Source organism: Serratia aquatilis (assembly GCF_044865145.1).
Taxonomy (GTDB): domain Bacteria; phylum Pseudomonadota; class Gammaproteobacteria; order Enterobacterales; family Enterobacteriaceae; genus Chania; species Chania aquatilis.
This window is the reverse complement of sequence record NZ_CP173186.1, coordinates 2,646,350-2,761,692: the sequence shown is the minus strand read 5'-3', so window position 1 is coordinate 2,761,692 and position 115,343 is coordinate 2,646,350. Positions and strand designations below refer to the sequence as shown.

The 115,343-nt window shown below is 50.3% G+C and carries 106 protein-coding genes, 2 tRNA genes and 3 pseudogenes; 50 read left to right on the top strand and 61 right to left on the bottom strand.

Annotated features, from left to right (window positions below; genetic code table 11):
• Positions 1 to 12: 12 nt before the first annotated feature.
• The 4 genes from hemP to SAQUA_RS12405 all read right to left on the bottom strand — a co-directional run bounded on the left by hemP (position 13) and on the right by SAQUA_RS12405 (position 3,195).
• Positions 13 to 207, bottom strand: coding sequence for a hemin uptake protein HemP (gene hemP, locus SAQUA_RS12420; protein ID WP_380675317.1), 195 nt, complete (start codon positions 205 to 207; stop codon positions 13 to 15).
• Between the two features lie 157 nt (positions 208 to 364).
• On the bottom strand, positions 365 to 850 hold the full coding sequence (locus tag SAQUA_RS12415) for a glutathione peroxidase (RefSeq protein ID WP_380675315.1): 486 nt from the start codon (positions 848 to 850) through the stop codon (positions 365 to 367).
• Between the two features lie 295 nt (positions 851 to 1,145).
• A complete protein-coding gene (locus SAQUA_RS12410) occupies positions 1,146 to 2,192 on the bottom strand; it encodes a 3-deoxy-7-phosphoheptulonate synthase (RefSeq protein ID WP_380675313.1) in 1,047 nt (348 codons plus the stop codon).
• A 181-nt stretch (positions 2,193 to 2,373) separates the two neighbouring features.
• The gene (locus SAQUA_RS12405) at positions 2,374 to 3,195 is read right to left on the bottom strand and encodes a pyruvate, water dikinase regulatory protein (RefSeq protein ID WP_380675311.1); all 822 of its coding nucleotides are present in this window, start codon (positions 3,193 to 3,195) and stop codon (positions 2,374 to 2,376) included.
• Between the two features lie 514 nt (positions 3,196 to 3,709).
• Here SAQUA_RS12405 and ppsA point away from each other — a divergent pair.
• On the top strand, positions 3,710 to 6,088 hold the full coding sequence (ppsA, locus tag SAQUA_RS12400; protein WP_380675309.1) for a phosphoenolpyruvate synthase: 2,379 nt from the start codon (positions 3,710 to 3,712) through the stop codon (positions 6,086 to 6,088).
• Between the two features lie 74 nt (positions 6,089 to 6,162).
• Here ppsA and ydiK read toward each other — a convergent pair whose 3' ends face one another.
• Positions 6,163 to 7,260 carry an AI-2E family transporter YdiK gene (ydiK, locus tag SAQUA_RS12395; protein WP_380675307.1) on the bottom strand — a complete coding sequence of 366 codons (1,098 nt, stop codon included), beginning with the start codon at positions 7,258 to 7,260 and terminating at the stop codon, positions 6,163 to 6,165.
• A gap of 244 nt (positions 7,261 to 7,504) precedes the next feature.
• Here ydiK and SAQUA_RS12390 point away from each other — a divergent pair, with 244 nt between their 5' ends.
• Together SAQUA_RS12390 and menI are read left to right on the top strand one after the other, a co-directional pair.
• Positions 7,505 to 10,561 carry an FAD-binding and (Fe-S)-binding domain-containing protein gene (locus SAQUA_RS12390; protein ID WP_380675305.1) on the top strand — a complete coding sequence of 1,019 codons (3,057 nt, stop codon included), beginning with the start codon at positions 7,505 to 7,507 and terminating at the stop codon, positions 10,559 to 10,561.
• Positions 10,558 to 10,974 (top strand): 1,4-dihydroxy-2-naphthoyl-CoA hydrolase, encoded by a 417-nt coding sequence (menI, locus tag SAQUA_RS12385; RefSeq protein WP_380675303.1) that lies wholly within the window; start codon positions 10,558 to 10,560, stop codon positions 10,972 to 10,974. The genes SAQUA_RS12390 and menI overlap by 4 nt, the downstream gene beginning before the upstream one ends.
• A 33-nt stretch (positions 10,975 to 11,007) precedes the next feature.
• Here menI and SAQUA_RS12380 read toward each other — a convergent pair whose 3' ends face one another.
• Positions 11,008 to 11,412, bottom strand: a complete 405-nt coding sequence (locus SAQUA_RS12380; RefSeq protein WP_380675301.1) for a hypothetical protein — start codon at positions 11,410 to 11,412, stop codon at positions 11,008 to 11,010.
• 300 nt (positions 11,413 to 11,712) lie between these two features.
• Here SAQUA_RS12380 and sufA point away from each other — a divergent pair.
• The 7 genes and pseudogenes from sufA to SAQUA_RS12345 all read left to right on the top strand — a co-directional run.
• Positions 11,713 to 12,033: pseudogene (sufA, locus tag SAQUA_RS12375) on the top strand (Fe-S cluster assembly scaffold SufA); the annotation flags it as partial.
• Positions 12,023 to 13,405, top strand: a pseudogene (gene sufB, locus SAQUA_RS12370) (Fe-S cluster assembly protein SufB); the annotation flags it as partial. The pseudogenes sufA and sufB, both read left to right, overlap by 11 nt.
• Positions 13,406 to 13,448: 43 nt before the next feature.
• Positions 13,449 to 14,195 carry a Fe-S cluster assembly ATPase SufC gene (gene sufC, locus SAQUA_RS12365; protein ID WP_380675299.1) on the top strand — a complete coding sequence of 249 codons (747 nt, stop codon included), beginning with the start codon at positions 13,449 to 13,451 and terminating at the stop codon, positions 14,193 to 14,195.
• A complete protein-coding gene (sufD, locus tag SAQUA_RS12360; protein WP_380675297.1) occupies positions 14,170 to 15,459 on the top strand; it encodes a Fe-S cluster assembly protein SufD in 1,290 nt (429 codons plus the stop codon). The genes sufC and sufD overlap by 26 nt, the downstream gene beginning before the upstream one ends.
• Positions 15,456 to 16,676 carry a cysteine desulfurase SufS gene (gene sufS / locus SAQUA_RS12355; protein ID WP_380675295.1) on the top strand — a complete coding sequence of 407 codons (1,221 nt, stop codon included), beginning with the start codon at positions 15,456 to 15,458 and terminating at the stop codon, positions 16,674 to 16,676. The genes sufD and sufS overlap by 4 nt, the downstream gene beginning before the upstream one ends.
• 86 nt (positions 16,677 to 16,762) lie before the next feature.
• Positions 16,763 to 17,179 carry a cysteine desulfuration protein SufE gene (gene sufE / locus SAQUA_RS12350; protein WP_380675293.1) on the top strand — a complete coding sequence of 139 codons (417 nt, stop codon included), beginning with the start codon at positions 16,763 to 16,765 and terminating at the stop codon, positions 17,177 to 17,179.
• A gap of 286 nt (positions 17,180 to 17,465) precedes the next feature.
• Complete coding sequence (locus SAQUA_RS12345; RefSeq protein WP_380675291.1) at positions 17,466 to 18,479, top strand: L,D-transpeptidase family protein; 1,014 nt, start codon at positions 17,466 to 17,468, stop codon at positions 18,477 to 18,479.
• A gap of 158 nt (positions 18,480 to 18,637) precedes the next feature.
• On the opposite strand, the gene SAQUA_RS12340 is transcribed toward SAQUA_RS12345, so the two are convergent.
• From SAQUA_RS12340 to SAQUA_RS12315, 6 genes are all read right to left on the bottom strand, one after another.
• Positions 18,638 to 18,874: a major outer membrane lipoprotein gene (locus SAQUA_RS12340; RefSeq protein WP_380675289.1), complete on the bottom strand. Its 237-nt coding sequence runs from the start codon at positions 18,872 to 18,874 to the stop codon at positions 18,638 to 18,640.
• Between the two features lie 307 nt (positions 18,875 to 19,181).
• Positions 19,182 to 20,594 carry a pyruvate kinase PykF gene (gene pykF, locus SAQUA_RS12335; protein ID WP_380675287.1) on the bottom strand — a complete coding sequence of 471 codons (1,413 nt, stop codon included), beginning with the start codon at positions 20,592 to 20,594 and terminating at the stop codon, positions 19,182 to 19,184.
• A 435-nt stretch (positions 20,595 to 21,029) separates the two neighbouring features.
• Positions 21,030 to 21,332, bottom strand: coding sequence for a cupin (locus SAQUA_RS12330; protein ID WP_380675285.1), 303 nt, complete (start codon positions 21,330 to 21,332; stop codon positions 21,030 to 21,032).
• Positions 21,333 to 21,453: 121 nt separating this feature from the next.
• Positions 21,454 to 21,530 (bottom strand) — tRNA-Val (locus SAQUA_RS12325).
• A gap of 20 nt (positions 21,531 to 21,550) precedes the next feature.
• A tRNA-Val gene (locus SAQUA_RS12320) sits at positions 21,551 to 21,627 on the bottom strand.
• A 192-nt stretch (positions 21,628 to 21,819) separates the two neighbouring features.
• Complete coding sequence (locus tag SAQUA_RS12315) at positions 21,820 to 23,196, bottom strand: MATE family efflux transporter (RefSeq protein ID WP_380675283.1); 1,377 nt, start codon at positions 23,194 to 23,196, stop codon at positions 21,820 to 21,822.
• 288 nt (positions 23,197 to 23,484) lie between these two features.
• Between SAQUA_RS12315 and SAQUA_RS12310 the strand changes: the two genes are divergently transcribed.
• Positions 23,485 to 24,135 carry a riboflavin synthase subunit alpha gene (locus SAQUA_RS12310; protein ID WP_380675281.1) on the top strand — a complete coding sequence of 217 codons (651 nt, stop codon included), beginning with the start codon at positions 23,485 to 23,487 and terminating at the stop codon, positions 24,133 to 24,135.
• Positions 24,136 to 24,237: 102 nt separating this feature from the next.
• Here the strand turns inward: SAQUA_RS12310 and cfa are convergent, their stop codons facing one another.
• Both cfa and punC read right to left on the bottom strand, forming a co-directional pair.
• Positions 24,238 to 25,389, bottom strand: coding sequence for a cyclopropane fatty acyl phospholipid synthase (cfa, locus tag SAQUA_RS12305; RefSeq protein ID WP_380675279.1), 1,152 nt, complete (start codon positions 25,387 to 25,389; stop codon positions 24,238 to 24,240).
• Positions 25,390 to 25,741: 352 nt separating this feature from the next.
• Positions 25,742 to 26,917, bottom strand: a complete 1,176-nt coding sequence (punC, locus tag SAQUA_RS12300) for a purine nucleoside transporter PunC (RefSeq protein ID WP_380675277.1) — start codon at positions 26,915 to 26,917, stop codon at positions 25,742 to 25,744.
• A 123-nt stretch (positions 26,918 to 27,040) separates the two neighbouring features.
• On the opposite strand from punC, the gene punR reads away from it, so the two are divergent.
• Positions 27,041 to 27,985: a DNA-binding transcriptional activator PunR gene (punR, locus tag SAQUA_RS12295; protein ID WP_380675275.1), complete on the top strand. Its 945-nt coding sequence runs from the start codon at positions 27,041 to 27,043 to the stop codon at positions 27,983 to 27,985.
• Here the strand turns inward: punR and purR are convergent.
• Positions 27,982 to 29,007 (bottom strand): HTH-type transcriptional repressor PurR, encoded by a 1,026-nt coding sequence (gene purR / locus SAQUA_RS12290; RefSeq protein WP_380675273.1) that lies wholly within the window; start codon positions 29,005 to 29,007, stop codon positions 27,982 to 27,984. The two genes, punR and purR, sit on opposite strands and share 4 nt — an antisense overlap.
• A 321-nt stretch (positions 29,008 to 29,328) precedes the next feature.
• Here purR and SAQUA_RS12285 point away from each other — a divergent pair, with 321 nt between their 5' ends.
• A complete protein-coding gene (locus SAQUA_RS12285) occupies positions 29,329 to 29,418 on the top strand; it encodes a YnhF family membrane protein (protein WP_380675271.1) in 90 nt (29 codons plus the stop codon).
• A 64-nt stretch (positions 29,419 to 29,482) separates the two neighbouring features.
• Here the strand turns inward: SAQUA_RS12285 and sodB are convergent, their stop codons facing one another.
• Together sodB and SAQUA_RS12275 are read right to left on the bottom strand one after the other, a co-directional pair.
• Entirely contained in the window at positions 29,483 to 30,061 is a 579-nt protein-coding gene (gene sodB, locus SAQUA_RS12280) for a superoxide dismutase [Fe] (RefSeq protein WP_380675269.1), read from the bottom strand.
• A 213-nt stretch (positions 30,062 to 30,274) separates the two neighbouring features.
• On the bottom strand, positions 30,275 to 31,090 hold the full coding sequence (locus tag SAQUA_RS12275; RefSeq protein ID WP_380675267.1) for a C40 family peptidase: 816 nt from the start codon (positions 31,088 to 31,090) through the stop codon (positions 30,275 to 30,277).
• A 413-nt stretch (positions 31,091 to 31,503) separates the two neighbouring features.
• Between SAQUA_RS12275 and SAQUA_RS12270 the strand changes: the two genes are divergently transcribed.
• Entirely contained in the window at positions 31,504 to 31,848 is a 345-nt protein-coding gene (locus tag SAQUA_RS12270) for a Grx4 family monothiol glutaredoxin (protein WP_380675265.1), read from the top strand.
• 97 nt (positions 31,849 to 31,945) lie between these two features.
• Here SAQUA_RS12270 and rnt read toward each other — a convergent pair whose 3' ends face one another.
• The 4 genes from rnt to SAQUA_RS12250 all read right to left on the bottom strand — a co-directional run bounded on the left by rnt (position 31,946) and on the right by SAQUA_RS12250 (position 35,036).
• On the bottom strand, positions 31,946 to 32,626 hold the full coding sequence (gene rnt / locus SAQUA_RS12265; RefSeq protein WP_380675263.1) for a ribonuclease T: 681 nt from the start codon (positions 32,624 to 32,626) through the stop codon (positions 31,946 to 31,948).
• Positions 32,627 to 32,695: 69 nt separating this feature from the next.
• The gene (gene gloA, locus SAQUA_RS12260; protein ID WP_380675261.1) at positions 32,696 to 33,103 is read right to left on the bottom strand and encodes a lactoylglutathione lyase; all 408 of its coding nucleotides are present in this window, start codon (positions 33,101 to 33,103) and stop codon (positions 32,696 to 32,698) included.
• Between the two features lie 152 nt (positions 33,104 to 33,255).
• The gene (locus tag SAQUA_RS12255; protein WP_380675259.1) at positions 33,256 to 34,353 is read right to left on the bottom strand and encodes an alkene reductase; all 1,098 of its coding nucleotides are present in this window, start codon (positions 34,351 to 34,353) and stop codon (positions 33,256 to 33,258) included.
• 77 nt (positions 34,354 to 34,430) lie between these two features.
• On the bottom strand, positions 34,431 to 35,036 hold the full coding sequence (locus tag SAQUA_RS12250) for a TetR/AcrR family transcriptional regulator (RefSeq protein ID WP_380675257.1): 606 nt from the start codon (positions 35,034 to 35,036) through the stop codon (positions 34,431 to 34,433).
• Positions 35,037 to 35,247: 211 nt separating this feature from the next.
• Here SAQUA_RS12250 and SAQUA_RS12245 point away from each other — a divergent pair, with 211 nt between their 5' ends.
• The 3 genes from SAQUA_RS12245 (at position 35,248) to sodC (ending at position 37,140) form a co-directional block, all read left to right on the top strand.
• Positions 35,248 to 35,487: a DUF1289 domain-containing protein gene (locus SAQUA_RS12245; protein ID WP_380675255.1), complete on the top strand. Its 240-nt coding sequence runs from the start codon at positions 35,248 to 35,250 to the stop codon at positions 35,485 to 35,487.
• 96 nt (positions 35,488 to 35,583) lie between these two features.
• On the top strand, positions 35,584 to 36,480 hold the full coding sequence (locus SAQUA_RS12240; protein WP_380675253.1) for an aldo/keto reductase family oxidoreductase: 897 nt from the start codon (positions 35,584 to 35,586) through the stop codon (positions 36,478 to 36,480).
• 132 nt (positions 36,481 to 36,612) lie between these two features.
• Positions 36,613 to 37,140 (top strand): superoxide dismutase [Cu-Zn] SodC, encoded by a 528-nt coding sequence (gene sodC / locus SAQUA_RS12235; RefSeq protein WP_380676002.1) that lies wholly within the window; start codon positions 36,613 to 36,615, stop codon positions 37,138 to 37,140.
• Between the two features lie 14 nt (positions 37,141 to 37,154).
• On the opposite strand, the gene SAQUA_RS12230 is transcribed toward sodC, so the two are convergent.
• From SAQUA_RS12230 to SAQUA_RS12220, 3 genes are read right to left on the bottom strand one after another with little or no spacing between them, the layout of a single operon-like run.
• The gene (locus SAQUA_RS12230) at positions 37,155 to 39,188 is read right to left on the bottom strand and encodes an FUSC family protein (protein ID WP_380675251.1); all 2,034 of its coding nucleotides are present in this window, start codon (positions 39,186 to 39,188) and stop codon (positions 37,155 to 37,157) included.
• A gap of 3 nt (positions 39,189 to 39,191) precedes the next feature.
• Positions 39,192 to 40,055 (bottom strand): efflux RND transporter periplasmic adaptor subunit, encoded by an 864-nt coding sequence (locus tag SAQUA_RS12225; RefSeq protein WP_380675249.1) that lies wholly within the window; start codon positions 40,053 to 40,055, stop codon positions 39,192 to 39,194.
• A gap of 3 nt (positions 40,056 to 40,058) precedes the next feature.
• Positions 40,059 to 40,289: a DUF1656 domain-containing protein gene (locus SAQUA_RS12220; protein WP_380675247.1), complete on the bottom strand. Its 231-nt coding sequence runs from the start codon at positions 40,287 to 40,289 to the stop codon at positions 40,059 to 40,061.
• Positions 40,290 to 40,691: 402 nt separating this feature from the next.
• On the opposite strand from SAQUA_RS12220, the gene slyA reads away from it, so the two are divergent.
• A complete protein-coding gene (gene slyA / locus SAQUA_RS12215) occupies positions 40,692 to 41,123 on the top strand; it encodes a transcriptional regulator SlyA (RefSeq protein ID WP_380675245.1) in 432 nt (143 codons plus the stop codon).
• Between the two features lie 210 nt (positions 41,124 to 41,333).
• Here slyA and SAQUA_RS12210 read toward each other — a convergent pair whose 3' ends face one another.
• Entirely contained in the window at positions 41,334 to 41,798 is a 465-nt protein-coding gene (locus tag SAQUA_RS12210) for a glycine zipper 2TM domain-containing protein (RefSeq protein WP_380675243.1), read from the bottom strand.
• Between the two features lie 359 nt (positions 41,799 to 42,157).
• Here SAQUA_RS12210 and anmK point away from each other — a divergent pair, with 359 nt between their 5' ends.
• From anmK to pdxY, 5 genes are all read left to right on the top strand, one after another.
• Positions 42,158 to 43,279 (top strand): anhydro-N-acetylmuramic acid kinase, encoded by a 1,122-nt coding sequence (gene anmK, locus SAQUA_RS12205; protein WP_380675241.1) that lies wholly within the window; start codon positions 42,158 to 42,160, stop codon positions 43,277 to 43,279.
• Between the two features lie 45 nt (positions 43,280 to 43,324).
• A complete protein-coding gene (locus SAQUA_RS12200; RefSeq protein WP_380675239.1) occupies positions 43,325 to 43,630 on the top strand; it encodes an MliC family protein in 306 nt (101 codons plus the stop codon).
• A gap of 90 nt (positions 43,631 to 43,720) precedes the next feature.
• Positions 43,721 to 44,374 carry a pyridoxamine 5'-phosphate oxidase gene (gene pdxH, locus SAQUA_RS12195; protein WP_380675237.1) on the top strand — a complete coding sequence of 218 codons (654 nt, stop codon included), beginning with the start codon at positions 43,721 to 43,723 and terminating at the stop codon, positions 44,372 to 44,374.
• 141 nt (positions 44,375 to 44,515) lie between these two features.
• Positions 44,516 to 45,793, top strand: coding sequence for a tyrosine--tRNA ligase (gene tyrS, locus SAQUA_RS12190; protein ID WP_380675235.1), 1,278 nt, complete (start codon positions 44,516 to 44,518; stop codon positions 45,791 to 45,793).
• Between the two features lie 93 nt (positions 45,794 to 45,886).
• The gene (pdxY, locus tag SAQUA_RS12185; protein ID WP_380675233.1) at positions 45,887 to 46,747 is read left to right on the top strand and encodes a pyridoxal kinase PdxY; all 861 of its coding nucleotides are present in this window, start codon (positions 45,887 to 45,889) and stop codon (positions 46,745 to 46,747) included.
• A 66-nt stretch (positions 46,748 to 46,813) separates the two neighbouring features.
• On the opposite strand, the gene gstA is transcribed toward pdxY, so the two are convergent.
• The 4 genes from gstA to SAQUA_RS12165 form a co-directional block, all read right to left on the bottom strand.
• Positions 46,814 to 47,419, bottom strand: coding sequence for a glutathione transferase GstA (gene gstA / locus SAQUA_RS12180; protein ID WP_380675231.1), 606 nt, complete (start codon positions 47,417 to 47,419; stop codon positions 46,814 to 46,816).
• 97 nt (positions 47,420 to 47,516) lie between these two features.
• Entirely contained in the window at positions 47,517 to 48,380 is an 864-nt protein-coding gene (gene dapA / locus SAQUA_RS12175) for a 4-hydroxy-tetrahydrodipicolinate synthase (RefSeq protein ID WP_380675229.1), read from the bottom strand.
• A 461-nt stretch (positions 48,381 to 48,841) separates the two neighbouring features.
• Positions 48,842 to 49,105, bottom strand: a complete 264-nt coding sequence (locus SAQUA_RS12170; protein WP_380675227.1) for a DUF3811 domain-containing protein — start codon at positions 49,103 to 49,105, stop codon at positions 48,842 to 48,844.
• A 71-nt stretch (positions 49,106 to 49,176) separates the two neighbouring features.
• Positions 49,177 to 49,809, bottom strand: coding sequence for an HD domain-containing protein (locus SAQUA_RS12165; RefSeq protein WP_380675225.1), 633 nt, complete (start codon positions 49,807 to 49,809; stop codon positions 49,177 to 49,179).
• 220 nt (positions 49,810 to 50,029) lie between these two features.
• On the opposite strand from SAQUA_RS12165, the gene SAQUA_RS12160 reads away from it, so the two are divergent.
• Both SAQUA_RS12160 and SAQUA_RS12155 read left to right on the top strand, forming a co-directional pair.
• A complete protein-coding gene (locus SAQUA_RS12160; RefSeq protein ID WP_380675223.1) occupies positions 50,030 to 50,341 on the top strand; it encodes a hypothetical protein in 312 nt (103 codons plus the stop codon).
• Between the two features lie 123 nt (positions 50,342 to 50,464).
• Entirely contained in the window at positions 50,465 to 51,286 is an 822-nt protein-coding gene (locus SAQUA_RS12155) for an aminoglycoside phosphotransferase family protein (RefSeq protein ID WP_380676000.1), read from the top strand.
• A gap of 42 nt (positions 51,287 to 51,328) precedes the next feature.
• On the opposite strand, the gene bla is transcribed toward SAQUA_RS12155, so the two are convergent.
• The 6 genes from bla to rsxD form a co-directional block, all read right to left on the bottom strand.
• The gene (bla, locus tag SAQUA_RS12150) at positions 51,329 to 52,228 is read right to left on the bottom strand and encodes a class A beta-lactamase (RefSeq protein WP_380675221.1); all 900 of its coding nucleotides are present in this window, start codon (positions 52,226 to 52,228) and stop codon (positions 51,329 to 51,331) included.
• A gap of 182 nt (positions 52,229 to 52,410) precedes the next feature.
• Complete coding sequence (gene dtpA, locus SAQUA_RS12145; protein WP_380675219.1) at positions 52,411 to 53,925, bottom strand: dipeptide/tripeptide permease DtpA; 1,515 nt, start codon at positions 53,923 to 53,925, stop codon at positions 52,411 to 52,413.
• A 534-nt stretch (positions 53,926 to 54,459) separates the two neighbouring features.
• The gene (gene nth / locus SAQUA_RS12140) at positions 54,460 to 55,101 is read right to left on the bottom strand and encodes an endonuclease III (protein ID WP_380675217.1); all 642 of its coding nucleotides are present in this window, start codon (positions 55,099 to 55,101) and stop codon (positions 54,460 to 54,462) included.
• A complete protein-coding gene (locus tag SAQUA_RS12135; RefSeq protein ID WP_380675215.1) occupies positions 55,101 to 55,799 on the bottom strand; it encodes an electron transport complex subunit E in 699 nt (232 codons plus the stop codon). Before SAQUA_RS12135 ends, nth begins: the two co-directional genes overlap by 1 nt.
• On the bottom strand, positions 55,796 to 56,425 hold the full coding sequence (gene rsxG, locus SAQUA_RS12130) for an electron transport complex subunit RsxG (RefSeq protein ID WP_380675213.1): 630 nt from the start codon (positions 56,423 to 56,425) through the stop codon (positions 55,796 to 55,798). The genes SAQUA_RS12135 and rsxG overlap by 4 nt, the downstream gene beginning before the upstream one ends.
• Positions 56,426 to 56,434: 9 nt before the next feature.
• Positions 56,435 to 57,508, bottom strand: coding sequence for an electron transport complex subunit RsxD (gene rsxD / locus SAQUA_RS12125; protein ID WP_380675211.1), 1,074 nt, complete (start codon positions 57,506 to 57,508; stop codon positions 56,435 to 56,437).
• Positions 57,509 to 57,892: 384 nt separating this feature from the next.
• Between rsxD and SAQUA_RS12120 the strand changes: the two genes are divergently transcribed.
• Positions 57,893 to 58,786: a helix-turn-helix domain-containing protein gene (locus tag SAQUA_RS12120; RefSeq protein ID WP_380675209.1), complete on the top strand. Its 894-nt coding sequence runs from the start codon at positions 57,893 to 57,895 to the stop codon at positions 58,784 to 58,786.
• Between the two features lie 38 nt (positions 58,787 to 58,824).
• On the opposite strand, the gene rsxC is transcribed toward SAQUA_RS12120, so the two are convergent.
• The 7 genes from rsxC to SAQUA_RS12085 all read right to left on the bottom strand — a co-directional run bounded on the left by rsxC (position 58,825) and on the right by SAQUA_RS12085 (position 67,643).
• A complete protein-coding gene (rsxC, locus tag SAQUA_RS12115; RefSeq protein ID WP_380675207.1) occupies positions 58,825 to 60,885 on the bottom strand; it encodes an electron transport complex subunit RsxC in 2,061 nt (686 codons plus the stop codon).
• A complete protein-coding gene (gene rsxB / locus SAQUA_RS12110) occupies positions 60,878 to 61,453 on the bottom strand; it encodes an electron transport complex subunit RsxB (RefSeq protein WP_380675205.1) in 576 nt (191 codons plus the stop codon). The genes rsxC and rsxB overlap by 8 nt, the downstream gene beginning before the upstream one ends.
• Entirely contained in the window at positions 61,453 to 62,034 is a 582-nt protein-coding gene (gene rsxA / locus SAQUA_RS12105) for an electron transport complex subunit RsxA (RefSeq protein ID WP_380675203.1), read from the bottom strand. Before rsxA ends, rsxB begins: the two co-directional genes overlap by 1 nt.
• Positions 62,035 to 62,178: 144 nt before the next feature.
• Positions 62,179 to 62,616 (bottom strand): DUF2569 domain-containing protein, encoded by a 438-nt coding sequence (locus SAQUA_RS12100; RefSeq protein ID WP_380675201.1) that lies wholly within the window; start codon positions 62,614 to 62,616, stop codon positions 62,179 to 62,181.
• A 272-nt stretch (positions 62,617 to 62,888) separates the two neighbouring features.
• The gene (locus SAQUA_RS12095) at positions 62,889 to 64,301 is read right to left on the bottom strand and encodes a glycoside hydrolase family 1 protein (RefSeq protein ID WP_380675199.1); all 1,413 of its coding nucleotides are present in this window, start codon (positions 64,299 to 64,301) and stop codon (positions 62,889 to 62,891) included.
• Positions 64,302 to 64,402: 101 nt separating this feature from the next.
• Positions 64,403 to 65,908: an L-arabinose isomerase gene (gene araA, locus SAQUA_RS12090; RefSeq protein ID WP_380675197.1), complete on the bottom strand. Its 1,506-nt coding sequence runs from the start codon at positions 65,906 to 65,908 to the stop codon at positions 64,403 to 64,405.
• Positions 65,909 to 65,963: 55 nt separating this feature from the next.
• Positions 65,964 to 67,643, bottom strand: a complete 1,680-nt coding sequence (locus SAQUA_RS12085) for a ribulokinase (RefSeq protein ID WP_380675195.1) — start codon at positions 67,641 to 67,643, stop codon at positions 65,964 to 65,966.
• A gap of 359 nt (positions 67,644 to 68,002) precedes the next feature.
• Between SAQUA_RS12085 and SAQUA_RS12080 the strand changes: the two genes are divergently transcribed.
• The 7 genes from SAQUA_RS12080 (at position 68,003) to SAQUA_RS12050 (ending at position 75,313) form a co-directional block, all read left to right on the top strand.
• On the top strand, positions 68,003 to 68,986 hold the full coding sequence (locus SAQUA_RS12080; protein WP_380675193.1) for an arabinose ABC transporter substrate-binding protein: 984 nt from the start codon (positions 68,003 to 68,005) through the stop codon (positions 68,984 to 68,986).
• 62 nt (positions 68,987 to 69,048) lie between these two features.
• Positions 69,049 to 70,572 carry an L-arabinose ABC transporter ATP-binding protein AraG gene (gene araG, locus SAQUA_RS12075; RefSeq protein ID WP_380675191.1) on the top strand — a complete coding sequence of 508 codons (1,524 nt, stop codon included), beginning with the start codon at positions 69,049 to 69,051 and terminating at the stop codon, positions 70,570 to 70,572.
• A gap of 17 nt (positions 70,573 to 70,589) precedes the next feature.
• Complete coding sequence (gene araH, locus SAQUA_RS12070) at positions 70,590 to 71,573, top strand: L-arabinose ABC transporter permease AraH (protein ID WP_380675189.1); 984 nt, start codon at positions 70,590 to 70,592, stop codon at positions 71,571 to 71,573.
• A gap of 232 nt (positions 71,574 to 71,805) precedes the next feature.
• Positions 71,806 to 72,723 carry an arabinose operon transcriptional regulator AraC gene (araC, locus tag SAQUA_RS12065; protein ID WP_380675998.1) on the top strand — a complete coding sequence of 306 codons (918 nt, stop codon included), beginning with the start codon at positions 71,806 to 71,808 and terminating at the stop codon, positions 72,721 to 72,723.
• A 182-nt stretch (positions 72,724 to 72,905) separates the two neighbouring features.
• Positions 72,906 to 73,946, top strand: a complete 1,041-nt coding sequence (locus tag SAQUA_RS12060; protein ID WP_380675187.1) for an oxidoreductase — start codon at positions 72,906 to 72,908, stop codon at positions 73,944 to 73,946.
• Positions 73,947 to 73,982: 36 nt separating this feature from the next.
• Positions 73,983 to 74,981, top strand: coding sequence for a bile acid:sodium symporter family protein (locus SAQUA_RS12055; RefSeq protein ID WP_380675185.1), 999 nt, complete (start codon positions 73,983 to 73,985; stop codon positions 74,979 to 74,981).
• A gap of 14 nt (positions 74,982 to 74,995) precedes the next feature.
• Positions 74,996 to 75,313, top strand: coding sequence for an NIPSNAP family protein (locus SAQUA_RS12050; protein ID WP_380675183.1), 318 nt, complete (start codon positions 74,996 to 74,998; stop codon positions 75,311 to 75,313).
• Between the two features lie 45 nt (positions 75,314 to 75,358).
• On the opposite strand, the gene add is transcribed toward SAQUA_RS12050, so the two are convergent.
• From add to malX, 3 genes are all read right to left on the bottom strand, one after another.
• A complete protein-coding gene (add, locus tag SAQUA_RS12045) occupies positions 75,359 to 76,357 on the bottom strand; it encodes an adenosine deaminase (protein WP_380675181.1) in 999 nt (332 codons plus the stop codon).
• Positions 76,358 to 76,556: 199 nt separating this feature from the next.
• A complete protein-coding gene (locus SAQUA_RS12040; protein WP_380675179.1) occupies positions 76,557 to 77,738 on the bottom strand; it encodes a MalY/PatB family protein in 1,182 nt (393 codons plus the stop codon).
• A gap of 46 nt (positions 77,739 to 77,784) precedes the next feature.
• A complete protein-coding gene (malX, locus tag SAQUA_RS12035) occupies positions 77,785 to 79,368 on the bottom strand; it encodes a maltose/glucose-specific PTS transporter subunit IIBC (RefSeq protein ID WP_380675177.1) in 1,584 nt (527 codons plus the stop codon).
• A 218-nt stretch (positions 79,369 to 79,586) separates the two neighbouring features.
• Between malX and SAQUA_RS12030 the strand changes: the two genes are divergently transcribed.
• Both SAQUA_RS12030 and SAQUA_RS12025 read left to right on the top strand, forming a co-directional pair.
• Positions 79,587 to 80,618, top strand: coding sequence for a Mal regulon transcriptional regulator MalI (locus tag SAQUA_RS12030; RefSeq protein ID WP_380675175.1), 1,032 nt, complete (start codon positions 79,587 to 79,589; stop codon positions 80,616 to 80,618).
• Positions 80,619 to 80,928: 310 nt separating this feature from the next.
• Positions 80,929 to 82,068, top strand: coding sequence for a serine hydrolase domain-containing protein (locus SAQUA_RS12025; protein ID WP_380675173.1), 1,140 nt, complete (start codon positions 80,929 to 80,931; stop codon positions 82,066 to 82,068).
• 109 nt (positions 82,069 to 82,177) lie between these two features.
• Here the strand turns inward: SAQUA_RS12025 and SAQUA_RS12020 are convergent, their stop codons facing one another.
• The 4 genes from SAQUA_RS12020 to manA form a co-directional block, all read right to left on the bottom strand.
• Entirely contained in the window at positions 82,178 to 82,498 is a 321-nt protein-coding gene (locus SAQUA_RS12020; RefSeq protein WP_380675171.1) for a type II toxin-antitoxin system RelE/ParE family toxin, read from the bottom strand.
• A gap of 10 nt (positions 82,499 to 82,508) precedes the next feature.
• Positions 82,509 to 82,739, bottom strand: a complete 231-nt coding sequence (locus SAQUA_RS12015) for a type II toxin-antitoxin system Phd/YefM family antitoxin (protein WP_380675169.1) — start codon at positions 82,737 to 82,739, stop codon at positions 82,509 to 82,511.
• A gap of 140 nt (positions 82,740 to 82,879) precedes the next feature.
• Positions 82,880 to 84,430: a YdgA family protein gene (locus SAQUA_RS12010; protein WP_380675167.1), complete on the bottom strand. Its 1,551-nt coding sequence runs from the start codon at positions 84,428 to 84,430 to the stop codon at positions 82,880 to 82,882.
• Positions 84,431 to 84,568: 138 nt separating this feature from the next.
• Positions 84,569 to 85,747, bottom strand: coding sequence for a mannose-6-phosphate isomerase (manA, locus tag SAQUA_RS12005; protein WP_380675165.1), 1,179 nt, complete (start codon positions 85,745 to 85,747; stop codon positions 84,569 to 84,571).
• Between the two features lie 204 nt (positions 85,748 to 85,951).
• Here manA and fumC point away from each other — a divergent pair, with 204 nt between their 5' ends.
• Positions 85,952 to 87,349: a class II fumarate hydratase gene (gene fumC / locus SAQUA_RS12000; RefSeq protein ID WP_380675163.1), complete on the top strand. Its 1,398-nt coding sequence runs from the start codon at positions 85,952 to 85,954 to the stop codon at positions 87,347 to 87,349.
• A 96-nt stretch (positions 87,350 to 87,445) separates the two neighbouring features.
• Here fumC and SAQUA_RS11995 read toward each other — a convergent pair whose 3' ends face one another.
• Complete coding sequence (locus tag SAQUA_RS11995; protein ID WP_380675161.1) at positions 87,446 to 88,111, bottom strand: peroxiredoxin-like family protein; 666 nt, start codon at positions 88,109 to 88,111, stop codon at positions 87,446 to 87,448.
• A gap of 116 nt (positions 88,112 to 88,227) precedes the next feature.
• Between SAQUA_RS11995 and SAQUA_RS11990 the strand changes: the two genes are divergently transcribed.
• The 3 genes from SAQUA_RS11990 (at position 88,228) to SAQUA_RS11980 (ending at position 90,395) form a co-directional block, all read left to right on the top strand.
• Complete coding sequence (locus tag SAQUA_RS11990; protein WP_380675159.1) at positions 88,228 to 89,169, top strand: LysR family transcriptional regulator; 942 nt, start codon at positions 88,228 to 88,230, stop codon at positions 89,167 to 89,169.
• Between the two features lie 83 nt (positions 89,170 to 89,252).
• A complete protein-coding gene (locus SAQUA_RS11985; RefSeq protein WP_380675157.1) occupies positions 89,253 to 89,963 on the top strand; it encodes a helix-turn-helix transcriptional regulator in 711 nt (236 codons plus the stop codon).
• 63 nt (positions 89,964 to 90,026) lie between these two features.
• Positions 90,027 to 90,395: a VOC family protein gene (locus tag SAQUA_RS11980; RefSeq protein ID WP_380675155.1), complete on the top strand. Its 369-nt coding sequence runs from the start codon at positions 90,027 to 90,029 to the stop codon at positions 90,393 to 90,395.
• Between the two features lie 6 nt (positions 90,396 to 90,401).
• Here SAQUA_RS11980 and tus read toward each other — a convergent pair whose 3' ends face one another.
• Both tus and SAQUA_RS11970 read right to left on the bottom strand, forming a co-directional pair.
• Positions 90,402 to 91,328: a DNA replication terminus site-binding protein gene (gene tus / locus SAQUA_RS11975; RefSeq protein WP_380675153.1), complete on the bottom strand. Its 927-nt coding sequence runs from the start codon at positions 91,326 to 91,328 to the stop codon at positions 90,402 to 90,404.
• 148 nt (positions 91,329 to 91,476) lie between these two features.
• On the bottom strand, positions 91,477 to 92,760 hold the full coding sequence (locus SAQUA_RS11970; RefSeq protein WP_380675151.1) for an MFS transporter: 1,284 nt from the start codon (positions 92,758 to 92,760) through the stop codon (positions 91,477 to 91,479).
• Between the two features lie 306 nt (positions 92,761 to 93,066).
• Here SAQUA_RS11970 and SAQUA_RS11965 point away from each other — a divergent pair, with 306 nt between their 5' ends.
• The 4 genes from SAQUA_RS11965 to SAQUA_RS11950 all read left to right on the top strand — a co-directional run bounded on the left by SAQUA_RS11965 (position 93,067) and on the right by SAQUA_RS11950 (position 99,551).
• Positions 93,067 to 96,900, top strand: coding sequence for an autotransporter outer membrane beta-barrel domain-containing protein (locus tag SAQUA_RS11965; protein WP_380675149.1), 3,834 nt, complete (start codon positions 93,067 to 93,069; stop codon positions 96,898 to 96,900).
• 178 nt (positions 96,901 to 97,078) lie between these two features.
• Positions 97,079 to 98,272 carry an Acg family FMN-binding oxidoreductase gene (locus tag SAQUA_RS11960; protein ID WP_380675147.1) on the top strand — a complete coding sequence of 398 codons (1,194 nt, stop codon included), beginning with the start codon at positions 97,079 to 97,081 and terminating at the stop codon, positions 98,270 to 98,272.
• A 3-nt stretch (positions 98,273 to 98,275) separates the two neighbouring features.
• Positions 98,276 to 98,920: a TetR/AcrR family transcriptional regulator gene (locus tag SAQUA_RS11955; RefSeq protein ID WP_380675145.1), complete on the top strand. Its 645-nt coding sequence runs from the start codon at positions 98,276 to 98,278 to the stop codon at positions 98,918 to 98,920.
• A 19-nt stretch (positions 98,921 to 98,939) separates the two neighbouring features.
• A complete protein-coding gene (locus SAQUA_RS11950; protein WP_380675143.1) occupies positions 98,940 to 99,551 on the top strand; it encodes a hypothetical protein in 612 nt (203 codons plus the stop codon).
• 35 nt (positions 99,552 to 99,586) lie between these two features.
• On the opposite strand, the gene ampR is transcribed toward SAQUA_RS11950, so the two are convergent.
• Positions 99,587 to 100,465, bottom strand: a complete 879-nt coding sequence (gene ampR, locus SAQUA_RS11945) for a LysR family transcriptional regulator AmpR (RefSeq protein ID WP_380675141.1) — start codon at positions 100,463 to 100,465, stop codon at positions 99,587 to 99,589.
• Positions 100,466 to 100,629: 164 nt separating this feature from the next.
• On the opposite strand from ampR, the gene ampC reads away from it, so the two are divergent.
• The 3 genes from ampC (at position 100,630) to bioD (ending at position 104,389) form a co-directional block, all read left to right on the top strand.
• Complete coding sequence (gene ampC / locus SAQUA_RS11940; RefSeq protein WP_380675996.1) at positions 100,630 to 101,715, top strand: class C beta-lactamase; 1,086 nt, start codon at positions 100,630 to 100,632, stop codon at positions 101,713 to 101,715.
• A gap of 610 nt (positions 101,716 to 102,325) precedes the next feature.
• Complete coding sequence (locus tag SAQUA_RS11935; protein WP_380675139.1) at positions 102,326 to 103,543, top strand: ROK family protein; 1,218 nt, start codon at positions 102,326 to 102,328, stop codon at positions 103,541 to 103,543.
• A 165-nt stretch (positions 103,544 to 103,708) separates the two neighbouring features.
• On the top strand, positions 103,709 to 104,389 hold the full coding sequence (gene bioD / locus SAQUA_RS11930) for a dethiobiotin synthase (RefSeq protein WP_380675137.1): 681 nt from the start codon (positions 103,709 to 103,711) through the stop codon (positions 104,387 to 104,389).
• On the opposite strand, the gene clcB is transcribed toward bioD, so the two are convergent.
• Both clcB and SAQUA_RS11920 read right to left on the bottom strand, forming a co-directional pair.
• Entirely contained in the window at positions 104,377 to 105,657 is a 1,281-nt protein-coding gene (clcB, locus tag SAQUA_RS11925) for a voltage-gated ClC-type chloride channel ClcB (protein ID WP_380675135.1), read from the bottom strand. The genes bioD and clcB overlap by 13 nt on opposite strands.
• A 156-nt stretch (positions 105,658 to 105,813) precedes the next feature.
• Complete coding sequence (locus tag SAQUA_RS11920) at positions 105,814 to 106,263, bottom strand: GNAT family N-acetyltransferase (protein ID WP_380675133.1); 450 nt, start codon at positions 106,261 to 106,263, stop codon at positions 105,814 to 105,816.
• A 276-nt stretch (positions 106,264 to 106,539) separates the two neighbouring features.
• Here SAQUA_RS11920 and SAQUA_RS11915 point away from each other — a divergent pair, with 276 nt between their 5' ends.
• Positions 106,540 to 108,027, top strand: a complete 1,488-nt coding sequence (locus SAQUA_RS11915; RefSeq protein WP_380675130.1) for an MDR family MFS transporter — start codon at positions 106,540 to 106,542, stop codon at positions 108,025 to 108,027.
• Positions 108,028 to 108,066: 39 nt separating this feature from the next.
• Here the strand turns inward: SAQUA_RS11915 and SAQUA_RS11910 are convergent, their stop codons facing one another.
• Positions 108,067 to 108,366 carry a DUF1161 domain-containing protein gene (locus SAQUA_RS11910; protein WP_380675994.1) on the bottom strand — a complete coding sequence of 100 codons (300 nt, stop codon included), beginning with the start codon at positions 108,364 to 108,366 and terminating at the stop codon, positions 108,067 to 108,069.
• Between the two features lie 79 nt (positions 108,367 to 108,445).
• Positions 108,446 to 108,814 (bottom strand): DUF1283 family protein, encoded by a 369-nt coding sequence (locus tag SAQUA_RS11905; RefSeq protein WP_380675128.1) that lies wholly within the window; start codon positions 108,812 to 108,814, stop codon positions 108,446 to 108,448.
• A 134-nt stretch (positions 108,815 to 108,948) separates the two neighbouring features.
• On the opposite strand from SAQUA_RS11905, the gene SAQUA_RS11900 reads away from it, so the two are divergent.
• Positions 108,949 to 109,275 (top strand): YnfA family protein, encoded by a 327-nt coding sequence (locus SAQUA_RS11900; RefSeq protein ID WP_380675992.1) that lies wholly within the window; start codon positions 108,949 to 108,951, stop codon positions 109,273 to 109,275.
• Positions 109,276 to 109,315: 40 nt separating this feature from the next.
• On the opposite strand, the gene ydfG is transcribed toward SAQUA_RS11900, so the two are convergent.
• The 3 genes and pseudogenes from ydfG to SAQUA_RS11885 all read right to left on the bottom strand — a co-directional run.
• Positions 109,316 to 110,062, bottom strand: a complete 747-nt coding sequence (gene ydfG / locus SAQUA_RS11895; RefSeq protein WP_380675126.1) for a bifunctional NADP-dependent 3-hydroxy acid dehydrogenase/3-hydroxypropionate dehydrogenase YdfG — start codon at positions 110,060 to 110,062, stop codon at positions 109,316 to 109,318.
• Positions 110,063 to 110,125: 63 nt separating this feature from the next.
• Positions 110,126 to 110,650: a GNAT family N-acetyltransferase gene (locus SAQUA_RS11890; RefSeq protein WP_380675124.1), complete on the bottom strand. Its 525-nt coding sequence runs from the start codon at positions 110,648 to 110,650 to the stop codon at positions 110,126 to 110,128.
• A gap of 268 nt (positions 110,651 to 110,918) precedes the next feature.
• Positions 110,919 to 111,365 (bottom strand): annotated as a pseudogene (locus SAQUA_RS11885) (hypothetical protein); the annotation flags it as partial.
• Positions 111,366 to 111,528: 163 nt separating this feature from the next.
• On the opposite strand from SAQUA_RS11885, the gene SAQUA_RS11880 reads away from it, so the two are divergent.
• Both SAQUA_RS11880 and SAQUA_RS11875 read left to right on the top strand, forming a co-directional pair.
• Positions 111,529 to 112,119, top strand: a complete 591-nt coding sequence (locus SAQUA_RS11880; protein WP_380675122.1) for a hypothetical protein — start codon at positions 111,529 to 111,531, stop codon at positions 112,117 to 112,119.
• A gap of 81 nt (positions 112,120 to 112,200) precedes the next feature.
• Positions 112,201 to 113,166 carry a DMT family transporter gene (locus SAQUA_RS11875; protein WP_380675120.1) on the top strand — a complete coding sequence of 322 codons (966 nt, stop codon included), beginning with the start codon at positions 112,201 to 112,203 and terminating at the stop codon, positions 113,164 to 113,166.
• Positions 113,167 to 113,207: 41 nt separating this feature from the next.
• On the opposite strand, the gene fusA is transcribed toward SAQUA_RS11875, so the two are convergent.
• Positions 113,208 to 115,313, bottom strand: coding sequence for an elongation factor G (gene fusA, locus SAQUA_RS11870; protein ID WP_380675118.1), 2,106 nt, complete (start codon positions 115,311 to 115,313; stop codon positions 113,208 to 113,210).
• Positions 115,314 to 115,343 lie beyond the last annotated feature (30 nt).

Genomic DNA, 115,343 nt, shown 5'->3' with positions numbered 1-115,343 from the left:
AAGGAATAGGGGTTACTTGGTAAGGATCAATTTCCCCGCTTTGGTTTGGCGCAACTGATAACGCTGTCCTTGATGAGTTATCACCGCCAAACCATCGTGGCCCAGTAATTCTGCGCTATCGAAGCAAGGAGGCAGCGCCGTATCTGCGCTGCTCTCTGAAGCGCAGGAGTGATCCTGGAACTGATGGGGATTATTGCGATTGTCCATGAAATCAACCATCAAAAGTTAGTTAGTATCGTATTGATAATCATTATCATGTTGACGAAGGGTTACATCAAGGAAAATTTTGTTGCCGTTAGATCCTTAAGTGCGATGAGTTACATAACATCATGAACAAATTGGTTTGATTAGGTGAATGATAAGGCTAGGGTAACAGGGCATCGATATGTTCGCGCAGACTCTCTGGGCTTATGGTAGGTGAAAAGCGCTTAATGTGTTGACCGTCCGCACTGAATAGAAATTTAGTGAAGTTCCATTTGATACGCTGGCTACCTAACAGACCCGGTGCACGGCGCTTCAGCTCAACGAACAGGGGATGGGTATTCGCACCGTTAACATCAATTTTGCTGAATAACGGGAAGCTCACGCCATAATTTACACGACAGAAATCTGCAATTTCCTGCGAATTGCCCGGCTCTTGTCCGCCAAACTGGTTGCAAGGGAAGCCTAGAACCACTAAGCCACGCTCACGATAAGATTGCCAGAGATTTTCCAAACCGAGATATTGCGGGGTGAAGCCGCACTTGCTGGCGGTGTTGACCACCAGGTAAGCCTTGGCTGGAAAATCAGCCAGTGTCTTTTGTTCCCCCTGCAGGGTTACGCAGGGAATGGATAGTATTGAGTTAGGCATGTGTAAAGCTCCAAATGTCGACTTTCAGGTTTTGTTATTAAGGAAAACTCTAGGCTGTTTCCCTTAAATGGCCCCAGCCCTACGGGTCGCGCCCCAAAAGCCCATCCTCTGCGTTGTCGGGCTTGAACAGAGGGCCACTCAGCCCTGCGCCCTCCGCCTTGATAATGGGCTTTTGGGTCTGCGACGGTACCACGGACAGTTAAGGGACATAGCCTAGGCTGCGGAAGGAATTACATCAAGTATAGGTGAAAGAAACCGTTGAAAAACCGGGATAAAGACTACCCCGGTTAAATAATCAGAAGCGGGTATCGACTGCATCAGCCAGCATCGCTAACAGCTGTTCGCTGTCAGACCAGCTAAGGCAAGGGTCAGTGATTGATTGTCCATAGGTAAGGGCTTGTCCAGACACTATTTTCTGTGTGCCTTCTACCAGGAAGCTTTCCGCCATTACTCCGCTGATAGCCATGGAACCGGCGCGTATTTGCTGACAAACATTTTCAGCCACTTCTAACTGACGGCGGTGCATTTTCTGACAGTTACCGTGACTGAAGTCGATCACCAGGTGTTCTGGCAGATCAAATTCGCGCAGGCTATCGCAAGCATCTACGATATCTTTTGCATGGTAGTTCGGTGTTTTGCCGCCGCGCATGATGATATGGCCATAAGGATTACCACTGGTCTGGTAAATGGTCATCTGGCCATTTTTATCTGGTGATAGGAACATATGGCCCGCTCGCGCGGCACGGATCGCATCAATAGCAATCCGCGTATTGCCATCAGTGCCATTCTTGAAACCCACCGGGCAGGAGAGTGCCGAGGCCATTTCACGGTGGATCTGGCTTTCTGTGGTACGCGCCCCAATAGCTCCCCAACTAATCAGATCGGCAATATACTGGCCGATCACCATATCCAGGAATTCGGTAGCCGTAGGTAATCCAAGTTGATTGACTTCCAGCAGTAATTGGCGAGCCATTGTAATACCACGGTTAACCTGATAACTGCCGTTCAATTCAGGATCGGAAATTAGGCCTTTCCAGCCAACCACCGTGCGCGGTTTTTCAAAATAGGTGCGCATCACGATTTCCAGGCGATCCTGATAACGTTCACGCAGCGTATTCAGGCGGCCGGCATAATCCATGGCTGCATCCAGAGCGTGAATAGAGCAGGGGCCAATTACTACCAGCAGACGGCGGTCTTCACCACTGATAATTTTTTCAATGCGTTTGCGTGACGCTGTCACGTTATTGGCAACCGTTTCGGAAATCGGCAGCATCTCCGCTAATGCAACAGGCGTAATCAGGCTGTCGATGGGCGCGGTCCGCAGTTCATCTGTTTTGTGCATATTTTTCTCTAAGACTGTTCTTCGCTGCGGCTGAAATGCCGGGAAGTGATGGTGATCACAATAACTTAAAAACCGATGAATTCAACCGTGTAATTGTGTTCTGTTGACGAAAATGGCTAAAAAAATGAGGGGGCAGTCTGGTCATTCGTCTTCACGCAAAAAGAGCGAACGACCAGCAGGCTTAGAACATTCTGCGGCTCATGCCGAGCATGTCGAGAATTTTGGTGGAGATCTCTTCCACTGAGTAATTGGTGGTATTGAGATAACGGATTTGATTCTTGCGAAATAACGCTTCAACTTCGGCAACTTCCATACGGCACTGCCTGGATGAAGAGTAACGGCTGTTATCGCGCCGCTCTTCGCGGATGGCGGTCAGTCGCTCTGGATTGATTGTCAGGCCAAACAGTTTGTGGTGAAAAGGTTTTAGCGCGGCGGGCAACTGCAGATTATCCATATCATCAGCGGTAAACGGATAGTTAGCCGCGCAGATACCGAATTGCATAGCCAGATAGAGGCTGGTAGGGGTTTTGCCACAACGTGAAACACCTAGCAGGATCACCTGCGCCTGATCGAGGTTGCGGAGAGAAATGCCGTCATCGTGCGCCAGTGTGTATTCAATGGCGGCGATGCGGGCATCATATTTACCCAGGTTACTTTCCGTCAGGCCATGAGTACGGTTAGGTACAGGGGTTGGGGCCATTCCCAATTCACCTTGTAAAGGGCCAACTAAAGCCTGCACGATATCTTGGCAGAAACCTTCGCTTTGCGTAATTACCTCCCGTACTTCCGGGGAGATAATCGAGTAAAACACCAGTGGACGAACCCCGGTCTGGTGAAAAATTTCATTGATCTGCTGGCAGACGCCACGAGCTCGGGCTTCAGTTTCCACAAATGGTAGCGTGTAGGTGGTTGCTTTAACCGGGAACTGTGATAGCACAGCATGCCCTAGCACTTCGGCAGTAATCGCCGTTCCGTCCGAAATATAAAAAACGCTTCTTTCCACCCGAGGCCCCTTAACATAAAAATGGCAATGCAAGGTTTTGCAACACCGTTTAAGCATCATGATCTGCCAACCGCTATAGCGTAAAGGAGTAGGCTGGAATTTTGTGATGGCACTGAGTCTTTCTTGGTAATGAACTAATTAAATATTAATGACAAAAATAAAGAAACAATATTTTATTTTTTATAAAACGTAATGCAATTTAAAAAACGACAATAATACAAGTTTGTGCCGTTATTTTAAGCAAAGTAAACATAAATAGTGAGGATATTAGCCTTCAGGTTGAGTGAAATTTAATTGATTGATTTTATTTATTAATTTTAAAAGGGAACGATACCTGATAATTATTTTATCAGGGGTAATTCTCTTAAAATTCATTTTCTGGCATGGGTGGATCGATTCACCTTTCAATCTTCTATAACTCCTTATGCTAGTCTGGCTTGGCATCGTTTCTGCGGTGTGCTTATAAACGCATAAAAATCGACTTTACCCCACTGATAGCAAAAGGATCGTCTCGATGTCTAACAATCGCCCAGACTTGAGTAATGTGCTTTGGTACAACCAGCTTGGCATGCACGACGTTGACCGTGTTGGCGGTAAGAATGCCTCACTCGGTGAAATGATCACTAATCTTTCCGACCTTGGTGTTGCCGTACCCAATGGTTTTGCCACCACCGCCCAAGCCTTTAATGATTTTCTTGAGCAAAGCGGTGTCAACCAGCGCATTTATCAGTTACTCGATCAGACAGACGTTGACGATATTGCTCAACTGGCCAAGGCCGGAGCACAAATTCGCCAATGGGTCATTGATACTCCTTTCCACCCTGAATTTGAGCGTGAAATAACGCTGGCTTACCAGCAGTTATCTGAAGGTGAGCAAGAGGCATCATTTGCCGTGCGTTCCTCCGCCACAGCTGAAGATATGCCGGATGCTTCGTTTGCCGGCCAGCAGGAGACTTTCCTCAACGTTCAGGGCATTGACGCAGTCATGGTGGCAATCAAGCACGTTTTCGCCTCACTGTTTAATGACCGGGCAATCTCTTACCGTGTGCACCAGGGTTACGATCATCGTGGCGTAGCGCTTTCCGCCGGGGTGCAACGTATGGTGCGCTCCGATCTGGCCTCATCGGGTGTAATGTTTACTATTGATACCGAATCCGGCTTCGATCAGGTGGTTTTCATTACGTCTGCGTTAGGGCTGGGGGAAATGGTGGTTCAGGGGGCCGTTAACCCCGATGAGTTTTACGTCCACAAACCGACGCTGCTGAAAGGCAACCCGGCTATTGTGCGGCGCAATCTTGGCTCGAAGAAAATCCGTATGGTGTATGCACCGTCAAAGGACCATGGCAAACAGGTTCGTATTGAGGATGTGCCTGAGGCGCAGCGTAACCGTTTCTCTCTGACCGACGATGAAGTCCAATCTCTCGCCCATCAGGCGCTGCTGATCGAAAAACATTATGGCCGCCCGATGGATATCGAGTGGGCTAAAGATGGCCACACAGGAAAGTTGCTGATCGTGCAGGCTCGTCCGGAAACCGTGCGCTCTAATGAACAGGTAATGGAACGCTATCAACTCAATGGCAGCGGCAACGTGCTGGTGGAAGGGCGCGCCATTGGTCATCGTATTGGTGCCGGGCCGGTGAAAGTTATTCACGATATCGGCGAAATGGACCGTATCCTGCCGGGGGATGTATTGGTTACCGATATGACCGACCCGGATTGGGAGCCGATCATGAAAAAAGCGGCGGCTATCGTTACCAATCGCGGTGGGCGAACCTGTCATGCGGCGATTATTGCCCGTGAATTGGGGATCCCGGCGGTTGTTGGCTGCGGCCATGCTACCGAATTGCTGAAAGAGGGGCAGAAAGTCACTGTCTCATGTGCTGAAGGTGATACTGGTTTTGTTTACAGTGACATGCTGGAGTTCACCGTACAGAGTTCAGAAGTTAATGAGCTGCCGGAACTGCCGCTGAAGATCATGATGAACGTGGGTAACCCGGATCGCGCGTTTGACTTTGCCCGTTTACCGAATGAAGGGGTGGGCTTGGCCCGGCTGGAATTTATTATTAACCGTATGATCGGTGTGCACCCACGTGCTTTGCTCGAATTTGATCAACAGACGCCTGAACTGCAGGCGGAAATCAAGACGCTGATGCAGGGGTATGATGATCCAGTTGAATTCTATATTGGTCGTTTGACCGAAGGCATTGCCACACTGGGCGCAGCGTTCTGGCCGAAACGCGTTATCGTGCGTCTCTCCGACTTTAAATCCAATGAATACGCTAATCTGGTCTGTGGCGAGAAGTATGAGCCCCACGAAGAAAACCCGATGCTTGGCTTCCGTGGCGCTGGCCGTTATGTGGCCGATAGCTTCCGCGATTGTTTTGCCATGGAATGCGCGGCTATGAAACGCGTGCGCAATGACATGGGCCTGACCAACGTAGAGGTGATGGTTCCATTTGTTCGCACCGTTGCGCAAGCGGAGGCAGTAGTCGCTGAACTTGGGCGTCAAGGGCTGAAGCGTGGTGAGAACGGGTTAAAAGTGATCATGATGTGTGAAATCCCTTCCAACGCCTTGTTGGCCGATCAGTTCCTTGAGTATTTTGATGGTTTTTCTATTGGCTCCAACGACATGACACAGCTTACGCTAGGGTTGGATCGTGACTCTGGTGTGGTCTCTGAGCTGTTTGATGAGCGCAATGAGGCGGTAAAAGCGCTGCTTTCGATGGCTATTCAAGCTGCCAAGCGCCACGGCAAGTACGTTGGTATCTGCGGGCAGGGGCCGTCGGATCATGAGGATTTTGCCGAGTGGCTGATGGACCAGGGGATTGATAGTCTGTCGCTGAATCCAGATACGGTAGTGAAAACCTGGATTAATTTGTCCAAGAGAAAGTAAGTCGCTTGCAAGCGATTAAGTCAAATAAGCCGTCGATCAGTTGACGGCTTTTTGCTCTCTGTCGTAATCGACGATTACTGTTCCAACTCTTTTTCTATCTCTTCCGCATCGGTTACTGGCACAGGCGCTTGATTGACCCAAGCACTGAGCAAACGATAGGAAACCGCCAGCACGACCGGGCCAATAAACAGGCCAATCATACCGAATGCCAACAATCCTCCGATAACGCCAGACAGGATCAGAATCAATGGCAAGTCGGCACCCATTCGGATCAGCGCTGGCCGCAGGAAGTTATCCAGCGTGCCTACTACGCAGCTCCACACCAACAATACGGTGCCCCAGGTAGTCTCACCGCTCCAGTAAAGCCAGATAATTGCCGGGATCAATACCAGCAATGGCCCTAATTGCGCGACACAGAAAACGAACATTAATACCGTCAGCAAGGTGGCAGCAGGAATACCGGAAACCGCCAGACCAATGCCTCCCAGTACGGATTGCACCAATGCCGTGACGACCACGCCAAGCGCAACCGCGCGGATTGCTTGCCCACCCAGCACCACGGCGGCATCACCACGCGCTGCACCGAGGCGCACGGCAAAATGCCGTATGGCCATCGCCACCTGTTCGCCTCGGGCATACAGCAACGCACTGAACAACAACATCAATGCGCAGTGCACCAGAAAGCGGCCAATGTGCGCCGCCTGGGTGACAAACCAGGTTGCGGTCTGGCCAAAGTAGGGTTGTACTTTGGCAATCAGCGCGGTGCCCCCGGTGTTCACCAACAGATGGTAGCTGTTAAAAACGCGATCCCCAACCAACGGAATTGACCGCAACCATTCCAGATCCGGGATTTGGATCTTGCCCGGCTCGTTTACCCAGGCAACCATAGGAGCGCTGTTGTCAACAACGCTGCTGATCAGCAGCGCAATCGGCAGAACAAACAGTAGGAGGAGTAAAACGACCATAACCAGAACAGCCAGCGAACGGCGGCCCCAAAGCAGGTTCTGTATCTTGATCAATACTGGCCAGGTTGCAATTACCACCATGCCTGCCCAGGCAAAGCCAAGAATAAAGGGTTGGACTACCCAAAAACTGGCGACGATCATGATGGCAATAAACAGCACGCCAAAAATAATCGTGGGTAAGTCGTATCGGCGATCCGGTTGTGTCATGAATACGTTTTCATCCTATTTAAATTAAGTCCTTTGTACCCTTTTATCATGAAGGATTTTTGGCAACTTGCACAGTCGAACGCAGGTTTTACTGCAGGGCGCTTCTGTTGCCGCGACTTTGTGATAATGTGAAAGCCTTCACTAAAAAGAAGTTTGTTAGGGTGGGTCTGGATCCAGGCCTGATTAAGCAATTAAAAACTAAGTGCCTATCCCCATAGGCGAGACAGACAGGGTCAAAAAGCGAATGATCCCACAGATTTCTCAGACACCCGGCCTCGTTCAACGGGTGCTCGATTTTTTGGAAGCATTGAAACAGAACGGATTCAACGGCGATACTGCCACCAGCTATGCCGATCGTCTGACGATGGCGACGGATAACAGTATCTATCAACTCTTACCTGATGCGGTGGTATTTCCACGTTCAACTGGCGACGTGGCTTTACTTGCCCGCTTGGCTAATGAGGAACGCTTCAAGGCGCTGACTTTTAGCCCGAGAGGGGGCGGCACCGGCACCAATGGCCAGTCATTGAACAGCGGTATCGTGGTTGATATGTCGCGCTACATGAACCGCATCCTGGAAATTAACGTTGAACAGGGCTGGGTAAAAGTTGAAGCCGGGGTGATCAAAGATCAGCTTAATCAATATTTGAAGCCATTCGGTTATTTCTTCTCGCCAGAGCTTTCCACCAGTAACCGAGCCACGTTGGGCGGTATGATTAATACCGATGCATCTGGTCAGGGGTCATTGGTTTATGGCAAGACTTCTGATCACGTGCTTGGTTTGCGTGCAGTGTTGCTGGGCGGCGATATGATTGATACTCGCGCCATGCCAACGCTATTGGCGGAAACGATTGCTCAGGAGGATACGCCGGAAGGCCGAGTCTACGCAACGGTACTCAACCGTTGCCGCGACCAGCGAGCGCTGATCCTGGAGAAATTCCCCAAACTTAACCGATTCCTTACTGGTTATGATTTACGCCATGTGTTGAGTGACGATCTGCAAACTTTTGATCTGACGCGTATCCTGACTGGGGCAGAGGGAACTCTGGCCTTTATTACCGAGGCTCGGCTGGATATTACGCCATTGCCGAAGGTGCGCCGTCTGGTTAACGTAAAATACGATACCTTCGACTCAGCACTGCGGAATGCACCATTTATGGTGGAGGCCAAGGCGTTATCGGTTGAAACTATCGATTCAAAAGTACTTAATCTGGCCCGTGAAGATATTGTTTGGCATTCGGTCAGCGAATTGATCAGCAATGTGCCGGATAAAGAGATGCTCGGGCTGAACATCGTCGAATTTGCTGGTGATGATGAAGTATTGATCGACTCACAAATGGCTGCCCTTTGCCAACGACTGGATGAGCTGATTGCTACACAACAGTCAGGGGTGATTGGCTATCAGGTTTGTAGCGATCTCGGCGCTATTGAACGCATCTATTCGATGCGCAAAAAAGCGGTTGGGCTGTTAGGTAATGCCAAAGGGCAGGCTAAGCCGATCCCGTTTGCCGAAGATACCTGCGTGCCACCCCAACATCTGGCCGATTATATCGCGGAGTTCCGTCAACTGCTCGACAGCCATAAACTGAGCTATGGCATGTTTGGGCACGTTGATGCAGGCGTATTGCATGTGCGCCCGGCACTGGATATGTGCGACCCGCAGCAGGAAGTACTGATGAAGCAGCTCTCCGACCAGGTGGTTGCGCTGACGGCAAAATACGGCGGTTTGCTATGGGGCGAGCACGGTAAAGGTTTCCGTGCGGAATACAGCCCGGCTTTCTTTGGTGAAACCCTATATGAAGAATTGCGGCGCGTTAAGGCGGTGTTTGATCCCCATAATCGCCTGAACCCCGGCAAAATCTGCTCACCATTCGGGGTTGATGCGCCAATGATGCAAGTTGATGCGGTGAAGCGTGGCTCTTTTGACCGCCTTATTCCTATCGACATCCGCACCTCTTTCCGCGGCGCGATGGAGTGTAACGGCAACGGTCTGTGCTTTAACTTTGATGTGCGTAGCCCGATGTGTCCGTCGATGAAGATCACCGGTAATCGCATCCATTCCCCCAAAGGCCGAGCTGCTCTGGTTCGCGAATGGTTAAGATTGCTGGCAGAGCAGGGCGTCGATCCTGTTGCGCTGGAAAAACAACTGCCGCAACAACGCCTCAGTTTCCGCGATGTGATAGCCAAGACTCGTAACAGCTGGCGTGCCAACAAGGGGGAGTATGACTTTTCGCATGAAGTGAAAGAGGCGATGTCAGGCTGCCTTGCCTGTAAAGCCTGTTCAACACAGTGCCCAATCAAAATCGACGTGCCAGGTTTCCGCTCGCGCTTCCTGCAACTCTATCACACCCGGTATTTGCGCCCAGTGCGTGACTATATGGTTGCTGGGGTGGAAAGTTACACCCCGCTGATGGCAAAAGCGCCAAAGGTATTCAATTTCTTCTTTAAACAGTCGTGGGTGCGTGAATTGAGCCGTGCCAGCATTGGCATGGTGGATTTACCGCTGCTTTCCAGCCCGACTTTACGCCAGACGCTGGTCGGGCATAGCGCTTTTAACATGACGCTTGAACAGATTGAAACGCTCAGTGAAGCGCAACGCGAGCAATATGTGCTGGTGGTGCAGGATCCATTCACTAGCTATTACGATGCGCAGGTGGTGGCAGACTTTGTCCGGCTGGTAGAAAAGTTAGGTTATAAGCCGATCTTGTTGCCATTCTCGCCAAACGGCAAGGCACAGCACATCAAAGGGTTTCTGACACGCTTTGCCAAAACGGCACGTAAAACTGCTGATTTCCTTAATCGGGTAGCTAAGCTGGGTATGCCAATGGTTGGGGTAGATCCGGCGCTGGTGCTGTGTTACCGCGACGAGTATCAGGAGATCCTTGGCGATTCACGTGGTAATTTCCAGGTACAATTGGTGCACGAATGGTTGCAACCGTTGCTGGCAAAACGTGCGGAGCAACCTGTTGTGGGCGATAGCTGGTATCTGTTTGGCCATTGTACCGAAACAACCGCATTACCCGCCAGCGTTCAGCAATGGGCCACCATCTTTGCCCGTTTTGGGGCAAAACTGGAAAATGTGAGCGTAGGCTGTTGTGGTATGGCGGGGACTTACGGCCATGAAGCCAAGAACCAGCAAAATTCACTGGGTATTTATGAATTGTCCTGGCATCAGGCACTACAAAGTTTGCCACGGCAGCGCTGTCTGGCAACCGGTTATTCTTGCCGTAGCCAGGTAAAACGTATTGAGGGCAATGGCGTGCGACATCCGTTGCAGGCTCTTCTGGAGATCATTGAGTGAAGCTTTGGAAACGTGAAACAACGCTGGAACATCTTAACCAAACGGGTGAAGGATGCATGGTTGGCCATGTTGGTATCCAATTTACCCGTATGGAGGATGACTACCTGGAGGCAGTGATGCCGGTTGATAACCGGACTACGCAACCATTCGGTCTTTTGCACGGTGGTGCTTCGGTAGTACTGGCGGAGTCGATGGGCTCAATGGCGGGGTATCTGTGTACCGAAGGGGAGCAAAAAGTGGTTGGATTGGAGATTAATGCCAATCATATCCGAGCGGTCTTCAAAGGGCAGGTGCGCGGTGTTTGCCGAGCCTTGCACGTTGGCCGGCGCAATCAGGTCTGGCAGATAGAGATTTTCGACGATCGTGACCGCCTATGCTGTACCTCACGGTTGACTACCGCCGTGCTGGAATGATGAAAACCCGCAGGTTGACGCCTGCGGGGATTTTCATAGTTGAAAGGGTACCCGCTTTGCAAAGTCCTGCTGTAGTGCATTGGCTTTTTCCCACACGCCTTCCATCGAATATTTCTGGCAAATCAGCGTCAGCGAGTAGCGCGCAAAATGGTAGCTCTGAGCGCGAAACAACTGGCAGCGCTGAGAATTATTGATCTCAATGATCATTCTGTTATGCAGTTTGCTAAGAGCGAGCAGATAGCTTTCGTCATCACCATTTTCCAGACATAAATTAGCCAGAGCGAGGCTCACGTTGTTGTAATGTTTAAGATGGTTGAGGCTGCATTCTGGTCGCCTTAACGCCGTTTCTGCCATATAGAAATCTACGGTAGCATCACGCAGGCCGAACTTGTATTCATCAATTTTGCTGAGTAACCATGCTTTGATCGAAGTTTCCATCTGCTCCCCTTCCCATTTAAATCTAAATGATAATCATTATCATATTGACTAAAGAAGCAATGATCAATGGTTACGTGCGTTTTATGTTGCAGCGATGAGGCTTTGGTTGGGTAAAAATTCAACAGTGGCTAAACTTAAAACAGCAAAACGCATTTTTGAGACAGATTAAATAGTCAAATGGGTATTTTATATGAATGTTCAATGCGCGCAGTTCAAACCCTGTGCAATCCATCCAGACGATAATGACTCTCACTCGAGTCCGGATTGACCGTGGTAAAGCACAAGAGGGAGGTAAACCATATGCAAACGGAAAGTGTCGGTACTTTCTCTTTGAAAGAAAATGTCTGGCAAGGCATTTCGCTAAGTGACAGCGCCGTGCAACAGATAATCAAACTAATGCAGCAAGATCTGCAGGTTAAAGGGGTGCAGTTGGGGGTTAAGCAATCGGGCTGCGCTGGTTTTGCGTATGTGCTGGATCTGGTCAGTGAACCGGCTAGCGATGATTTGTTGTTTGAGCGGGGGGGCGCGAAGCTGTATGTACCCCTGAAAGCGATGCCGTTTATTGATGGTACTACGGTAGATTTCGTCCGCGAAGGGCTGAATCAGATGTTTAAATTTAACTGTCGTGCGGGCCATTTCGGCCAAGCGCAACGAACCCGACTGGATGCTGGAGTTTCGCTTGAAGGCGTATCATGCCTGGATGCAAATGGAGGAACCGCACTGGCTGAAAGCCCATTATGACAAGCTGAATTATCAGGATTATAGCTATTACTCGGCACCATCTTGCGGCCATTGTGATGATGCCTGTGGTTCTCAACCAGGGGCTGAACAACTACCCGGAGCATCAACGAGCTACCTGACCAGTGAAGTGGAACTGGCATTTAATCAGTTGGGGGTGCCGGTGCGTGAAGGGAGCGAGGTAGCGGTGGACGCTATTTTTGACTCGGTTTCCGTTGCCACCACCTACCGTGCAACCTTGGCAGAGAGCGGTGTGATTTTCTGCTCTCTCGGTGAGGCGATTCAGGAATATCCAGACCTGGTACGGCAATATTTAGGCCGAGTGGTGCCGCACAATGACAATTTTTTCGCGGCGCTCAATGCTGCGGTTGCCTCTGACGGCACCTTTGTATACGTACCAAAGGGCGTTCGTTGTCCTATGGAACTCTCAACCTATTTCCGTATCAATGCGGCAAAAACCGGTCAATTCGAACGAACGATCCTCATCGCCGATGAAGGAAGTTACGTTAGCTATATCGAGGGATGCTCTGCGCCAGTGCGTGACAGCTATCAACTGCATGCCGCTGTGGTGGAGGTGATCCTGCAAAAGGACGCTGAAGTAAAGTACTCAACGGTGCAAAACTGGTTCGCGGGCGATAGTACCAGCAAGGGGGGCATTCTTAACTTTGTCACCAAGCGTGCGCTATGCGAGGGGGCCGGTTCAAAAATGTCGTGGACACAGTCAGAAACCGGTTCAGCCATTACCTGGAAATATCCCAGCGTGATCTTGCAAGGTGATAACTCCATCGGTGAGTTTTTCTCTGTGGCGTTGACCAACGGCCATCAGCAGGCCGATACCGGTACCAAGATGATCCACATCGGTAAAAATACCAAATCGACCATTATTGCCAAAGGGATCTCCGCCGGGCACAGTCAGAATACCTACCGCGGGTTGGTCAAAATCCTTCCTGGCGCTGAAAACGCCCGCAACTTTACCCAGTGTGACTCCATGTTGATCGGGCCTGATAGTGGTGCTCATACTTTCCCCTATGTGGAGGCACGTAATAACAGTGCCCAGTTGGAGCATGAGGCAACAACCTCAAAGATTGGTGATGACCAATTGTTCTATTGCCGACAGCGGGGTATCAGTGAAGATGATGCTATCTCAATGTTCGTTAACGGCTTTTGTAAAGACGTGTTCTCAAAACTGCCACTCGAATTTGCTGTAGAGGCGCAGAAGCTGCTGGCTATCAGCCTGGAACACAGCGTTGGCTAAGCGCGAGGATGAATCACTCGGCAGCATGACCTGAGGATGCTCAATGTTAAACATCAAAGATTTGAAAGTGAGTGTGGAAGGTAATGAGATCCTCAAAGGGGTGAGTCTGGCAGTCAAACCTGGAGAAGTGCATGCCATTATGGGGCCTAATGGTTCAGGTAAGAGCACGCTTTCCGCCACGCTGGCCGGGCGTGAGGAGTATCAGGTTACTGCGGGCGAGGTGATTTTCAAGGGGCGTGATCTGTTGCAACAGGCTCCGGAAGATCGCGCGGGGGCCGGAGTATTTCTGGCATTCCAATATCCGGTGGAGATCCCCGGCGTCAGCAATCATTTCTTCCTGCATACCGCAGTAAATGCGGTGCGCAAATATCGTGGCCAGGAGTCACTTGATCGTTTTGACTTCGCGGACTTCATTGAGGACAAGATCAAACTTTTGGGTATGCCTGCCGACTTGCTGACGCGTTCGGTCAATGTCGGCTTTTCCGGCGGGGAAAAGAAACGTAACGATATCTTGCAAATGGCCGCACTGGAACCAGATTTATGCATTCTGGATGAGACTGACTCCGGGCTGGATATTGATGCGTTGAAGATCGTCGCCAACGGCATCAACTCACTGCGCGACGGCAAACGCGCTTTTATCATCGTGACTCACTATCAGCGCATTCTGGATCACATCATGCCGGATCATGTTCATGTTCTCTCCCAAGGGCGAATTATCAAATCCGGCGATTTCTCGTTGGTGAAACAGTTGGAGGAGCAGGGATATGGCTGGCTTGCTGACCAACATTAGTTCAGATGCGTTACAGCAGATGAAACGGCTGTTTGAAAGCCGTTGTGGTGCAGACTCAAAGCATGCGCTGGCGCACTGGCAGCAGGCTCTCCATCTTGGTTGGCCGACGCGTAAACATGAAAACTGGAAATATACCCCTCTGGAAGGTTTGCAGGAACTCAGCTTCTTGGCACCCTTGCTTGAGCCGCTTGATGCCGGTGAGTGTGACGCTTTAGCGTTAAAGATTGAGGCTTACCGCCTGGTGTTTATCGATGGGCATTTTTGCCCTCAATTAAGTGATGGTGATCTTGGCGATTACCGGCTGGAACTGGCAGACAGCGATCTACAAGCGGTGCTACCGGAGCCTATTCAGCCAGAGTTCTTCCTGCATTTAACCGAAAGCCTGGCGCTGGAAACCAGCTTTATTCGCTTGCCTGCGGGCAAAGTGGCGGCTAAACCGCTTTATATGCTGCATATCAGCCGTGGGCGTGAGTATGGCAGCGAATTGAATGCCGTGAATCATCGACATCATCTGGCGGTTGGAACTGGCGCGCAGGCAGAGGTCATCGAACATTATGTCAGCCTGGGTGAAACTGCACACTTTACCGGTTCACGCCTGACCATCGACGTTGGCGACAATGCAGAATTGCGTCATTACAAATTGGCGTTCGAAAACCAGGCAAGCTATCACTTTGCTCACAATGATTTGCGGATTGGCCGCGATGCTCGGGTCAAAAGTGATAGTTTCTTGCTAGGGGCCGGGCTGACACGGCATAACACCAGCGCTCAGTTGAACGGGGAAGGTGCCAATCTGAACATCAATAGCCTGGTATTGCCCGTAGACAAAGAAATATGTGATACCCGAAGCTATGTGGAGCATAACAAAGGCTATTGCGTGAGCCGCCAGTTACATAAAACTGTGGTAAGCGATCGGGCCAAAGCCGTCTTTAATGGCGCAATCAAAGTCGCTCAGCACGCAATTAAAACCGATGGGCAGATGACAAACAATAATCTGTTGCTGGGGAAAGTGGCCGAAGTTGATACCAAACCGCAGTTGGAAATTTACGCTGATGACGTTAAATGCAGCCACGGAGCCACTGTAGGCCGTATCGACGAAGAACAACTGTTCTACCTGCAATCAAGGGGGATCAGCAAAAACTCGGCGCAACAGATGATCATTTTCGCCTTTGCGGCTGAACTGACCGAAGGTATTGCCGAAAATCTCATCCGCGAACGCGTGCTGGCTCGTATCACTGAGCGTTTGCCCCTGCAGGGGGATTTATGAGTTTTCCCATAGAACGAGTACGTCGCGATTTTCCGCTGTTGGCCCGAAAGGTCAACGGACAACCGCTGGTTTATCTCGATAGCGCGGCCAGCGCGCAGAAACCTCAGCGGGTTATTGATCGTGAATTAGGTTTTTATCGTCATGGTTATGCTGCAGTGCATCGTGGCATCCACACCTTGAGTGCCGAAGCCACACAGCAGATGGAGGCGGTACGCCTGCAGGTTGCACAATTTATCAATGCAGCATCTGCCGAAGAGATTGTGTTTGTGAAAGGCACCACGGAAGGTATCAATCTGATCGCCAACAGCTTTGGCCGCCATTTACTGGTGCCGGGTGACAGCATTATTATCACGGAGATGGAACATCACGCCAATATCGTGCCTTGGCAAATGCTGGCACTTGAGCGCGGTATTCAGTTGCGTATCTGGCCACTACAACAAGATGGAACCTTGGACCTAGCCCAGTTGCCAGGTTTGATCGACTCGTCTACCAAGCTGTTGGCGATCACTCAGGTTTCTAATGTGCTAGGTACAGTGAACTCATTAAGTGACATTATTCCTGTAGCCAAGGCTGCTGGGCTGAAGGTGTTGGTTGATGGTGCTCAGGCTGTTATGCATCAGCGCATTGACGTGCAGGAACTCGGTTGTGATTTCTACGTGTTCTCCGGTCATAAACTCTATGGGCCTAGTGGGATCGGCATTCTGTACGGCAGGCTACCCTTGCTGGAGCAAATGCCGCCGTGGGAAGGCGGCGGGGCAATGATCCAACATGTCAGCCTGACGGATGGGACTACGTTCGCTGCACCGCCTTGGCGTTTTGAAGCCGGTTCACCCAATACCGCGGGGATAATGGGCCTCGGGGCTGCTATTGATTACGTAAATACGCTGGGGCTGGATGCCATCCAGGATTATGAACAATCTTTGATGCAGTACGCGCTAGAAGTATTGCCTCAGGTCCCAACGCTGAAAATATACGGGCCGGTGAAACGTTCTGGCGTGATTGCCTTTAACCTTGGTGCTCATCATGCCTACGATGTGGGCAGCTTCCTGGATCAATATGGTATTGCTATTCGCACCGGGCACCATTGCGCGATGCCGCTAATGTCCTTCTACAAAGTGCCCAGTATGTGTCGGGCATCATTGGCACTTTACAATACGCACGAAGAGGTGGATCGGTTAGCGACTGGTTTGCAACGTATCCACACCTTGTTAGGCTGATATTCAGCATCTGATGGCAAGTTTGATGCCCTGTAGCATTCAAGTTAGCCTTGAAACACGCAAAGGGATTCATTCGAGGGAACACCATGGTGAATTTGCCGGATAAAGATAAATTGGTACGCAACTTCAGCCGCTGCTTGAACTGGGAGGAAAAGTACCTGTACCTGATTGAACTGGGGGGCAAATTACCGCCACTCGAAGACGCTGAGCGACGGGCGGAAAATGCCATAAGCGGTTGCCAGAGTCAGGTATGGGTACTAATGACCAAAGAGAGTGAAGGGCGGGTGGCGTTTCGTGGCGACAGTGATACGGTAATAGTAAAAGGATTGCTGGCGGTCGTGTTCATTCTGTATGACTCGCTTACGCCGCGCCAGGTTATCGAGCTGGATGTACGCCCTTTCTTCTCAGAGTTAGCGTTGAACCAGCATTTAACACCTTCCCGCACGCAGGGGTTGGAAGCGATGATCCGTACTATTCGCGCTAGAGCAGTCAGTCTTCAATGACTCATCTTGTCATCGGGGGTTCGTGAGTGGTGATGATTGTCAGCGAGCCTTTACAATCCAGCCAAAACTCCCCGCTTTATAAACCAATTTATCGGCATTTCAGCGAGTTAGTCATTGACGTACCCTTGACAATCAAAGGTATTAATTGCGTTATAACATGTTGATTTTTAGACAACTTATTGCCTTTGACCGGGTTCTTGCTACTATTGATGAGAAAGTGTCTGATTTACCTACCTGCAAGTGCGCCATAGCCTTGCAATGAACTGTAATATGAATAGGGATGAGAATGAAACGTGCGTTGACTTTAGTGGGGATGTTATTCGCCACCGTACTGGCAGGGACTCAAACTGCCCGTGCGACCGAGTACCCGTTGCCACCGCCAGGTAGCCGTCTGATTGGTGAAAATACCATCTACAACGTGCCAAATGATGGCCGTTCACTGGAAGCCATAGCTGCCGATTATCAAATTGGTTTGTTGGGGATGCTGGAAGCCAACCCAGGTATCGACCCTTATCTGCCAAACCCCGGTTCTGCACTGACGATCCCATCGCAGATGTTGTTACCAGAGACCCCTCATGAAGGTATCGTAGTGAATCTGGCCGAACTGCGCCTTTACTACTATCCAAAAGGTGAAGATAAAGTAATCGTCTATCCGATTGGTATTGGCCAGACGGGTATGCATACGCCACTGAAGGTCACTTCGGTTAGCCAGAAAATCCCCAATCCTACCTGGACGCCAACGGCCAACATCCGTAAACGCTACCTGGCAGAGGGCGTTACCCTACCAGCGGTGATACCAGCAGGCCCTGAAAACCCGATGGGGCTGTTCGCTATGCGTCTGGCGATGGGGCATGGTGAGTATCTGATCCACGGCACCAATGCGAATTTTGGTATTGGTATGCGGGTCAGTTCTGGTTGTATCCGTCTGCGGCCGGACGACATTGAAGAGTTGTTCAATAAGGTTCCGCAAGGAACCAGGGTGCAGATTATCAATGAGCCAGTGAAAATATCCGTTGAGCCGGATGGTAAACGTTATGTAGAAGTACACCAGCCGTTATCGAGAACAGCCAATGACGATCCGCAGACGATGCCTATTGCACTTTCTAAAACTCAGAAATTGTTTGCGGGAGATGAGCTGACTGACAAAACCGTGTTCGACAGCGCCATGGTAAGGCGTTCAGGCATGCCAGTGCTGGTCAATGTAGGGCAAGCACCTTCCGAGGCGCCAATGACCGCTACAGAGCCTCAGAGCGATAGTGATACTGCTGCTGGCGGAGCACCGATCAGCTCGGTGAATTAAAAACGGCTGCTAAGCCGACCAAGAATGGGTCCAGCCTTGTGCTGGACTTTTTTTTGGTGCCGCACGGCGGTGATGGAAAATGTGGACGCTGAGGGCTCTGAAATTTGGGCAAAAAAAAACGGTGCACAAGGTGCACCGTTTTAATAACCTAAGCTATCTTACTTTTTGTAAGCTTGAGCTTGGTTGTCCAGACGCTGGTTAGCGCGCGCTGCGTCATCTTTAGCTGCTTGAACGTCAGAACGGATTGCGTTCACGTCGTTGCTCAGCTGATCAACTTTTGCGTTCAGAGTCTGAACGTCAGAAGACAGTTGATCCATTTTAGCAGTGCTTGAGCAACCAGCCAGCATAGTAGAAGCCAGGATTACCGCGCCCAGTACCAGTTTAGTACGATTCATTATAACACCCTCTAGATTGAGTTAATCTCCATGTAGCGTTACAAGTATTACACAAACTTTTTTCGAAAGAGAATAATTTTTTTGTATTAGTGCCCTTTATTTTGATCGTTCGCTCAAACTTACACCTTCTTTTACAAAATAGTTAAAAAAACGAGGGAAAACAGCCTGATTCCATGGGACTAGTCTCAATTGGAATTAGCTAAATAATGAGCAGTTAATGGTTGCCTTTTCGGAAAATAGGTTGTAGTGAAAAAAAAAACGCCGCTAGGCGACGTTTTGAACAGTGAATAGGTGTCGCGTTTATTTATTACAGCACATGAACTGATGCTGTATTGGTGGTCCCACTTGGAACTAATGCACCAGAAACCATTACGACGACATCGCCTTTTTGTGCAAGGCCACTTGCCAATGCGGCTTCTTTACCAATACGGTAGAAATCGTCGGTAGAAGCAATTTCTTTGACTATCTGAGTAACAATACCCTTGCTGAGGATCAACTGACGCGCAGTGGTTTCGTTGGTAGTCAGGGCCAAAATGACGGCGTTAGGGAAATATTTACGTACCGACTTTGCAGACTTACCGCCGCTGGTGGCCACAACAATCAATGGAGCATCCAATTTCTCTGCCGTTTCAACCGCGCCACGACATACCGCTTCGGTAATACGCAGTTTGCGGTTATCGTGCACGGCATCAATGCGGCTAGGCATCACGCGATCGGTACGCTCACAAATGGTTGCCATGATGGTAACAGCTTCCAACGGGTATTTACCCTTGGCGCTCTCGCCGGACAACATAACTGCGTCGGTGCCGTCGAGGATAGCATTAGCAACGTCCCCAGCTTCTGCGCGGGTAGGGCGCGGGTTCTTGATCATCGAATCCAGCATTTGGGTGGCGGTGATAACCACTTTACGTGCACGGTTACATTTCTCGATCATCATTTTCTGCGCGAAGATAACTTCTTCTACCGGAATTTCCACACCCAGATCGCCACGAGCAACCATGATGCCGTCTGACGCATCAAGGATTTCATCAAAATTGTTCAGGCCTTCCTGATTTTCAATTTTAGAGATGATCTGAATGTTTTCGCCACCATGGGCTTTCAGATGCTCACGGATTTCCAACACATCGGAACGCTTACGGATAAAGGAGGCAGCAACAAAGTCTACGCCTTGTTCACAACCAAAGATCAGGTCAAGTTTGTCTTTCTCTGCCAGCGCAGGTAACTGAATGGAAACACCAGGTAGGTTAACGCCTTTGTTCTCACCTAGATCACCGTTGTTCAGTACCTTACAAACCACTTCGCTTTCCGTTACCGCAGTAACTTCCATACCAATCAGGCCGTCATCAACCAGCACCGTATTGCCCACTTTTAGGTCAGCAGTAAAGCCAGGATAGGTCACAGCAACGCGTTCTTTGTTGCCAATGACGCTTTGATCGGTAGTAAAAGTGAACGTCTGGCCAGCGATCAATGATGCATCTACGCCACCTTCCAGTTTCATGGTCCGAATTTCAGGGCCTTTGGTGTCCAGCAGGATGCCCGCAGTTCTTCCTGTTTTTGCCATCACGGCGCGCATGTTCTTGATGCGGTTACCGTGCTCTTCATAATCGCCATGGGAGAAGTTAAGGCGCATTACGTTCATGCCAGCGTTCAGCAGGCTGGTCAGCATTTCTTCTGACTCGGTTTTAGGGCCGATAGTACAAACAATTTTGGTCTTTTTCATGACGATTTTTTCTGCAAGTTGTGATGGAAAATAAAACGAACGGTACCGAGGATCAAACCATCGGTAAGGGATTTGAGCTGTGCCTGGTAATGCAAAACATAGTTAAGGATAGGTGACCACAGTCTAAATGGTGTGGAAAAATTCGGCCTGCGCCCGAATGCGGGTATGCTGCGCAAAAAAAAGAGATGAGGATTTGCTGTTATTGCGTTTTCGCAGATCAAGGGCTGAAACCATTCAACTGAAAGACGTTGCGCATTATAAAGGCTCTATGGCGGGAAACAAAACAAAAAACCGTTCTGTATGGCAGGTTTAATCATTACCGGGGTAAATGTGGCGCAAATGAAAACTGTTGGTATAGGTTTGTTGCGCAAATGGCATTTATGTAAGCCATTATCTTAACAGCTTGCAGATAATATTGCCAAAATAGGGGGTTAGCTATTTTTGCGGAATTTCTAGCAGGCTACCTTCTGCAAGACAGAAACAGCCAAATAAAGTCGCCGCAGGAATGCTCAGCGTTTCCCCAGCGAAAAGAATATGCATGTCGTTGCCGAGAGTGAACTCAAACTCACCAGAGAGGACACGGACTTGCTGTGGGGCGGGCAATTTGTGCAATTGGCCGAACGCACCTGTCTCGAACTTCACCTCGCTTGCACGGGAATTATCACTCATTCGCCCTTGGCGACTGGCAATGCCGTTGCCGAGATCTTTAAACGGACATTCAGCTGTAAATACCAACATCAAAGTTATCTCCGAAGAATTGTCCCGACCGTGTCTGATGCATGTTGCTCATATCGCTGCGTATTTACTTGATAAAGGTCTGTTGAAGGAAGATAGGAACAAAAGAGTTGAAATAAAGAATTGGTGCGTCCGAATGGACTCGAACCATCGACCCCCACCATGTCAAGGTGGTGCTCTAACCAACTGAGCTACGGACGCACTGAACTGCTTCAGGAATTTGGTGCGTCCGAATGGACTCGAACCATCGACCCCCACCATGTCAAGGTGGTGCTCTAACCAACTGAGCTACGGACGCATCTTTTTCCTGTCTGTCATGGCTGACAGCGGGGACGAATATTAACGAGCTCCCCGCTCGCTGGCAAGGGGAAAAACACAATTTTTGTTGGTATTTCACGTGATTGCTGAGCTTATGTGCAGTAAGGCGTTTTTTTCTGCAAAGCTTGATGAGGAACTCACCGGTTGGCACTGAGCAAACCGGTGAGCAGCTTTAACGCGTGGAGCGATGCAAAATCATATCGGCAGGTTGCCGTTGTAGCCAATGCATGCGCAATGCCATCATTAGGGCGGCGAAGGTTAAGCCGATAATGAAGCCAATCCAAAAACCGCTTGGCCCCATCGCGGGTACAATGTAGTCCGTCAGCGCCAGCAAATAACCGCTCGGCAATCCCAGGATCCAATAGGCAATAAAGGTGATGTAGAAGATCGCCCTGGTGTCCTTGTAGCCACGCAGGATACCGCTGCCAATCACCTGTACGGAATCGGATATCTGGTAGATAGCTGCCAGTAGCATCAAGTGTGAGGCCATGGCAACAACCTCGGGGTTATCGTTGTAAAGCAGGGCAATCTGTTCACGAAATGCAGCAGTGAACAATGCGGAACAACTGGCCATAGCGACGCCTACAGCAATTGCTGCATAGGCAGCGACGCGGGCACCTTCTACTGAGCCTTCCCCTAGCCGGTGTCCGACGCGAATGGTTGCTCCGACACCCAGTGAGAGCGGCAGGACAAACATCAATGCACTGAAGTTCAGTGCAATCTGGTGCCCGGCAACCGAAACAATACCCAGTGGTGAAACCAGCAAAGCGACAACGGCAAACAGGGTGACTTCAAAGAACAACGCAAGCGCCACCGGCATACCGATACCAATCAGGCGTTTTAAGGATGCCCAATCCGGGCCGCGATTTGCACCGGTTCCCAGTTTGATATCGCGTTGTGACGGCGCGCGCTTCGCGTACCAACGCATCATCAGGAACATAATCCAATAAACGCTTCCGGTGGCAACTCCACAACCGACCCCACCCAGCTCCGGCATACCCAGCTTGCCGTAGATGAAAATATAGTTGATCGGAATATTGACCAGCAGACCAATGAAACCAATTACCATACCGGGTTTGGTTTTTGACAGGCCCTCACACTGGTTACGTACAACCTGAAAGAAAAGATACCCTGGAGCCCCCCACATGATGGCATGCAGGTAGCCTACTGCTTTATCAGCCAAGGCTGGATCGATGTTATGCATCATATCGATGACAAACTTACTGTTGTAGATCAACGCAATAATTAACACCGAAACAGCAGATGCCAACCAGAAGCCCTGACGAACCTGATGCGCAATGCGGTCACGGCGGCCCGCCCCATTGAGTTGGGCAATGACAGGAGTCAGGGCCAGCAATAAACCATGGCCAAACAAAATAGCAGGTAGCCAGATTGATGTTCCAACAGCGACTGCAGCCATATCCGTAGCGCTATATGCCCCGGCCATAATGGTATCGACCACACCCATTGCTGTTTGAGATATTTGCGCGATGATTACTGGGATCGCGAGGGCCAATAAACTACGCGCCTCAATGAAGTACTTCTGCACGTATACACCTTTTATCATTTTTTATTGAGGAAGGGCTGTTGCCATCAAAAGACAACCAGAAAAAAGCGGAATTCGTCGAAAAGATTGTACCTGCTCAGGGTCGTTAAGCAAATATTGTTACTAAATAGTGGTTCTTGCCATACTTCAAGTGCCCAGTCAGAGATTAAAATACGTAGGGTACAGTAAATGCGCATGTGCACTTTTTTTGCCGTTGTGAGTTTGGTTTTCTGCCTAAACTGGGGCAAACTGCGTTCAGTGCGTTGAACATATTTTGAAGAAGAGGCCAACATGTTTACCGGTATCGTACAAGGCACCGCCCCGCTGGTTGCCATTGATGAAAAACCTAACTTTCGTACTCACGTTGTTGCAATGCCGGATGAACTGCTACCGGGCTTGGAGTTAGGGGCTTCTGTCGCCCACAATGGTTGCTGCCTTACCGTTACGGCGATAGCGGGTAACCACGTCAGTTTTGATCTGATTAAAGAAACGCTTCGGTTGACCAATCTTGGCTATCTGGTCCAAGGTGACGTGGTTAACATTGAGAGGGCGGCTAAATTCAGTGATGAAATTGGCGGGCATTTGATGTCTGGTCATATTATTTGTACAGCAGAAATCACCAAGATTTATACTTCGGAAAATAATCGTCAGATATGGTTGCGAATGCCAAGTGCGGATCTAATGAAATATGTGCTGCATAAAGGTTTCATTGGCATAGACGGTATTAGCCTGACTATTGGTGAGGTTATTAACAACCGTTTTTGTGTTCATTTGATCCCGGAAACGCTTGAGCGCACCACACTAGGTAAAAAACGCCTCGGCGATAAGGTGAATATTGAAATCGACCCACAAACACAGGCGGTAGTTGATACCGTAGAACGTGTCCTGGCCAACCGTGAAGCCGCAATTGCGGCTGCCGCTGTACCGGTAACAAAAGCTTGATTGCACATTGGTGCTGAATTCCCCCGACAGCAGTGATAAAGAAGCCGCGACGTTATCCGTAGCGGCTTATTTGGGGTAATTGGCAATAAATTAACTTAGTAATCAACGTGGAACGCGAATTCCTCCTTCAATACCTTCTGGGCTGAATACGATTTGCCATAGTTGAATATCGCGTGCACGGAATGCCCCCGCGCAGGAATTGAGATAATACCTGAACATTCGTTCGAATCGCTCGGAATAATTTGCCGCCAATTGCGGCCACCCTTGCTTGAATCTTTCATGCCAAGCCATCAAGGTGCGATCATAGTCAGATCCAAAGTTATGCCAGTCTTCCATCACAAAGCAACGCTCACTAGCCTGCGCAATATGCTTTATGGAAGGTAGGCAACCATTCGGGAAGATATATTTGTTGATCCACGGATCAACATTCATATCTGTCCGATTTGAGCCAATAGTATGCAAAAGGAAAAGGCCATCAGGTTTTAAATTACGCCTGACAACGTTGAAATAGGTTTGGTAATTTTTGGGGCCGACATGTTCGAACATACCAACTGAAACAATACGGTCAAATTGTTGATTGAGCTCGCGGTAATCCTGCAGCAGTATTTCCACATCCAATCCCGCGCAACGCGCCTGTGCCAGTTTCTGTTGCTCTGCGGAAATTGTCACGCCGACCATGGAAACACCGTAGTGCTTGGCAGCAAAGGCGGAGAGGCCCCCCCAGCCGCAGCCAATATCTAGCACTTTCATGCCCGGACGAAGATCCAGCTTTTCGCAGATCATTCGCAACTTGGCTTCCTGCGCTTCTTCCAAGGTGGTAGCATCTTTCCAATAGCCACAGGAATATTGCATATAACGATCAAGCATTAAGGTAAAAAGGTCGTTGCCAAGATCATAATGCTCCTTACCAACAATCCAGGCGCGTTTCTTGGACTGCAGATTGGTCAGGCGAGCGATAGCTATGTTAAATATATCTTTCAGGTGGTGTGGGAGTTTATTTTCAAGCCCGGCGGTAAGAACGCGCTGAAAGAAGATATCCAACCTTTCACACTCCCACCAACCATCCATATAACTTTCACCGAGCCCCAATGAGCCCTGCTGCAATACACGCTTGAAAAAATTTGGATTGTAAACCTGAATATCGAAAGGGCGTGAACCATTGATTTCAATATCGGCCATACTGAGCATTTCATGCACTATGCGGTACCACTGGTTGTCCCGAATGCTCAGATCTTCTATACACGATGAACTCATAATTTCTCCATCACCTTCTTCTGACTTATGAACCAGTAAAAAAAGCCTAGGCGATTTTTACAGGCGCATACATATACCAACGGCAAACTTCACCGTGGCGTCTGATATTCGACTTTAAACAGAGGAAATTTAAGAGACTCCCTACGCAACAGCGCGGGCAAATTATTCCTTAAAAAAGTGTGATTCCATTCGCGTACACAACAGTTACTTGTGATAAAAGCTTATAAGAAATGCTATCTTATAAGGTCTTTTCGAGTATAGGCTTGCCGAGGAACAGACTCAATAGCAAATATCGCTCGGCAAACATTTTCACTAAGTTATTATTTAAAATGATAATTATGAAAGCTTCCGCCTAACAGCCTGTTTTTTTATTCAAGCGCTCTCCGCGTTGAATTATATACCCAAAAGCGGCAAAAATTACGGTAGCAACCATCACACTTACCGTGGCCAACAGCGGTTGATCGATGAAGGCTGAAACCAACAGACTGGCAATAAAACACCCTCCCAGTTGTAACGTATTCTGCAATGCTGCCGCTTTGCCACTGCTCTCCGGGAATGGCATCAAGGCGTTTGAGACCAGAATCGGGTAACTGGCACCGTTAACTAATGCCATAAAGCAAAACGGGATCAACAGCGTGGTCAATGTCGGTTTGCTCAAGGTGGCGATCAGAAAGAGCGCAACCATGCTGAACCCATAGGCTAACAGAAGCCATGGCAGTAAGGTTTTGCCAGAAATGCGACTTAGCGCACTTCGGCAACTGTATCCTCCTAGCAAGAACGCCAAAGTTTGTGGCACATAACTCAAACCAATGTCATTTGGGCTATAACCCATATTACCGAGAATGAAGGGGGAGCCGGTCAACCAGGCAAAAAAACCGGCGGAACAGGCAGCAAAGACCATGACATTGCCACTGAATATTGGGGATTTCAAAATCTGCAAAAAACTTAGCCCTGGCTTTTTGTCGGACGAAGGCACAAGCCTAGTGTCTTTAAGTAATAAAGTTGGAATGATCAGTAATGCCGTTATGCCGAGCAGCACGGCGAAGATAGCCCTCCATCCCATATGATTGAGCAGCCATGCGCCGAGCAGCGGAGCCAAGGCAGGGGAAAGGGCAACCAGTGGCATAATGGAAGCAAAGACACGATTTGCCTTACCCTCGCGGTAGCGATCAACCACGATCGCCTGCCAGGTTACGGCCGCAGAGCAGACCCCAATGGCCTGCAGAAAACGCAGAGCCCACAGTTGTGCACCATTTTGCACCCACAGCATGCCCAGGCAGCCAACAGCGAACAGTGTCAGACCGATCAACAACACCGGTTTTCTGCCCAACCGATCGGACAGTGGTCCCCAAAGCAGTTGGGCAAAAGCAAAACCGGCAAGGAAAATACTCAAACTGGCGCTGATAGCACCGGCGGAAATTTGTAAATCCTGTTGCATGGCGCCGAAGGCTGGCAGATACATATCGGTAGCCAGATAACCCAGCATACTCAGACCAGCCAGGTAAAACATAAATCCAAAGTTTCGCATGTCTTTCTCGTTAAATTTTTGTTGTCGCAGGTTTTTTAGCGCCGGCAAGTGTACTCGGCTGGATCTCTGCTTGTGAAACGGTAATATTTGCAAGGTGCTGTTAAAAAAATTGAAGGCAAAATTATGTGGTCTGAATATTCACTCGATGTGGTAGACGCCGTTGCTCGTACCGGGAGTTTCAGTGCAGCAGCGCAAGAACTTCATCGAGTTCCTTCTGCAGTAAGCTACACGGTGCGGCAGTTGGAACAATGGCTGGCCGTGCCACTGTTTGAGCGGCGCCATCGCGATGTGGCACTGACTCCCGCCGGAGCCCTTTTTATCAAGGAAGCACGGATTGTTATCAAAAAAATGCTTGATACTCGGCGACAGTGCCAGCAAGTTGCTAATGGTTGGCGTGGGCAGTTAAGGATTGCGGTCGATCTTATTGTCAAACCACGGCGTAGTCGTCAATTAATCATCGATTTTTATCGTCATTTCCCTGATGTGGAGTTAATTGTCCAGCCAGAAGTGTTCAACGGCGTGTGGGATGCCCTGGTTGACGGGCGCGCTGAGATGGCCATTGGTGCAACAAGTGCTGTGCCGGTAGGTGGCGGTTTCGCTTTCCGCGACATGGGGTTTATGGACTGGTTGTGTGTAGTAAATGCAACCCATCCTTTGGCTCGTCTAGAAGGACGACTGAGAAACGATCAGCTACGGCCATATCCTTCACTCTTGCTAGAGGATACGTCACGAAATTTGCCGAAGCGTGTAACCTGGGCACTGGATAACCAGCGGCGTCTCACCGTGCCGGATTGGGTGTCTGCTGTGGATTGTCTGCGTAATGGGCTGTGCGTAGGAATGGCACCTGCGCATCGAGTCCTGCCATTGGTACAAAGCGGTGAACTGGTTGTTCTGCAACTGCTCGAGCCATTTCCTCCCAGTGCCTGTTGTCTCACGTGGCAGCAAAATGCGCAGTCACCCGTAATGGCTTGGCTAATAGATTATCTGGGAGACAGTGAAACACTCAATCAGGAGTGGTTGAGCGAAAAAATACCGGGTAACCCAGAGGCTCCCGGTAATAACGGTTAGCGGCGATAATCGATGAAAGGTCCATCGGCTACCGAACGGCGTTCAATAAGTTTTGGATGTACTTCAATAACCTGAGATTCTTCGCGTTTACTGATGATGCGATCCAGTAGCATAGTAAAGGCCATCTCTCCCAGACGCTCTTTAGGCTGATGGATGGTAGTTAACGCAGGGGTAAAATAGCGTGCGTTGCGGACGTTATCGTAGCCGATCACTGAGATATCTTGCGGTACGCGAAGCCCCAATTCGTCTGCAGCGCAGATAGCCCCCATTGCCATGATGTCACCACCGCAAAAGATGGCAGTAGGACGATGTTTCTGCGACAGGATTTTGTGCATCGCTTTGTAACCGGATTCAGGTTCAAAATCGCCTTGAACGATCCATTCTTCACGGATGTCGATATTGGCTTCCTGCATTGCTTTCAAGAAGCCTTGATGGCGCCCACCCCCGGTATTACGCGCGAGCTGGCCTGGAATGGCACCGATATCGCGATGACCGCGTTCAATCAGGTAACGCCCTGCCAGATAGCCTCCCTCAAACGCATTATCGATAATGGTATCGGTGAAATCACCACGAGCTGCGCCCCAGTCCATCACTACCATGGGAATATTGCGGTAATCCTCCAACATGCCTAACAGCTTTTCCGGATATTCCGAGCACATGACCAGCAGACCATCGACACGCTTTTGCGCCAACATCGCCAGATAGGCCTGTTGTTTATCAAGGTTATTATGTGAGTTGCACAAGATCAGCGTATAACCTTTACTATAACAACTGTTTTCAACAGCTTCGATCACCTCTGCAAAATAGGGCGCTTCACTTGATGTTGCAAGCAGACCGATCGATTTGGTGTGGTTGACTTTCAGGCTACGGGCAACGGCGCTGGGTGAATAGTGAAGTTCCTTAATTGCTGCCCAAACGGCCGCTTTTGTTTCTTCGGCGACGAAACGCGTTTTATTGATGACGTGCGAAACGGTGGTGGTTGAAACGCCAGCGCGTTTGGCCACATCTTTAATCGTTGCCATGTAAAAAATAACTCCTGAACCTACATGTTACGGCATGTAAGTATGATGTTAATCGTTTGCCTGCGTAGAACTTTCCCCAGATAAGCGAAAACTGAGTTTTTAGTGCTGAAGTCGTAAGCCGCTTTAACAGGAGGGGCATTTTGGTACGCAGTAGTGAATTGCGGATTTTGTCGCATAATGAAGAAAAGTGGAAGAGCTAATCGGTATTATAAGTCGGGAAATGATAACAAGATTTTAATCACGAACTGTGTGAAAATGATTTGACGCATTAATCGTGTGGCTTTTATGCTTGAGAACACTAATCTGAGAGGGAATTACGATATGGATACGAATTTAAAAATGTCATTGCTCACCACGGTCAGCGCACTGGCAGTGATTATTGTTTTTGGCTTTATCGCGGCATTGAACTGATTTATAACAACAAAATGAAAGGCGCAGCATGCTGCGCCTTATTATTTGGGTCATCCACCTGCCATTAAGACAGGTTTTGTTCCACGAATGCCCAGTTAACCAGTGCCCAGAAGTTCTCCAGGTACTTTGGCCGCGCATTGCGGTAGTCGATATAATAAGCATGTTCCCAAACATCAACGGTCAAAACAGGCTTGTCTTCACCGGTGAGTGGGGTAGCTGCGTTTGAAGTACTGACGATTGCCAGCGAGCCATCAGGTTTCTTCACCAGCCAGGTCCAGCCAGCACCGAAGTTTTTCACTGCGGCATCGGTGAATTGCTCTTTGAAGGCGGCGAAAGAACCGAAGGATTTAGTAATTGCTTCAGCTACCACGCCAGTTGGCTCATTGCCGCCCTGCGGTGACAAGCAGTGCCAATAGAAGGTGTGGTTCCATACCTGTGCTGCGTTATTGAACACGCCGCCGGTAGAGGTTTTGACGATATCGACCAGAGACTTGCCTTCGAACTCGCTGCCTTTCACCAGATTGTTCAGGTTAACCACATAGGTGTTATGGTGCTTGCCATAATGGTATTCCAGCGTTTCTGCAGAAATGTGCGGCTCAAGAGCATTTTTCTCATACGGTAATGCAGGTAATTCAAACGACATTGCTTTCTCCTTTTTATACAGCACTTCTCTTCCGAAACCGTCAGCCGAGTGGCTGAGGGAGGAAAACTGAGTTGTTATAGTTATTTTGTGGTTATCAATCTTAGCAACTTTCTGGGTGAAAAAAAGAGCCAAAGCGTGCCAATTGCCTGATTGCTTAAAGTGTGGGCAGGGACAGGATGTTCGGCTGAGTGGTAAACTCAGCCGTGGCAATGGTCAACGAATGGTTTTGGGCGTCACTACACGGCGGGCACCAATATAGTGGTTCTGCCAGTAGTCGTTATCCAATTGGCTGATGCGGATTTCCTCGCCAGTGCGGGGAGACTGGATAAATTTGCCGTTTCCAAGATAAACACCAACATGATCGGCAGTGCCGCGGTTGTTGATACGAAAGAAGACCAAATCTCCCTTTTCCAGTTCACTGCGTTTAACCGGTGCAGCATCCCGCAGGTGATACATCTCGTTAGCGGTGCGCGGCATTTTGATTTTTACCACGTCTTTATAAGCGTAATAAATCAGACCACTGCAATCAAACCCGGTAACGGGGGAGGTGCCGCCCCAACGGTATGGCTTGCCCATTTGGTGCATCAGTTTTGCCATTGCAGTCTGCTTGGCACGTTGATAGCGTTTTTTGTGGGCAGGGGACAGCTTCAATGATTTTTCACGTCCGACCATTTTCGCGGTTGCCATCTCGTCTACGCGATGACGGCCATAACCCTTTTTGTAGCCCTTTTTCGGTGGAGTGACTTTAACCTTTGCGGTACGGGTTGATTTGTTTTTTGATTTTACATTGGCTTTCTTCTTGCCTTCTTTCACTGCCAATTGCGTTGTATTTGCCGTTTTGCGTGAGGGGGTAATCTTCACCTTCTTGCTGACTTTATCCACTTTCTTTCTTTTGCGATCATTAGGACTTGCTTCACTGGCGTGGCCCTTGACCTGCTTGGTAGAAGCATGTGCCTGTGGCGCAGCATGCGCCAGATTCAAGAATAGCAGTGTGAAAAATAGTACAAAAAGAGTAATAATTAACCGCATGTTGATGTTACCAACCTTGGCCCCGAAACAGATATTGAATGAATAACAGTATTCCTGAAATTCGTCATATAAAACAGCGCTTAACTCATAAATAGTAATCCATATTGTGAGAAAACGTTAATGACATTATTTTTTGACTTAAAATTAGTCAACTGCTTAGTGGTAAATCATCAATGGTGTCACTCTTGCTTATTATTCATCGTTCTGTAATCACCAGAATATAATAGTGAAATGGTCGGATTAATAATGTTATTCTGGATCCATGTTTTAACCGCAACGGTGTGTTTCACGCAACGTTCCGGCAACAAGAAAATACCCCTGCAAAAGATGGTGTTTTCTTGCCCCCCGACCTGCCGCTACAATAGACCCTATGATGCATGTTGTAGCCACTATGTGGCTTGAGGAAGTAATGAATGACGACAATTGAAAAAATTCAGCAGCAGATTTCGACCAACCCAATCTTGCTGTATATGAAAGGTTCGCCGAAATTGCCAAACTGTGGTTTCTCTGCTCAGGCTGTACAGGCGCTTTCAGCTTGCGGCGAGCGTTTTGCCTATGTTGATATTTTGCAAAACCCTGACATTCGTGCAGAGTTACCAAAGTACGCCAATTGGCCAACCTTCCCACAATTGTGGGTAGATGGTGAACTGGTTGGCGGTTGCGATATCATCATGGAAATGTATCAACGTGGTGAGTTGCAGCCGTTGATCAAAGAAACTGCCGAAAAGTATAAAGAACAGCAAGATCAGCAGCCTTAATGGCGAAAAGCTTCCTTATAACATCGGGCGGTACCCTTGCAGGTACCGCCCGATTTGTTTTTATCCCAGCAAGTTGCAGGTGTGTGATCCGCTTAGGTCAGTCCGTGTGGTTGCCAGCTAGCGGCCATCCACCAAGGCGTTTCCACCGGTTTACCAACTCACAGAACAATTGGGCAGTCTGCTCAGTATCGTAAAGCGCTGAATGAGCCTGACTGCTGTCGAAGGGGAGTCCAGCGGCAAGACAAGCTTTTGCCAACACCGTTTGCCCCAAAACTAATCCACTCAGTGCTGCTGTATCAAAAGTCGCGAAAGGATGGAACGGATTGCGCTTAAGACCAGCACGTTCCGATGCAGCCATCAGAAAACCGTGATCAAAATTGGCATTGTGCGCGACGATGATTGCTCGGTTACAACCTCTATCTTTAATACCTTTGCGCACTGCCTTGAAAATTGCATGTAATGCATCATATTCACTCACAGCGCCACGCAGTGGGTTATGAGGGTCAATGCCGTTGAAGGCCAACGCTTCTGGTTGCAGGTTTGCTCCCTCAAAGGGTTCTACATGGAAATGCAGGGTTTCGTCTTGAAGCAACCAGCCATTTTCATCCATTTTCAGCGTTACTGCTGCAATTTCCAATAGCGCGTCAGTTTGAGCATTAAAACCTGCAGTTTCCACATCAATAACAACGGGATAAAACCCACGAAAACGACCACTCAGGGCGTTAAGATCACTTTTTTCGGCCATCAGTTTCTTATCTTCATCGAATACAGCAGGCATTATGACAAATTTCTTGTCTTTGTGCAGCGGAGATAAAAAGAAGGACGCTGTAAGCGCCCTTGAGAAATGTCAGTTGCCGAGGCCATGTCCTGCATGTTTATTTTCTATCAGCTCAATTTTGTAGCCGTCAGGATCTTCAACAAAAGCAATCACGGTGGTGCCGCCTTTGACCGGGCCAGCCTCGCGGGTGATTTTGCCGCCTACTTTGCGAATGCTGTCGCAGGTTGCTGCAACATCGTCTACGCCCAAAGCCAGATGACCAAAGGCTGAACCCATCTCGTAACTGTCTACACCCCAGTTGTAGGTAAGCTCGATCACGGATCCTTCACTTTCATCGCTATAGCCAACGAATGCCAGCGAGTATTTGTACTCGGTATTTTCACTGGTACGCAGCAAACGCATACCTAATACCTTGGTATAAAAGTCGATGGAGCGTTGTAGGTCACCGACACGGAGCATGGTATGGAGCAGGCGCATAATTTCCCCTGTTTGGATAGGCCGTGGTTAACGGCGGTAGAGTGTAGCGGATGACAGTATAGCCTTGCTATATAAGGCATTTCAACGCGGCTGATACTGAATGGTTGCACCAAGCCGGATTTCAGCCCAGCTTGGTTGGAGAGCAAAACGGCTTAAAGGAATGGATAATCAGTATAGCCTTTGGCACCACCACCATAGACGGTATCAGAATGAAGTTCATTCAGTGGCGCATTACGTTTAAAACGCTCGACTAAATCCGGGTTGGCAATGAAGCTGCGGCCGAAGGCAACCGCATCGATGAAGCCTTTATGCATTAGTTCCTCGGCTTTTTCTGCGGTGTAGGCACCGGCTCCGATAATGACCCCCTTGAAGTGTGAGCGAACGGCATCACGAAATGCGGTTGAATAGGGTTTGCCACCAGCCCAGTCAGGCTCAGAAATATGCAGAAAGGCGATGCCACGTTTATTTAATTCTTCGATCAAATAAAGAGCTGCGGTTTCCTGATCTTCGCCGTTATCCAGCCCATTAAATGGACCTAGTGGAGAAATACGGATGCCTACATGATCAGCACCAATTTCAGCGATGCAAGCATCGACAACTTCTAGCGTGATACGGGTACGGTTTTCAATGCTGCCACCATATTGGTCGGTGCGCTGATTTGATGCTGGTGACATAAACTGATGCAGCAAATACCCATGTGCGGCGTGTAATTCAATATAGTCAAAGCCAGCTTCGCGAGAATTGGCTGCGGCTTGGCAGAAGTCGTTTACAATTCCGGCAATTTCTGACGTTTCCAACGCGCGCGGCGTTGACGTTGGTACTCTGACCCATGCCCCTGTTTCGTCACGGACCGTAGTGCGTGTTTCGGCGTTGATTGCTGAAGGTGCTACCGGGGCTTGTTGATCGGGTTGCAAGCTGGAATGTGAGATACGTCCTACATGCCAAAGTTGTACGGCAATATGCCCCTGTTTCTCATGAACAGCCTGGGTGATTTTTTTCCACGCGGCGATCTGCTCAGCAGTATGTAACCCTGGTGCACCGGCATAGCCCTTCGCCTGGAAAGAAATCTGAGTTGCCTCGGTGATCAGTAAGCCTGCGCTGGCACGTTGTGCGTAGTACTCCGCCATTAAGGGCGTTGGGATATCCCCAGGTTCGATACTACGCAGACGCGTCAGTGGGGCCATAAATATACGGTTTGGTAATGTTGCATGGCCAACTTTCAGCGGAGAGAACAACGTTTCAATCTTCATGGTGCATCCTGTAATATTAGACTGGTCGACTAGTAACTGAGTACAGCAAAGAGCAAGGTTTTTTCAGGCAAAAGTAATCAAGGTTGTGCTGGACGTATCAGTAACTCGATACTCTTAAGTGCTCTGGTCAGCGGCTCGACCGAATGGCGTATTTTCGCGCGCAGCGATGCCCCAAGCCACAATGCGTAGAGTGTCTCTGCGGCCACAGCCGGGGTCATGTCTGTTGTCAGTGAACCTTCATCGATTCCACGTTGAATAGCTTCCTGCAACTGGTTGATAACACGTGAAGTACCCGCCTCCAAAGCATGCCGCATAGGCTCAGACAGATCGCTGACCTCGGCAGAAAGTTTTACCGCCAGACAGGCATTATGACATTCACTAAGGCTGTGATGGTTTATGGCCTGAGAGAAGTAACTGAGTAACTGTTGACGCGAATTAGCTGTTTTATCGTTAAACAGTGCCAACATTTCGGCATTGTAGTGTTCAAAGTAGCGTTGCAGCATGGCTTCACCAAAGGCTTCTTTTGAACGAAAGTAGTGGTAAAACGATCCTTTGGGTACGCCAGCGGTTGCCAGAAGCTCGCTCAAACCCATCCCGGTAAAACCAAGACGCAGGATGAGTGTCTCGCCAGTAGACAGTAGATGTTCGCGAGTCTCCCCGCTGCAATTCACATGTTTTGTCATAATGGAAAACAGCATAATAGACCAATCGGTCTAAATCAATATTGCCCTACAAAAATTTACTGGGATGCATCAACGCGCCTTTAGCTGCCTGGGAAGCCTGTTGGCCGAACTTGCATGCTGGACCACGCGACTATTTTTGCCTCATATTGAAAAGCGGCTTGCCATCGGTGCTGATGCCGTCTTCAATTAGTAGTAATGTTCAGGAGGACGTGTGGCGCAGCAACTCGAATTTTTTGACATTCCCAGCCCGTGCCGAGGCATATGCCAGGCTGACGAGCGCGGTTTTTGCCGCGGCTGCCAGCGTAGCCGTGAAGAACGCTTTGGCTGGATGCAAATGAACGACGCGCAAAAACGTGATGTGCTACGCCTTTGTCGCCAGCGTTATCTTCGACTACAGCGTGCCAACAAGCCGCAAGAGGAATTACCTCCAGAACAACCTTCGCTGTTTTAATTTTGCTGTTTTGCCACATGTTTAAATCGTTCGACCATTCCTTCTTGCTTAGCGCTTGTGTATGCTGACGCCAAATATTTCCATGAGGTTTTAAAAATGCTGAATCGTATTAAGCTGGCACCACAAGGTCCTGAATTCTCGCGCATGATTTGCGGATATTGGCGTTTGCTGGAGTGGGGAATGACCCCACAGCAGTTGTTGGCTTTTATTGAACAACACATCGAATTGGGTGTAACAACGGCAGATCACGCGGACATTTATGGTGGTTACGCTTGTGAACAGGCATTTGGTGAAGCAATCAAGCTGAAGCCGTCAGTGCGTCAAGGAATGGAGTTGGTATCCAAATGCGGCATTGCCACTACTGCCAAACCAGGTAACCCAATCGGCCATTACATTACCGATCGTGATCATATTGTCAGCAGCGCAGAACAGTCATTATCCCACCTGCATACTGACTACCTTGATTTGCTGTTGATCCATCGCCCCGATCCGTTGATGGATGCCGATGAAGTGGCAGAGGCTTTTGTGGCGTTGCATAAAAGTGGCAAAGTACGTCATTTTGGCGTGTCAAACTTTACACCTGCACAATTCACCTTGTTGCAATCACGTCTGCCGTTCTCGCTGGTTACCAATCAGGTTGAGATTTCCCCGATCCACCAACCGGCCATCCTCGACGGTACGCTAGACCAATGCCAACAGTTGCGCATCAAACCGATGGCCTGGTCGTGCCTGGGTGGTGGGCGGTTGTTTAGTGATGCTGAGTTCCAACCACTGCGTTATGAGCTGCAGTCTGTAGCAAGCGAGATTGGGGCGGAAACCATCGAACAGGTAGTGTTTGCCTGGGTTATGCGTTTGCCTTCGGCACCCTTACCCATTATCGGCTCCGGCAAGATTGAGCGCGTGCGTTCTGCTCTGAAGGCGCAATCGTTGGTATTGAACCGTCAACAGTGGTTCCGTATCCGCAAAGCCGCATTAGGCTATGACGTGCCGTAAAAGCCTGATAAGAACCTAAGCCCCACCCAACTTGGATAAATGCATTCTTAGTGACTTGATGCGCAATGGTAAAGATGTTGTTCCCCCCCTATACTGCAGGTTCATTTATAACCATCGCAAGGGAGTTGAATGATGAAAAGCTATTGGTTTGCTGCATTAGGTCTGATGGCCAGTGGTGCAGTTCAGGCAGCTTCGGTTGATGTCGAAATGAATTTGGTCACTGGGCAGGGAATTGGCCAGGACATCGGTAAGCTCACTATTAGTGAAACGCCATATGGCCTGCTGTTTACTCCGCAGTTGAAAGCGCTACCGGGTGGCGTACATGGTTTTCACGTACACGAAAAAGGCAGTTGTGAACCAGGAATGAAAGATGGCAAAGCGGTTGCTGCATTAGCGGCCGGTGGCCATTTTGACCCGCAGAAAACCGGTAAGCATTTGGGACCTTATGCTGATGGGCATTTGGGCGATCTGCCCGCCATTTACGTAATGGAAGATGGCACGGCCAGTTACCCGGTTCTGGCCCCAAGATTGAAGAAAATAAGTGAAATAGAAGGCAAGGCAGTAATGGTTCATGCCGGGGGCGACAACCATTCAGACCATCCGAAACCGCTGGGTGGCGGTGGCGGTGGCGATCGCTTCGCCTGCGGTATTATTAAGTAAGTCTTGCGCTCGTATCATTCTGATGCGGGCGTAGTTTTGAACTCATCCGGCGGTGAAATGGCCTGTTGCAGTTGCTGTAACGAACAATAGAGCCGCCAAATCAACCCAGCTAAATCCCTGGCAGCTTGCTCTGGATGATGCGCCAGTGCGTTACTCATGCGTTGTAATTCCTGAAGCGTTGCATCAAGCGAGGTATGCTTAACACCTTTTTCGGTTATGATGCCTTTTAGGCAATGTATGCAGACATTTCGGACGGCGGCAAGAGGGTCTGAGCGGGTCTGCCAATCACGTAACTGCCAGACAACGTGGCTACAGTTCAACAGTACCACTCCCCAACGCAGTAGCCAGGTACGGGCCTCCTGATCCTGACTCTGATTCAGTTGGCTGATTCGGTGATAGAGACGAGATTCAAACTGAATTTCGCTTTGCTGAGGTTTTTTACTCAACTGATCGATAAAATCCCGGCGTAATGCGCGGATACTTCTCATACTCTTACGTTTGTCCGAACTGGGTCGCAAGATTTGGAACGCAAGCCCTGCCAGTAAAACCCCCACAATTTTGCCAATACTTTCGTTCATAAACGATTGGTAATCGTAAGTAGGGGGATTGGTTACAGCCAAGAACGAGCCCATAAAAACGATTAACTGCCCCCACAACGGCGCATACGGTGGGTTCTGCAGTTTCATCATTTGCATTGTGACCAGAATAGGAAATAGAAACATGCAGAATACCCAGAAATCATCAATCTGAATCATCAGGCCAAACTTCATCAAAAAACAGAAGGCGAAGAGCAGAGTGACCGCTTTCAACAACGTTGTGATCGATTTTATGGGTGACGGGGTGGACGAATAGAGTACACAACTGATGGCCATCAGCGTCAAGGCTGAATTGCCGGAGTCCCACTGTGTGGTGATCCAGAAAGCACATCCCATCAGGATACAAAGGAAAGTGCGCAAGCCGTTATAGGCAGCTTCATAGTGATCGGTATGGCGAGCCAGAGCGTTAATACGTAAAGGCTCTATTTCACTGGCATGTGAAGCGTTTTCCAACAGCTTTAGCCAGCGGCTACAGCGCAGATAGAGCCAGCAGAAATAGCGTAATCGAAGGAAAAACGCACGGTGCCGATAATCTGCGGGGTCCTGAGGGGCTACAGCGAGCAGGATATGCGCCAGTCGGTATTTATCTGTTGCAGGATCGCGGAGTTCATTCAGTAATTGGTCCAGAATGGTTGCCAAATTTTCTGGACGTTCCGGCCAGTTCAGCAACATACGTCGCAAGCTGGATATTACGCTGGTGATACGCAACTGATGATGCAACATCGCGTTGAGAATGTTGTTCTGCCGGCGTAATCGGTAATGGCTCCAGAAAGCCTGAATACGCAACACGTTCATGGTCAGGATCTGGCCTATCACGCCTTCGTGCGAAGTACGCATGCGCAAACTGATTTCCGGTTGCCACAGCATGGTTGCATGTTCCAATAGACGCAAATGCATGCGCCGTAACGCGATCATCAGCGCTTCACCGTCAGAAGTGCTTGGTAGGAGCATCATCATCAGCCCACCGCACAGGATCCCGGTAATGACTTCACAGACACGTGCCTGAGCGATATCGAAAATCTGCACGCTATCGGTAACGTTCACCGTACTGAAGGCGATTATCGCTGCGGTATAACCGGCCAGGGCAAAAGCGTATGAAACGTTATTCCGGTATTGGTTGGAGATATAGGTACAAAGTCCAAGCCAACTGGCAATTGACAAAGCAAACAGCCATGGATCGTTCAGGCAATGGCCGGCAATGACTAATGAAGCCATAGCGCCAAAAAGGCTGCCGAAAATCCGGCCAATACTTTTGCTTATCACTCCGCCGACCGTGGGAAAACTGACAACAGCAGCGGATGTCAAAGCCCAGTAGGGTTCATCAAGCTGTAAAACGAAGGCGATCCAAAGAGCCAGGCACATTGCCAGCGAGTTGCGTAGTGCATAGCGCCGTTGCCCCGGGGTGGCTTTTCCCCAGGGTGAGCGATGCCATTCAAGAAAGGGCAGGTTCACACATTAATCCTGCTGGTGGATCGAAATAGTGCATGTGGTGCCAGCAACCAACGACAAATCAGCCGGAACGTTGAGCAGTTTTATCCGAACTGGCACCCTTTGAGCCAAGCGTACCCAAGGTACGTTCGGCTTAACATCCATCAGTAAGTCGCTATTACTCTCAACGCTTTGGTCGTAAATGGCCCGGCCAATGCTTTCTACTTCGCCTTGCAGCCTGATATTGCCGCTATAAAGGACAATATCTGCTTTACGGCCTTCTTTTATATGTCTGAGTTTGGTTTCTTCAAAATAGCCCAGGACATAAAATGAGTGGACATCAACCAAGGCCACCAATGGCGTTCCTGCGGCGGCATAGTTACCAACACGGGCCTGGAGATTGGTGATATAACCATCAGTTGGGGCATAAATCCGCGTTTTACTTAAATTCCATTTAGCCTGCTCAAGGTTGGCTTGTGCTGCTTTATACGATGCTTTCATTGAATCAGCCGCGAGATTTGACTCATCCAAATCCTCAGTAGAAATGACATTGTGTGGTAGGTTGCGGCGGCGAGTCGCTTCGTGCTCGGCTTTAGCCAGATCGGCCTGAGCTTTCGCCAATGCCGCTTCGGCACTGTCTAACGCGATCTGAAACGGCACTGGGTCAATAACGAAAATCAGACTTCCCGCCGCAACAAACTGATTATCATGAACCATGATTTTGTCTAGCCTGCCTGAAACTTCCGGGGTGATGTTAACCAGCTCGGCGCGCACTTTTCCATCACGAGTCCAGGGGGATTGCATGTAGTAGTTCCAGAGCCACCAACCTGCGCAAAGCGCGATGGCACAAACAATAACCGTCGAGAAATATTTTAATGTCTTATGCTTCATGAACTACCAACTCATTAAGATCCACATGGAACCGCTGACGGCAATGACAAAAATGGACAGATCCATCAACATGGGATGCCATATTTCGCCGGAATAGATCCAGCCGCGTAGTAGGCGGTGCGCCAGTAGCCAAAATACCAGCCCGAGCAAAAAAGCTTTAAACAGCGGGGGGAAGTAGAGCGATGCACCAAAGACCAAATCGGGCAATGCTGTATGCGGCCAGGATGTATTCACGTTAACAATCCATGTGAGGAAATCTGAAGGGTATATAGCCGTCATATATCAAGTTTTCTTGGTGTTTGAGCTTACCGCGATCGGGCAATTCAAGCCATTCAACGTATAAGATAAGCAACTTTTGACTGATTTTGTGGCTATTTTTGCAATATGGATTATATACATTTGTAATTTTAATATGACTTACCCAGAATGTTTCGGGTTGTGTCCCTGATTGCCTCAGCCGACAGGTGTTTGCCCAAAGGCTGTTTTCGGTATCGTCGAGTAGAGGCAAAGACTACTATGCACTTCACCTTCCGCCTTGATAACAGGCTTTCGGGTCTGCACAGGCATCAAGGTTAATTAAGAGACACAGATTGCGTTTAAGGGTAATATTAGCATGCTAATTATAAGGAGGGGGAATTGGAGTCAACATTAGGTTCGGATTTAGCACGATTAGTCCGTGTCTGGCGGGCGTTAATCGATTATCGGCTCAAGCCGCTGGAGCTGACGCAAACGCATTGGGTAACTTTGTACAACATTAACCGATTGCCGCCCGACCAGTCGCAGATCCAGTTGGCAAAGGCGATAGGCATTGAACAGCCTTCGCTGGTCCGTACGTTGGATCAACTGGAAGAAAAGGGCCTTATAGCCCGCCACACTTGCCCCAATGACCGGCGAGCAAAGCGAATAAAACTGACCGAAGCTGCGGAGCCGATTATCCGCGAAGTAGATAGTGTCATCACTTATACAAGAAGTGAAATTCTTAGCGGTATCTCGCCAGAAGAAGTGGACATCTTAGTCGGCTTAATAGCCAAACTGGAACGGAACATCATTGAGCTACAAGAAAAATAACTATACTCGTCATACTTCAAGTTGCATGGGTGTTGGCTGCGTCTGTTGTCACCAATGACATAGTGGGCTAGGCTCCTAGCGACCCTCGGACTTGCTGCCTTAATGCAACTCGAATTATTTAGAGTATAACCGTTCATTTTTAGATATTTTGGCACGGCATAAATACAAACCGGAGGCATAGGCCTCCGGTCCGCGTTAGTTCGGCGTATGTTACAGTGGAGAAACGGTAACGCTACTGCCATCGCGAGCCATACGGACACGCTGACCCGGGGTGAACTGGGTTTTACCTGCACGTTGAACTACCACAATGTTCTCTTTATTATCGGTTCTGATTTCCAGTTCGACGCCGTTGGTACGAGCTGCAGCACTACCGATGCTGTTACCCGCCACGCCACCCGCTACTGCACCAGCAGCCGTTGCCAGGCTACGCCCGCTTCCGCCACCAATGGTGTTCCCCAGGAAGCCCCCCAGAACTGCGCCACCAATAGCGCCAATCGTGTTCGCATTATCACTGCCCTGAATTTGCACCTGACGTACAGAAACCAGAGTACCAAAGGAGACGGTCTGGACTCGCTTGGCCTGATCGGCTGAATAAACATCACCGGACGTTGTAGGGTCTGCACATCCTGCCAGCGTGATTCCGGCGAGAGCAACGACGAGAAAACGCTTGATCATATAAAGCTCCTGCGGTTAGTAATCCCGATCTGAAAAACAGCGCAGACCGGGTTAAATGAAAACGTTTTAACAAGTATGGCCGAACGACTGTGAGTTCACCATACCTTACTGCTTGGCATAGCGTAACTTTTCTCTGTTCAACCGATAATAAACGGTGGTTTAGGTTTATGACAGAGTAGGGAAGAAATAAACGCTATTAATTAGGAGCATTCCTAGTGCTAATGTCACCGTTTATTAACATTTTAGCTCGCCTCTCCTGTGGCCGGTTGTAAAAAACGAAATAATCCATGCGTTAGCCACGCTATTCTGGTTTATTGACTGGGGTGAATAGTTACCCCGAATAGTTAAAGGATATTGCTATGAAATCAGGTCGCTATATCGGTGTTATGTCTGGTACCAGTCTGGATGGCGTTGATGTGGTTCTTGCTGCAATTGATGAGCGAATGGTGGCGCAGCAGGCGAGTTATAGCCATCCGATGCCAGTCCAACTAAAGAAAGACATTTTGGGAATGTGCCAGGGGCAACAGACGTCACTTTCCGCTGTTGGGAGGCTGGATGCGCAATTGGGTTCGCTGTTTGGCGAAGCCGTGCAACAGTTGCTGAAACAAACTGGGGTTTCGTCGAATCAGATCACTGCTATTGGTTGCCATGGCCAAACCGTCTGGCATGAGCCCGAGGGGGAAACGCGTTTCTCTATGCAATTAGGGGACAATAACCGGGTGGCGGCTTTGACCAATATTACCACCGTCGGCGATTTCCGCCGCCGCGACATGGCTTATGGTGGCCAGGGCGCACCGCTGGTTCCTGCTTTTCATCAGGCTTTATTGGCGCATCCAACAGAAAGGCGCATGGTGCTAAATGTGGGGGGGATAGCCAATCTTTCTTTATTGCTACCCGGTGCACCTGTTCGGGGGTTTGATACCGGCCCGGGAAATATGTTGCTGGATGCCTGGGTGTGGCGCCATCGTTCACAGCCTTATGATAAAGATGGCCTTTGGGCGATGGAAGGGCGTGTTTGCCTGCCGTTGTTACAGCAGATGCTGTCAGATCCCTATTTTGCCTTGCCTGCGCCAAAAAGCACCGGACGCGAATACTTTAATATTGGTTGGCTGGAAGCGCAGTTATCACCGTACCCAGGGCTCATTGCCGTTGACGTAATGACTACGTTGGTGGAGTTGACTGCAACGACGATTTGCGAGCAGGTTCTGTTGGCTGGTGGGTGTGAACGTTTGCTAGTCTGCGGCGGTGGGGCTCGTAATCCGTTACTGATGGCAAGGATGTCAGCTCTGTTGCCAGGGATTGAAGTTGCCACTACGGACAATTTTGGTGTAAGCGGCGATGATATGGAGGCGCTGGCCTTTGCTTGGCTAGCATTTCGCACACTGTCTGGGCTACCGGGAAATCTGCCTTCTGTCACCGGTGCCAGTTGCGAAACCTTATTGGGCGGAATTTATCCAGTTTTACCCTTGTCTCGGAATTAATTCTGTTAGGGTAGAAACGAAGCTAATAAATTGAGGAGTCACACCGTGAAAAAGATATTTATTACTGTTGGGATCCTGCTGTTGTCTGGCTGTAGTCACAATGTCGTACAGCAGAAAAACGAGACTCACCACTATCTTTGTGGCACGACACCGCTAACGGTTGCTTTCAATGGTGAAGATAAAACGGCCAGTTTGGTTATGGATGGAGAACAGTTGAAGCTGAAACAGATAACGGCTTCATCCGGGTACAAATACAGTGATGGTAAATATACCTTCGGGACAACAGGGCAAAACGCCTTCGTTGAACGAAATGATAAAGTGATTATGAGTGACTGCGTACTGGCCAAATAAGCCAGCGCTCCTTGGTGGAGGAGCGATTGAGTTCCTGAGGTGACAGGCGCAGAATAGAAAGATTAAACTACCGATTGGTTGAAAATTCTAATGGCTGAAAATAATGAATTTGATGTGGCGGATCTGCGCCGTGAATATACTCGCGGTGGGCTCCGCCGCAACGATCTGACTGCCAATCCCCTTGATTTGTTTGAACGTTGGTTGAAGCAGGCCTGTGACGCTAAGTTGGCCGATCCGACAGCCATGTGTGTGGCAACGGTGGATGAGCATGGTCAACCTTTCCAACGCATCGTACTACTCAAGCACGTCGACGAGAAAGGGTTGGTGTTTTACACCAACCTTGGCAGCCGTAAGGCTCAGCAATTGGCGCACAATCCGCGCATCAGTTTGTTGTTTCCGTGGCACATGCTTGATCGCCAGGTGACTTTTCTCGGCCAGGCTGAGCGCTTATCCACTCTGGAGGTTATGAAATACTTCAGCAGCCGTCCCAAAGACAGCCAGATTGGTGCCTGGGTCTCACAGCAATCATCACGTATTTCTGCACGCGGTATCCTGGAAAGCAAATTCCTCGAGTTGAAGCAAAAATTTCAACAAGGAGAAGTGCCATTGCCCAGTTTCTGGGGGGGATTTCGCGTTAAATTTGATTCCGTTGAGTTCTGGCAGGGGGGCGAACACCGCCTTCATGACCGTTTTCTCTACCAGCGGGAAGGAAATGACTGGAAAATTGACCGACTGGCACCCTGACAGACGGAAAATCCCCGTTAAGCGCTGGCACTGATGCCGCTGGCGCTTTATTCTATGCGCTACCCCGAATTTTTTTTATTTCGCCAATGGGCGAAGGCCGTGTACCGGCAATGGTGCATTCGTTTATACATGGAGAAATTGATGGCTAGCATCAACCTGATTCAACAACTGCAAGAGCGGGGCCTGGTGGCCCAAGTGACGGACGAGGAAGCGTTAGCAGAGCGACTGGCGCAAGGGCCAATTGCACTGTATTGCGGCTTTGATCCGACCGCTGACAGCTTGCATTTGGGCCATCTGGTACCTCTGCTGTGCCTGAAGCGTTTCCAACTGGCTGGCCATAAACCGGTAGCCTTGGTGGGTGGGGCAACCGGTATGATCGGCGATCCCAGCTTCAAGGCCGCTGAGCGCAAACTTAACACAACGGAAACGGTCAACGAGTGGGTCGAGAAGATCCGCAAACAGGTTTCTCCTTTCCTTGATTTTGATTGCGGCAGTAACAGTGCCATTGCAGCCAATAACTATGATTGGTTTGGTGGCATGAACGTGCTGAGTTTCCTGCGTGATATCGGTAAACATTTCTCCGTAAACCAGATGATCAACAAGGAAGCGGTGAAGCAGCGCCTCAACCGTGACGATTCAGGCATCTCATTCACCGAGTTTTCCTACAACCTGTTACAGGGGTTTGACTTCTCTGAACTGTATAACCGCCACCAGGTGGAATTGCAGATTGGGGGTTCTGACCAATGGGGCAACATCACCTCGGGTATCGATCTTACTCGTCGTATGCACCAGAAACAGGTGTTTGGCCTGACGGTTCCGTTGATCACCAAGGCGGATGGTACCAAATTTGGTAAGACCGAAGGCGGCGCAGTATGGCTGGCTCCAGAAAAAACCAGCCCGTACAAATTCTATCAGTTCTGGATCAACACCGCGGATGCAGACGTTTACCGTTTCCTGAAGTTCTTCACCTTCCTGAGCCTCGAAGAGATTAATGCATTGGAAGAAGAGGATAAAAACAGTGGTAAAGCCCCACGTGCCCAGTATGTGCTGGCAGAGGAAGTCACCGGCATGGTGCACGGTGCAGAAGGTCTTGCTGCCGCCAAACGTATCACTGAAAGCCTGTTCTCTGGCGCTTTGCACGAAATGACCGAAGCAGACTTTGCTCAGTTGGCGCAAGATGGTATGCCAACCATCAAACTGGAGGGTAATGCCGATCTGCAACAGGCTCTGGTCAATGCGGAACTGGTGCCTTCACGTGGACAAGCCCGTACCATGATCGGGTCCAACGCGGTGACCATCAACGGTGAGAAACAATCCAATCCTGAATACCTGTTCACTGACAGCGATCGTCTGTTTGGCCGCTACACGCTGCTGCGGCGCGGTAAAAAACATTACTGCCTGGTTGACTGGAAATCATAAAATTTAACTAGCAGGGGCCCAGCGTGGCCCCTTTATTTTTTGACGGTCGGGGATGTTATTCCCTGTAGTTGTATCCATGGTCAGGTTTTCTCGATGAAAAATATTCTTTCTATACAATCACATGTGGTATTCGGGCATGCGGGGAACAGTGCGGCTGAGTTTCCGATGCGCCGTATGGGTGTCAACGTTTGGCCGTTGAACACGGTACAATTTTCCAATCACACGCAATATGGCCATTGGACCGGTTGTGTCATGCCTGCCAGCCACCTTACTGACATAGCGCAGGGCATAGCGAATATCGATAAATTGAAAGAGTGCGATGCGGTGCTGAGTGGTTATATTGGCTCACCAGAGCAGGGCAGCCATATTCTGGAGATAGTACGCCAGGTAAAGCAGGCTAACCCTGATGCCTGGTATTTCTGCGATCCTGTTATGGGGCACCCGGAAAAGGGTTGTATTGTGGCACCTGGCGTCGCGGAGTTTCTCTGTCAACAGGCGCTACCCTGCAGCGATATGGTGGCACCAAACCTGCTGGAACTGGAACAACTGAGTGGCCGAGAGATCCATAATGTCGAACAGGCGATTGATGCCGCGCGTGAATTGACCCGCAAAGGGCCTAAAGTAGTATTAGTGAAGCATATTAGCCGCGCGGGTTATCGCACAGACTGCTTTGAAATGCTGCTGGTGACGGCAGATGATGCCTGGCACATCAGCCGCCCACTGGTTGACTTTGGTACTCGTCAGCCGGTGGGTGTGGGTGATTTGACCAGTGGCTTATTGTTGGTAAACCTGCTGAAAGGTGAGGCTCTGGATAAAGCGCTGGAACATGTCACTGCTGCGGTGTATGAAGTTATGCTGACGACCCAGGCGATGGGAGAGTACGAGCTGCAGGTTGTTGCCGCGCAGGATCGCATTGTCCATCCAGGCTGCGAGTTTAGGGCGATAAAGTGCTAAAGAGAAAACCCGGCCATAGTGGCCGGGATTGCTGCGACCGAGTGGCCACAGTTGCTAGAGGCGCTGTTATTTCAAGCCTTCGGCACTCAAGGTCGCTTCCACAGCAGGGCGTGCGGCTACTCGATCAAAGTAGGCTTTCAAATGCGGATATTTATTGAGATCAAACTGCATCCCCAGCGCCCAGCGCAGTATGGTGAACAGATAGGCATCTGCAACGCTAAAACGCTGGCCTAACAGGTAGTGCTGCTTGTCCAGCACGGAATCCAGATAGCTGAATTGGCTGGCCAATTTATCCCGAACAATTGTTTTGTACTCATCTGGCGTTTTCGGGTTAAACAGAGGGCTAAACCCTTTGTGCAACTCGGTGGAGATATAGTTCAACCATTCGATGGCGTGGTAACGAGAGAGCGTTCCCACCGCTGGGATCAGATTGCGATCCGGTACGCGGTCTGCCAGATATTGCACAATCGCCACACCTTCGGTTAGCAGGCTGCCATCGTCAAGCACCAAAGCCGGGACTTGTCCCTTTGGGTTGATCGTCAGGTAGTCGGCGCCACTTTCTGTAATTTTCTGTGCTAAATCGACCTTTTCCGCAGTAAAGTCCAACCCGGCTTCACGCAACACGATGTGAGGTGATAGGGAACAGGCCCCAGCTTTATAGAACAATTTCATCGAAAACTCCTTTATAGTGATGAACGACAGGCATGTTTAACCCCTTATCCTAGTTCTATGGCGTAAAAATAACAGTAGTTATGTTAACAATATTTAATTAACCCAGTTGCGCGAGCAGATCGGTGATTTGCCGTTGTAATTCTACTGGCGCTATTTGCATCGGCGAGCGTAGTTCATTGTTGATCCCTTTTTGCTGCGCCAGCGCCGCTTTAACCGGGGCAGGATTCGGGAAGCTGAACATCTGTTGGATCATCGGCAGCAAGGTATAGAAATTGCGGCGTGCAGCTACCAGGTTGCCTTGTGCAACTTGCTCAACCAATGCCACAAACCGTTCCGGGTAAAGATGTGCTGATGCTGAAATTGCACCGGTGCCGCCAAGGCAGAGTGTAGACAGGATCAGATGGTCTTCACCGGTCAGCACATCGATCACGCCGTCATTAATCAGTGCCATTGTAGTTTCCGGCTCACCGCCACAGTCTTTGATCGCTTTGACCTGCGGATGGCGCGCAAGCTGCCGCAGAGTGTCCAGTTCGAAGGTCACTCCCGTGCGATAGGGCACATTGTACAGGATCACCGGGGCGCTTGATGCGTCGGCAAGCTGGGTGAAATACTCCACCAGGCCCGCCTGCGAGGGGCGAATATAGTAAGGGGCAGGGATTAAAACCCCCGCAACATCCCGCTGATTAATAGCCTGCAGCATTTGCAAGGTGCTCGTCATGTTGTTGCCGGAAAGCCCCATAACAACCTGCCTGGCAGGCACGACTTGCAGAACGGCATCCAACGCGGCGAGTTGTTCTTCTTTACTCAACGCAGCCGCTTCGCCAGTAGAGCCACACACCACTAATCCAGAAACACCTGCATCAATCAGATGCTGCGCCAATTTTCGCATAGCCGGTAAATCAACATCGTTATTATTGAATGGAGTTACCAGAGCAACCCAAATACCCGAGAATGAAGCCATATAAAATCCCTTCTGTGTGACCGTCAGAGAAGCCAGATGAGATAACAGGAGAGGAAAACGCGTTGCACACCACCCGGTCAGCTCATCTGACGGGACAGTGCGCCCCGGTCAAATGAGCGACTGTTTCTTCGAATTGAGTGCCACGGAACCACCAAAGGTCAAGGCTGGTTGTTGCAAAATGGCCTGTTGGCGGCAATAGGTCATGACGATCTCATATTCAGTGGAAGTGGTTCGATATTGGAGGGGAGGGTTCGAGCTGTCAATTGATAACAGGTTGATAACATTGTTATTCATAATAGCCAACGGCTGATGAGTTTAGCTAATATCGGCCGCGAGCAGATTGGTCATTCGGTTACTGATATGGAGCAATCGGATATGTGCAAAACTCCGCAGGAATGAACGGAACCCTAAAAGCTGAATAACAACTGATAAGGTGCGGTTCAAACAGCGGAGCTCTGTTGTCAGCGATGTGGACGGGTACTGATGGAGGCTGTCCAACTGAATGTAGTGCCAGTCGGCTGTACTCGGTTAGCTTTACGTTCAGCGCGCGTTGCTTTGGCGATTTTTTCCCGTGCGGCCATGATGCGCTCAATAGCCCCATCTTTGACTTTATTCTGTTCCGCGTTGGTCAACGGGCGACCATGGCTAATACGTGCTCTGTCCAGCTCGGTTTTTACTTCACGTTGTTCGCTTTCTGTCATGTCTTTCAGCGTAAGTTTTTTCATTGTGGCAACCTAGGTTGTGAAGTTGGCCTCCAGTGTACAGGATTTATCTAGAAAATATTGCAGCATGATTATCAAACTTCTTCCAGAAGCTCATTGAAGAAACGATGCATGCGTTCGGTACGCTGAAGCGCCATCGTTCGGCCTGTCTGAGTCTGAAATCCTTCCTGCAGTTTGAACAGCTTGGTTGCAAAGTGGTCAAGAATAAATCGCTGATCATCGTACTCACGCCGCTGGGCGAGTGGATCTGCTGCGTCATAAAGTGCGCTATGCATGCGGCCGCCAACATAAAAGCAGCGAGCAACGCCAATCATGCCTATAGCGTCCAGCCTGTCAGCATCTTGCAATATTTTTGCTTCGAGCGTGTGCGGCGTAATGGCAGCAGAAAAACTATGTGCGGCTATCGCATGGGAAACTTGTTCAATATCAGCAGTCGACCAACCAAGCGTTGTCAGTACTTGGGTTGCATGTCCTGCCGCCATTCGTGATGCTTGATGGCGGTGCGGTGAGTTTTTCTCCACGGCGACGCAGTCGTGCAGCAATACAGCGGCGCACAGAATATGCAAATTTCCTCCTTCTACTTGGCTGATCTGACGAATGTTTTTCCATACCCGATGAAGATGTGCCACATCATGGGATCCATCGTCACCCTCGAGTGTCAGTGGCAGCAGTGTCTGGGCCAGTTGCTGGCAGGGTGAAAAGGGCATTACCAACTCTGGGGATAAGGCCGAGGAACTTAATACTGACAGTTGATTATTTTGCGAATGCGGTTTCATAAAGGCCCTGATTTTTATGGGTAGGTTGATCAAAATCGCTGTTTATCCGTTCACCATAGCGTTTAAATTGTCACAGTGAAATGTTGAAAATAGCCATAAACATGTTAGGTTTATTATTCATTATTATTGGTTAATTATTCAGTTGGTGAATATGATTGTCAGAACATGGCATGGTTGCGTGCCGTTGCAGCATCGGCAGGGATTTGCTGAGCATTTGAACGTTACTGGGGTAGAACATGCTAAAGCGACAGCAGATAATCTTGGCGCTTTTGTCAGGCAAGAAGTGCAGGGGGGCTACGCGCATTTCTTTCTGGCCACCTATTGGGGATCTTTGGATGCAGTCAAATGTTTCGCCGGAGAAGAGTATCATATAGCGGTAACTTATCCCGATGACGAGGTGTTTGGGTTAATTTCCGATCCTTACGTGTTTCATCACCAGGTCGAGTCGATCAGTGAACTTTGACCTTAATTAATAAGGTTAAGTTAATCAGTGAGTTGAAACAGTACCTGCGGGTGCGGCAATGTTGGCCAGTTGTTCACGCAGTAAGGAGTTATCAGCTTGATAAAACTTGCATTTTTGCCTTATATGCAACGATGGCAACTCGAACCTGACGGCCAAGCGTTTAAAACGCATAGTAGCCTGCTGATGCCGGTACGATATAAAGGCCTACCCGCCATGCTGAAAATTGCCCGCGAGCAGGAAGAGAAGTTTGGTGGTCTGTTAATGTGCTGGTGGCAAGGTGAGGGAGCAGCAAAGGTTCTGGCTTGGCATGACGCGGGGATTTTGCTGGAACGGGCTATGGGCAATCTTTCCTTAGTGCAAATGGCGCGCACCGGTCAAGATGAGCAGGCAACCGAAATCCTTTGCCGGGTGATCGCCCGGCTTCACACGCCACGCGAGGCGCCATATCCTGAACTGATCCACTTGCATCAATGGTTTGACGCCTTATGGCCTGCCGCTCTGGCCCATGGTGGCATGTTGAGGTTAAGTGCCAGCGTGGCCGCAGAACTGTTGACAACGCCGCGTGAACAGAGGGTGTTACATGGTGACATTCATCACGACAATGTATTGGATTTTGCTGAGCGTGGCTGGCTGGCAATCGACCCTAAACGGTTGTATGGCGAGCGCGGGTTTGATTATGCCAACATTTTTTGTAACCCCAATTACGGTGTAGCGACCGATCCTGATATTTTTCATCGCCGCGTAGAGCAGATCTGTTCGTTGTCTGGACTGGCACGTTACCGTCTTTTGCAGTGGATCCTGGCTTGGGCCGGGCTTTCCGCAGCTTGGTTTCTGGAAGATGGTGACGCTGCCGATATTGATTTTCGTGTAGCGGAGTTGGCAGCGCGGGCATTGGGTATCAGATTGCCGCAAGGAGATCCAGCTTTCATTCTATATGAGGTCTGAACCACTGGCCGAGAGATACACTCAACGGCCAGTTCGCGGGGGTTATGCTAACACCTGAGTGACAATACGCGCAGCGGAAGCAATCACATCATTATTGGCTTTGGCATCCTGTTGAGGCTGGGTAGAGTAAATGGTTATCACCAGCGGTGCTCGGCCCGCTATCCAGACAACGCCAATATCATTGGCAGTGCCGTAATCACCGCCGCCGGTTTTATCGGCAACAACGGAATCCGCAGGAACGCCCGCGCGGATGCGTTTATCGCCGGTGGTATTCCCCTTCATCCAGGTAACCAGTTGCTGGCGTTGCTCAGAGGGCAAAGCGTTACCTAGCGTCAATTTCTGCAAACTGGCGGCCATGGCTGCAGGTGTTGTGGTATCCCGTTCATCGCCAGGAATGGCGCTATTGAGCTCGGTTTCCCAACGATCCAGACGGAAGGTAGTATCGCCGATACTGCGTGCATAGGCGGTGACGGCGGCTGGCCCGCCTATCAGCGTCATCAGCAGGTTAATAGAGGTGTTATCGCTATACTGAAGTGCTGCAGCACAGAGTTCGGCAACGGTCATTCCGCTATCTACATGTTTTTCGCTGATGGGTGAATAGGCGACAAGATCGCTTTTCTTATAGTGAACGAGTTGCTCCAGGAACCCTGGATGGCTCAGGCTGTGGTGCAGAATGGCCCCGGCGGCAATCACCTTGAAGGTGCTGCAAAATGGAAAGCGTTGTTCGCCATTCAATTGCACGACTTTACCGCTGCTGGTGTCGTGGGCAAAAACGCCCAGACGCCCACCAAAGGTTTTTTCCAGCTCCGCGAGCTGTTGCTGCGCCTGCTGCAATTTATTATCGCTCTTGGCGGCAAAAGCCAGCAGTGGATTGAGAGCTGCGATGGCAGGAATAACAGCGGCAGCAAGGAGCATTTTACGGCGAAATGGGGAGAAGGGCATGGGGTGTTATCCGTGTGAGTGGGTGTGTGGTTTTAGCTGCTAATTATACGCATATTCAAGGGGTTATTTGCCGTGGTGCTAAGAAAAAACTGAAGGATTTTTTTCATCGTAACGAACGATTTACACACAATAAAAAACGCCGGTGCAATTTGCCCCGGCGTTTTTAAATGCCCGAAAAGGGATCAGTTAATGGCAGCAGCGGCCTGCGCTTTTGCTTGCGTATCTTCTGCGGTGTCCAGTGTCATGCGGTACAGTTTGGGGGCCGTAAGCATCATCAATACGGCAATAACTGCCGTGGCGATACCAATCTGCAAGAACACATGGCTATATATCGCCAACGAGGCATGCGCATCGTTGATATCACTCGGCACAGCGGTCAGCCCGGCGACTTTACCGGCAATCAACGCGGCTGCGGCAGTGGTCAGGAACCAGGAGCCCATGATGAAACCCATCAGACGCTGTGGAACCAACTGTGCCACCATCGCCAGGCCCAAACCGGAGATCATCAACTCGCCAATACTCTGCAACGCATAGCTGAGGATTAACCAATTAACCGAGACAATACCCTGATCGTTGGCAAAGCTTGCTCCCCAAGGCAGCACCAGGAACGCGCCTGAACACAACATCATGCCGAAGGCAAACTTGTGTGGCATAGGCAAGCGATCGCCCATCTTGTTATACAGGGCTGCCAGGAGCGGGCTTGCCAGCATAATCCAGAATGGGTTGAGGGCCTGATACTGCTCAGGTTCGAACGTGATGCCCAGAATATTGTGTTCAACATTATGAATAGCGAAGAAGTTCAGTGAGGTTGGCATCTGGCTGTAAAGCACGAAGAATACAACCGCTTCCAACATCAGAAGGAAGGCGACGATCATCTTGCGGCGTGCAGCGCCGTGCAGGGCAAAAGTTGCCTTGGCAAAGATGATAACGATACCTACAGAGATAATGGCCAGCGCCCAGCGTGCAATAACCTGATTGTGAAGCAACCAACTGGAAAGCGCGATCAACGCCACTACACCAACTAGCACCATCAACAATTTCTGCACATGTAAGGGTTTAAAGTCAGGTTTTGAACCGTGTTTTTTTACCCAGCGACGGCACACCATAAAGTTGATTAGAGTGATCAACATGCCTACCACGCAAAGAGAGAAAGCAACGCTCCAACCATATTTGGCTGCTAGCCAAGGGGTTGCCAGCATAGAACAGAATGAACCGATATTGACGGACATATAGTACATGGTGAATGCACCGTCCAAGCGCGGATCGTCTTTTTCATAGCAGGTAGACAGCAGTGATGATGGGTTCGCTTTGAACAGGCCGCTACCTACCGCGATAGTCGCCATCCCCAGATAAACCCAGAAAACATCATGGCCAGAATACGCCACCATGGCATAGCCAGCGGCAAGAACAATCGCCCCTAAGACGATCACACGTTTTGCTCCGAGGACTTTATCCCCCAACCAGCCACCAATGGCGACAAAACCATACACCAGAGCGCTGAAAGAAGAGAAGAGTGTAATGGAGTCAGCTTCACTCAGGCCCAGCATTTTGACCAGATAGACGGCCATGATGCCCTGTAGACCGTAATAACCGAAACGTTCCCACAGTTCGATAGAGAAGATCAGGTAGAACGCTTTGGGTTGCTTGAAAGCGTTAAGACTTATGTTTTCCGATGGTTTGTTGTTTGCAGTTGACACTGGCACCTCTGGTTATTTCACTAACCGTATTATCAATACGGAATTGCATTAGGTGATGCTGGTTGCATCCTTCTGCATTGTTATAAGTTTATTAGGGCGGGTAATGTTCACTATCTTTGTCAACGAGGCAAGCTTTTTGACATATCCCGTTACATATAACTCATGCGGTACTATGTTGTCATGTAACATCTGTTGATCAGTGTTAACGTTCAAGAATTCTGGTGATGTTGGTTTTTTATTTTGCGTGAAAAAATTGTTGAAGATTACTAGTGATATATTCTGATTATTTTTACAATGATAGGCAGCATCATAATCCATTTTGAATTACTCATTGGATTGCTTTGCATAAACTTGATTGTAAAGAATTAAAATGAAATTGAGAAAATCTGCACATTAGTTAAAGAAATGTAATTTTCCAGTCGTAATACTTACAGCATTTTCTTACTAATTTTTAAATCAGAAATCTGCTGATGTAGATTGAGGATAAAGCATACTGAGCAAGGGATAGGGCGCAGAGCTGCGCCCGGCAAGCGACTATTCGTGTGGATATACTTTCTCTTTATACTCACACAAGTCTTCAATCAGGCAGGAACCACAGCGTGGTTTGCGCGCAATGCAGGTATAGCGACCGTGAAGGATAAGCCAATGGTGGCAGTCGACTTTGAATGCGGCAGGGACGACTTTCAGCAATTTGTCTTCCACTTGCTCAACGTTCTTTCCAGGGGCAAAATTTGTACGATTACACACTCGGAAGATATGTGTATCAACCGCAATGGTTGGCCAACCAAATGCGGTGTTTAAAACAACATTAGCCGTTTTACGCCCCACGCCGGGCAGAGCTTCAAGCGCTGCGCGATCCTCCGGCACTTCACCAGCATGTTCTTCCAGCAGGATCCTGCAGGTTTTAATGATGTTCTCTGCTTTACCATTAAAGAGGCCAATGGTTTTGATGTACTCCTTTATGCCATCCACGCCCAAAGCCAGCATAGCCGCCGGGGTATTGGCAACCGGGTACAGCTTGGCCGTGGCCTTATTCACGCTGACATCGGTGGCCTGTGCAGAAAGCAGCACCGCAATCAGTAGCTCAAAGGGTGAAGAAAAAACCAACTCGGTGGTTGGGTGGGGGTTGTTATCCCGCAGGCGGGTCAGAATTTCCAGGCGCTTCTCTTTATTCATTACGCTTTCTCTGCGTGCCCTTGCTTGGTTTCAGCCTCAGCCAGCAAAGCTCTATTTTGGCGTGCTTTCATTTTTTCATCGATGACATATTTGGCTGCCAGCATCAATCCTAAGCCAATAAAAGCGCCCGGCGGAAGCATGGCCAGCAGGAAAGGGGTGTCAAAGTGCACCACTTCTATACGTAATACCCTTGCCCAACTGCCCAAGAGCATGTCCGCGCCATCAAACAGTGTGCCGTTGCCAATCAGTTCACGCAGGGAGCCTAGCACAAACATCGCGCAGGTCGCCCCCAGGCCGATGGCTATACCATCGATAAGTGCCAGACCTACCGGTTTTTTTACCGCGATCGCTTCGGCGCGGCCTACCACAATACAGTTGGTGACGATCAATGGAATAAAGATCCCCAGAGACTGATAAAGGCCAAAGGCATAGGCGTTGATCAGCATCTGAACCACACTTACTGCTGCAGCGATGATCATCACATAAATCGGAATACGCACTTCGCTGGGTATCCAACGGCGTAAAGCCGAGATTGAACCGTTGGTGATGGCCAGAACCAAGGTGGTTGCCAATCCGAGGCCCAAGGCGTTGGTGGCGGTGGAAGTGACGGCCAACAATGGGCACAGGCCCAACAATTGGACCAGCGCAGAGTTGTTTTTCCACAACCCCTGAACAATCAATGTTTTGGCTTCACTCATTCACTGGCTCCACAGGCAGGCAAGGTATCGAGTTTAGACGGCAGCGTTTCGATATACAACGCGCTACGACGCACGGCATTGACGACGGCTCTCGGGGTAATGGTTGCTCCGGTGAATTGATCAAACATGCCTCCATCTTTTTTCACTGCCCAACGCTTGTCGTCCGGGCCGTTGACCCTCTTTCCGCTAAAGAAAGTGATCCAGTCGGAGAGGCGTAACTCAATTTTATCGCCTAACCCGGGTGTTTCGTGGTGCTCCATCACTCGAGTACCTAATACCGTGCCGTTAAAATCAGCACCAACCAGCAGTTGAATAGCGCCGGAATAACCGTCGGGCGCGGTGGTTTCCAGAGCGGCTGCGACTGGCTGGCCATGCTTGCGTGCCAGATATAAATGATGGGGAGCGGTGCTGCCTAATGCAGGATCGCTGACCACATAGCACTCGCTCTGCAAATCATTGTCATAGATGTCCGCCGGCACCACTTGGTCCAGCAAGGCTTTGTGCTGTAGTGCGGCCTGGTGAGTAATCGTGCTTTTGGTTAACTGGTACACCACGGCGGTCAGGCCGGTGGTTACAGCAGCAAACACGGCCAGTGTGATGCCATGCTTTCTCATTGAATTAAGCATATGGGATCCTCAGCGATGGCCGTATACGCGCGGCTGCGTATAGTGATCGATCAATGGCACGGTTATGTTTGCCAACAGCACGGCAAAGGCCACGCCATCTGGATAACCGCCGTAGACACGGATCAACCAGACCAGCAGGCCAATCAGTGCGCCATAAATCAGACGGCCTTTTGGCGTGGTGGAGGCACTGACCGGGTCGGTAGCGATAAAGAAAGCACCGAGCATGGTCGCCCCGGAGAACAGATGGATCAGCGGAGAGGCCTGATGAGCGGGATCCAGCGTCCACGCCAGCCCAGAGCAAAGGGCAATGGCGGCCAGCATGCTGAAGGGGATCTGCCAGTTGATAAGTTTACGGCCCAGCATAAAAGCACCGCCGAGCAGGAAACCCAGGTTAACCCATTGCCAACCGATGCCTGCCAGCACACCATTAAACAACGGTTGCAGCAAAACCTGCTCTACTGAATGGCCGCTGCGCAGTCCAGTTTTGAAGGCGTCAAGCGGCGTCGCCTGACTGATACCGTCGGCACCCATCAGCAAAGCGCTATGAGCATTGTGACCACGGAAGATAGCCAGTAATGTATCTTGCAGTGACAGGACGCTGGCACTCAAGGAGTCGGGAGGTAACCAACTTGTCATCTGTACTGGGAAGGAGATTAGCAGCACCACGTAACCGACCATTGCCGGGTTGAAGGGATTCTGCCCTAATCCGCCGTACAGCTGTTTGGCGATAACAATGGCGAAAACGGTGCCGATAACAATCATCCACCAGGGGGCCAGCGGAGGTAGGCTAATACCCAACAGCAATGCGGTGAGCAATGCCGAGTTGTCCGCCAACCTGGATTTTACCGGCTGTTTGCGCAACGCAAGAACGGCGGCCTCAGCAAGCAATGCCGTAACCATGGCTAACGCCGTCTGAACGAGGCTACCGTAACCAAAGAACCAGACTTGTGCGGCTATACCGGGAACACAGGCCAACATAACCCAAAGCATGATGCTGCTGGTGCTCTGCTGGTTATGAGTAAAAGGAGAACTGGCGACGCGTAAGCCAGTGACGGCTTTTTGTTGTACTGGCCTGAACTTCATAGAAAAACTACCATTTCTTTACCACACTTTACCCAAGTTACATCAATTTGCATGTATATTGACGGCATTGTTCGGCATCTCCAAGGTGCTACGCGACGTTCATATAACCCGGATTATTTAGGGGCATAGGCGTAACACAGAGAAAACACAGCGCTGTATTCTACCTCAATCAGCGCTTGGGTAATACGTGCTAATCATAGGGATATGCACCTATTAGGATGCAGGTGACTGCTGGCGAAAAAGCAAAGTACGCCTATGGTAAAGGAGGTAGACACTAGGGAAACAGGCTGGATTTTTTCAGATTTGCACGCACAAAATAGCAAAGTTGATATAATCAATGTGGGTTATTATCCCAGCACTTATTAAGTTGGCGAACATATAATAATGACTAATGAAGACATACTTTTCATTGAAGAACTGATTGAGTGGGTAGAAATTCATTTGGAAACGCGGCCTAACCTTGATGAAGTCGCACGCATTTCCGGCTATTCCAAGTGGCATTTACAACGCAAGTTCAAGCGTATTACAGGCATCCAGCTTGCGACCTATATCCGTTCTCGCATCCTTACCCGTGCTGCGGTAGCGCTCCGCATTACTAATCGCTCTATTATTGATATCTCTGATGAATTAGGTTTCGACTCGCAGCAAACTTTTACCCGAATGTTTAAGCAACGCTTTGGTACCACGCCAAACCGTTACCGTACAATGGGTAAATGGGATGTTAAAGATTTGATGCCTCGTTTCAACTTTGAAGCCAGCTATGAAGCGGATTTTTATCCTGAAGTTAAACGGTTAACGTTGCCGGAAATGCATCTGGTTGGTTTCTCGCACGAACTGGAGTTAGAGACCCTGCAAGAGATTACCGTTTCTTCCTGCATCGCTGTGAAGGGGGAGATTTTTAATAACTTCTTTAAAGGGCTGAATGTCGATTGCCACAAGGTTTTCAGTATTCATTCCTCGCGAGGGAATGGTAACGGCGAATGCTCTGCTACCCACACTATGGCGGTAGCGCCAGAAAATAAGAAAGATATTCTTTCCGGTAATCAAATCGACAATATTCATCTGCCAGCGCGCGAATACATCGCAATCAACCACCAGGGAACGGCAAAAGAGTGCGGGCAATTTATTTCTTTCCTGCTGGCGAATGTGGTACCCGGATTGCGGAATAAAGTGGAGGGGAGCGTCGAGATGGAGATGCTGGAAGCGAAAGAGTGGAATCCTGACGCTAAGCTGCGCCAAATAGATGTTAACTATACCTATCTGATTTCGGTTGATTAAATGGGTGTTTGCCTGCGGCAAAGCACCCATGCAGAGGGTTACTCTTCGACGGAAACTGACTGTTTCTCGGCTTTTTTGGCCTTAACCCGCGCGATGGCTGCCGCTACGGCGGCTTTACGGGGATCATCCTGCTCGGCCTGAGCCACTGATTCGGCATTCTGCGCCAACTGTTCAGCTTTCTTGGCTTTGACACGCGCCAGTGCGGCTGCCACGGCGGCTTTACGGGGATCATCCTGCTCGGCCTGAGCCACTGATTCGGCATTCTGCGCCAACTGTTCAGCTTTCTTGGCTTTGACACGCGCCAGTGCGGCTGCCACAGCGGCTTTGCGGGGATCATCCTGCTCGGCCTGAGCCACAGGTTCGGCATTCTGCGCCAACTGTTCAGCCTTCTTAGCTTTAACACGCGCCAGTGCGGCAGCCACAGCGGCTTTACGGGGATCTTGTTCTGGCTCTTGAGTGACTTCAGTGACTTCGATTGCCTGCTGTGCCCGGCGCTCTCTCGCCTGCGCCTTACGCGCTTCGCGGGCGGCGATAGCCATACTATTGTCAGGCTCCCGGCCAATAATGCTGATCCCACTGGCTTCGCCGTTTTTGCTACGAACACGAGCCAGCGCTGCCTGAACGGCGCTCTGATCGTTGTTGGTCAGTTTCACCGCGGCTTTTTTGTGACGTTCTTCACGGGCACGTTTCTCTCGCTCCAGACGTGCCAGCTTGGCTTCGTAACGCGTCTTGGCTTCTGCGGCACGGATAGCTTCTTGATCCAGCGCTTTGATCTCTGCCTTTTCCTGGCGATAGTACTGCACCAGCGGAATATTGCTGGGGCAAACATAGGCACAGGCGCCGCATTCGATACAGTCGAACAGATTGTGGTTGCGGGCTTTGTCGTGCTCTTTGCCACGACTGAACCAGTAAAGCTGTTGTGGCAGCAGCCCGGCAGGGCAGGCATCGGCACATAATCCACAGCGAATGCAGGATTGCTCGGGTTCCTGCGGTGCCATTTCCCCTACCGTTGGAGCCAGCAAACAGTTGCTGATCTTGACGATAGGAACATCCAGGGCTGGCAGAGTGAACCCCATTAAAGGCCCTCCCATGATCACCATTGGCTGCGGTTGCGGCTGATACCCGCCGAAGGTTAATAAATGCTGCACCGGGGTACCGAACCTGGCCCAGACGTTGCCTGGCTTGCTCATGGCTTCACCGGTCAAGGTGACAACACGCTCTATCAACGGCTCACCGTCAACGATCGCGCGCTTGATGGCATAAGCGGTTCCCACGTTTTGCATCAATACGCCGATAGAGGACGAGTGATGACCATGGGGAACTTCTTTCCCGGTCAGGATCTTGGTTAACTGCTTGGCTCCACCAGAAGGATATTTCGTGGGGATCACCCGTAACGTAATATCATTTTGCCCGCGCAGTGCGAGGGTTAATGCGCTAATGGCCTGCGGTTTATTATCCTCAATGCCGATCACCGTCACTTTCGGTTGCAGTAGGTGACGCAGGATCTGGGTACCTTCGATTATTTGAGCAGCATGTTCTTGCATCAGCCTATCGTCGGCAGTGATGTAAGGTTCGCATTCCGCTGCATTGAGGATCAGAGTTTCAACCTGGTGACAGCCACCCTGCAATTTGCTGGCTGTGGGGAAACCTGCGCCACCCAGACCCGCAATTCCTGCCTGATGAATACGCTGGATAAGATCTTCCGCGCTCAGTTGCTGATAGTCCGCCATGGGTGTCAGATTGCACCAGCGATCTTCTCCGTCTGGCTCAATGAGCACGCACAACTCAGCCAAGCCTGAGGGATGGGCGGTTACTCGTGGCTCAATCCCACGGATTATTCCAGATGTAGGCGCGTGGACCGGTAGTGTGCGGCCACGGCCAAAGGTTAGGGGCTGCCCCTTTAAGACCGCATCACCTGCCTTGACGCACAGTTCCCCTTCAGGGCCCAAATGCTGTTGCAAAGGCACGATGAAAATTTCTGGCAGGGGAACTACCCGCAGTGGCACACCGCTGGATTGGTCTTTCATTTCGGGCGGATGAATACCGCCATCGAAATCCCAAATTCGATCTTTTTTAGCAGCGGCGAACAAATTAAACATGGTGCTCCACGTGGATCTCTTGCACCGGAATGGCTTTTATATCCCACTTCCAGCTAGCGGTAGTGGTAGCGACCGGTTTCATTTCAATACAGTCGGTTGGGCAGGGTGCTACGCACAGGTCGCAACCGGTACAAAGGTCGGTGATCACCGTGTGCATGGCGCGCGTGGCACCCACAATGGCATCAACGGGACAGGCCTGGATGCATTTGGTACAACCGATGCAGTCGGCTTCACGAATAAAAGCTACTGTGCGCACAGGCGTTGCCACGGCTTCGCCGCCATCCAACGGTTGCGGCTCAACGTTAAGTAACTCAGCCAGTTTGAGCATCACTTGCTCACCGCCTGGTGCGCACTTGTTGATCATCTCACCATTGGCAACAGCTTCGGCATAGGGGCGGCAACCGGGATAACCACATTGCCCACATTGGCTTTGAGGAAGAATTTCATCTACCTGTTCGGCAACCGGATCTTCTTCTACTTCAAAACGGCGTGCGGCAAAGCCGAGCACGATACCAAACAGCAGCCCTAATGCGCTTAATGCAGCAATCGCTATCCACAAAGCAGTCATTAGAATTTCACCAGCCCGGTAAAGCCCATAAAGGCGAGTGACATTAACCCAGCAGTAATCAGTGCGATAGAAGAGCCACGAAACGGCGCAGGCACATCGGCGACGGCCAAACGTTCACGAATAGCGGCAAACAGCACCATCACCAAGGAAAAGCCCGCAGCGGCACTGAAGCCATAAACCGCTGATTGTATAAAGTTATGGCCAAGGTTAACGTTGAGTAATGCCACCCCCAACACCGCACAGTTGGTGGTGATCAGTGGCAGGAAAATCCCTAACAGGCGATACAGGGCCGGGCTGGTTTTACGCACCACCATTTCGGTGAACTGCACCACCACGGCGATCACCAGAATGAAGGAAAGGGTACGCAGGTACACCAAATCCAACGGGATCAGGATGAAGCTGTTGATCAGCCAGGCGCTGACCGAAGCCAGCGTCATGACGAAAGTCGTGGCCATGCCCATGCCGATGGCACTTTCCAGTTTCTTGGAAACACCCATAAATGGGCACAGGCCCAAAAATTTCACCAAGACAAAGTTATTCACCAGCACGGTGCCGACAAACAGGAGCAGGTATTCGGTCATTGCGTTGCCTAAAAAAATAAAAGCCGCCTATTATCGGGAATCGGCGGCGTAACGACAACAGACGAATTGCAAGGGTATTGTGTTTTTTGCCTGTTTTGATGAAAATTTACACAAATCTACGTGCAGAACGTGCTTTTATCGTGGTTACTCGGTGAAAGTACCCTTAACTCGCTTTGAACGCATCATGTATGGCACCAGTAATGCGGCAAACAGTAACGGCCAAAGGAGGCTGCGTACGGCAAGTTCGTCGGGCACCGGGGCAAAAGCGAATGCTTTGACTGCCAATAACACGGTGATCAGGAGCCAGACCAGAAACAGCTTGGGGAAACGTTGTGAACGTTGGCAAAACAGCCACAGCAGATAAATCGTAAAGCACCACATAACCAAGGTTGTAACTACCGAAAAATACCATTGCAGGGTAAATGCCTGGGCATTGGTGAGCAGATATTCACGCGATTCAGGTGAAAAAATGGCCATTGTGTACAGGAAAAGCATCAGGCTGGCGCTGAGCAGGGTAACGATCAGATAGGCCATAGGGGCCAGTAGCCAGCCACCGATGCGGGAGTATTCAGCTTGGGTCATAACGGTTCCAGAGTATTATTCATTTTAGCGGCCTAGCTTAAACAAATATTACCTGATGCGCGAGGCCAGGATAGCTATACCCTTCATACTTCAAATTGCTTGGGTGTTGGCTGCGCTTACTCACCCCAGTCACATAGTTATCTATGCTCCTGGGGCCTCGTAAGCTTGCCGCCTACAAGCAACTCGAATTTTTTTGAGTATATCGCGGGTGACTGAAATGAAAAATGCCAGTCAGAGCTGGCATTTTAGCGGGTAGCAGTAAAGTGATGGGATTAGCGCTCAGCAGCGTTGCTAGCGATCAGTTTCTGATACCAGAAGAAACTTTTCTTGCGTTGGCGCGCCAGCTGTTTGTTGTGATCGACGTAAACAAAGCCATATTGTTTCTGGAAACCATTGAGCCAGCTAAGTAAATCGATAAATGACCACGGATAGTAACCGCGCACGTCAGCACCCTGTTTGATGGCATCTTCGATGGCACCAATGTGTTGACGCAGATACTCAATACGGTCGTCATCTACCACTTCGCCGTCGATAATCGGATCTTTGGCACCCAGGCCGTTCTCGGTAATATACATAGGAATATCACCGTAACGCGCCTTGATATTCATAATCCCTTCGGTGAGGCCTTGTGGGTAAATCTCCCAGTCCCAGTCGGTATAGACGCCGTCAGGATTACGCACGAATTTGAACAGCCCTTTGAAGCCAAATTCATTGCCTTGCTGATGGCCACTGCCTTTCTCGCCGGTAGTGTTGATGGTGAGACGCGATTCCTGATTGTTGGCCGCGATGGTTTCACGCTTGTAGTAGTTCAGACCAATAAAATCGCAAATATTGTCGCGTAACAATTGTTCATCACCCGGAGCAAACTGTGGTACTCCCCACAGTGCCTGAGCCTGTGCCAGTAATTCTGCCGGGTATTCCCCTTTCAGTACCGGATCATACAGCCAGTGAGTAAAGATCCCTTCAGCCATTTGATACGCAGCTAGGTCTTCAGGTGACTGGCTCAGTGGGGTATGGGTCTGCAAGACGTTAACGAAACCGATTTTGCCAACGATGCCGCTGGTACGGAATGCCGCCACCGCCTTGGCATGGGCGACGAAGACGTGGTGGCAAGCCTGAACTGCGCGTGCCGGGTTCTGCACACCCGGTGGATGTCCGCCGGTGACATAGCCGAAACCGATAAAGCACACGGTTTCATTGAAAGTTGACCATAACTTGACGCGATCGCCGTAGCGCGCATAACACAGCCGGGCATACTCTTCGAATGCTTCTGCGGTGCTACGTGCTTCCCAACCGCCTTCGTCCTGCAACGCTTGTGGCAGATCCCAATGGTAAAGGGTGATCATTGGCTCGATATTGTGTTCTAACAGAGCATCGATCAGGTCGCTGTAGAACTTAACCCCGGCTTCGTTGATTTCACCACGGCCTTGCGGCAGCAAACGGGGCCATGAGATGGAGAAACGATAGCTCTGCATCCCCATTTCGGCCATTAAGGCGACGTCTTCACGAAAACGGTGATAGTGGTCGACAGCGACATCACCATTGGTGCCCTGATAAGTGGTGCCGGGCAGGTGGGAGAAGGTATCCCAGATGGAAGGGCCTTTGCCATCGGCATCATGGGCGCCTTCAACTTGGTAGGCTGCGGTAGCGGCACCCCAGAGGAATTCTTTTGGGAAAGCAGACATAACGATCCTCGCTCTAGATGTAAAAAACTAAGCATAGTCTAGGTTGAGTCAGAAGGTTTTTGCAACCGGTTTCTGAAACCGGTTGCAGGACTGCAATTTAATTAACGGCGATTGAGCTGGTAGTAGGCTTCATTCCAGCGAATTTCATTCTTGAAAGCAGGTAGGGTGGTGGCATTGTCGATCAGCAGGAATTCAATATTATGCATCTCGGCGTACAGACGCAGATAGTCGGCATTCAAGGATTGTGAGAACACAGTGTGGTGCGCACCTCCCGCCAGTATCCAGGCTTCGGCTGCCGTTGCCAAAGTGGGCTGCGCTTGCCAGATGGCGCGAGCCACGGGCAGTTTTGGCAATGGATGTGGCTGCTCGATGGTATCCACCTGATTGACCAGCAGACGGAAACGATCGCCCATGTCAATCAGCGTGGCGTTTAACGCCGGGCCAGCCGGAGTCGAGAAGATCAGACGAGCCGGATCGGCCTTACCGCCGATACCCAGATGCTGAATATCCAACAGTGGTTTAGACTCTTTGGCGATGGATGGACAGACCTCCAACATGTGCGAACCCACCACCAGATCGTTACCCGGTTGGAAGTTGTAGGTGTAGTCCTCCATAAATGAGGTGCCACCTTTAAGCCCAGCCCCCATCACTTTCAAAATGCGCAACAGAGCTGCGGTTTTCCAATCACCTTCGCCACCAAAGCCGTAACCTTGCTGCATCAGACGTTGCACTGCCAGCCCCGGTAATTGCTTCATGCCGTGCAAATTTTCGAAGTTGGTAGTGAACGCGTGGAACTTGCCTTGTTCGAGGAAACGTTTCATGCCCAGTTCGATACGCGCAGCGTCGATCAGATTCTCGCGTTTTTCACCGTTCTGCTTGGCAACATCGGCCAACTGATAACTGGCTTCGTATTCTTCGATCAGCGTATCAATATCACCTTTACTGACTTCATTAATCACGCTGACCAGATCGCCAATACCGTAAGCATTAACGGAATACCCGAACTGGATCTGTGCGCTGACCTTATCACCTTCGGTGACGGCAACCTGGCGCATGTTATCGCCAAAGCGTGCAACCTTCAGTTGCTGGCTTTCCTGCTTGGCTGTGGCAACGCGCATCCACTGTGCGATTCGGCTATGCGCATCCTTGTCTTGCCAGTGTCCCGCAATAACACTGTGTTGCTGACGCATACGCGCGCCGATGAAACCAAATTCCCGGCCACCGTGAGCAGTTTGGTTCAGATTCATAAAGTCCATATCCATGCTGTCCCAGGGGATCTCGGCATTGAACTGGGTATGAAACTGTAGCAGTGGTTTGTTGAGGATCGACAGACCGGCAATCCACATTTTGGCGGGTGAGAAGGTGTGTAGCCAGGTTAGGATACCGATACAGTCTTGATGATAATTGGCATCACGGCAGACAGCGGTAATCTCGTCAGGCGTAGTGACCAGCGGTTTCAGCACCAGCTTTACCGGTAAGCCAGCTTCGCGGTTCAGGGCGTTTACTACCTGTTCCGCATTTTCTTTCACTTGCTGTAGCGTTTTAGGGCCATAAAGATGCTGACTGCCGATCACGAACCACACTTCACGTTGTTTAAAAACGTCCATCAAAGACTCCTGAATAACTTGGTTTATTGAGCACAGGCATGATTGACTGTGCGTATTAATCTTTGTTTACTGCGGCATAGCGCGGCTCAGCAGCCAGACACCACTGTTGATAGCGTTGATACAATTGCTGATAGCGTAAGACTCGCTGCGGATCGGGCTGCAAGGTACGTTCGATGCTGCAGGCCATTTGCTGTTGCGCCTGCGGTACATTGCTGAAGCACCCTGCGGCCACGGCGGCAAAAATTGCCGCTCCCAATGCACAGCACTGATCGGATGCAACAATCTGCAACGGGCGATCCATGACATCGGCACAAACCTGCATGATTACCGGTGATTTGCGGGCAATGCCGCCCAACGCCAGCACGTTGTCGACCGGAATATCCTGCTGCTCGAAACACTCCATGATCGCGCGGGCACCAAAAGCCGTGGCGGCGATGAAGCCACCAAAAAGCGTCGGTGCGTCGGTGCCAAGGTTAAGATCGGTGATCACCCCTTTAAGACGTTGGTTGGCATAAGGTGTACGTCGGCCATTGAACCAGTCGAGTACCACAGGTAAATGGTCAAGAGATGGATTTTTGGCCCATGCGTTGGTGAGATCTGCCAACAGAGTGCTTTCAATCTGCAGGAATTGGGCCTGTAACTGTGGCTGATTTTTTGCGGCTTCGCGCAGTGGCCAACTCAACAGGTGACTGAACCAGGCATACATATCGCCGAAGGCAGATTGCCCCGCTTCCATACCGATCATTTCTGGTACTACGCTACCGTCAACCTGGCCGCAAATACCGCCGATCGCACGATCGCCAACACGCTCGCGGTCGGCGATCAGAATGTCGCAGGTTGAGGTACCAATCACTTTTACCAGCGTATATGGCTGGGCTCCGGCACCGACGGCCCCCATGTGGCAATCGAAAGCCCCGCCAGAAAGCACCACACCTTCAGTAAGCCCGAGGCGTTTGGCCCACTCTGGGGTCAGTGTGCCAACCGGTAATTCGGCGGTATAGGAACCGGTAAACAGGGGATAAGGAAGATCGTTAACCAGTATCGGATCCAGCGCGGCAAAAAATGCCTTTGGTGGCAAACCATCCCAGTCTGGGTGCCACAGCGTCTTATGCCCGACGCTACAGCGACCGCGTTTCAACAGATGCGGAGCGGTGGTACCGGAAAGTAGCGCGGGTACCCAGTCGCATAGCTCAACCCAAGAGGCTGCGGCTTTGCGTACCGCTTGATCGTGACGTGAAACGTGCAGGATCTTGGCCCAGAACCACTCGGAAGAGTAAACGCCGCCGATATAGCGTGAATAATCAGGAAAGTCGCCGCTGCGGCACAGCTGATTAATAGCTTCGGCTTCTTCAATGGCCGTGTGGTCTTTCCAAAGTACAAACATGGCGTTGGGGTTATTGGCAAACTCAGGCCGCAGTGCCAGCACATCGCCATTTTCATCGATTGGTGCAGGGGTGGATCCAGTCGAGTCAACACCGATACCGACCACCAACCGCCGCTGCTCGGGGGGCATACGTTGCACCAAGGCAACAATGGCTTGCTCCATGGACTCGATGTAGTCAAGTGGGTGATGGCGGAATTGGTTCTCGGCGGCTTGACAGAAATCGCCGCGTTGCCAGCGTGGGTAGTAGACCACCTCGGTGTCCAGTTCATTGCCGTTTTGACAATCTACAGCCAATACCCTTACCGAATCGCTGCCAAAGTCGAGTCCAAGGGTGATAGCACCTGCCGTCATGATGCAGACTCCTATTTCATTAGATAGAGGTTAACGATAGGAGTGCTTGACTGCGGCAGGTGAGGAGTCATTAGCTGGAAGTATGCACTTTTCTGCTTCCTACAGTGATTCTGTGATAGCTGTCAAAAGTTAATGATTGGTTGAATTTGCTAAATGTATGTACATATCTGCTGTAATTCCCGGATGTGATAGCGCTCTATCTTTACGTCATTAATACCCGCTAAAACTGTCCCCGTCTTACTCGATTAAGCGATGAAAGGCCGGTAAGTAAGCATTCATCGTTTAAGACCCCCCTAATGATAACGTTTTCACAGCAGGTCGATTTTTCTGCCAAAGAGAACAGAACAGCGGAGAGTACCATGCATAAATTCACTAAGGCACTGGCGGTAATGGGGCTTGCGGCGGTTATGTCACATTCGGCTATTGCAGAGAATATGAAGCTGGGCTTTTTAGTCAAACAGCCAGAGGAGCCCTGGTTCCAGACCGAATGGAAATTTGCCGACAAAGCGGGCAAAGATCTGGGATTTGATGTGATCAAAATAGCCGTACCGGACGGTGAGAAAACGCTGAATGCCATCGACAGCCTGGCAGCCAGCGGCGCCAAAGGTTTTGTTATTTGTACGCCAGACCCAAAACTGGGCCCGGCGATTGTGGCAAAGGCGCGTAGTTATGATCTGAAAGTGATTACCGTTGACGATCAGTTTGTTAATGCCAAGGGAAAACCGATGGAGAGCGTGCCACTGGTAATGATGGCTGCGACCAAAATTGGAGAACGTCAGGGGCAGGAGTTGTGGAAAGAGATGAATCAACGCGGTTGGCAAGTGACCGAAACCGGCGTGATGGCAATCACTTCAGATGAATTGGATACCGCACGTCGCCGCACCGGTGGTTCAATCGACGCCTTGAAAACCGCTGGTTTCCCGGAAAAACAGATCTACAAAGTTCCAACCAAATCCAACGATATCCCAGGCGCTTTCGATGCTGCCAACTCGATGTTAGTTCAGCATCCGGAAGTAAAACACTGGCTGATCGTCGGAATGAACGACAACACGGTGTTGGGAGGTGTGCGTGCTACCGAGGGGCAGGGTTTCAAAGCGCCTGACGTTATCGGCATTGGTATCAACGGCGTTGATGCGGTGAGCGAACTTTCCAAGGCACAGGCCACCGGTTTCTACGGTTCACTGCTGCCAAGCCCGGATATTCACGGTTACAAGAGCATCCAGATGCTGCATGACTGGGTAGTGAAAGGTGCGGAACCGCAGAAATTCACCGAAGTCACCGATGTGGTGCTGATCACCCGCGACAACTTCAAAGCCGAACTGCAGAAAAAGGGTCTGATGTAATTAATGACTGTGCCGCCTGCCGTTTCAGGCGGCATTTTTTTGAACACCACGAGGAAAGCATTATGACCGCCGTAACGCCCTATCTGGCTTTTAAAGGCATCGGTAAAAGCTTCCCAGGCGTCAAAGCGTTGGATGATATCAGCTTCGACTGTCAGGCCGGGCAGATCCATGCACTGATGGGAGAGAACGGCGCGGGGAAATCCACGCTGTTGAAAATCCTCAGCGGCTACTATGCCCCAAGCCAAGGGGAGATACATCTCCAAGGGCAGGCCGTGCACTTTGCCAATACCACCGAAGCACTCAATGCCGGGGTAGCGATTATCTACCAGGAACTGCATCTGGTTCCTGAAATGACCGTGGCTGAGAACATCTATTTAGGCCAGTTGCCCACCAAACATGGCCTGGTTGATCGCAAACTGCTGCGTTATGAAGCCGGATTACAGTTGACGCACCTCGGATTGGATATCGATCCTGATACCCCGCTGAAGTATCTCTCCATCGGCCAATGGCAAATGGTAGAGATTGCCAAGGCTTTGGCACGTAATGCCAAAGTGATTGCTTTTGATGAACCGACCAGTTCGCTGTCGGCACGTGAAATTGAGCAGTTGTTCAGAGTGATCCGCGAATTACGTGCCGAAGGGCGGGTGATCTTGTATGTCTCGCACCGAATGGAAGAGATTTTCGCGTTAAGCGATGCGATCACCGTTTTTAAAGATGGCCGCTATGTGCGCACTTTTGACGATATGCAGTTGGTAAACAATGAATTGCTGGTCCAGGCGATGGTGGGGAGGGACCTTGGCGACGTATACGGCTACCAACCCCGTGAACTTGGTGCTGTCAGGTTGCAGATCAAGCAACTGCAAGCGATGGGCGTGAAAAACCCGATCAGCCTGGAAGTGAGAGCTGGCGAGATCGTCGGCCTGTTTGGGTTGGTGGGAGCAGGGCGTAGCGAACTGATGAAGGGGATTTTTGGCGCTACGCAGGTAACGGCTGGGCAGTTGCTGTTGGATGGTAACCCGCTTGAAATTCGCTCTCCCATCGATGCGATCCGTGCCGGAGTGATGCTGTGCCCGGAAGACAGAAAGGCTGACGGAATTATCCCGGTGCATTCGGTGCGTGACAACATCAACATCAGCGCCCGTCGCAAGAGTATCAAAGCAGGGTGCCTGATCGATAACGCCTGGGAAACCAGCAATGCCGATCATCATATTCGCGCATTGAATATCAAAACCCCCAGTGCCGAGCAATTGATTATGAACCTCTCGGGGGGCAACCAGCAAAAAGCGATCCTTGGCCGCTGGCTGTCGGAAGAGATGAAAGTGATCCTGTTGGATGAACCCACGCGCGGTATTGATGTGGGTGCCAAGCATGAAATCTACCAGGTGATTTATCAATTGGCGCAGCAGGGCATCGCTGTGCTGTTCGCCTCCAGCGATCTCCCCGAAGTTCTGGGGCTGGCGGATCGCATTATCGTCATGCGCGAAGGTGCCATTTCCGGCGAGCTCACGCATGTTGATGCCACTGAGGAAAAAGCCCTCAGCCTGGCGATGTTACGCACCCCCGATATCGCAGCGGCGATGGCCTGATAGTGAAGGAGAAACAAATGTCGACCATGACAACCAACTCTGTGAAAAATCGCGGTAGCCAAGGGCTGGCGCGTATCTGGGACAGCTACGGCATGCTGGTGGTTTTCGCCGCACTGTTTATCGTCTGTGCGCTGTTTGTGCCGAATTTTGGCAGTTTTATCAATATGAAAGGCCTTGGTCTAGCGATCTCCATGTCCGGCATGGTGGCCTGTGGCATGCTGTTCTGCCTGGCTTCCGGTGATTTCGATCTGTCTGTTGCCTCGGTCATTGCCTGTGCAGGTGTGACCGCAGCGGTGGTTATCAACCTGACCGAAAGCCTGTGGATAGGTGTGGCTGCTGGTTTATTGCTGGGCATGCTCTCTGGGTTGATTAATGGCTTTGTCATCGCGCGTCTGAAAATCAATGCTCTGATCACCACATTGGCCACCATGCAGATTTTCCGTGGCCTTGCCTACATCATCTCCGATGGTAAAGCGGTAGGCATTGAAGACGAGCGCTTCTTTGCTCTGGGCTATGCCAACTGGCTGGGATTACCCGCGCCAATCTGGATCACCGTCGCTTGTCTGATCCTGTTCGGTTTTCTGCTGAATAAAACCACTTTTGGCCGCAACACCCTGGCTATTGGCGGTAACGAGGAAGCGGCACGCTTGGCAGGCGTACCGGTAGTCCGTACCAAGATTATCATCTTTATGCTTTCCGGGCTGGTGTCAGCGGCAGCGGGCATCATTCTGGCTTCACGCATGACCAGTGGCCAACCGATGACCTCTATTGGTTATGAACTGATCGTGATTTCAGCCTGTGTACTGGGGGGCGTCTCACTCAAAGGGGGTATTGGCAAGATTTCCTACGTGATTGCCGGGATACTGATCTTGGGTACGGTGGAAAATGCCATGAACCTGCTGAATATATCACCGTTCTCGCAGTATGTTGTTCGCGGTGTGATCTTGCTGGCAGCCGTCATTTTTGACCGCTACAAGCAAAAGGCGAAACGCACCGCCTAAAGGGTATAGGGCATATTCTTGTTGGGCTCACAATTCTGTCATCGGTCTGAGCAGTATTTAACCTGAATGGTAAACTTGGCAGATCTGATGGGCTCTAAGTTGCAGTGGTTTGGCAAGGCACTTACGTCTTGCCTTTGCTGCCCCTTGGCGTAACGGAGGGCGAGCCATCCTCAGCATTGTGTTGCATGTTGAAAGACTGAAGAAACCTATGGACGACACTTTCGGAGGCCAGATGTATCATCGCATGGTTCAGGAACCGCAACCGAACCCACTGTTACCGGGTTATACCTTCAACGCCTATCTGGTCGCTGGCTTAACGCCGATCTTGGCGGATGGGCCACTGGATTTCTTTATTGACCGTCCAGGGGGAATGAAAGGCTACATTCTGAATCTGACCATCAAGGGACAGGGTAAAGTGTTCGATGGTGAGGACACCTTCTATTGCAATCCAGGTGACCTTCTGCTGTTCCCACCTAAAGTGGCACATTACTATGGCCGTTCACCGGAAAGTGATTGCTGGTATCACCGTTGGGTCTATTTCCGCCCACGTGCCTATTGGGCCGATTGGCTTGAGTGGCACAGCAAAACCCACCAGGTTGGCCGTCTGACGCTACCTAACAACACTCTGTTGCTGGAGTTTGACAGACTGTTTTCCCATATAGAGCAGACCCAACGCTCTGGCCGTCGCTTTGCGGAGGAAATGGGGATGAATCTGCTGGAGCGCCTATTGCTGCGCGCGATGGAAGAAGATCCCCTCAGCCCGCAAAAAATCATGGATCCACGGGTGATGGAGGCTTGCCAATTTATAACCGGCAATCTGGCCGGGGAGTTACGTATCGATGAGGTGGCACGCCACGTGTGTCTATCGTCTTCGCGGTTGGCGCACCTGTTCCGTGAGCAGGTTGGCATCAACATTCTACGTTGGCGTGAGGACCAACGGGTGATCCGGGCCAAACTATTGCTGCAAACCACACAGGAGTCGATTGCTACCATTGGCCGGGTGGTTGGTTATGACGATCAGCTCTATTTTTCACGTGTGTTTCGCAAACGAGTTGGCGTCAGCCCAAGCGATTTTCGCCGCCGTAGTCTGGAAATCAACTATCCGGCCAACCATTTTCGTGAACGTTCGCAGGTTGCCGCTACCGGTTAAGCGTAAATTTACTGCTTGTTCCCGCCCGCATCATAGTGTCAAATCGGCTAGCTCACTGTTTTACGCCTTCATGTCACATTATTCCGGGGTGAATAATATTCACCCTAAATGACAAGCGCGTGGTATTTGGCGTGTCCGCTGGTATTTTCTATTCGGTATATTGCTCTGAATGAGGAAACAAGATGACTGAAAAAATCCGGGTAGGCTTGGTCGGTTACGGCTTTGCCAGTAAAACATTTCATGCGCCGCTGATAGCTGGCACCTCAGGCATGGATTTAGTCGCAGTTTCCAGCAGCGATGCTGCTAAAGTTCACGCCGACTGGCCTTCAATCACGGTGGTGAACGACTCGCAACTCCTGTTTAACGACCCATCGATTGACCTGATTGTGATCCCAACGCCTAACGATACCCATTTCCCGCTGGCTCAGCAGGCGCTGGCTGCAGGCAAACATGTGGTGGTGGATAAACCTTTTACCGTGACGTTGTCACAGGCACAGCAACTGCAACATCAGGCGGAACAGGCAGGATTACTGCTCTCAGTGTTTCATAACCGCCGTTGGGACAGTGACTTCCTGACGCTGAAGAGTTTGCTGAAAGAGGGCTCACTCGGCGACGTGGTCTATTTTGAATCACATTTTGATCGTTACCGCCCGCAAGTGCTGCAACGTTGGCGTGAACAAGCCGGAGCGGGTAGCGGTATCTGGTATGACTTGGGGCCACATCTGTTAGACCAGGCGTTGCAGTTGTTTGGCAAACCGCAGACCTTGTTTGTCGATCTTGCTGCTTTGCGTCCGGGGGCTCAGTCGGTCGATTACTTCCATGCGGTACTGAATTATGGCCAGCGTCGTGTGGTGCTGCATGGCACGGTGCTAGCCGCCGCAGAGAGTGCACGCTATATCGTGCATGGCACCCAGGGGAGTTTTATCAAGTTTGGTCTTGATCCGCAGGAAGATCGCCTGAAAGCGGGGGCACGACTGCCGCAGGAAGACTGGGGTTATGATATGCGTGACGGTATAGTGACGTTGTCACGTAATGGTACATTGAGCGAAAAGCCGCTGTTGACCATTCCAGGAAATTACCCCGCCTACTATGCCGCCATTCGTGATGCGATCAACGGTGAAGGTGTTAATCCTGTTCCTGCTAGTGAAGCCATCGAGGTAATGGCGTTGATTGAACTGGGTATTGAATCGGCCCACCAGCAAAAAGCGTTGCCAGTTGTTTAATCTTTTTAACGGTTTACATTCAAGGAATTCTGCATAATGTCCTGGTTGCAGCGTCTGCGTATTGATAATTTCCTGCTGGTGTTGGTGATTGTCGTCCTCCTCGCCTCATTTTTCCCCTGTGAAGGGATATGGAAAACCTTTTTTGAACATCTGACCACTGCCGCCATCGCCTTACTGTTCTTTATGCATGGTGCGAAGCTCTCCCGCCAGGCAATTTTTGCCGGTATGAGCCACTGGAAACTGCATCTGCTGGTCTTTCTCAGCACATTTGCGCTATTTCCGCTGCTTGGGTTATCGATGAATCTGTTGGTACCAGGCATATTGACGCCTACGGTTTACCTGGGCTTTCTCTATCTGTGCGCTTTACCTGCCACCGTTCAGTCGGCGATAGCCTTCACCTCGGCGGCGGGGGGCAACGTCGCGGCAGCAATTTGTAGTGCTTCGGCATCCAGCATTCTCGGTGTATTCCTGTCGCCGCTGCTGGTAGGGGCTTTGATGCACAATCAGGGCGGCGATACTGATGTGCTGCACGCGATAGGTGCAATTCTTCTACAACTGATGGTGCCGTTTATTATTGGTCATCTGGCGCGGCCATTGATTGGCAAGTGGGTCGATCGCCACCGCAAGTGGATAAATATGACTGACCGTTCGTCAATCTTGCTGGTGGTGTACACCGCGTTCAGCGCCGCGGTGGTTGAAGGGATTTGGAGTACCATTGATAGTCGCTCATTACTGACGATCTTGCTGATGTCGGTGATTTTGCTGGTGGTGGTACTGGTTATCAATACCTATACCGCGCGCTGGATGGGCTTCAGTACCGCTGATGAAATTACCATCGTGTTCTGCGGTTCAAAGAAGAGTCTGGCAAACGGTATTCCGATGGCTAACGTTTTGTTCCCGGTCGCAGCCGTTGGTGCGATGGTTTTACCTCTGATGATTTTCCATCAGGTGCAGTTAATGGTCTGTGCCGTTATGGCGCAACGCTATGCCCGCAAAATGGCTCAGCAACGGGAAACGGCTGAGTTAACTAAATAAACAAAGGAAGAAAAATGGCTCAGGTTGTCGAGATTTTGCAGTATCGGTTGCGGGCAGGCTCGGGGGAACGTTTTCATCACATCATGCAACAGTACAGTGTACCGCTGCATCAGGCCTCGGGACTGGTTGTGCTAGATCACGGTATTTCCTTGCATGACCCTGATAGTTACTACTTGCTGCGTCTGTTTGACGGCATGGCGGAGATGGAGCAGGTATTGCAGCATTTTTATCAAAGCCAGGCCTGGCTGAAAGGCCCTCGAGCAGAGATTGTGGGGCTGATTGAGGAGAGTCACCGCGTGGTGCTGCCGTATCAATCCGGCCATTATCGGTGATAACAACCACACAGCGGTGCAGGCCACTGTGTGGTTAAGCATCAATCAGCCAGCTACTTTTTCCCTTAGCGCCTGTTTTTCCCGTTCACTGAGAAATGCCATTTTCAGGCCGTTTTCCTGTGCGATGCGGATCTCTTGTGGGGTAAGTCCTGCTTGTGGCGCAGCTACACAGTATTCATGCTCGATCTCTATGCCTTGGACCGCCGGATCGTCGGTATTGATGGAAGCCAGCACCCCATGGCGCAAGAATGTAGCCAGCGGATGCTGCGCCAGAGAAGGTACGGTGCTGGTCTGAATATTCGAAGTCAGACATGACTCGATACCGATAGCGTGCTCTGCCAGGTAATCCATCAACGCCGGGTCTTCTACCGCTTTAACACCGTGGCCGATACGCTCTGCGCCAAGTTCGCGGATAGCCTGCCAGATACTTTCCGAGCCCGCAGCCTCGCCTGCATGAACCGTTACACGCAGCCCAGCATCTCGGGCACGGTTAAAGTGGTCAAGGAACAGGCTGCCAGGGAAACCTAGCTCATCACCGGCCAGATCCAGCGCGATAATGGCATCCCGATGGGCCAGCAGGCTTTCCAGTTCATTCAGGCAGGCTTGTTCACCAAAGGTACGGCTCATGATGCCAATCAGGCGTACATCTATGTCGCGATCGCGGCAGCCAGCGCGGATCCCGTCAATTACTGCTTCTACCACACCAGCCAAGGGCAACTGGTGTTTCATTGCCATGTAGTAGGGTGAAAAGCGCAGCTCGGCGTAGTGTAGCCCGGCGTTTGCGGCGTCTTCGACGTTTTCATAGGCCACGCGGCGGCAGGCATCCAGATCGCCTAATACCGCTACACCCCAAGCCAGTTTCTGCAGAAAACTCATCAGATCGGGTTCGGTACGAGTGATCTGTACATGTGGCAGCAAGGCAGACAAGTCATCGGCAGGTAAGGTGATGTTGAACTGGCGGCCCAGATCAAGAATGGTTTGCGCCCGGATGTTGCCATCCAGATGGCGGTGAATATCGGTAAGGGGGAGGTGGGAGTCAATCATGATCTGCACTCGCTATGTTGTTATAGGTAAAGTGCAGAACAGTATAAAAACAAAACGATGAAAATTGCCATTACGTTGCATTAAAAAGTGATTAAAATCACATAACAACCGAAAAGACAGGTGTTCCTAAGCTTGCTACCAGGAAATAAAGCCCCCTTAATCTCTTAGGGGCTTAATCACTCGGCAATAAGTTTATTCTTCAGTCGTTTGCCAGCACAAACTTCAACCCGGCAATCAGTTTATCCATTCCGGCTACTACTTTGCTGCGTGGGCAACCGATGTTCAGACGCAGGAAGCCATTGCCTTCTTCACCGTAGGTAAAGCCGGGCATGATGGCCACTTTCTCACGCTCTATCAGCACCTGCTGCAAGCGGCGGTCGTCAATTCCCAGTGGCCGTATGTCAATCCACGCCAAGTAAGTCGCCTGCGGAGGTTGCCAGTTCAGTTGCGGGAATTCCTGATGCAAACGTTCAGCAACATAAGCCAGGTTTTCTTGCAGATAACCGCGTAAGGCATCCAGCCAGGGTTCGCCATGGCGATAAGCGGCAATATGAGCAGTAACCGCCAATACCGCTGGGGAAGAGAGTCCATCGCGGTTTTTCAGTGCTTGGGTGTAACTTTCACGCGCATGTTGATCGTTGATCAAACCATAGGCACCGGTGAGCGCAGGAATATTGAACGTTTTAGAACCGGAGGTCAGCAATGCCCAAGGTGTTGTCGCTACCTGGCTCCAAGGAATATGGAGGTGTTCGCCCCAAACCATATCCATATGGATCTCGTCGCTGATTACTTTCACCTCATGGCGTTCACATAGCTCAGCCATTTGCTGCAGTTCCTGTTGGCTCCAAACCTTGCCAGTCGGGTTATGCGGGCTGCACAGTAATAGGATCTTGGTCTGCGGACGCGCCAGTAACGCTTCCAGGTGGGCCATATCGCAATGCCAGTCGTTATCCACTTTATTAAGTGGACAAGGGAGCACCTGGCGCTGATTTCCAAGGATAACTTTGTAGAACGCGTCGTAGGCAGGAGTGTGAGTCACCACGTAATCACCGGGCGCTGACCAGATACGGATCATTTGCGCCACCATGTAAATGACCGAAGGGCCATACACCGCCATTGATGTATCAATCGGTGCATTAAAACGCTGACTATACCAATACCTTATTGCGCCGAGAAAATCCTCGTGCTGCCAGCGGCTATAGCCCAATACGCCATGCTGCAAGCGTTGTTGCAGAGCTTGTAAAATACAGGGGGCGGTAGCGAAATCCATATCAGAGATGGTAAAAGGCAGCAGGTCGGCGCTGCCAAATCGGTCGGCAACATAGTCCCACTGGGTGCACCAGGTACCATGACGATCGACCGGGGTAGAAAAATCAAACATGAGTCACTCCGGACACGGGCGCAGCAGGCTGCGCCCGTGGGGAAAGTTATGAGGTGGCAATCAACGATTCTAGTTCATCTTTAACCGATTGTACCTGCGGCCCGATAACCACCTGCAGGTTATGTTCATTAAGGCGAACCACGCCGATGGCCCGGTTGGCCTTCAGCACCGCATCATCGACGATGCTGATGTCATTAACGGACATCCGCAGGCGGGTAATGCAGTTATCCAGAGAAACAATATTATCTTTACCACCCAACGCCGCTAAAATGGCCGACACATTGTAGCCTGACTTACCCACTGAACCGATTGAAGCGCTCTGAGTTGCTGCCGTTTCGTTCTCGCGGCCTGGCGTCTTGATGTTAAAACGCTGGATAGAGAAGCGGAAAATTGCATAGTAGACGGCGAACCAGATGCCTGCGACCACCGGAACCAGATACCACTTGGTTGCCGTGCCGTGCAGGATACCGAATACCACGAAATCGATGATGTTACCGTCAGTGTTACCGATAGTTACCCCAAGTAGCGCCATCACGGTGAAGCCCAGACCGGTGAGGACGGCGTGGATCAGGTACAGGAATGGGGCAACAAACAGGAACAGGAATTCGATAGGCTCAGTTGTACCGCCAACCACACAGGCAACTACCCCGGAAATCAGCAGCCCTTTAATTTTGTGGCGATTCTCAGGCTTGGCACAGTGGTACATAGCCAATGCAGCACCGGGCAGGCCGCCGAGGAAGGCAGGCATTTTGCCTTGTGACAGGAAGCGGGTGGCGCTTTCTGCGAAGCCATGAGTGGTTGGGCAGGAGAGCTGAGCCTGGAAAATGGTCAATGCGCCGCTGACTTCACGGCCACAAACGTCCAGTGTACCGCCTGCTTCGGTAAAGCGGATCAGGGCGACCAGAATGTGGTGCAGACCGAATGGCAGCAGCAGACGCTCACCGGAACCAAAGATCATTGGTCCAAACATACCCGCACCGTTGATCATACGTCCTAGGCCGTTGATACCGGCGGCAAACCATGGCCAGATCAGTGGGATCAGCAGGCCACACAGGCCAAGAACGACGGTTGTGACAATAGGGACAAAGCGCGTGCCGCCAAAGAAGGCCAACGCATCCGGCAGGCGGATAGTGTTGAAACGCTCATGCAGCAGATAAACAATAATACCTACAATCACTGCGCCGAGGATCCCGGTATCAATCGATTGAATACCAAGGATGTTCTGTATGTTGTTGGCTTTCAATACCAGTGCATCGGTGGTGGGCAGTATACCTGCGGTTGTCAGGTAGAAGTTGGTTGCCAGGTTCAGCACGGCAAAACCGACGAAGCCAGAAAATGCAGCCACGCCTTTGTTATCACGCGCCATACCTAACGGAATGGCGATGGCAAACATCACAGGCAAGAAGCTGAAGGCAAAAGAACCGATCTTGCTCATCCAGGTGAACAGCAGTTGGAATGCCGGGTGGCCGATAAACGGCAGCAGGGTGATAACGTCCCGGCTACTCAGTGAACTGCCGATCCCCAGCATGATGCCGCAGAATGAAAGCAGTGCGACGGGCAACATGAACGTTTTGCCCAGGCTTTGGAAGAACTCCCAAAGCGTGATTTTCTGTTTTTTAGTGGCTGGCATAACCGACGACTCCTGGCGAAAATGCATGCAATAGTATGGGTGTCTAATTTAGGTAAAATAAGATAAAACGTTTTACCAAGCAAAAATGCGCCATTAATCACAATTTGGGATCACCTTTTGCGGTGACAATAGCGCGGTGGGTAAAACGTTTTACTGTATAAAGACATTCGGTATACCCTCTGTTGTGAGGGGCATCCAGACGTTGCTTTACAGAGGTTATGACCATCAAAAAAATCACTATTACTGACGTTGCGCAATTGGCCGGCGTGTCCGTGACCACTGTCTCTCTGGTTTTGAGCGGTAAAGGGCGCATTTCCCCCAGCACCATGACGCGTGTAAATCAGGCTATTGAGCAGCTCGGTTATGTGCGTAACCGCCAGGCGGCAACTCTGCGTGGCGGGGCATCAGACGTCATAGGGTTGATCCTACGGGATATTTGCGAACCTTTTTATGCTGAGATGACAGCAGGGTTGAGTGAAATACTGGAAGCCCACGGTAAAGTACTGTTTCTCACCCAGAGTAGGCGAGATGGCAAAGGACTGATGCGTTGCTTTGATACGTTACTGGCACAGGGGGTTGATGGCATAGTGCTGGCAGGCGGCGTGCGTTCTGTAATCGGTTTGCAGGAAAAAGCCGCCGAGCAGGGCGTTCCGTTGGTGTGTGCCTCGCGCTCAAGTGGATTAGAAGGTGTGGATGTTGTCCGCCCGGATAACATGCAGGCAGCGAAAATGGCTACCGAATTCCTTATCAAGCGGGGTCACAGCCAGATTGCTTATCTTGGTGGTCACAGTGACTCCTTGACCCGTGCAGAAAGGTTAGGGGGATTTTGTGCCACCCTGGTGCAATACGGGTTGCCGTTCCGTTCTGAATGGATCGTTGAATGTGATAGCCATCAACGAGCTTCCGCCGAAGCTGCCGAAAACCTGCTACGGCAGTACCCAAATATCAGCGCGCTGGTGTGTCATAAAGCGTCTGTCGCTTTGGGGGCCTATTTTGGCATTGTGCGCAGTGGCCGCAGTATTGGCTCGGAAGGAATGGACAGTTTCTATGGTCAACAGGTTGCTTTGATCGGTTTTGGCGATGTTCCGGAGGCTGAGCTGACTGAACCTCCGTTGACCTTTATCTCCAGTTCGGCTCGTGAAGTTGGCCGGAGCGCAGCCTCCAGGCTATTGCAGCGTATTGCCGATGGAACCTTGTCACCGCAGAATATGATCTTATCTCCGACGCTAATCAAGCGTGGTTCTGCATGAGCAGTTGCTCGCGTTTTACCCGCATAAAACGCCTAGCCTATAAGTATTTCCTCCTCGCCTCATCCTACTGCCAGAAACTGACAATAGGATGAATTACATTTGAAGTTAGCAGGCACCGAACGGCTCACATCCCGAGGATAACCTTAGGTTAATCTTGAGTAATGTACGCGCCGCTCTAACTGAAATAACAAGGTTCAAATTTGTTACTGTCTGGAAAGCGCTAACGTAGGTAACTATGGCTGCTGCAAATCCCGCTGCGCGTAGGTATACCCTTGGAGTTCTAGATAGTTTAATGAGGAATTTATCAATCATGGATCAGGCGCTAGCACAACGAATAGAAGCAGTTAATCAAAGGGCAGTTGCTGAAGGCCGCATTGTTGGCAGTGTGGTATTGGTAGCTCATCAAGGGAAGGTTATTTACGCTGGGGCCAGCGGTTATGCCGATCGCGAGCAGCAACGTCCAATGAAACGCAGTAACCAGTTTCGCTTATCTTCAGTATCCAAGCCTTATATCACGCTGGCGGCGATGCGCATGGTCGAACAACGGCACTTAAGTCTGGAAGATGCCGTCAGCCGTTGGCTACCGTGGTTCACGCCAGCCTTAACTGATGGGCGATGCCCCGAAATCACAGTCCGCCACTTGTTGACCCACACAGCCGGGCTGGATTACCGTTTCAAGCAACCTGAAAATGGTCCTTATCATCGGTTGGGGATTTGTGATGGTATGGAACTGTCAACGTTGACGTTGGAGCAAAACCTGCGCCTTTTGGCAGACGCGCCGTTACAGGCTGAACCGGGTAGCGTATTCAATTATTCACTGTCGATTGATGTCCTTGGGGCAGTGCTTGAACAAGTCGCGGGTGTGGCTTTACCGACGCTGTTCGATCAGTGGGTAGGGAAACCTCTTGGGCTGCGCAATACCGGTTTTGTTGCTAAAGACGCTCAAACTCTGGCTACTGCCTATTATGATGCAGATCCCGAACCGGCCCGGATGCAAGATGGTTTTCTACTGACCTTACCTGAAGGGTTTGGTTTTGATCTCGAACTTGCCCCCTCGCGTGCGCTTGCATCCAGTGCCTATCCTTCCGCTGGTGCCGGGATGGTTGGGGATGCGGATGATGTATTGCGTTTGGTGGAAGCGTTACGCAATGGTGGCGATGGCGTTCTACAACCGGCAACGACCGAACTGATGCGTCAGGCGCATGTTGGAGCAGACGCTGAAATCCAGGGGCCAGGTTGGGGGTTTGGTTTCGGCGGCGCAGTGCTGGTGGACGCGACGGTGGCATCAACTCCACAGAGTAACGGGACCATGCAGTGGGGCGGAGTGTACGGACATAACTGGTTTTACGATCCGCTAGCAGAATTGAGCTTGGTGGCGTTAACCAATACGGCCATTGAAGGGATGTGCGGACCCTATTCGATACAAATCCGTGATGCTGTATACGGATAGAAAAAAACTGGGGCTTGGTTAATGCTGAGCCTCAGCCGGTTTTTATTGTCCAGAGCTGGTTGGCCCGATCCTACCTTGCTGATTAAGTATGCATAGCCTAGTTGCCGCCTTAAACGCTGATAAGACGCTTAAACAGCAATTGTTTTATATCCTGCCGATGAGCCAGTATTGCGTGAACGGTTATTGCGGTCTCGTCAACGGAATACAATACCCGGTAACCACCTGGGGTATTACATTCCCTATATTTTGTGCAGCCTATTTTATGCAGTTCAGGGCAAACCTGACACCCAAGTGGAAACTCTGTAACCTTCTTTTCAAAATATTCCAGGATGTCTGTTATTACTGCCTTGGGTGCTATATCCAGATGCCGTAGGTGAGAGGTTATTTCATCAATACAGACTTTTACCGTGAATGTGTATTGAATATTCATGCGGCTTATCTCACTCCAGTCCCGAGAGTAATTGTTCCTTAGAAAAAAGCTTACCCTCCGCTCGGTCTTTCTCAGAAAGTGTCAGTAGTTTCAGCAGGGCAATTGCGTTTTCCTTTTCCTGGTGAGCATCGAAAGACTCAATAACGTAGGCAGGAACGCCGTTTTGTGTCACGAGAATGGGTTCGGCAAGGTCGAGTGACGCCGCATTTTTTTTCACAAAACTGATGGTTTCAACTTTCATAAAGACCTCTCACTACAGGTGGTAGTCTAAATATAGTTTTTTTATAGTCTTCGCACAAGAGCACACTGATGGATGAAAAGAATTTTGCGAGGGGAAGTGGGAGTGCAAGGGGCTCAGTAATATCGAGCCCCTTGTCTGTTTTACTGCCCTTGAGCCGGTTTTTCCGGTGCTGGCTCTTCATTCAGCGGTTCAGATTGCGGCGCGCTACCTTCTCCAGCCGGGTTACCAGCCATACCGAACAGGCCGACAAATTCCTGCAGGGACATTTTGCTGCCATTGAGCTCAATCTGATTATCGCCATAGCGGAAGCTGCTGCCGATAATACCGTCTTTCAGCGTGGTGATCTGGACCGCTTGGCCAAGTGCAGCTAACTGCTGCACTTGTTGCTGTGCCAGTTTTTGTGCATCTTCTTCACTGTGACCCTGCAGCTTCGCGGATTGCGCCATGGTTTCTGTGGCCATAGCGACTGGAATGGTCAGATTTGCTTCAATCTTTTTGACTGATTGTGCAAGCTGTTGATCTGGTGATTCCGCCGTTGCCCCAGCTTTGGCCGGATCCAGCAGATCAAGATTCAGCGTGAAGGAGCTTTCACCTTTGCTGTTTTTCCAACTTAATGGAGCAATGCTAAGAGTTGGGTTACCTTTCAACAGCAGTGGCAAGTTCTGCAGCAGTAAGGCGGCTGATTGCTGCTGATAGGCTTCCGATGACAGATCTCCTCCCTGTTGCATCAGTGCCATTGCCTGCTGATTGTAGCGATCGGCAAACTCTTTCATCCCTTTGCCATCCAGATTGTCGATTTTTAGCAGCAGTCTGCCTGAACCAAAATCATTCCCCTGAACCTTGATAGCAGCCAGAGTGTAATCAATTAGCCCATTGAGGTTATCGCCTTTCTCCCCAAACTGGGTTATCAGATTGAATCCCTCCATTGACAGAATGTTTTTGCCATCAACACCGACATTCAGCTGTTTCAGCCCCAGAGCTTGATCGCCCAGGCTCAGGTTGAACTGGTTTTGATGCGTGTTGCTCTTGAGCGTCAGCCCTTGCATTTCTACCTGTTCTATCTGGCCGAACTGATTCGGTGCACTGATGAGGGTAGTGTCGCTGCTGGCATCTAACACAGCGGTTTTCATATCACGGCCGATATCGGCATCAATTTTTGCACCGCTGAACTTAAGTGACGTTTTGTCTTTCTGGTACTCAACCGGGATTATGTCAATGGCTGAACTAGTGTCACCACTGAATGCGATACGTGTTTCGGCAGTAAACAGCGATTGCCCCTTGGTGATTTCAAACAACGCTTTGAGTTTTGGCGTGTTTTCCAGCTCCGAGTGGACCGAGGCCATGCTTGGTAGCAAATTGAATCTTTTCAACTGGGCCAAAGGAAACGGACCATGATCGATAGCTTCAAGAAAGGCGATTTCCTCACCGGATTTCAGCAGCGCGTTATCCGCCGATACGGAACCGTCGGCGCGTAAGACATAGCGGATTTGACTGCTGAACAGCCCACGCTGGTAGTTTTCAAAGCTTAATTTTATCCCGGTGTTGGGCAGGTATGATTTCAGTTGGCTATTGGCGGTATCCACCATTTCACCCATCCGCTGCTCAATCAACTTGCCGGTGTACCAGGAAGCTCCGGTCCATGCAGCACCAAGAACCACAATGATGCTGGCAGCGACTAACGATTTTTTCATAGTTCTGTTCATCCTTTCTTAAGCCACCTAATTAAATAGATGGATGGGCAAGTTGGCCTGTAAAAGACGCCCGTAGGCGATTTATTGTGGCGTTAACCGGTTCGTTTTGGCAACTTTTTTGCCAAAGTTTACCGATGGTTAAGGCAACATATTATACACGCGGGCAATACGACCACTGCCTGTCACATTAACCGGGGACTCGAAAGCGGCAATGAAACAGGACTCACCTGGTTTTAGCGTCACCTGTTGGCCCTGTTTTTCCAGCGTTGCAGCGCCTTCGACACAGAACACGATGGCAGCGCTATTCTGGCTGAGTGACTGGGGTACGGTAGAGAGATCGTGTAATGAGAAAGCAAAATCCTCGACCGGAATAGGGAAGAACAACTCATTGCCACGCTTTTCTGGCTGAGTCAGTAGACCGGACGCCGGTTGCGGACGGAACTGCAGGTTGGCCAACAGCTCGGGAATATCGATAAATTTTGGTGTCAGTCCAGCACGTAATACGTTATCTGAATTAGCCATCACTTCAAGTGCTACACCGTTCAGGTAAGCATGCGGTGTTTCAGCATACAGGAACATGGCTTCGCCGGGAGCCAGCTTGACCACATTGAGTAACAATGGAGAGAACAGCCCGTTATCATCTGGATAAAAGCGAGCAATAAAACGAAGCGTATCCCAAGGTTCGCCTTGCTGATTGTTCAATGCGGCTTTTAAAACCCCAAGGGCCAACGTTTTCTGCTCACCGCTCATGCCTAGCAGGCTGGCAAACAGGGTTGCAAGGTGGGCAGCATCCGGCTGTTGCAGAAAAGCGGCGATATCATGATGTGCGGCTGAGATCGGCTGCAATAGAGAAACGATATCAGAAAGTTCACGGAAGCCATTCATCGCCAGGAAGGGAGTCAGGGCAAAAACCAGTTCCGGCTTATGATTGGGATCTTTATAGTTACGTTCAGCCGCGTCCAAAGCAATACCTGCGGCATTCTCTTTGGCAAAACCTGACTCGGCTGCTGCCTTGCTCGGGTGGACTTGAATGGAGAGAGGTTGCTCTGCACAGAGTACTTTGAACAGGAAAGGTAACTCGCCAAAGCGCTGCGCCACTGCCGCACCCAGCTGTTTTGGTTGGTCACTATCAATCACATCACGTAGTGACTGTAGAGCCCCCGAGGTATTCGCAACTTGCGAACTGCTTTTAGGGTGAGCCCCCATCCACAGTTCTGCCATAGGCTTACCCGCCGGATTGGCAATGTCATAAAGCCGGGTTAACGCATCAGAGCTGCCCCACGCGTAATTCTGTATGGTATTGACCATTTTTTGCATGATTAATGTCCTGCTTACTCGAAAAAATTGCGCTAAGTAAACAATGTGAAGCAGACGCATGCAAGTCGATATGTCTAAAGATGCGTATTATTCAGAGTGTTAATGCGAATAGTTATTATATCACTATACTGAGGGGGCTTGCTGGCGGGCTTTTGCTCGTTGGCAGCCCCCCTCACTTTCAGACATAGTGCAAAGGAGACCGTGATGGCAGGTGTTCGTATTGAAAAAGACTCAATGGGTCCGATTGAAGTCCCCAACGATCGGCTTTGGGGAGCACAAACTCAGCGCTCGTTGGAGCACTTCCGAATTTCTTCGGAGAAAATGCCCCTCGCACTGATCCATGCGTTAGCGTTAACCAAACGTGCAGCCGCCAGCGTCAACATGGATCTGGGATTACTTTCTGCCGAGCGCGGGAAGGTGATTATTCAGGCCGCCGATGAAGTGTTGGCAGACAAACACCCTGAGGAATTCCCACTGTCTATCTGGCAAACCGGTTCCGGCACCCAGACCAACATGAATATGAACGAGGTACTGGCAAACCGCGCCAGTGAATTGCTGGGTGGTGAAAGAGGAGAAGGGCGGCAAGTTCATCCCAATGACGATGTTAACAAAAGCCAAAGTTCGAACGATGTTTTTCCAACGGCGATGCACGTTGCAGCAGCGATCTCCGTGCGTGAGCATCTGATCCCGGAATTGAAAGCCTTGCACAGTACTCTGACTGCCAAGGCAGAGGCTTTTCGCGACATTGTCAAAATCGGTCGTACGCATTTACAGGACGCGACACCGTTGACGCTGGGCCAGGAGATTTCAGGTTGGGCGGCGATGCTGAAATATAATCTCAAGCATATCGAAGCCAGTTTACCGCATATCTGCGAGTTGGCATTGGGGGGAACCGCTGTTGGTACCGGGCTGAATACCCACCCGGAATATGCCGTACGGGTTGCCCAAAAACTGGCTGAACTGACGGGGCAACCGTTTGTTACCGCACCGAACAAATTTGAAGCTTTGGCCACCTGCGACGCGCTGGTGCATGGACATGGGGCATTGAAAGGGTTGGCGGCTTCGTTGATGAAGATTGCCAACGATGTGCGCTGGTTGGCTTCAGGGCCACGCTGCGGGATCGGCGAAATCGCTATCCCGGAAAATGAACCCGGTAGCTCAATTATGCCAGGGAAAGTGAATCCCACGCAGTGCGAAGCCGTGACCATGCTTTGTGCCCAGGTGTTGGGTAACGATGTGGCGGTGAATATAGGCGGCGCTTCTGGTAATTTTGAACTGAATGTGTTCCGCCCAATGGTTATCCACAACTATTTGCAATCGGTGCGCTTATTGGCGGATGGACTCCGCAGTTTTAATCAACATTGTGCGGTGGGGATCGAGCCGAATCGTGAGCGTATCAGCCAATTACTCAACGAATCGCTGATGCTGGTGACCGCGCTGAATACCCATATTGGTTACGACAAAGCGGCTGAAATCGCCAAAAAGGCGCACAAAGAGGGTTTGACGCTAAAAGCTGCGGCCTTGGCGTTGGGCTACCTTACCGAACAACAGTTTGATGAGTGGGTACGTCCAGAGGAGATGGTTGGTAGCATGAAGAAATAACCATAGTGGTATCCCTCAATTGCGCGCGAGCGCCGCTGGCGGGCAATTGAGGAACACAGCCTAGGCTCGATCTTTCGGGCCTGGCACTAGGCTCTTTTATTTTAGGCTTTGCAGTACAGGTATTAATGCAAGAGGTTCTGAACGCCGGGTATAATCAGCGCTGACTTGCGCAAAAACGATTTCCTTTGTTGGCGCAATAACAAAGCGTGCAGGCATAGGTAATGTCCAACTGCCATCACCATTTAATGCTGCCAGGTCGAGATTGAAACTATTCGAATACAGCTCGATAAGTTCGGCCGTCAGCGCGAAACGCAAACCGAACCGTGCCGCCAGAAGGTTGCCAATATCTGCCAAAATCGGGAACGCCAGATCATTATCCTGCTGCATTTTGCGACCATTCGCTGGTAACTGCGGCGAGACCGCAACCACGCTAGCAGAGTAGCGTTGCAATTCAGGCATCGCCGCCTGCAATGTCTGAAGATCCAAGTTGCAGTATGGGCACCACCAACCACGATAAAAGCTCACAATCAGCGGGCCTTCGGCCAATAATTGCTCAGAAGAAACCCTATTCCCCTGTGTATCCTGCAAAACAAAATCAGGGGCGATATCACCTACCGATAAAGCCGCTTTTTCTGCGCCTGAAGCGATCAGTTCTTCGTTGGCAGAGTGTAACAAGCGATGCACAGCCGAGGGTAGGTTGAACGAAAGATTGCCAGCTTCGAAATCTGCTTTGAATGCGTCGAGTTGATCCTGAAGTTTCATGTTATTCCTTAACAATGCCGGGGAAGCAAAACGGTATGTAGGCAGTTTGCCTATTCTGATGGAATGGGGGTAGAGTGCGAAAATCACTAATGGTTATTCCAATGAGGAATGGTGGGATGGATAAATTCGGCGACTTTGCCACGTATATTAGTGTGTACGAAACGGGGGCATTCTCTGCTGCGGCCCGGCGGCTTAATGTCGGCCAACCGGCGGTTTCCAAAGCTATTGCCCGTTTGGAACAGCAACTGAATACCCGCTTGTTACTCCGCTCAACCCATGGTTTGCGGCCTACAGAAGCCGGGCAGCAGTTTTATCTGCGAGCCAGACGTATTCTGCAAGACGTTGCGGAGACCGAATCAGCAATATCTGGCTCAGCTGAGGTGCTCACTGGCCGTTTGCGCGTCTCTTCAGCCTCAGTGTTTGCCCGTTTGATCGAGTTAGCTGATTTAACTGGCTTCCTGCAGAGCAATCCTGCACTGGCAATGGATTTATTACTGGATGAAGGGGAATTGGGGCTAATTGAAGAAGGTATCGATATTGCCTTGCGCATCGGCGATTTGCCCGATTCCGCATTTACCGCCCGAAAACTGGGCGTGGCGCAACAGTATGTGATTGGTGCCCCAGCCTATTTCGAGCGTGCGGGCATACCTGAGACGCCGCGAGAATTGCTTCGGCACGAGATGGTGATCCAGCCCCGTTCTCTTGTGGCTGAGCAATGGGTATTTACCCGCCAGCAACATCGGCAGGAAGTTGTATTGCTTGGTCGGGTTCGGGTCAGTGCAGCCGAGTGCCTGCGTGAAATGGTGATTGCCGGATTTGGTGCCACCATCGCATGTGAAGGGCTATTTCGCCGCGAAATAGCTAATGGCAGCGTGGTTGCCGTTTTAGCCGACTGGCAATTACCGCCACTGCCGTTGTGGGCGGTTTTCCCCAGCGGCCATTTTATCCCAGCTAAGGCCCGAGCCTTTGCTGACTTTGTTCAACTATTGCTAACGAATGCTGGCACGCATAAAGGGTTGGACGAACTGAAGCAAGCCAACCCATGCCTTGTCCTGTGAGTAAAGCGTTGTTTCGGGTTACAGTGACCCGTTATAATCGCCAACCATTTTCCTCTGCGCCAACTTTTTACCGGGAGTCATGCATGTCCCGCACGCAACGTTTGCTCGAACTGATGCAACTCCTGCGCCGTCATCGTTACCCCGTTACTGGGTATTCCCTGGCTGAAGAGCTGGGGATTAGCATGCGTACTCTGTATCGCGATATTGCCACCTTGCAGCAGCAAGGTGCAGATATTGTTGGTGAAACGGGGATTGGCTATGTGCTGCGACCAGGATTTATGCTACCGCCACTGATGTTCTCGCAACAGGAGATCGAAGCGCTGGTTCTTGGTGTTCGTTGGGTTGAACACCGGGGCGATAGCCAGCTTGCCCGGGGAGCGACCAATGCGTTGGTGAAGATTGCTGCGGTGCTGCCGGATGAATTGCGGGAGGAACTTGATGCCAACACTCTTCTGATTGGCCCTGTGTCTACAGCCTATGCTGACGATGATGTCCTGGTAATGATCCGTGAGGCTATCCGCCTTGAGCGCAAGGTGAGGGTTGAGTATTGCGATAATGCAGGCAATAGCAGTGAGCGCGTTTTGTGGCCTTTTGCTATGGGTTACTTCGAGCAGATACAGGTTCTGATAGCCTGGTGCGAATTACGCGGTGCGATCCGCCATTTTCGTATTGACCGAATTGGCCAACTCACTCCGCTAGAACAGCGTTATCCGCGAGGACGTAGAGCATTAATGAAAATGTGGCGGGAAAGTGAAGGTATTTCCTCGTCACCTGTTACTACTGCCAGAAACTGACAGTAGGGCTAAGTACATTAAGGTTATCAGAAGCCAACCGGCTAATCTCACGAGGATAACCCTATGCTAAGCCCGACAATGACAATTATTTATGTTGATAGCCCGGAAAGGAGTGCTGATTTCTATCAACGTTTATTAGGTGCTGAACCGGTAGAACTTTCGCCTACCTTTGCCATGTTTGTCTTCAATAACGGTTTCAAACTGGCCATGTGGTCAAAACATACCGTTGAGCCAGCGGCAAAAGCGGTTGGGGGCGGAACGGAAATCTGTTTCGTGTGCCAACAACCAGAACAAGTTGATGACATTTATCAGCAATGGCTTGCCAAAGGGCTGACTATTGCACAGCATCCGCTAGAAATGGACTTTGGTTACACCTTTGTTGCCGAAGATCCCGATGGACATAGACTGCGTGTTTATAAACTCAATGAATAACAGCGCCTAGGCTATATACAGATGAAGGCGTTTCACCAGCAGGCGTAAAGGTTTGGCGTCCGGTTTGTATTTATGTTTGATCCTTGCAGCATCGTAATTAAGCAACTCGCCAATTTTAGGTACCTGAGCGCCAAGATCTTGCCGGCATAGTACGATCAGAGGTAGCGGGCAGGGGTGCTGTACCTGCTTCTGTTGCTGCTGATACCACACACGAGCGATCGGCTGTACTTTTACCGGTCGCTTGATTTTCAACACCGCATCTTGCGGCACGCGGCTAACATCGTCCCATTCGCGGCTGACCAATTCGGACCATTGTTCACGGCTATATGGCGGGACGGAGCGGCCCGCCTTCAAGCTTTTCTCCAATTGAGCGAGAATATCGTCACGTTTCACATTTTTGATAATGTGTTTATTTGCCCAGCCGAAGCGAACCGAGTCCGGGTTGGTGAGCAGGGTGATTGAACGATATGCGCTAAGTGTGATCAATCCACGCAGGTGATTATGCACAAACTCAAAACGCTGCTCAGGTGCCAACCCCGATTCGGTGGTGATAATCTGCTCCAATTCTGCTTTCAGGCGGTTTATCTGTGCAATAAGGTGCTGTAGCGCGAGATCTTCCGCCTGTTCGACCGCTAGACAAACCACGCCAGGCAAGCGCACTGCTGCCTTGCTACTGACATGTTGTGGATTATGGTGGATAAACAACCGTTGATAGTGTTCCAGTGCCAAATCACGCGCTGCAGGGCCAACATGTTGCTCTACCTGGATCTGTTCGACAGCATTGTGTTCCATACCTTTCTCGATCTCAGGCAGGCTAAACACGCGAGCGGCCAGTAACCGCAGTGGCAGGATTTGCTGGCGTAGTAAGGCGAGTAACTGTTCCAGCTCGGCAAAACGCGAGTTCATTCTACCAATGAGATCATATTTATCCATGTTACCCTCATTTTTTAGTTACAACATACATTGAAATTGTAGCAATAAACGGCGACAACTTCAGCCATTACACAATCATTAACACCGAGTAGTACAAGCTCTATAGCAAGATAAACGGTACCTTCTTCGTTATGAAGAGTGCAGATTGTTAAATGAGGGTGGCTTCGGGCAGTTTCTTTAAGCGATAGGCAACAAACAGTGCCAATAACAACATCAAACTGATAAAAATCACCACGCCGTTCCAACCGACATTGTGCCAGAACACGCCACCTAATGTACCGGCAACGCTCGACCCCACGTAATAACTGAATAAATAAAGAGAAGAGGCTTGCCCCTTGGCTCGGCGAGCTCGGCGGCCAATCCAACTGCTGGCGACAGAGTGTGCAGCAAAAAAGCCGGCGGTAAATAACATCATGCCGACAAATATTACGGCGAGCGGCGCCAGGGCCGTCGTGAGGATCCCAATCAACATAATCATGATTGAAACTAGCAGCACCGGGCCACGGCCAAAGCGAGAGGTAAGTGCGCCAGCCTTGGGTGAACTGTATGAACCGGTAAGGTAGACGACAGATAACAGACCAACTAAGGCTTGGCTGAGATAGTAAGGGTCAGCGAGCAAGCGATACCCGATGTAATTGAACATGGTGATGAAACTGCCCATTAGCAGGAAGCCTTCAGCGAACAGCAACGGTAATCCCTTGTCATGCCAGTGTAATTTAAAGTTAATCAGCAGGGTGCGTGGGCGTAAGGAACTGGCCCGAAAATGTTTGGAAGGCGGTAAAATACGCCAGAACATGCATGCCGCTGCCAAGGCAAACAGCCCAATCACCGCCAGCGAGATCCGCCAGGAGAAGAAATCGGTTAGTACACCAGTCACCAAGCGCCCACTCATCCCACCAATCGAGTTACCACTGATATACAACCCCATGGAAAAGGCTACAAAACTGGGGTGGATCTCCTCACTCAGATAGGTCATGCCAACGGCTGCAACGCCACTTAATGAAAGCCCGATCAATGCCCGCATCAGCAATATGCCATGCCAACTGGTCATGAAAGAGCATATCAGAGTACAGATTGCCGCCAGCAACAGAGCTACCACCATCACCGATTTACGGCCAACGGCGTCTGACAACGGGCCTGTGAACATCAAGCCAATGGCCAGTAAACCGGTGGAAAAGGAAAGCGAGAGGCTACTTTCGGCAGGAGAGATGCCAAAATCTTGTGAAAGTACCGGCAAGATAGGCTGTACGCAGTACAACAACGCAAACGTCGCCAGCCCAGCAGTGAACAGAGCCAGCGTAACTCGCATGAACTGGGGGGTTCCGCGTTCAATATGAGGCAGTTTATTCAACGTTGAACGTCGGGGCTTTGGCTCGCTACTTGCAGAAATCGCCAATTGCTCACTCACCGCAGAACGCGAAGGGGTTGTCACAATGTTTCCTTACCGGAGGTGAGAGATTAAAAAATCATCTTAGGCTGCAAATGATAAGGACAGGTAGGTTTTTTGTCTAGGCTAGACTGGCATGCCGTGTGCAAGTTAGGCTGCTTGTGCCGTTTCAATACTCCCCATGACGTTCTGGTGAAACTTGCCATTCTTCTCTTGCATGAACTATTAATTAAATATTCGTTTACTTTTTTACTCTCGATTTCAAATCCTAACGATCTTCGCCGCATCGCATTTTAACTTTTAAAAGTGCAGTTAATCATACAGTAGTCACTACATTCATAAGGATATCGTATGCGTAAGAAAATTTTACCTTTTGTGCTTCGTCCAATGGCGGCAGCCATGACCGCCGCTCTTCTAGGTTACCCTCTGGGAGCTCTGGCGATTAATATTGAAGGTGGGCAAACCGTTATTGTGCCAGACACGCAAAGTTCGCCTTGGAATGTAGGTGGTAATTTGCTTTTGGGTATAAATGGTGATGGTACTTTGATTATTCAGAATGGAGGCATCGTCGCCAGCTCGATTGGTTATCTCGGCGCAGGTTCAACTGGTAATGTTGTTGTTTCTGGCAATGGGTCACTCTGGCAAACTGGGACTATCTATGTAGGTCATTCTAACGATAGTCACGGGATCCTCACAATAGAAAATGGCGGAGTGGTGAATGCTGGGGTCAGTTATATCGGTAGGGTCAACGGTACTACCGGGCAAGTCCTGGTTTCTGGTGCAGGCTCATCCCTTAGCACCGGTTCAGGCTCTTTTTTTGTCGGGTATGGTGGCGTTGGTTCTCTAAAGGTTGAAAATGGTGCCAAGGTTTCTACTGGCTTGACGTTAGGTATTGGTTACAACGTTTCTAACCAACCTACAGGTGAGGGGATGGTTACCGTTGATGGTGTAGGGTCTAGCGTGAACAGCACCACCACGACAGTAGGCAGTGGAAGCAATGGGCAACTGACTATCCAAAATGGTGCTGCGGTTACCAACAATAACGGAAACATCGGCAATACCGGTATATTACCCGGCACAGGCACAGTTATGGTGACCGGTTCAGGCTCCACGTGGACCAATATGGGAACACTCACTATTGGACGGTCACCTGGACGCCAGAGTGGAGCCCTATATATTGAAAATGGCGGTTTGGTCAGTGCTAATAACGTTACAGGAAATGGGGTGCTCTATTTCGATCAAGGTACCCTGCGTGCATTGTCATCTCGGCCCGATTTTATAAACTTGACAGAAACCGATGGGTTACAACTTTTGTCCGGCGGTGCGGTAATCGACTCCAATGGTTTTGATATCAGCTCATCTAATGCCTTTACAGGTGTAGGTTCACTAACCAAACAAGGGGCAGGTACGCTGTTGCTAAACATGGCTCAGCAATATACCGGCGCCACAATTGTTAACGCTGGAACCTTGCAGACAGGCGTTGCTAACGCCTTTTCAAACAGTTCTGACGTGATCGTTAACGGCGGCATACTCAATTTGGCTGGTAATGCCCAATTGGCCAACCGTCTCTCCGGCAGTGGCGGTACCATTGCCCTTAACGGAGCGACCCTCACCGCCAATAATGCCAGTGCAACAGATAACACCCTTTTTGCAGGTACGATAACTGGTGGCGACTTGATTAAAACTGGCGCAGGCCAACTGACCCTCACCAACAACAACACGTTTGGTAACGTCACGGTACAGCAGGGTACTCTGCAATTCTCTCAGGCGAGTAACTCCAGCATTTCAGGCGACTATACCGCCCAAGATGGTGCGACGACTAACATAGGGCAGGTCAACTCAACGCTGAGTATTGGTGGAACATTTACCCAACAGGCGGGTTCAATACTTTCTGCCACACTTGGTGCATCGCCAGACATCACTGCGCAACGGGCACAATTAGGCGGCACTCTATTGATCAACGGTTTTTCTGATGGGCCAGTACCAGTCACTGCGAGCGATGTTGTTCAGCAAGGCTATGTCTTTATTCATACGATAGAAGGCATCCTTGGTGACTTCACCAACAACCCCCTTGTTCCGAGCGGTGTGGATTACCTGATACATGAGGGACAAATCGCTAATGGCGGGCTCGATTATGAGCTGGACTTTCGCTTGGCGTGGACGCAGGGCGATGCTACCGAAGGAACAGGGGACTTTACCCTTGGCGAAGACTCCGCTTTTAACGTCGATATTGCGTTAGTTAACCAGACCGTTCCTGATGGCGGGTTTAGCAGTGGTTGGGATGGTCAGAGTCTGGTCAAAAACGGTGTTGGGCGGTTGTTGCTTTCAGCACAGAATAGCTACACCGGGTCGACCACAGTGAATGATGGGGTACTGCAATTCAATCTTGCAGACAGCATTGTGCCGAGTAGCAACGTCATCGTTAATGGCGGCGTACTCGATCTGAATGGTTACAACCAACAGTTCAACCGTCTTGCTGGCAGTGGGGGAGAAATCCAGTTGAACGGCGCCTCTCTGAACGCCGTCAATACCAGTGCCACGGACGATAGCGTTTACACAGGTAACATCACCGGTGGCGGAACCTTCATCAAGAGCGGTGCGGGCAGCCTGACCTTGAGCGGGAAGACCGCGTGGTCAGGAAATACAGAGCTGCAGGGTGGGAGCCTGATTCTGGATGGCTCCTCTGGCGGTGCACAACTGACCAGTAACATCATCGGGCAGAGTGATACCCAACTGACCTTGCACAACGGAGCAGGTCTGACGGGGTGGATTGACCCGACAAACGTAGCTCTCGATGCCACCAGTCACTGGAACCTGACCGCCAATTCCTTAGTCAATAACCTTTCCAACAGCGGTACGGTCACCTTTGTTGCTCCTACCGCATCGGATTTCAAAACGCTGACGGTAGAGGGAAATTATCAGGGGAATAATGGTCTGTTGGTGTTGAACACCCGCTTGGGGGACGATGCTTCGTTAACAGATAAACTGATCGTCGCAGGGAACACTTCAGGCAACACCCGCGTGCAGATAAACAATGCCGGAGGTAGTGGAGCTGAGTCTTTGAATGGAATTGAAGTCATTAGTGTGGCGGGGCAATCTGACGGGGAGTTTGTTCAGACAGGCCGTATTACTGCAGGGGCTTATGATTATAGTCTGGGGCGTGGCAGTAGCGCAGAAAATGCGCAGAACTGGTATCTGACCAGCCATGCGGCAGAACGTCCGGAAGCTGGCGGCTACGCAGCCAACCTGTCGGCCGCGAATAACATGTTTGTCACTGGCTTGCATGACCGTGAAGGGGAGAGGCAATTCGTTAACGTCCTGACGGGTGAGCAAGAAACAACCAGCATGTGGTTGCGTAACGAAGGAGGACATAACCGCTCGCGTGACACCAATGGTCAGTTGCGGACGCAAGCCAATCGTTATGTGATGCAACTGGGTGGAGAAATTGCTCAATGGAGCAGTAATGGTGTGGATCGCCTCCATCTGGGTGCGATGGCTGGCTACGGCAACAGCAAGAATAGCACGACATCGCAAATGTCCGGTTATAACGCCAAAAGTTCGATAGATGGTTACAGCTTAGGAGTATACGGTACTTGGTACGCCAATGAAGCCGACAAAGTGGGCTTATATGTCGATAGCTGGGCGCAGTACAGCTGGTTCAATAACAGCGTTGATGGGCAGGGTTTGGCTAGTGAAGAGTATAAATCCAAAGGAGTGACAGCCTCGGTTGAGAGTGGTTATACCTTTAAAGTGGGTGAAAATGCAGCTAAAAATGCCACCTACTTTGTCCAGCCAAAAGCGCAGATCACCTGGATGGGCGTGAAAGCTGATGACCATAAAGAAGCCAACGGCACTAATGTGTCCGGCGAAGGCGATGGCAATATCCAGACTCGTCTGGGTGTGAAAGCCTTTATGAATGGTTATGCCGCTCAGGATAAAGGCAAAGACCGCGTGTTCCAGCCGTTTGTTGAAGCTAACTGGATCCACAATAGCAAAGACTTCGGTACCAACATGGACGGCATTCTTGTGAAACAAGACGGTGCAGCGAATATTGTTGAACTGAAACTGGGTGTTGAAGGGCAAATCAATAAACGAGTCAATCTTTGGGGCAACCTTGGCCAACAGGTGGGCAACAAAGGTTACAGTGATACGTCAGCGATGCTAGGTGTTAAATATAAATTCTAAAGACGCTTTCGTATCGAGAATAATCGAATAGCCAATTGAAAAATTGGCTATTTTTTTTGCCCAAAGCCAAAGCAGTCCTGTCGCGTTAAAGGGAGGCTCTGCAAAATCCCCTTGAATGTCACTGACTGGTGACTTAAATTAAGTCACCAGTCAGTGACATTATATTGGAAGATAATTCATGGGTTCCCGTAGTCCTTTACAGCAGCAAAGACGTGTTTTTATCCGCCTTATTGGCGGAAGCATAATTCTAGCATCGGCGGGCTTATTGGCTGGCCGTCATTTCATAGTGGAAGATGATGAGCTCCAGCGTGCTAAAGAGGAGAAACTTGGCGCTAATTCAGATCCGCGCCTAGCTTTAATCGAAAAAGCCTCACTGGCACCTAGCTCACATAATCTTCAGCCTTGGCTGATTGACCTGCGCGGCCCTGCGGACATCATCTTACTTCGTGTGGATCCTGAGCGTCTGTTACCCGTAGCCGATCCTCATGCCAGAGAGACATTGATATCGTTGGGTTGCTTTCTGGAATTATTATCAATGGCCGCGCAAGCAGGGGGCTTTAGATGTGAAATTATTGAGTTCCCGGAGGGCAATGCTCCACAGATAACGCCAGTTGCTCCGGTTATCGCGCAGATCCGCATCACTCCCGCTACTACCACCGAGCCCTTATTGCCCGAGCCACTCCTGGCTATGCTCGAACAAAGGCGCACCAATCGGCTTCCCTACGATACCCAGCGTACCATCCCGGATGATATTTTAGCTTCGCTACTGGATGCCGGAAGTGTTCATGGCATCCAGGCTGACGGAACGGTAAATCCCGCGTTGTTACAAAAACTCAATCCACTGGCAGAGAATGCTTGGCAGACGGAAATGAGTAATAGTGAGACGGTGCTAGAGTCGCTAAAGCTCACCAGAGTGGGTAAAAAGGAAATTGAATACCACCGCGATGGTATTGCAGTCAGCGGTTTTCTGCCTGAAATGGCTGCCACTTTCGGGCTGTTTCCCAGGGATCGCGTTCCCGAGCCAGACTCAACGTTTATGCGCAGTATGATTACCACGGGTAAGGAACAAGGCCAAACCGCCGCAGGTTGGATATGGCTCTATAGCCAGGGGAACAGCCATGCGCAGCAGATTGCTGCTGGGCGTGCGTATGTTCGTTTGCAGTTGGCTGCCGCACAGTCCCATATTGCAATGCAACCTATGTCTTTTCTGCTAAGCGAAGCCCCTGCAATGCAGCCTCACCAAAAAGATTTATATGACAATACCGAACTCAATTCCGATCAACATCGCCTGCAAATGCTGGTTCGTATTGGCTATGCCGATCCTGTAGCCGCGTCGCCCCGCCGCAGGCTTAGTGACTTTATTCTGGAGTAAACCATGGAAAAACAAAATATCACCTCAGTGGCTAGCACTAAACGGGGCCGTAACCGTCAACAAACAGAAACGGATATTCTCGCTGCCGTTGGCCGCGTGCTGGCACGCGATGGCTTCACCGGCATTGGTATAAATGTCATTGCGCACGAAGCCAATATAGATAAAGTTCTTATTTATCGTTATTTTGGTGGAATGCCCCAGTTGTTGGAAGCTTTTGGTCTGTCTGGGAACTTCTGGCCCTCGGTTGATCAGTTAATTGCAGGGCTCGATCTGGCAACTTTACCTTTGGCTCTGCGCCTACAGATGGTTTTTGAGCGTTTTATTGATGCTTTACGTAGCAGCCCCCTAACGCTGGAAATTCTGGCGATGGAGGTTACCGCGCCCAATGAACTCACAGCAACTCTGGACGCGGCCCGCGAAAGGTGGGGGAGAGATCTCGCTGAACGACTGGCCGGTGAGCACCCCATTACTGCGAACTGGAACATCAATATTTCGCTCTTATTTGCGGGTATCCAGTATTTACTTTTACGCGCACGTAATACCGTCCTTTTTAGCGGCATGGCTATCCAGGAAGATGAATGTTGGCAAGAAATCAAGAAAAGCCTGTCATGGCTGTGTTTGCGCATGACTCAAGCAGAAGAACAATAGACAAATAAGGGAATATTCAATGGAAAGTAACAGATCGCTAAGAATTAAAGTATTGCTGTTAAGTCTTATGCTGGCAGGTTGTGCAAAATTACCAGACTCATCTTACCGTAATGTGCCGGAACATAATTCCTTAAAAATTATGCAACAAGATCGCGCCTTTGTTCTGGCTGTTCACCCGAATTTTAATGTGAGCCAATATGATGGATTAATCCTGGGCGAAGTAACAATGCGCAAATCCATAGACGGCAATAAAAAAGAGGTGGTCGAACACGATGACCTGGATAAAACACTTATTCAGCATTTAACACCCCGGCTTAAAGGTTCAAATAGTAACGGGCTACGTATGGATGTTGAAATTTATGATATCCAACCCGTCAGCCCGACACTGAATGTCCTGTCCGCCGTAGTATTGCTGGTTCCACTTGATAGTGGGGAGTTGACCATGAAAACAACTTTCCGCGATAACACAGGGCAAGTACAAGCGGTTCGCATAGAGCGGCTCAGTGGAAGTGTGATGAACATTTCGGAAGGTTTTTCCCGTTATGGAAGGCTGACCGACGCATTAGCCGAATGGACAACACATTGGGATCGTTGGCCTGCCTGTATGAGCGAAAAAAAGGCTAATACCTAGCGATTCGGGAAGCGAGGAATGTCCGTGAAATTACGTTATTCCACTCTAAATTGTGCGCTGAGCCAGTCGGAAAATACATTCATGGCAGCGCTTTGGGCTCGCGATTGCAACCGTGTTAGCCAATAGCCTCCGAGGTTGATTTCAGCGGGAAAGGGACGCGTAAGCTTCCCTGTTTGCAGCAGATGATTGAAAATCCTAGGGGGGGCTAGCGCAATGCCTATACCCAAAAGTGCGGCTTCGATCATCGTCAATGACGAGTCGAAAATCATCACAGGATGCGCGGGTGAAGGCGGATGTTCGTTAATGCTTTGCAACCAGTGCAGCCACTCATCACGACGAAAAGAGCGTAGCAGAGTAAATTTATGTACGTCAGCAGGTTGCTGCAACTGCCGGGCAATCGTTGGAATGCACAGCGGAGACAATGGGGCATCGCAAATAAACTGCGCCTCTGTGCCATGCCAGGCACCGCTACCATAGCGAATGGTGTAATCGTGACCTTCGGCAGCCGGATCAACGCGATTATTGTGGGTGGAGAGTTGCAGTTCAATATGTGGATGACGGCGGTTGAAATCACTCAACCGCGGTAATAGCAACCCCGTAGCAAAGCTTCCCACCACACCCACCTTTAATTTCTCGCGCATTTGCCCTGCAGAGAAGCGATCCAACGTATCGGCAATACGATCGAAAGAATCATTTAACACTGGCAACAAACTTTCGCCTTCGATGGTTAACATCAGTCCGCGCGAAACACGCACAAACAGCGAACAACCCAGTTGCTGCTCTAGTAATTTCACCTGTTGACTTACGGCAGCATGTGTTACATGCAGTTCAATTGCTGCATTAGTAAAACTTAGGTGACGCGCAGCGGCTTCGAAAGCTCTGAGCGCATTTAGCGGAATATAAGGGCGAACCACGATTTCACCTGTAAGATTTTCTTTTATCAGGCGCTAAATTTAACAGTTTGTTGTGGTCTGTCAAATTGGGCAAACTGCTCGCGAATTAACAACCCTGAAGGTTAAAAACAGTGAAATTTATTTCTCAAACGGTGATAGCGACGGTACTGGCATCGGTGTGCTCTATGGGTATCGCGGCAACCCCTGATGTGGAAACTACCGTTAGCAAGGCAATAAAACCTCTGATGCAGCAGCAAGGTATCCCCGGCATGGCGGTGGCGGTGGTCTTTAAAGGCCAACCTTACTACTTTACGTGGGGCATGGCTGATGAAAAACAACTTCGCCCAGTGACAGAAGACACCCTCTTTGAACTGGGCTCAGTGAGTAAAACCTTCACCGGTGTACTGGGTGGCGTAGCCGTGACAAAAGGCGAGATTGCGCTTAACGATCCTGCCAGCAAATACTGGCAGGCACTTAACACGCCGCAGTGGAATCACATCACTCTGCTGCAATTGGCCACTTTTACCGCAGGTGGCTTGCCTTTACAGGTTCCGGATGCAGTTACTGACGAGACTGGGCTGATAAACTTCTATAAACAGTGGCAACCACAATGGTCACCCGGAAAAACGCGTCAGTATGCGAACAGCAGTATTGGTCTTTTTGGGTTTTTAGCGGTAAAACCAAGCGGGCTTTCCTTTGAACAAGCCATGCAACAACGTGTGTTTACGCCGCTTAAGCTCAATCACACCTTTATTACTATGCCGGATGCGGTCAAAAGTTCTTACGCTTGGGGCTACCGCGATGGCAAACCCGTGCGTGTATCACCGGGAATGTTAGATGCAGAATCCTATGGTGTGAAGTCTTCCATAAAAGATATGTCGCACTGGATGCAGGCGAATATGGACCCGCAACGGGTCGAAGATAAGACGTTACAGCAAGCTTTGCGTCTGGCGCAAACGCGTTTTTATCGTACCGACGCCTTATACCAGGGGCTAGGTTGGGAGATGCTTAACTGGCCAGATCAGGCAGCAATGGCAGTTAAGGGCTCCGATAACAAGGTCGCGCTTGGACCGCAGCAGGTGCGGGATGCAAAATCACATCCTCGTGTGGATGCATCATGGGTTCACAAGACCGGAGCAACGGGGGGATTTGGCGCTTATATCGCTTTTATCCCCGAAAAGCAGGTAGGAATCGTTATGTTGGCGAATAAAAACTATCCGAATACCGAGCGGGTAAAAGCCGCGATGCAAATTTTAAAGGCATTACAGTAAGATAGAGGGGCGAATTCTTTCGCCCCTAACTTCGTTCTTATTAGAATGGGTGAATAGTTAAATTGTTATACGCCGGTTAGGGCACAGCAGGCAGGCTAAACCTAACGCGGCCACAAATGACTGACGGTTAAAGCATGGCTAAAGCAGATATCGAAAGCACTAGGCTGTGTCCCTTAATTGCACGCGAGCGCCGCTGGCGGTCATTTGCGCACAGGGCAAGGCGTGAGCCGCGAGGTTTGGTGGACCAAATAAGCGGCGAACAACGCCGCAATGCGCGTAAATGGCCCCAGCCCGAAGGGTCGCGCCCCAAAAGCCCGTTCGAAGTAAAGTCGGGCTTGAACAGAGGGCCACTCTGCCCTTCACCCTCCGCCTTGATAACGGGCTTTTGGGTCTGCGACGGCACCACGGGCAATTAAGGGACACAGCCTAATACTTAATCCGACATTACCCCCCCATAAAATCGCACGAATAAAGCGCAGTTTTCGGCCAGCAGCCCGTCAATTTGTGCTGTGAATCACATAACGAATCAAATAGTTGACGCTTAATTCCAAAAGCCCCACCATACCATTAGTCTTTATTTAGAAGCGCGAAAAATAGTAGGAGCAGGTTTGTGATTGCGGAAGGGCAACCTGGGCATATTGATCAAATCAAGCAGACAAATGCTGGGGCAGTCTATCGGTTGATTGATCGGCTTGGGCCGATTTCCCGTATCGAACTGTCCAAGCGGGCGCAACTTGCACCTGCCAGTATCACCAAGATCGTGCGCGAGTTACTCGAAGCACATCTGGTCAAAGAAACTGAATATCAGGAAGTCGGCAGCCGTGGCCGTCCGGCCATTGGTTTGGTGCTGGATACCGAAGCTTGGCATTACCTCTCTGCGCGTATCAGTCGCGGTACGATCACACTGGCGCTGCGCGATCTTAGTAGCAAAATGGTGGTTGAAGAGCTGTTGCCGCTGGATGCTGAACACCCAGAGCCTTTGCTACAGCGTATCGTTGGTGAAATAGATCGTTTCTTCATTCGTCACCAAAGTAAGCTGGAACGCTTAACAGCGATTGCCATCACCTTGCCCGGTATGATCGATGCCGCTTCTGGTATTGTTCACCGCATGCCGTTTTACGAGGTGAACGAGATGGCATTAGGGCCGGCACTTGAAAAGCTGACCGGGCTGCCCGTTTATCTACAGCATGATATTTGTGCCTGGACAATGGCTGAAGCCCTTTATGGTGCATCCCGTGGCAGTCTGAATGTTATTCAGGTGGTGGTTGACCATAACGTAGGGGCGGGGGTGATCACCAATGGGCGAGTTTTGCACGCAGGCAGCAGCAGCGTGGTAGAAATTGGCCACACCCAGGTGGATCCTTATGGTAAACGATGCTATTGCGGCAATCACGGTTGTCTGGAAACGGTAGCCAGTATTGAAAATATACTGGAAATCGCTCAACAGCGGCTGGGAGGATCCATGACGTCATTGCTACACGGCGCACCGTTGACTGTAGAATCGCTTTGCGATGCGGCTTTGGCAGGTGACCAGTTAGCCAAAGATATTATTCTTGGCGTGGGCCATAGCGTTGGACGCATTGTGGCGATCATGGTCAATCTCTTCAATCCGGAAAAAATTCTGGTTGGCTCACCGCTTAATCGTGCTGCAGAAATTCTTCATCCTGCGATCGCCTCCTGTATTCGGCAGCAATCTTTACCCGCTTATAGTGAGCACGTCAAAGTTGAATCTACGCAGTTTTTCAACCATGGCACAATGCCCGGTGCCGCACTGGTCAAAGATGCAATGTATAACGGTTCATTGTTAGTAAAATTGCTGCAAGGTTGATATAAGTTATTCTTATCAGAACTTCTTATTATTTAGCGACAAAAGATTGAGCTATCTCAAGCCGCTGTTGATTTGCATCCCCTAGACTTTTCTCCGTTTAGCTACACTCGCGCTGTGACTAACGGCGGTTCTTTTGTTAACGGAGCATTTCAGGGCAATTTATTCATGTTAAAGCGTTTATTTGTTACAGGCACGGATACCGACGTGGGTAAGACCGTGGTTTCCCGAGGGTTATTGCAGGCTTTTGCCGCAAATGGTCTTTCAACAGCAGGTTATAAGCCTATTGCTGCGAGTTGCCAGGAAACCAGCGAAGGCATTCGGAATAGAGACGCTTTGGTTTTACAGGCATCTTCCACACTCCCGCTTTCATACGAAGAAATAAACCCGATTACCTGTCTGGACGAAGTATTCCATACTGCATCCACGCAGAATATTGACTACGGCATAATGAGCCGAGGGTTGAAACATCTTTCCGGCAAGGCAGATACCGTGGTGGTTGAAGGCAGCGGTGGTTGGCGTGTGCTGATGAATGATCTGCGTCCTTACGCAGAATGGGTGGTACAGGAGCAATTGCCGATTATTCTAGTGGTAGGTATCAAGTTGGGCTGCATCAGCCATGCTCTCCTGACTGCGCAATCAATTATTAATGATGGCTTACCATTATTAGGATGGGTAGCAAATCGCATTAACCCAGGAATGCCTCACTATGCTGAAACCATCGATGCATTACAGCAACGCATACCTGCACCATTGTTAGGTGAAATTCCTTATCTGCCGCGCGCTGAACAACGCGAACTGGCGCAATATCTGGACATTTCAATTCTGATGGATCGCTACGCATTGTGATAGACAGACCGCGGGCGCAGCCCGCGTGCAATAGTCGTGGCAATAACGCTTGCTAACAGCATACCAGGCAGAAGCGTATATTCCCCGGTCATTTCAAATACCATTAGTGCAGCCATAATTGGGGCATGAGTGGTCGCCGCAAGTAATGTTGCCATACCGGTCAGTGCCATCAGAATTGGTACTGTGCTGCCCAACTCAGGCCACATAGCGCAAAGCTGGCCAATCAAAGAACCCAGCGCAGCTCCAACAAACAGTGTCGGTGTGAATACGCCGCCGGGAGCACCAGAACCGCTGCTGGCCAGCACCGCTAAAAGCTTGCAAATCAGAATGGCTGCCACCAACAAAACGCTCGGTGGCGATGAGAGTAATATCTGCACTACGCTATAGCCATTACCCCAGACTTCGGGAAACAGCAGTGAGAGCAGTCCGACCACCAAGCCCCCCAGAGCCAACTGCAAGGGTGGTATAAGATTCAGCCTGAGGAAAAATCGTCTGCTTGATTCCATCGCCCATAGAAAAGCAGGGCCGCATACGCCCGCCAAAACGCCTAGTAACGCCATCAACAGATATTGGATCGGTAACGGAGCGCTAAATGGCTCCACGATGTACAACGGTGTTTGACCGCCATTAAGCAGATTGGTGATCAACAGTGCGGTTACGGCGGCAATGACTACCGGGCCAAGAGAGGCCAGCATCAGGGAACCAAACAGGATCTCGGCGATAAACAAGCTGCCCGCCAACGGTGCATGATAAGCACTGGCCATCCCGGCAGCCGCAGCGCAAGCCACCCACAGTTTCCATTCCCTTGCGTGGGTAAAACGTTGGGCAAAAATTGAGCCAACCAGCGCTGCCAGCAGGATCATGGCACCTTCACGGCCAATGGCGCTGCCACTGGAAACCACCAACAATGAAGCGAGGCTTTTTACCAGGCTGGCCCCAACATCCAGTCTCCCATCACCGGTATTGATTGCTTCCATATAATCGGTGGGAGCCGCAGAACGCAGGGGCTGATAACGCTGGTAAAGCCATAGCAATAAACCCGCTGCCAGCCCACCGAGGGCAGGTGTCAGAGCTCTGCGCCAACTTGGTAGAGCTGCGGCAGCCGCAACCAGACTACCGCTGCCGTGATCCAACAATAGCCATTCGAGCCCAAGCATAGAGCGGTGAAAAAGCCAAACGACCAATGCAGCGGAAACACCGAGAAAGAGGGCAATAAACAGACGCCGTAATAGGGCGCGATAATGGTGCAGATGGACCAATCGTTTCATACGCTGGCAAGCTGTGAGACAAAAAAGGTTAGGGGAGTATTGTGCTTGCCCACTGGCCTGAAGACCAGTGAATCTTTTACTATCTACCTGATTTGCGAACAAACAGCGTAGAAACTTACGCCAACTTCGAGGGAATCATTAACACTTTGATTTTAATTATTTAACACTCGTCAAGTTCTTAACAAACTTTACTTGTCCATCAGGCTGTATGTTGCTCTCGCTCCAGCCAAGATGACGGTAAAATCCGTTAGCGCGCACCTGCATATTGCTATCTGTTTCTAGCCAAACGTCAGCACATCCCATCTCTTTAAGCCAGTTCTCTGCCTGGTTCATTAATTTGCGGCCTAAGCCCTGTTTTTCGAAGCCAGGCTCGACAAACAGTGCAAAAATGGTGGCGTTATCTGCGTGGGCCATAGCGAAAGCGCGAATAACTCGATCAATTTCAACTACCCATCCGCGGCCTCTACCTAATAACATCGCTGGTAATGATTCTGGCGTTATGCCGTATTTTGCTAAAACAGCCATGGAGGCTTTGTTTTCATTCACACTGATGCGAACACGAAAAATATCTGTAATGTCTGTAGCGTCTGCGACTCTTATTAACATGGTGGCCTCGGTTTTTTTCTGTTCATATTTTAAATGGAGGTAGTAGGCTAAAAATGCAGCTAAAGGATATCTGATTTCGAGCGCGTTTTTGATTGATTTTTAACCCCGAGTTTGCATTAATTGCTTCACGACCATAATGTTTGTGACGTTGTCACTAAATGTCTAAATGATGCTTTCTTTAACCAGAAAAGTGCAGAATGGATTTTGACAACTCACAGAGCATTATCCGGCTGTTATACTCTGTGAAAAGCAGAACAAGAGACTCTCGCTAACCTAATGACTACTCAAGTATCTTTTACCCCAGTTGCTCGTCGGCCACTTATCTTGATCGCCTGTATGCTGGCGATGTTCATGTCTGCCATTGAAGCGACCATCGTCGCTACGGCGATGCCAACGATTATTGGCGATCTTGGCGGATTTTCGCTGTTGGGGTGGGTGTTTTCCGTCTATTTATTGGCACAGGCTATTACCATCCCCATCTATGGCCGATTGGCCGATTTATATGGGCGCAAACGTATCTTTTTCTTTGGTGCCACTTTATTTCTGCTGGGTTCTATCCTGTGCGGCTTTTCGCAAAATATGTACTGGTTGATCGCTTTCCGCCTACTGCAAGGGCTTGGTGCGGGTGCGATCATGCCGATCGCCACTACCATCATCGGTGATATTTACAGTGCTACCGAACGGCCTAAAGTCATGGGCTATATTTCCAGCGTTTGGGGTGTTTCTGCAATTATTGGCCCATTACTCGGGGCATTCATTGTGCAACATCTGCCATGGGCATTGGTGTTCTGGGTGAATTTGCCTATTGGTTTGTTGGCCATGTTTTTCCTGGGCCGCTATTTACCTGCTCACCAACAGGTACGCCAGCACGCTCTGGATCTGGCAGGAACGGCCTGGCTGACAATTTTTGTCTCTACTTTGTTGCTGGCACTGCTCCAGGCAGAAATGCTAGGCGTGTGGGTGCTCCCACTGTTAGTGTTCTCTCTGGTTTCCTTGATCATGCTTATCCGCCAGGAACGCCGTGCCCCTGAGCCGCTGTTTCCTATTGAATTGTGGCAAAACCGCGTGATTATAGCGGGCAATATTGGCGGGATTGCCATAGGAGCGGCAATGATGGGCATCAGCGCGTTCCTGCCAACCTTTATTCAGGGAGTAAAGGGAGGAACTCCACTTGAGGCAGGGACGACCTTGGCGTTGATGTCGATTGGTTGGCCGCTGGCCAGCACGCTGAGTGGTCGTCTGATGCTGTTGACCTCTTATCGCACAACGGCATTGCTTGGTGCCTTGCTGCTGGTTGTCGGTGGGTTGATCCTGTTGTTGTTACAACCTACCGGTGGTCTGCTGTGGGGCCGTGTTGCTGCTTTTATGGTGGGGGCAGGTATGGGGTTATGTAACACAACCTTCCTGGTCTCGGTGCAAAATGCGGCGCATTTCAGCATTCGAGGGATTGCTACCGCTTGTACGGTTTTTACCAGGATGGTTGGGTCGGCTATCGGCACCGCTATCCTTGGTGCAGCGCTCAATATCAATCTGCAAATGCGATTACCGCAAACGGACGATCCTCTGCAGCAATTAATGGATCCGGCGCTACGCCACGCATTGCAACCCGATGCCTTGGTGTTTATTACAGCTCAGGTTGCGGCTTCCCTGCATTGGGTATTCCTGACTTCGGCTTTGATATCGCTGTTTGCGCTGGCTGCGGCTATGCTGATCCCGGCGCGTCATCGGCCACAGGGGGAAGGTGAAGAGGCTAAGCAGACGTAGGCTTAAAAATAAAGGGCGCAGTTTGCGCCCAGTAGCGGATTATTGCGAAGATTGGGTATCTTGACTGGTGCCGGTTTGCGGCGTATCAACGCTGTCATCACCATTATTTGAGCGAATATAAACAATCTTCTGGGTGTCTTGTCCGCAATGGCCAACAACCTGTCCACCAGCCTGACTTACCTGATCGTTTGGCACAATGACCAACTTGAAGCCAGACTCAGGAACACCATTGTTAACAATCTTTTGTGATATGTCCGCTTTAATACTCTCGCATGAGGCAAAAGCAGCCAGCGGAGCGGTTGTCAGCAACAGAACACCAATCACAAGCGCTTTTTTCATCATTCAATCCTTATTTGAGAATGAGTATCCCTCATCACAATAACAGCTTTAAGGTGAATGGTTTAACCTTATTTGTCGATTATGGATTAATCTGGCGCCCGGTTTTGCGATCAAGGCATTTGCGGGTGTTTGGCTCCCAATAGGCGCTGAGATTACTGCTATCGTTGCAGCGCTCTTCAGCATCGATGGCATGATCCAGCTTGTCAAACTCCTTCTCAACACGGGTATTCACCTTGTTACGCAAGGACTTGGTATCATTCCACTGTTCTTTATTTTCACGAGCCTGCTCGTTGCTCAACGCCGCACCACCACTACCGTCGACAGTGACGCAAGTGCTGCCCTGGGTACAGGTGGCAGCCAAGACAGGGGCCTGCCAGGCTCCAGCGAAGATCAGCATGGCAACCGGCAGCATCCCGCGTAGCACTTGTTGAATGGAAAATAATTTCATCGTTTCGTCCTTATAAGTTAGTGTTGCCTGTTCAGCAGCACCGGCTGTTAATCCGGCTAAATATATCACCGTGATCTTGTCTTGCACCAGCACACAGCCGCATTCGTTTAATTTACAGAGAGATTGTATCAGTGATGTTAAAAACCACCTTGTTGTTCTTTGTCACCGCATTGGCTGAAATCGTGGGCTGCTTTCTACCTTATCTGTGGCTAAAGAAAGGCGGCAATATCTGGTTATTGCTGCCTGCGGCGGCTAGCCTGATGATGTTTGTTTGGTTACTGACACTGCACCCGGCTGCAAGCGGGCGTGTCTATGCCGCCTACGGTGGAGTATATGTGGCAACAGCGTTGCTGTGGCTAAGAGTGGTTGATGGGGTAAAACTTTCGTCAATGGACTGGTTGGGAGCCGGCGTGGCGTTATTGGGAATGTTGATTATCGTTTCTGGTTGGCGAACAACCTAAGCAGCAATGGCAGGGGGCAAACCCTGCCAAAAAGAGATTATTACCCGCGGTGAATGCTCAGCCCCGCGAACGACTGACAGACCGGCATCATTTCCAGCGTATTAATGTTGACTCGAGCAGGCAGGGTAGCTACCCAGAATACCGACTCGGCAATATCTTCTGGTGTCAGCGCGTCGGCACCTTGATAGGTTTTCCCCACTCTGCCGTCATCGCCCTTGAAGCGGACATTGGAGAACTCGGTGCCACCTACCATGCCCGGCTCGATGTCGGTGACGCGAATACGGGTGCCGTGCAGGTCTGCGCGCAACCCTAGGCTGAACTGTTTCACGAAAGCCTTGGTAGCACCGTAAACGTTACCCCCGGCATAAGGCCAGTTGGCAGCGGTAGAACCGATATTAATCACATGGCCAATATCCCGTTCCACCATTGCAGGCAGTAACGCACGGGTCATATTTACCAGCCCTTTGGTGTTAGTATCGATCATGGTTTCCCAATCGTCGGCATTAGCTTTATGCGCAGGCTCCAGGCCTAACGCCAAACCGGCGTTATTGACCAGAACATCGATATTTCGTAGTGAAGCCGGCAACGCTTCGACGGCCTGTTGAATGGCTGCACGGTTGCGGACATCAAGGCGCACAATATGCAGCGCTTCACCCAACTCTGCCTGTAAAGCTTCCAGGCGTTCCAATCGGCGGCCCGCGGCAATGACCTGATGACCCTCACGCACAAACTTACGGGCAATAGCTTCACCAAATCCGGAGGTGGCACCCGTGACAAAAATGATCATGTTACTGTTCCTCAACTGTTTTCCCTGCGTCAACTTTAACGTGGCCCCAGCATACCAGCAAACTTAATCAGCGATCGCCGGCAGGTGGTAAACCACGCAGTCATATTTTATATTCTCACGCCGTCCATGCTGCGTAGCGCCCAGTGATTCAGCCAGGCGGCGGCTTGGTGTGTTCTGCTCGGCTACCGGGTAGATAAAGTAAGGTGGCTGATAACGCTCGCTGGCCCACTTTGTCATCGCGTGCAGCATTTCGCGGCCATACCCCTTTTTATGCAGACTTTCTTTTACCCAGATACCCAGTTCCGGTGTCTGGCTGTGCAGATTGTGTATTCCCCCCATACCGACGAACTCTCTAGTGTCGCGTAACCGGGCAACAAAGAAGATTTCTTCACCCTCACGGATCAACGGCAGCCAGCTTTGCCAGATATTGGCAAAGGCTTCTGGGGATTCTTCTGGTTCAAAGGTTAAAAAGCGTGTCAACGTTGGGGTTATCGCCTGGTAAACATCATTGGCGTCTGCTGCGGTAAATGGGGCAATCAACAACCGAACGGTGTTCACATGGCACTGAGTAAGGTCACTGTGGATCATTATTATTACCTCGCTGTTCAGGCCCAATACGGTGAAAATCCGCCCCTCATTACAATTAGGGCGGATCATCGATATTACGTTGATTGGCGGCAGATGCGACCTATTTTTTCTCCAGGGGTGGTGCTAGCAATAACCGATCATGTCCTCCAAAGGTCATGGTGCCCAAACTTAGCACCGAAACTTTCAGCCCAGAATGGCCAAGTTGACGGTATTCCATTGTTTAACTCCTTACCTTGGTTGCCCTAGATTTTTGAGGGGGCTTCTTGACTCATACCTTTTGACGGATTTCATTTCCCGCCTCCGCCCCGAGCGTAAAACTGTCTAACACCGCCAATAAGGCGATGATAGCGATAAAAGCCAGATGGAAATCGGCGAGTTGCATGCCGTCACCGGTCTGTGGCAGCAACAACTCTGCCAAACGCAGTGACAGTGCACAGGCGAAAATGGTTGCAGCATTCAGTAATCCGTTGACTACCAACGTAGTACGGAAACGATAGAGAATAGCAGAGGTAAATGGCTTCATAACCAGATTACCGGCAAATACGGCCAGCACTAACAAACCGGCGTCGAAGGCGTTCAATCCAAAACCAATCTGGGACATTAAGGGCAGCAGGAAAGGCACTGCACCAATTGCAATACGGAACAGCGTCCCACCGGTAATAGTGACGGTGTAACTTTTTATCCTCATTGCCCATACTTCTGCCAACGGAAAGGCATTGATCAAGTCGGATTTAGCGGTGCTTCGTAATACTACCATTCGGCCTACAGGCACCATCAATGCACCGCCAAATCACTTCCTTTGGGTCCAATTTTTCTGGTAAAACGTTACACTCGGTACAAGCTTGAGAAAAATAAACGGTTAATACGAGAGGGAATTTATGAATTATCAAGTGGCACCTTTCTGGTTCTATTCAGGGAAAGTTTTCCTGTTGGTATTCTTTGCTGTTGGCTTGGCTTTATTGGGTATCACTGCTCTCATTTTCTATGGATTACTGTTTGGGGTCTTTTTCCCGGTGATTATTTCAATGAGGCTGCATCGATTAAAAGAGAAAAGCCTGGTCGCGATCCCGAAAGAAATGTCGCAATGGACGGTCTACGTGCAGGGCATTCCAGTACAGGAAACTCGCAGTTCGTTAACCAACCCCTGTTTTGCCATTCAAGAACATTTGCGCACCTTCTTTATGCGCGCATTTATAAGCAAATTCATCATTCAGGCAATCGCATTGCTGATGCTGGTTGTACAAATGAGGCAGATATACAGCGTTTGGCTGTTGAGCATCGGCTTGCTAGCCGCCGTTTGGCTGATAATAAAATGTGTAGACACCGCCAAAACTCTGGTCGAGGTGATGAATCAGCGATGGCTGCTGGATGAAGTACAAGGCAAAACCGGATCTGTCTGGTATCGTGCTGGATTCAGCAGAAGAGGGCGTTCAATGACCGCGTTGGAAACCTTGCTGAAGCTGACATAACATTGCCCACTTACGATTTACGATTGGTTTTGAGTTTCTGTTGTCGCACGGCGTGGTCAACCTTTTGGTTATAGGATCATTATGTTTATCGGTGTGATGTTTGCCCTGGCGGCTGGATTAATGTGGGGGTTGATCTTTGTTGGCCCGGTGATGGTGCCGGACTACCCAGCGGCGCTGCAATCAACCGGGCGCTATTTGGCTTTTGGGCTAATCGTTTTGCCCCTGGCATGGTTGGATCGCCGCCGCCTGCGTCAATTGCTGGCTAAGGATTGGCTGGAAGCGTTGAAACTTACTGCCATCGGTAATCTATTGTATTACCTGTTTTTAGCCAGTGCGATCCAGCGTACCGGTGCACCGGTATCTACCATGATTATCGGTACGTTGCCGGTGGTGATTTCTGTAAGCGCCAATCTGTTTTATGGCCATCACGATGGCCGACTCGCATGGCGTAAATTAACCCCTGCAATGTTATTGATTGCGGCTGGGTTGATTCTGGTGAATGTAGCGGAATTGCGCAGCAATAGTGGCCCGGTAGATATCTGGCGCTACTCCAGTGGCGTCGGCCTTGCTCTGCTGGCGGTCGTATGCTGGACCTGGTTTCCTTTGCGCAATGCTTTGTGGCTGCGTAAAAATCCAGGTAAAAGTCCTGCTACCTGGGCAACGGCACAAGGGCTCGTGACCTTGCCATTGGCACTACTGGGTTATTTATTGGTGTGTGGGCAACTGGCACTGACACAACCTCAATTCGCTTTGCCGTTTGGCCCGCGCCCTGAAGTGTTTATTCCTTTAATGATAGCCATTGGTGTGCTGTGTTCCTGGCTCGGTACATTATGTTGGAATGAGGCAAGCCAACGTTTACCTACGGTGCTGGTTGGCCCATTGATCGTGTTCGAGATACTGGCCGGTTTAGCCTACACCTTTATGCTGCGTAACGCCTGGCCGCCGTTACTGACGCTATGCGGTATTGCCTGTTTGATGATTGGCGTTGTCTACGCTATGCGTATCAAGCCTGAACCAGTGGTTATGCCGTTGGCAGAAGTGCGATAAGCCAGAAACACGGCTACGGTTTTACCCGTAGCCGCCATCAATTAACGTTTGCTGCGCTGGATGATCTCTTCGGCCACATTACGCGGAGCTTCCGCATAGTTGCTGAACTCCATCGTATAGGTGGCGCGGCCTTGCGACATTGATCGCAGAGTCGTGGAATAGCCGAACATCTCGGACAGAGGGACTTTGGCATGGATCACCTTGCCACCACCGCCTGGAATATCCTCCATACCCTGAACCATACCGCGGCGTGAAGACAAATCCCCCATAACGTTACCCGCGTAGTCCTCCGGCGTTTCAACCTCTACCGCCATGATCGGCTCCAGGATCACCGGGCTGGCTTGGCGGCAGGCCTCTTTAAAGCCAAAGATCGCCGCCATCCGGAAAGCCTGTTCCGAGGAGTCGACATCGTGGTAAGAACCAAAGGTCAGACGCACTTTGACATCGACCATCTGGTAACCCGCCAGTACACCATTGTTAAGGGCTTCCAGAATGCCTTTTTTCACTGCGGGGATATACTCGCCGGGGATCACCCCTCCTTTGATCTCATCAAAGAACTCAAAACCTTTTCCGGCTTCGTTCGGCTCCACCGTCAGCACCACGTGGCCGTATTGGCCTTTACCACCGGACTGACGCACAAATTTTCCTTCCACGTCGGTGACTTTCTTGCGCAGGGTTTCACGATAGGAAACCTGCGGTTTCCCGGTGTTGGTTTCAACGCCAAACTCGCGGCGCATGCGATCGACAATAATCTCCAGGTGCAACTCACCCATACCGTAGATAATCGTCTGCCCAGAGTCCTCGTCGGTGCGCACGCGCAATGAAGGGTCTTCAGAAGTCAGGCGTTGCAGCGCAATCCCCATTTTTTCCTGATCGGCTTTGGTCTTGGGTTCAATCGCTTGCGCAATTACCGGTTCAGGAAACACCATGCGCTCCAGAGTGATAATGGCATTCGGATCGCACAACGTATCGCCAGTAGTGACATCCTTCAGGCCAACGCAGGCGGCAATGTCACCGGCATGCAACTCATCCACTTCTTTACGGTCGTTGGCGTGCATCTGCACAATACGGCCAATGCGCTCCTTTTTCCCTTTAACCGGGTTATACACACTGTCACCTTTGACCAGAATGCCTGAATAGACGCGTACAAAAGTCAATTGGCCGACAAACGGATCGGTCATCAGTTTGAAAGCCAAGGCCGAGAATTTCTCGTTGTCGTCAGCCTTGCGAATAACGATCTTGTCGTGCTCGTCATGGCCCTCCATCGGCGGCACGTCCAGCGGTGAAGGCATCAGTTCGATCACTGCGTCCAGCATGCGCTGGATACCTTTATTGCGAAACGCTGACCCACACAGCATCGGCTGGATCTCTCCGGCGATGGTTCGGGTACGTAACCCTTGAACAATTTCCTCATTCGTCAGTTCGACCTGATTGAGGTATTTGTCCATCAATTCCTCAGAAGCTTCTGCCGCAGCTTCAATCATCTTGTCACGCCACTCGTTGGCGATCTCCATCATTTCGGCAGGGATCGCTTCAAAGCGGTAGGTCATGCCCTGAGTCGCGTCGTCCCACAAAATGGCCTGCATGCGGACCAGGTCCACCACTCCGGTGAAATGCTCTTCAGCACCAATCGGTATCACCACTGGCACTGGGTTGGCTTTCAACCGTTCGATCATCATTCGCCGAACGCGGAAAAAATCCGCACCGGTACGGTCCATCTTGTTGACGAAAGCCAAACGCGGGACTTTATATTTATTGGCCTGACGCCAAACGGTTTCTGATTGCGGCTGCACGCCACCCACTGAGTCATACACCATCACTGCACCATCCAGCACGCGCATTGAGCGTTCCACCTCGATGGTGAAGTCGACGTGTCCTGGTGTATCAATGATATTGATTCGATGCTGAGCAAAATTATGCTCCATGCCGTTCCAAAAGCAGGTGGTTGCCGCAGAGGTAATGGTGATACCGCGTTCCTGTTCTTGAGCCATCCAGTCCATGGTGGCGGCACCGTTATGGACTTCACCCAGCTTATGGCTGACTCCGGTGTAAAAGAGGATCCGCTCGGTCGTGGTGGTTTTACCGGCATCAATGTGCGCCGAGATGCCGATATTGCGGTAACGTTCAATAGGTGTGGTACGTGTCATAATCAACCTTTCTTAGCCGTATGGCGTGAT

Excerpts from the sequence above, each read along its gene's own strand:
- hemP (WP_380675317.1), bottom strand. The coding sequence starts at position 207 with ATGGACAATCGCAATAATCCCCATCAGTTCCAGGATCACTCCTGCGCT.
- SAQUA_RS12415 (WP_380675315.1), bottom strand. The coding sequence starts at position 850 with ATGCCTAACTCAATACTATCCATTCCCTGCGTAACCCTGCAGGGGGAA.
- SAQUA_RS12410 (WP_380675313.1), bottom strand. The coding sequence starts at position 2,192 with ATGCACAAAACAGATGAACTGCGGACCGCGCCCATCGACAGCCTGATT.
- ppsA (WP_380675309.1), top strand. The coding sequence starts at position 3,710 with ATGTCTAACAATCGCCCAGACTTGAGTAATGTGCTTTGGTACAACCAG.
- ydiK (WP_380675307.1), bottom strand. The coding sequence starts at position 7,260 with ATGACACAACCGGATCGCCGATACGACTTACCCACGATTATTTTTGGC.
- SAQUA_RS12390 (WP_380675305.1), top strand. The coding sequence starts at position 7,505 with ATGATCCCACAGATTTCTCAGACACCCGGCCTCGTTCAACGGGTGCTC.
- SAQUA_RS12380 (WP_380675301.1), bottom strand. The coding sequence starts at position 11,412 with ATGGAAACTTCGATCAAAGCATGGTTACTCAGCAAAATTGATGAATAC.
- sufC (WP_380675299.1), top strand. The coding sequence starts at position 13,449 with ATGTTAAACATCAAAGATTTGAAAGTGAGTGTGGAAGGTAATGAGATC.
- sufD (WP_380675297.1), top strand. The coding sequence starts at position 14,170 with ATGGCTGGCTTGCTGACCAACATTAGTTCAGATGCGTTACAGCAGATG.
- sufS (WP_380675295.1), top strand. The coding sequence starts at position 15,456 with ATGAGTTTTCCCATAGAACGAGTACGTCGCGATTTTCCGCTGTTGGCC.
- sufE (WP_380675293.1), top strand. The coding sequence starts at position 16,763 with ATGGTGAATTTGCCGGATAAAGATAAATTGGTACGCAACTTCAGCCGC.
- SAQUA_RS12345 (WP_380675291.1), top strand. The coding sequence starts at position 17,466 with ATGAAACGTGCGTTGACTTTAGTGGGGATGTTATTCGCCACCGTACTG.
- SAQUA_RS12340 (WP_380675289.1), bottom strand. The coding sequence starts at position 18,874 with ATGAATCGTACTAAACTGGTACTGGGCGCGGTAATCCTGGCTTCTACT.
- pykF (WP_380675287.1), bottom strand. The coding sequence starts at position 20,594 with ATGAAAAAGACCAAAATTGTTTGTACTATCGGCCCTAAAACCGAGTCA.
- SAQUA_RS12330 (WP_380675285.1), bottom strand. The coding sequence starts at position 21,332 with ATGTTGGTATTTACAGCTGAATGTCCGTTTAAAGATCTCGGCAACGGC.
- SAQUA_RS12310 (WP_380675281.1), top strand. The coding sequence starts at position 23,485 with ATGTTTACCGGTATCGTACAAGGCACCGCCCCGCTGGTTGCCATTGAT.
- cfa (WP_380675279.1), bottom strand. The coding sequence starts at position 25,389 with ATGAGTTCATCGTGTATAGAAGATCTGAGCATTCGGGACAACCAGTGG.
- punC (WP_380675277.1), bottom strand. The coding sequence starts at position 26,917 with ATGCGAAACTTTGGATTTATGTTTTACCTGGCTGGTCTGAGTATGCTG.
- punR (WP_380675275.1), top strand. The coding sequence starts at position 27,041 with ATGTGGTCTGAATATTCACTCGATGTGGTAGACGCCGTTGCTCGTACC.
- purR (WP_380675273.1), bottom strand. The coding sequence starts at position 29,007 with ATGGCAACGATTAAAGATGTGGCCAAACGCGCTGGCGTTTCAACCACC.
- SAQUA_RS12285 (WP_380675271.1), top strand. The coding sequence starts at position 29,329 with ATGGATACGAATTTAAAAATGTCATTGCTCACCACGGTCAGCGCACTG.
- sodB (WP_380675269.1), bottom strand. The coding sequence starts at position 30,061 with ATGTCGTTTGAATTACCTGCATTACCGTATGAGAAAAATGCTCTTGAG.
- SAQUA_RS12275 (WP_380675267.1), bottom strand. The coding sequence starts at position 31,090 with ATGCGGTTAATTATTACTCTTTTTGTACTATTTTTCACACTGCTATTC.
- SAQUA_RS12270 (WP_380675265.1), top strand. The coding sequence starts at position 31,504 with ATGACGACAATTGAAAAAATTCAGCAGCAGATTTCGACCAACCCAATC.
- rnt (WP_380675263.1), bottom strand. The coding sequence starts at position 32,626 with ATGCCTGCTGTATTCGATGAAGATAAGAAACTGATGGCCGAAAAAAGT.
- gloA (WP_380675261.1), bottom strand. The coding sequence starts at position 33,103 with ATGCGCCTGCTCCATACCATGCTCCGTGTCGGTGACCTACAACGCTCC.
- SAQUA_RS12255 (WP_380675259.1), bottom strand. The coding sequence starts at position 34,353 with ATGAAGATTGAAACGTTGTTCTCTCCGCTGAAAGTTGGCCATGCAACA.
- SAQUA_RS12250 (WP_380675257.1), bottom strand. The coding sequence starts at position 35,036 with ATGACAAAACATGTGAATTGCAGCGGGGAGACTCGCGAACATCTACTG.
- SAQUA_RS12240 (WP_380675253.1), top strand. The coding sequence starts at position 35,584 with ATGCTGAATCGTATTAAGCTGGCACCACAAGGTCCTGAATTCTCGCGC.
- sodC (WP_380676002.1), top strand. The coding sequence starts at position 36,613 with ATGAAAAGCTATTGGTTTGCTGCATTAGGTCTGATGGCCAGTGGTGCA.
- SAQUA_RS12225 (WP_380675249.1), bottom strand. The coding sequence starts at position 40,055 with ATGAAGCATAAGACATTAAAATATTTCTCGACGGTTATTGTTTGTGCC.
- SAQUA_RS12210 (WP_380675243.1), bottom strand. The coding sequence starts at position 41,798 with ATGATCAAGCGTTTTCTCGTCGTTGCTCTCGCCGGAATCACGCTGGCA.
- anmK (WP_380675241.1), top strand. The coding sequence starts at position 42,158 with ATGAAATCAGGTCGCTATATCGGTGTTATGTCTGGTACCAGTCTGGAT.
- pdxH (WP_380675237.1), top strand. The coding sequence starts at position 43,721 with ATGGCTGAAAATAATGAATTTGATGTGGCGGATCTGCGCCGTGAATAT.
- tyrS (WP_380675235.1), top strand. The coding sequence starts at position 44,516 with ATGGCTAGCATCAACCTGATTCAACAACTGCAAGAGCGGGGCCTGGTG.
- pdxY (WP_380675233.1), top strand. The coding sequence starts at position 45,887 with ATGAAAAATATTCTTTCTATACAATCACATGTGGTATTCGGGCATGCG.
- gstA (WP_380675231.1), bottom strand. The coding sequence starts at position 47,419 with ATGAAATTGTTCTATAAAGCTGGGGCCTGTTCCCTATCACCTCACATC.
- dapA (WP_380675229.1), bottom strand. The coding sequence starts at position 48,380 with ATGGCTTCATTCTCGGGTATTTGGGTTGCTCTGGTAACTCCATTCAAT.
- SAQUA_RS12170 (WP_380675227.1), bottom strand. The coding sequence starts at position 49,105 with ATGAAAAAACTTACGCTGAAAGACATGACAGAAAGCGAACAACGTGAA.
- SAQUA_RS12165 (WP_380675225.1), bottom strand. The coding sequence starts at position 49,809 with ATGCCCTTTTCACCCTGCCAGCAACTGGCCCAGACACTGCTGCCACTG.
- SAQUA_RS12160 (WP_380675223.1), top strand. The coding sequence starts at position 50,030 with ATGATTGTCAGAACATGGCATGGTTGCGTGCCGTTGCAGCATCGGCAG.
- SAQUA_RS12155 (WP_380676000.1), top strand. The coding sequence starts at position 50,465 with ATGCAACGATGGCAACTCGAACCTGACGGCCAAGCGTTTAAAACGCAT.
- bla (WP_380675221.1), bottom strand. The coding sequence starts at position 52,228 with ATGCCCTTCTCCCCATTTCGCCGTAAAATGCTCCTTGCTGCCGCTGTT.
- nth (WP_380675217.1), bottom strand. The coding sequence starts at position 55,101 with ATGAATAAAGAGAAGCGCCTGGAAATTCTGACCCGCCTGCGGGATAAC.
- SAQUA_RS12135 (WP_380675215.1), bottom strand. The coding sequence starts at position 55,799 with ATGAGTGAAGCCAAAACATTGATTGTTCAGGGGTTGTGGAAAAACAAC.
- rsxG (WP_380675213.1), bottom strand. The coding sequence starts at position 56,425 with ATGCTTAATTCAATGAGAAAGCATGGCATCACACTGGCCGTGTTTGCT.
- rsxD (WP_380675211.1), bottom strand. The coding sequence starts at position 57,508 with ATGAAGTTCAGGCCAGTACAACAAAAAGCCGTCACTGGCTTACGCGTC.
- SAQUA_RS12120 (WP_380675209.1), top strand. The coding sequence starts at position 57,893 with ATGACTAATGAAGACATACTTTTCATTGAAGAACTGATTGAGTGGGTA.
- rsxC (WP_380675207.1), bottom strand. The coding sequence starts at position 60,885 with ATGTTTAATTTGTTCGCCGCTGCTAAAAAAGATCGAATTTGGGATTTC.
- rsxB (WP_380675205.1), bottom strand. The coding sequence starts at position 61,453 with ATGACTGCTTTGTGGATAGCGATTGCTGCATTAAGCGCATTAGGGCTG.
- rsxA (WP_380675203.1), bottom strand. The coding sequence starts at position 62,034 with ATGACCGAATACCTGCTCCTGTTTGTCGGCACCGTGCTGGTGAATAAC.
- SAQUA_RS12100 (WP_380675201.1), bottom strand. The coding sequence starts at position 62,616 with ATGACCCAAGCTGAATACTCCCGCATCGGTGGCTGGCTACTGGCCCCT.
- SAQUA_RS12095 (WP_380675199.1), bottom strand. The coding sequence starts at position 64,301 with ATGTCTGCTTTCCCAAAAGAATTCCTCTGGGGTGCCGCTACCGCAGCC.
- araA (WP_380675197.1), bottom strand. The coding sequence starts at position 65,908 with ATGGACGTTTTTAAACAACGTGAAGTGTGGTTCGTGATCGGCAGTCAG.
- SAQUA_RS12085 (WP_380675195.1), bottom strand. The coding sequence starts at position 67,643 with ATGACGGCAGGTGCTATCACCCTTGGACTCGACTTTGGCAGCGATTCG.
- SAQUA_RS12080 (WP_380675193.1), top strand. The coding sequence starts at position 68,003 with ATGCATAAATTCACTAAGGCACTGGCGGTAATGGGGCTTGCGGCGGTT.
- araG (WP_380675191.1), top strand. The coding sequence starts at position 69,049 with ATGACCGCCGTAACGCCCTATCTGGCTTTTAAAGGCATCGGTAAAAGC.
- araH (WP_380675189.1), top strand. The coding sequence starts at position 70,590 with ATGTCGACCATGACAACCAACTCTGTGAAAAATCGCGGTAGCCAAGGG.
- araC (WP_380675998.1), top strand. The coding sequence starts at position 71,806 with ATGTATCATCGCATGGTTCAGGAACCGCAACCGAACCCACTGTTACCG.
- SAQUA_RS12060 (WP_380675187.1), top strand. The coding sequence starts at position 72,906 with ATGACTGAAAAAATCCGGGTAGGCTTGGTCGGTTACGGCTTTGCCAGT.
- SAQUA_RS12055 (WP_380675185.1), top strand. The coding sequence starts at position 73,983 with ATGTCCTGGTTGCAGCGTCTGCGTATTGATAATTTCCTGCTGGTGTTG.
- SAQUA_RS12050 (WP_380675183.1), top strand. The coding sequence starts at position 74,996 with ATGGCTCAGGTTGTCGAGATTTTGCAGTATCGGTTGCGGGCAGGCTCG.
- add (WP_380675181.1), bottom strand. The coding sequence starts at position 76,357 with ATGATTGACTCCCACCTCCCCCTTACCGATATTCACCGCCATCTGGAT.
- SAQUA_RS12040 (WP_380675179.1), bottom strand. The coding sequence starts at position 77,738 with ATGTTTGATTTTTCTACCCCGGTCGATCGTCATGGTACCTGGTGCACC.
- malX (WP_380675177.1), bottom strand. The coding sequence starts at position 79,368 with ATGCCAGCCACTAAAAAACAGAAAATCACGCTTTGGGAGTTCTTCCAA.
- SAQUA_RS12030 (WP_380675175.1), top strand. The coding sequence starts at position 79,587 with ATGACCATCAAAAAAATCACTATTACTGACGTTGCGCAATTGGCCGGC.
- SAQUA_RS12025 (WP_380675173.1), top strand. The coding sequence starts at position 80,929 with ATGGATCAGGCGCTAGCACAACGAATAGAAGCAGTTAATCAAAGGGCA.
- SAQUA_RS12020 (WP_380675171.1), bottom strand. The coding sequence starts at position 82,498 with ATGAATATTCAATACACATTCACGGTAAAAGTCTGTATTGATGAAATA.
- SAQUA_RS12015 (WP_380675169.1), bottom strand. The coding sequence starts at position 82,739 with ATGAAAGTTGAAACCATCAGTTTTGTGAAAAAAAATGCGGCGTCACTC.
- SAQUA_RS12010 (WP_380675167.1), bottom strand. The coding sequence starts at position 84,430 with ATGAAAAAATCGTTAGTCGCTGCCAGCATCATTGTGGTTCTTGGTGCT.
- manA (WP_380675165.1), bottom strand. The coding sequence starts at position 85,747 with ATGCAAAAAATGGTCAATACCATACAGAATTACGCGTGGGGCAGCTCT.
- fumC (WP_380675163.1), top strand. The coding sequence starts at position 85,952 with ATGGCAGGTGTTCGTATTGAAAAAGACTCAATGGGTCCGATTGAAGTC.
- SAQUA_RS11995 (WP_380675161.1), bottom strand. The coding sequence starts at position 88,111 with ATGAAACTTCAGGATCAACTCGACGCATTCAAAGCAGATTTCGAAGCT.
- SAQUA_RS11990 (WP_380675159.1), top strand. The coding sequence starts at position 88,228 with ATGGATAAATTCGGCGACTTTGCCACGTATATTAGTGTGTACGAAACG.
- SAQUA_RS11985 (WP_380675157.1), top strand. The coding sequence starts at position 89,253 with ATGTCCCGCACGCAACGTTTGCTCGAACTGATGCAACTCCTGCGCCGT.
- SAQUA_RS11980 (WP_380675155.1), top strand. The coding sequence starts at position 90,027 with ATGCTAAGCCCGACAATGACAATTATTTATGTTGATAGCCCGGAAAGG.
- tus (WP_380675153.1), bottom strand. The coding sequence starts at position 91,328 with ATGGATAAATATGATCTCATTGGTAGAATGAACTCGCGTTTTGCCGAG.
- SAQUA_RS11965 (WP_380675149.1), top strand. The coding sequence starts at position 93,067 with ATGCGTAAGAAAATTTTACCTTTTGTGCTTCGTCCAATGGCGGCAGCC.
- SAQUA_RS11960 (WP_380675147.1), top strand. The coding sequence starts at position 97,079 with ATGGGTTCCCGTAGTCCTTTACAGCAGCAAAGACGTGTTTTTATCCGC.
- SAQUA_RS11955 (WP_380675145.1), top strand. The coding sequence starts at position 98,276 with ATGGAAAAACAAAATATCACCTCAGTGGCTAGCACTAAACGGGGCCGT.
- SAQUA_RS11950 (WP_380675143.1), top strand. The coding sequence starts at position 98,940 with ATGGAAAGTAACAGATCGCTAAGAATTAAAGTATTGCTGTTAAGTCTT.
- ampC (WP_380675996.1), top strand. The coding sequence starts at position 100,630 with ATGGGTATCGCGGCAACCCCTGATGTGGAAACTACCGTTAGCAAGGCA.
- bioD (WP_380675137.1), top strand. The coding sequence starts at position 103,709 with ATGTTAAAGCGTTTATTTGTTACAGGCACGGATACCGACGTGGGTAAG.
- clcB (WP_380675135.1), bottom strand. The coding sequence starts at position 105,657 with ATGAAACGATTGGTCCATCTGCACCATTATCGCGCCCTATTACGGCGT.
- SAQUA_RS11920 (WP_380675133.1), bottom strand. The coding sequence starts at position 106,263 with ATGTTAATAAGAGTCGCAGACGCTACAGACATTACAGATATTTTTCGT.
- SAQUA_RS11915 (WP_380675130.1), top strand. The coding sequence starts at position 106,540 with ATGACTACTCAAGTATCTTTTACCCCAGTTGCTCGTCGGCCACTTATC.
- SAQUA_RS11910 (WP_380675994.1), bottom strand. The coding sequence starts at position 108,366 with ATGAAAAAAGCGCTTGTGATTGGTGTTCTGTTGCTGACAACCGCTCCG.
- SAQUA_RS11905 (WP_380675128.1), bottom strand. The coding sequence starts at position 108,814 with ATGAAATTATTTTCCATTCAACAAGTGCTACGCGGGATGCTGCCGGTT.
- SAQUA_RS11900 (WP_380675992.1), top strand. The coding sequence starts at position 108,949 with ATGTTAAAAACCACCTTGTTGTTCTTTGTCACCGCATTGGCTGAAATC.
- ydfG (WP_380675126.1), bottom strand. The coding sequence starts at position 110,062 with ATGATCATTTTTGTCACGGGTGCCACCTCCGGATTTGGTGAAGCTATT.
- SAQUA_RS11890 (WP_380675124.1), bottom strand. The coding sequence starts at position 110,650 with ATGATCCACAGTGACCTTACTCAGTGCCATGTGAACACCGTTCGGTTG.
- SAQUA_RS11880 (WP_380675122.1), top strand. The coding sequence starts at position 111,529 with ATGAATTATCAAGTGGCACCTTTCTGGTTCTATTCAGGGAAAGTTTTC.
- SAQUA_RS11875 (WP_380675120.1), top strand. The coding sequence starts at position 112,201 with ATGTTTATCGGTGTGATGTTTGCCCTGGCGGCTGGATTAATGTGGGGG.
- fusA (WP_380675118.1), bottom strand. The coding sequence starts at position 115,313 with ATGACACGTACCACACCTATTGAACGTTACCGCAATATCGGCATCTCG.